The following is a 113797-nucleotide window of genomic DNA, read 5'->3' on the forward strand; positions in this document are numbered from 1 at the left end:
AGCGTAAGGCGGAAGAAGAAGCCAAGCGTAAGGCGGAAGAAGAGGCCAAGCGTAAGGCGGAAGAAGAGGCCAAACGCAAGGCGGAAGAGGAAGCCAAGCGCAAGGCGGAAGAAGAGGCCAAACGCAAGGCAGCGGAGGAAGCACGCAGAGCTGCCGAGGCCGCCCGCCAAGCGTCTGCTTCATCGCTGGATAACTTGATCGATGGCGAGGCAGAGGCTATAGCCAATGCCAAGCAGGCTGCCCAGGCATCGAATGGGTTCATAAACTTGGTCAGGCGTGCAATAGAGCAGGCCTGGATATTGCCGGCAAGTGCTACCAACCAGCTCCGGGCGGTTGTGCGTATACAGCTGCTGCCGACTGGTGAACTGGTCAGCGCAAGAATCATCGAAAGCAGTGGAGATGGTGTCTTTGATCGCTCTGTGCTACAGGCCGTCGAGCGAGCTGCGCCATTCCGCGAATTAAGAGAGCTTCCTCTGGCCGCGCAGAGCCAGTTCCGTGAATTCAACCTGGACTTCAATCCCAAGGATGTACGCCGATGAAACGTGTTGTTTCTGTCATGGTCGGTTTATGGTTCGCGCTTTATATCAGCTTGGCCAGTGCGGATCTAACCATCGAGATCACCAAGGGCAGCGATCAGGCCATTCCCATCGCTATCGTCCCCTTTGCGACTCCAGAGCAGGGCACGCTTTCTGAAGACATTGCCCAGATTGTCAGTGATGACCTTGCCCGCAGCGGCCAGTTTTCTCCGTTATCGCGAAGTTCGTTGATCGCTCAGCCCAATCGTAGTGAAGACGTCCATTACCGTGATTGGCGCGCCGTGGACAGCAACTATCTCGTTGTCGGGCAAGTGACACCGGAGGGCGATGGCTATCGTGTTCAGTTCGAATTGATGGACATATATGGCGAACGCCGCATGCTCGGTGAAGTCGTGAACGTCGGCCGTGGTCAGTTGCGCAGTGCAGCTCACTACGTCAGTGACAAGGTGTTCGAGGCTGTTACCGGTACTCGTGGTGCCTTTTCCACGCGTATCGCCTATGTCACGGCCCAGGGGGCCGCTGACAACCGTCGCTATGCACTGCATGTGGCAGATGCTGATGGTCATAACAGCCAGCAGATCCTCTCCTCGCAACAACCCATTCTTTCACCAGCATGGGCTCCTGACGGTAACAAGCTTGCCTACGTCTCCTTTGAATCGGGCCGGTCAGCTATTTATATTCAAGATTTGGCAAGTAGTCAGCGTATCCAGGCGACATCTTTCGAAGGTATCAATGGCGCGCCTGCCTGGTCGCCGGATGGCCGCAAACTGGCTATGTCTTTATCAAAAGACGGACAACCAGAAATCTATGTCATGGATATCGCATCGCGCAGCTTCCGCCGTTTGACGGACAACTCTGCGATTGATACCGAACCCGATTGGGCGCCTGATGGACAAAGCCTGGTTTACACTTCGGATCGTAGCGGCGGACCACAATTGTACCGCTACAATCTTGCCAATGGGCAGGCAGAAAGAATAACATTTACCGGAAGCTACAATTCACGCGGTCGCTTCTCTCCCGATGGCAAAACGCTGTTTCTTGTCCATCGAGACGATCAGGGATTCCATGTTGCCAAGAAAGACCTGGGTACCGATCGCTTGACGATTCTTACTGATTCTCAGTGGGATGAATCACCAAGCGTGGCCCCGAACGGTAGCATGGTGATCTTCGCTACCCAGCAGGGAAATCGTGGTGTGTTGGGTGTCGTGTCGGCGGATGGTAATGCCTCTTACCGTCTGCCCTCGGCACAAGGCGATGTGCGGGAGCCCGCCTGGTCGCCTTTCATGAACTAATACGTGTCATTCTAATTCCGAGCAAGGAGTTACCATGCAATTCAAATCTTACGCCAAGTCTCTGGCTGTCGCCGTGTCCCTCGCTGTCATGGCTGGCTGTTCCAGCACTGGCGGCTCCCAGGACGGGAGCATGGATGGCACTGGCACTGCAGGAGGCGCAGCGGGTCAAGGGGTGACCAGCGGCCAGGCTAGTGGTTCCCAATTTGGCCAAGGGCAGGGGGCTGGTCAGGGCCAGGATTCACGCATTCCCGATCAGCGCACCATTTATTTCGATTACGACCGCGATACCATTCGTACCGAGTTCGAATCCGTGCTGACCGCACATGCCCAGTATTTGCGTTCCAATTCCAACGTGTCCGTGATCCTCCAAGGGCACGCGGATGAGCGCGGTACCCGTGAGTACAACCTGGGCCTGGGTGAGCGCCGTGCGCAGTCAGTCGAGCGCTTCCTGACCGTTCAGGGCGTGTCTCCCTCTCAGCTGGAAATTGTCAGCTACGGTGAGGAGCGCCCAGCTGTTGATGGCCACTCCGAACAGTCCTATGCTCAAAACCGTCGTGTGGTCTTCGATTACTAAGCTTCGACGGAGTCAAACATGAAACACGGTCTGAAAAGACTGTGCGGCGCGGGAGCATTGATGCTCCCGCTGTCCGTATGGGCAGCACCTGTGGTCGAAGACTTATCAGCCTCGTCCGGGTCCCGAACGTTCTATGAAAATACTCAGGCTCGTGAGCCCACGCCGGGCGCCAGTCTTCAGATACTCAACCAATTGCAGGAAAATCAGCGCCAGATTCAGGAATTGCGCGGCCAGGTCGAGGAGCTGCGTTATCAACTCGAGCAGCAGCGCAAGCTCGCGCAGGAACGCTACCTGGAATTGGAAAAGCGCATTGCTTCTGGCTCCGCCGGGCAAATAGGGGCTGCCAGTGCCGCCCAGACCGGAGGCGATCCTGAGGCTGCCAGTGCCGTGCAGGGCAGTAGCCAGGATGGACAGCAGGCCTATCAGGCGGCTTTCCAGAAAGTACAGGCGCGTGACTTCGATGCCGCTATCGAGGCATTCAATGCCTTCGTGCAGCAGTACCCGAACTCTCCATTACGCGCAAACGCCTATTATTGGTTGGGCGAACTCTATTCCAGCCGCTCCGAGCTGGAACCCGCCGCACAGGCATTCAGCACGGTCATCAGTGACTTCCCCCAGAGTAACAAAGTGCCTGATGCGCTTTATAAGCTGGGTTTGCTGAAGGCCCGCCAAGGCCAACCGGATGCCAGCAAACAGTTGCTGACACGGGTCCGCCAGGAATATCCGGAGAGCAATGCAGCCAGTATGGCAGCAGATTTCCTCAACCAGGCCGGCCTTTGAGAAGCGTAGCGTACGCTGAATTCCGGTGTGTCTGTCCTTCCGAAAGGCCGAGGGAGTCGTAATGACCTGCAAGATCGATTACCAGGCCCCGCCAAACCTCCTCAAGGATCGGGTGATACTGGTGACCGGTGCCGGTGATGGCATTGGCCGAGCCGCTGCGTTGGCTTATGCGCAGCACGGAGCGACGGTGGTCCTTCTTGGAAGGACTATCGCCAAGCTCGAGACGGTGTATGACGAGATCGAGGATACTGGTAGCCCACAGCCCGCCATTTACCCTCTCAATTTCGAAGGCGCCACCTTGAAGGACTATCAGGATATGGCCGACACCCTGCATAAGGAGTTCGGCCGTCTGGATGGCGTTTTACATAATGCAGGTCTGCTTGGACGAATTACTCCATTCGAGCAATACAATCCTGAGCTCTGGGATCAGGTCATGCAGGTTAATGTCAATGGCCCAGTCTGGATGACTCAGGCGCTGCTGCCTTTGCTTAAAGCAGCCGAGCATGCCTCCGTTATATTTACTTCATCAAGTGTAGGTCGGAAGGGACGAGCGTTCTGGGGCGCCTATGCCGTCTCCAAATTTGCAACCGAAGGGTTCGTCGAAGTACTCGCCGATGAGTTGGAAAATCTGACGAGCATTCGCGTGAATAGTATCAATCCGGGCGCGACCCGCACCCAGATGCGCAAGACGGCATTTCCAGGCGAAGATCCCAGCACGCTGCGTACTCCGCAGGAGATCATGCCTACCTATCTGTGGCTGATGGGACCAGACAGCCAAGGATGTAGCGGTGCGCGCCTTGACGCTCAACCTCCCCGCAAATGAGCCATTTGCGGCGTCTCGAAGAATCAAAAGGGCTCCGGTACCGGAGCCCTTTTGACTTCTTTCACTCCCCGCTAGCAATCAGCGCATTGACCAGTTCAGACGGACTATCGAACCAGCAGTCGGCTTGCCAGGCCTCGCGATTCTCTCCTTCATCAATATAGCCGTAGCCCACGGCGATGGCTGTCATACCGGCAGCATGAGCCGCTTGCATATCGCGGACATGATCACCGATGTACCAGCACTGCTCGGGTCGGATATCCAGCCGGCGTGCCGCCTCCCAGAGTGGCTCGGGTGAGGGTTTCTTGACAGGAAGATCGTCTGCACAGAGCAGCACGTGCGGTGATAACGATAGGGCGTCAAGGAGAGGCTCCGTATAAACACGCGGTTTATTGGTGACAATTCCCCAGCGCCGCGGGGGGGTTGCCCAGCGTTCCAGAAGTCGCTCCAGGCCGGAAAACACTCGGCTTTCTACTGCAACCTCCTTGCCGTAGGCAGCAAGAAGAAAGCGGCGGGCCTCGGCATGGTCGGGATGGTCATGTGATAGGCCGAGCGCTAACGTCACCAGGGCACTTCCGCCGTTGGAAACCTGGGCGCGTATGGTCTCGAACGACAAAGGGGGCAAGCCATGATGTTGACGCAGGGCATTAGTAGCTTTCGCCAGATCGGGGGCTGTGTCGATCAGCGTGCCATCCAGGTCGAACAGAAGGCATTGGGGAGATGACAGTGACTGTGGTGTCAAAGAGCCTCCTCCATCGTGCAGTGCATCATGTAATTGACCGACACATCGCGGGGCGTCAGGCGGTAGTGCTTGGTTACTGGGTTGTAGGTCAAGCCGCACTGCTCGCGAACGCGTAGCCCTGTGCCACGGCACCAGCCTGATAACTCCGAAGGCCGTATGAATTTACGGTAATCATGCGTTCCGCGTGGGAGAAGCCTGAGCACATACTCTGCGCCGAGAATCGCAAAGGCATAGGCCTTGGGATTACGATTGATAGTGGAGAAAAAGATGTGCCCTCCTGGCTTGGCCAGTGTCGCACATGCACGGACCACTGCCGCCGGGTCGGGGACGTGTTCGAGCATTTCCAGGCAGGTCACGACATCAAATTCGCCGGGATGCTGATGGGCCATTTCTTCGGCGCTTGCCTGCCGGTAAGTGACGTTGACTCCACTCTCCTGTTGATGAAGGCGTGCAACGGCCAGCGGAGCTTCGCCCATGTCGATCCCCGTCACATCGGCTCCACGATGTGCCATCGCCTCGCTGAGGATGCCGCCGCCACAGCCTACATCGACGACTCGTTTTCCGGCGAGGCCAGCCCGCCCATCGATAAAGTCCAGGCGCAGCGGGTTGATGTCGTGCAGAGGCTTGAATTCACTTTCTCTATCCCACCAGCGGCTAGCCAAGGCCTCGAACTTGGCGATCTCGTTATGATCGACGTTGCCACGATGATCGTTGATTTCACGTTGCGCTTGTGTCATGGAGCCTCTCCGGGTTGGCCTGGTAACGACATGGTCTGCTGATAGGCATGAGCCATGCGCTTGAGTTCATTTATGTCGATATCGACTAGCTGTCCTTCGTCAACGCGTAGCTTGCCGTTAATCCAGACATGGCTGACTTGCCGGCTGTGCATGGCGTAGACGATAGCCGAAGCCGGATGGTGCAGAGGCAATGTATTGATGGCATCTAAGTCGACCGCTATCAGGTCGGCGTCAAAACCCTCCACGAGCTGACCACGACGTTGAGACATTCCCAACGCCTTCGCCCCATCCCGTGTAGCCATGGCCAGGGCTGCCATCGCCGGCAGCGCGGCGGCATCGCCACTTACTGCCTTCGCGATGAGTGCGGCGCTTTTAAGTTCGTCGAACATGTCGAGATCGTTGTTGCTTGCTGCACCATCCGTCCCCAGCGCGACATTGACTCCTGCGGATTGCAGCCGGTCAACGGGGCAAAAGCCACTTGCCAGCTTTAGGTTGGATTGGGGGCAATGTATGACGTGCGTGTCGCTATCACTCAGTATCGTCAGGTCTTCATCATCAACCTGAGTGACATGGACTGCCTGGAAGTGCGGCCCTAGAAGCCCCGCCTCGTAAAGGCGCCGGATGGGTCGCTTGCCATGTTTCGATAATGCTTGTTCGACTTCATCGGCAGTTTCGTGGACATGCATCTGTATCGGCAGGCCCAGCTGTGCGCGAGCTTCAATCAGGCGTGCCAGGCTATCGTCTCCCACCGTATAGGGTGCATGTGGGCCATACGCCAGGTTGATCATGGGATGATTGTGATACCGCCCCGATAACGCCACGGTACGCTCTAGGCCAGCGCTAAAATCACTTGCCCACGGCGTCGGGAAGTCGATCAAAGGCGTGCAAAGCTGAGCGCGCATTCCGAACTGCTCGACTGCTACGGCGACGGGCTCGGGGGCTAGATACATATCGGAAAAAGTCGTTGTCCCCGAGAGTAGCATTTCAGCCATCGCCAAGCGCGTACCGTCAGCAACAAAGTCCGGCGTGACATGGGCCGCTTCCGCCGGCCAGATGTGCTCATTGAGCCATGTCATCAACGGCAGGTCGTCGGCATAACCGCGCATCAAACTCATGCCCGCATGGTTGTGCGCATTGATCAAACCAGGTAGTAGCGCGTGGTTTTTCAATCGCAATTTCCGCTTCGCTACGACACGCTTGTGAGCTTCATCGATAGGCCATGGCCCGAGTAAGCGTCCGGATTCAATGGCAATGGCATGATTCTCGAGAACCGGAAGCCCCTCGTTCATTGGCAGGATCCAGCGGGCCTCGATCAATAGGTCGGCATCGAGTGGTGCGATGGGGGGCATCACGGACCTCCGTCGATAAGATGCACGCATTCTACTATCTCTCGACATTTTTTGCGGCCCGTTGCACTCTTCCCGGATAATGTCTGATTGGCCCTGGCATCGAAATGTCTTGCTATGTGGCGCAAGAGAGAAGGGAGTTCGACAAGCATTGCTTCACGATAAGTTGAACGATTGCAACAGCCCATGTACGGTGATGACTCACTGTTACATTGGCGCTTCGGCACCCTGAGCCATGGATGGAAGTCAGCCAAGGTTTACATGGATCGGTGCGTATGCAAGTGAGCATGGCTCGATTTCCCTCGCGAGAGGGCTGTTGTAAGGTTGCTTGGTTACAACGTAACCATTCGTGTCATACTGAAAAACATCATCATGTTGGAGGGACCCCATGATTCGTAAGGCCGTACTTCCTGTTGCTGGACTAGGCACTCGCTGCCTTCCCGCCTCGAAAGCCATTCCCAAGGAAATGATTACCATCGTCGACAAACCGGTCATCCAGTATGTCGTCGAAGAAGCCGTGAAGGCAGGTATCAAAGAGATTGTGTTGGTTACGCATTCCAGCAAGGGAGCCATCGAGAACCATTTCGACAAGCATTTCGAACTCGAGACCATGCTCAAGGCCAAGGGCAAGGATGAAATGCTCGAAGAAGTACGCAATATCGTACCTGACGATGTCAGTATCATTAGCGTTCGACAGCCCGAAGCCCTGGGGCTTGGGCATGCCGTACTCTGTGCCCGTTCGGTAATTGGCGACAACGAACCTTTCGCTGTCCTGCTGCCGGACGTGCTAGTCGATGACGAAGGACGTCAGCGCAACGATCTCGCCGGCATGATCGAGGCCTATGAATCTACCGGTGATGCTCAGATCATGGTCGAAAACGTCCCCGAGGAGTTGGTGTACAAGTACGGTATCGTTGCGCTTGAAGGTGATGCGCCCGAGCCGGGAAAGAGTGCGCCGATTACAGGGATGGTGGAAAAGCCCAAGGTCGAGGATGCGCCATCGACACTGTCGGTTATCGGCCGCTATCTGCTGCCGGGCGAGATCTTCCCGGTATTGGCAGATACACCACCGGGTGCGGGTAACGAGATACAACTGACGGATGCCATCGATACCTTGCGTAAGCAGCATGGCGTAGCCGCCTTCCGTATGCAGGGAACCACATACGATTGTGGTCATCAGCTGGGCTATCTGGAGGCTACGTTATCCTTCGCCAAGCGCCATCCCAAGTTCGGCGAAGGTTTCAATGACCTTCTCAAGCGCTACGCCAACGAGGGGTAAGTCGATGCGAATCATCGTCCATGGTAGCGAGCTGGCTGCGGCGACTGCAGCCGCCGCTCTCTCCTCGGTGGGCCATCAGGTCGACTGGTGGCCGCACCCGGACACGCCCTGGTCACAACTCTCGCATGCCGAGTGGTTGACGGGGGAGCCCGGCGTGATTGATCAGATCGATTTGGGGCAGCGTACCGGCTCACTGCGATTGCTTGAAAATGGCGGCAGCAATGTCCATTTGTCGGGCGAGTATGATATCGCTTGGTTGGCCTTGGCGCCGGACCAGCGAGATGCCGCCGAACGTTTCATCGAATTGATTGCCGGACAGCAAAGCTCTCCATTGGTGCTCGTCAACAATTCGACATTTCCCGTAGGGCACACTGAAGGCCTGGAATCCCTGCTGCGCCATGCATCGCAAGTAGCGGTCGTGCTACCCGATATGCTGGAAGAAGGGCGCGCCTGGCAAGCCTTTACCCGACCCACGCGTTGGCTACTGGGTTGCGAGGATGATTGGGCTGAAGATCAGGTGCGTGAACTGCTGCGTGCCTTCAACCGCCGGGCCGAGCTCTTCCAGCGTATGCCTCGGCGGGCCGCCGAGCTGACCAAGCTGGCCATAAACGGCATGCTAGCTACACGTATCAGCTACATGAACGAGGTGGCGGGGCTGGCGGACTCGCTTGGTGTCGACGTCGAGTATGTCCGCCAAGGTATGGGTGCAGATACGCGTATCGGATATGAATATCTTTATCCCGGATGTGGCTTTGGGGGACCGAACTTCTCCCGTGACTTGATGCGCCTTGCCGACGTACAGCTGGCAACCGGGCGCGAGTCACAACTTCTCGAGCAGGTTCTCGATATCAACGAGAGCAAAAAGGAAACGCTTTTCCGAAAGTTGTGGGGCCATTTTCACGGTCAGCTTGAAAATCGCACCGTGGCCATATGGGGTGCTGCATTCAAGCCTGGGACCACGCGTATCGACCATGCACCGGTGCTGACCTTGTTGCGCGCGTTGTGGGCGCAGGGCGTACACGTTCGTCTGCATGATCCTGCGGCCCTGCCCGCAGTACGAAAGGAAGTAGGCAATCATCCACTGCTGACCTTATGTGAAGGATCCCCTTACGAAGCTTGCGAAGGGGCCGATGCACTGATTCTGGTAACAGAGTGGAAATGCTACTGGAACCCCGACTGGCGCCGGCTGGGAGAGATGCTCGGCGAGCGGCTTATCCTCGACGGGCGCAATATCTACGACCCGACTTATGTCGCTGCTCGTGGGTTGACCTACCGGGGGATAGGGCGACGTGCCGACCCTGCATAAAAGGCACTACATGTGAGCAATAAGACGCCCCGCTTCGCGGGGCGTCTTATTTGCTGCAATGAAGTGCTCTCGCTTGTATCGCTATCGCTATCAGCTGAAATTCTGGGCTGCGAACTCCCAATTGATGACGTTCCACACAGCGTCGAGGTACTTCGGGCGTGCATTGTGATAGTCAAGGTAATAGGCATGCTCCCATACATCGATGGTCAATAAAGGCGTCTGGTCGTGTGCGATAGGGGTATCGGCATCATCGGTATTGATGATATCCACTCCGCCATCGGTGGTTTTAATCAGCCAGGTCCAGCCGGAGCCGAAGTTGCTGACAGCCTTGGTATTGAACGTCTCCTTGAACTGGTCGAAGGATCCGAACCTGGCGTTAATGGCGTCTGCCAGAGGGCCGCTGGGCTCTCCGCCTCCGCTGGGAGACAGGCAGTGCCAGAAGAACGTGTGATTCCAGGCTTGCGCCGCTTGATTGAAAAGGGCTCCAGCGGAAGTTTTGATGATGGCCTCGAGCGACTTGCCTGCATCGGCGGTACCTTCTACCAAGTCGTTGAGCTTGGTTACGTAGGCCTGGTGGTGCTTGCCATAGTGATATTCCAAGGTCTCTGAAGATATATGCGGTTCCAGGGCATTTTTCTCGTACGGTAACGCGGGGAGTTCGAAAGTCATGGTCGTCTCCTTTTAACGGCACCGTGGAATACAGCGCTCGATAAAAAATCTTACAATACCAACCATCTGCAGGCGGTGTCGCATGAGCTTATCTTGCTAGGTTATGCTCACGAGACATGAGAACTATTTTGGAAATATAAGCGCGGTACTGCCCGCTTCGCTGTGCCAGGGAAAAGAGAGGAAGTCGACATGGTGGACCGCTCGGATGAGCCGCGCTTTAATACGCCGATCGTACCGGATCCCAGTGATGAACTGGCCGACCGACACCGTAGCGTGACGGTCTCCTCGGCACGCACGTGGCCCTTGTGGATGCTTAGCCTGCTCTTGTTGGCCGGCCTGGTGGGCATCGTCGGTGCCTACTGGTTCGATCGACAGGCTTGGCAGGCCGAGCAGCGCGAACTGCATGGGCAATTATCCAACCTCCATGCGCGCTTCGACAGCCTGGATGATCGATATGAAATTACTGGGATGGAAGAGAAGCTGGATGCGTTGAGCTCGGCTCAAAGAAACTTGCAGGAGCGGCAGGCTGGGCTGCAATCTGCCCTACAGAAATTGGAAAACAGTAGCGCGGATGCGTCTAATATCAATGAGCTGGTTGAGCGCCTCGATGCCGGTGAGGAAGAGCGCGATACACTCGCGGCCACGCTGGATGCCATGCAACGCTCGCTGAATATCATCGAAACGAGCGGTGAGGATGCCAGAACGGCCCTGCAAGAACGCCTGCTGGGCCTGGAGAACGCTCAGGATGCTACCGAGCAGGGGCTCGCATCGCTGCGCAACACGGTCAGTGAGGCCCAAACGAACATAGCTGGCCTGCGTGAGTCGAACCAACAGCTTGGGTCGCGTGTGACAGAGCTAGACAGTGCTTATACTGAGATTGAGAGCCAAGTACAGGATATGGCTGCTCTGCAGGAACGTCTGACGGATATGGTCTCGACTATCGAGACGCTACGCTCCGATAACGAAGAACAGCAGGCTCGTTTGGATCAGCTGGCATCACGTATCGGTAGCAATCAGGCAGGTCTCATGGAGCTTCGCCAGAGCCTGCTGGCGTTGAGTGCCAGTGTGGAGAGTCTTGGTGGCTAGGCAGGGGACGGTAGGCCATCTCACCGTTGGGCACTACTCAAGGATTAGAGAACCATGAAGATGAAGGAAACCAGCCGCCATTCCATGGCCGTCATACTGTCTGCCACCGGTTATTTATTACGGCAGCGTTGACGCATGCGTACATCCCGCCACGTCGTCTTGGCTGCTGCGTTGGCCTCTGGCCTGTTCACGGCATCGTCCTTGGCGTTAGACGCCGATATTCAGGGTATTGAAGGTGAGGCTGCCGCTAACGTGGCCAATTACCTTGCCGCTTTCGATGCCAGCGAGTATGGAAAGGATAGGGTACGCTCCCAAGTGGCTAGGCGTACCCGCGAAGCGCTCAAGGCCTATGGGTATTATGAGCCTGAAATCGATATCAGCCTGATTGGAGAGAATCCCGTCGAACGGGCCCGCCTACAGATTCGGCCAGGCCCTCGTGTGACCATCACCGAGTTGGACATATCCGTCGAAGGCGATGCCCACGACGACGAAGCCTTTCAACACGTGTTGGACGACTTGCCGCTTGCAGAGGGCGAACCGCTACGTCATGCGCCCTACGAGGCGCTACGTAGCCGTTTCTCCACGCTAGCCGTTGAGCGTGGCTATTTCGATGCCAGCTTTAGTGATCGGCGCATCGAAGTTCGGCCCTGGGAGGAAAGTGCGCGTATTTACCTGACGCTGGATAGCGGCGAACGCTACGTCTTCGGAAATATTCGTTTTGAAGGCAGCCAGATCGAAGAGAGCAGATTGCATAACATGATGCCTTTCGAGACTGGAAGTCCCTATCTTGCTGGCTCGTTGGCCGTGTATAGCCAACGTCTCGGTGAAACCGGCTGGTTCCGCAGTGTCAGCGTGCGTCCCCGTTTGCAGGCGTCTTCAGCCTCCCTCATCCAGGCGCATCGTGGCTGGTGGGACGCTGTCGATACCGGAGTGAACAATGGTGTAGCCGTCCTCGACGAACCACCCTTGTTATCAGCCAATGCTGTCAGTGCCGCGAGTCGCCTGGGGCGGGAGCGTCCCCCCAGGGTTCCGGTCGAGGTCAACCTGATCCCCGCTGATCGTCACAAGTTCGAGGTAGGCATCGGCTATGCAACCGATGTTGGACCACGTACCCAGTTTTCCTGGGAACAACCTTGGCTGAATGAGGACGGCGACAGCCTTAGCCACGAACTTTACCTGTCCGGGCCTGAGCAGATCTTCAGCGGGACCTATACCATTCCGCTCGCCAACCCGTTGACGGATAGCTATGAACTGACGTACGGGTTAAGACATGAAGATCACGAGGATACACAAAGCCTTGAAGCGTCCGCCGAAATCGCGCGCCGCTGGTTGTTCGAGAATGGCTGGACGCAACGACTCTTCTTCCGCACGACGTATGAAGACTTCACCCAGGCGGATCAGGAAGATCAGGTGCTATTGATGTATCCCGGCATCAGTTGGGCTCGGGTGCGTACACGTAATCCGCGTTTTCCTTCCTGGGGGGACAGGCAACGGCTTTCCCTCGCGGTCTCCAATGATGTCTGGGGCTCGGATGCCTCGTTCGTACGCGCCACGCTGGATTCTCAGTGGATACGTATGCTGGGCGAGGACACTCGCTTTGTCGGTCGCACCGGCATAGGCACAATGCATACGGACGATTTTGAAAAAATCCCTCCGTCATTACGCTTCTTTGCAGGCGGCGATCAGAGTGTTCGTGGCTATAGCTATGAAAGCCTGGCTCCAAAAAACGAACAAGGAGAGCTTCTTGGCGGACAACACTTGTTGACTGCCAGTCTGGAAGCGCAGCGACGCATTACCGGAGATTGGTGGGGGGCTGCGTTTGCCGATACAGGCAACGCGTTCAGTTCATGGTGGCCGGATGAATTAGCCACTGGGGCTGGCCTTGGTGTTCGCTGGGTATCTCCTGTAGGACCGGTTCGACTGGATATCGCACACCCCTTCGATAGTGAGGAAGATTCGTGGCGTCTGCATTTCGCCATAGGTCCCGAGTTTTGATTACCGCTTTGCTCCGTTTGCTGGTTTGGTTCCCTTTATGGCTCATCGGGTTGGTCCTGTTCCTACTGGGATTGGCGCTGTCCCCCTGGGGAACGTCTTGGCTCGTGAACCAAGGTGAAAAGCAGGGTTTCTTCTCGGTAGAAAGCGTTAGTGGGGCGCCGCTCGACGACTTGACACTGCAAGGCCTGGATATCACGGTTGGACCAGCAACCATCTGGATTGGCCGCTTGCATCTGGCGTGGGCCGAGGATTGCCTCCTCGACGGAAAATTGTGTCTGGACGCCCTGCAATTGGCAGACGTTGATGTGAGCATTCGCGAAGGTGATGCTACATCATCCCAAGCACCATCACAGGAGAGCACGGGAGGAGGTATGCCCTCGATCGCCGTGCCATTTCCTATCGAACTGCGCGATTTGGAACTACAAAACGTTGATGTCCTGTTACCAGACGGGACGCACCTTGCATTGCAGCGCTTTACATCGGGTGCTCGTATCACTGGGGACACCCTCACTCTGTTGCCGACTCGTGTGAGAGGCGGCAGGCTCGTGCTACCTGTCTCGCCTGGCCAGGCCCTGGCCATGCCTGAACGAATGAAGACTGAAGAGGACGAATCCGACAAGGGCATGGGAACGGATAGGCCATTGTTAACGCTGACGCCTGATGCCATCGATGGGGCAATTTCCGTCGCTTCCCAGCCGGAACAGGCCGTCCCCGGCAAAGAAGCGGAGGCGAATCAGGGTGAAACATTGCTGGCCAAGCGTGATCCAATTGACTTGCCTGATATCACATTGCCTTTGGCAATAAAGGTGCCCAGCCTCGTCGTCACAGATTTCGTCATCGATGGTCCAGAGCGTCATAGCATTGATCGCCTTGCACTCAGCATGGCAGGAGAAGGGCACGATATACGTTTGCATAGCCTGGCCATTACCTCCCCAGAGGCCGGTGCCGAGCTCAGTGCAAATCTCACCATGCAGGACGATTATCCCCTGAGTGCTGAATTGAACGCGGTCATTCATCGCGCTCCTGTGGCCGGTGAAGCGCTTTCCCTAGTGGCCGAGGGTAGCTTGGGTGACTTGTCAGTGAGTCTTGAGGCCAATGGACCTCTTGCGGCTTCATTGCAGGCGCGTGCCAACGTACTGGCACCTACTGTACCGTTCGAAGCGCTGCTCGAGGCGAAGCGCTTGCAGTGGCCGCTGGAAGAAAAGCAAATTAACCCGGCTGTGGTTGATGCCGCCATCGAGGTAACTACGGGAGCAAACCCCGCAGAGAGTGAGACGAGACTCATCAGCCAGGGGCAGACGCCCTACGTCGTGAGAGACCTTACACTGCGTGCCGATGGCGATCTGGCAGGCTACAAAGTCGCGCTCTCTACTGCCGTCTCGGGAGGGGAGCTCCCTGAGGAAGTCAGTTTGGCAATGACAGGCGAAGGGAATCTGGAGCGCTTTGCCTGGACTCCTCTGGCCGTATCGGCCGATAGAGGTGCATTGATCAGCCGAGGAGCCGTACGCTGGGCGCCCCGGCTCGAGGTCGATGCCAACTTGAATCTGGATCGCTTCTCTCTGGATGCCTTGACCGATGCTGTTCAAGGCCGATTGAGTGGTGATGCCAAAGTGCGTTTCGCCATGCGCGAGGAAGATGAGGGGTGGCAACTGGCGGTTCCTCAGCTCGACATCGAGGGGACGCTGCAGCAACGTCCGCTGTCGTTGCAAGCACAACTCAGCGGTAACAGTGATATGCGTTGGCAAATTCAGCAGTTGCGGCTGCGGCAGGGGGACAATCGTCTGACTGCGCAAGGCCACATTGCCGATTCCATGGACCTGAGCGGTGAGCTCAATGCTCCAGCGCTGGGCTCGATCCTGCCGGAACTGGGAGGGAGTGCGCAGGGACGCTTTACGGTTAGCGGTACGTTCGAAGCACCCCAGCTTGATCTTGCGCTCTCGGGTAATAACCTCCGCTATGCCGAGAATCGTCTCGACCGCCTTAGCCTGAATGCCGAGACGGACGGTTTGGAAGACCCACGCTTTGATGTAGCGCTAGATGCTTACGGTATCGAGGTGGGCGCTCAACGTATCGAGCAAGTTGATCTCGACCTGGATGGACGTCTCTCGCAGCATCGCCTTGAACTGGCGGTCGATGCAGCCGAGACGATGCCAATGTCGACAGCATCGCTGGCGTTGAGTGGGGGGCTAAATGCGCAGCGCAATCGCTATCAAGGGCGCCTGATCTCGTTGGCAGCCGATACCGAGCAAGCCGACCTACGCCTCGACGCTGCCGCCGGCTTCACCGTTTTCTTGCCGGAAGGGCGTTTCGAGGCTGAGCCCTTCTGTCTGGTACGCCAGGAGGGTGGCCAACTCTGTTCAGTGGAAACACTTCAAGCGTCAGCAGAGCGGGGCAGTGCCACGCTTGCCCTGCGTAACTTCCCCATGGATCTAGTGAACTCGGCGCTCCCTGAAGCCTGGTCGTCCGACGGGGAAAGCAACGGACGCGTCAATTTCAGCTGGTCGAGTGGCGGACGCTGGGCGGCACAAGCGGACTTGCAAAGCCGTCTGGCGTTGAGCGGTGAAGATGCCTACGGTCAGCCCTGGTCGCTCCCCGATTCTCAACTGTCAGTGCAGCTCGATGCCACGCCTGCCAGAGCCACGGTCGAGTCGACCTTGTCCCTGGCCGATTCCGGAGAGCTGACGGTGGATGCCTCGATCACGGACCCCACCGGTAATGCACGGTTGGGGGGAAGCATTGCATTGAACGATATCCGCCTGTCCCCGTATCGACGCTTGGCGACAGGTCTCGAACAGCTCGAGGGATCGTTGAATGGCGAAGTCGACTTGGGGGGGGCACTGACCGACCCCCGGCTTAATGGAAACCTCCAGCTTCGCGACTTGCAGGTTAGCGGGGGGGATATACCGGTTGCCGTTCGCGATGGCCGCCTGGATATTCAGCTCCAGGGCGATAACGCGACCCTGGATGGCTTCGTGGCTGCCGATGAAGGTCGCCTGGAACTACAGGGACAGGCGAGATGGCCATCACTTGGCGAATGGGTGGCCGAACTCGGCATCGAAGGAACCGAATCACCGTTCCTCGTCGAGATGCCCGAATTCGGTCGCATGCGACTTGCGCCCGATTTGGATATCAGTGTCACCCCTGAGCTGCTCCGTATTCGGGGAGATGTGAAGGTTCCCTGGGCACGTCTGGACGTAGCCAAGTCCGATTCGCCTCCCTCGGCCGTCGCCCCGAGCTCCGATGAGGTCATCATTACTCGGGAAGATGAAGAGCGGGCGCGTGAAGCAGCACGTCAGGCATTGCAAGAAGCTACGGAAGGAGCCGATGAGGCAACGGCTCAGGCGCTGCAAGAAGCCGGTATGCGTCTCGACGTGGCTGTCGATGTCTCTCTAGGTCCCGACGTACAACTCGAAGCCTATGGTCTGGAGGCGGAGCTCCAAGGCAACCTGCAGGTTCGCCAGACCACGGGGCCCGTCCAACTCTTCGGGGAAGTCAACTTGGTCGATGGGCGCTATCAAGCCTTTGGCCAGGACCTGATCATCCGCCGTGGGCAGGTACTGTTTAGTGGCCCGGCATCGCAGCCCCGCTTGCAGTTCGAAGCCATACGCAACCCTGAAACCACAGAGGATGAGGTAATTGCAGGCCTGCGTGTGACAGGACCAGCCTCGCAGCCCAATCTGTCCATCTTCTCTGAGCCCGCCATGGACGAAAGCCGAGCGCTATCCTATCTCCTGCGTGGACGGGCGCCGGATGATGCCGGCAATGACGGTGCGTTGACCTCGGCGCTTATCGGTCTCTCGCTGTCGCGCACCGGTGGCGCTGTGGGTCAGCTCGGCCAGGTTTTCGGTGTCGATGAGCTGAGCCTGGATACGTCAGGTAGTGGTGAAGAGAGCCAGGTCGTCGTCAGCGGCTATCTTTTCGACGACTTGAAGGTCAGCTATGGCGTGGGGATATTTTCGCCGATCGCCCAACTGACCTTACGCTACAAGCTGCTGCAGAATCTTTATGTCGAGGTGGTATCCGGTGCGGCTCAGGCCGTGGACCTGATTTATACCTTCAGTCTCGGGCGCAGCAACGCTTCGCCTTGAGACCGCTGCCGCAGGGGCAAGGGGCATTGCGTCCGATCGAGAGATGCCCCCACTCGGTGTCACCATCGACGTAGAACCATTGCTTCACAGTAGCATCGAAACGAAAACGGCTTGTCTCCCGCAGTGTAAAGAACCGACCATTCTGTCGGCCCAGGGCCTGAAAACGGACCCAGCCCTCGGGTGGTTGAACGTCACTGTTCTCGATATCCAGCCGGAGCCAGCGGGTTTGGCCATCGTCGAGTTCATGGCGGGGCGGACGGGTTTCGGGGGCCCACGTGTCGAGTAACACCTCGACATTCCCCAAGGCAAACGCTGTGAAGCGAGAGCGCATCAGTGCTTCGGGTGTGGCAGCGTGCGAGGGATCGAGATGCACCGGCTGGCAACATTGAATATAGGTGCTTTGACTGCCGCAAGGACAAGATTGAGACATATCATTCAAAACCAAGAGGAGGCGACTCCATGTGGTCACGTGACAAACAGCGTATGCCGACGGCCGAGGAAACTTTGCCGGGGCGTGATGACCCAGTGCGCATATCCGGCGAGCACCTCGTCAACGGCCACTCGATGATACCGCCTTTTCCGCCGGGCTGTGAGGAGATCGTCCTGGGACTGGGATGCTTCTGGGGTGCCGAGCGCCTGTTCTGGCAATTGCCTGGCGTATACGTCACTGCGGTCGGCTATGCTGGAGGGTTTACCCCCAATCCGGCATATGAGGAAACCTGTACCGGACGCACCGGGCATGCCGAGGTAGTACGAGTGGTATATGACCCCAGCGTGATCGGGCTCGACCGTCTATTGCAGGTTTTCTGGGAGGCTCACGACCCGACGCAGGGTATGCGTCAGGGCAACGATATCGGTAGCCAGTATCGCTCGGCGATCTATACCACCAGCGAAGCTCAGCATAGCGAGGCCGAGTTCAGCCGCGATCGGTACCAGCAGGCACTGACGCAGGCTGGCAAAGGCACGATTACCACCGAAATCGCTCCGCTCGAGACGTTCTACTATGCGGAGGAATATCACCAACAGTATCTGGCCAAGAATCCGGGGGGCTATTGTGGTCTGCGTGGTACAGGGGTGAGCTGCCAGCTCAACCCGGCCGGTTCGTCATGACGTGTAATTGACGCGGCACACTGGCCCAATCCTGCAGTTGCCGGCACACGCGACGTGCCATCCACGAACCAAGACGGCCCTGCCGTGATTCGACAAAACCGACATGGCCACCATGGCTGGCGATTTCGATGCGCACGGCATCGCTGGGCGTTGGAAGGCGCTCGAACATGTCGCCAGGCATGAACGGGTCGTCGGCAGCATGCAGGATAAGGGTCGGCAATTCGATATCGCCTACCAAGCGTCCAGCAGAGGCACGACGGTAATAATCACTGGCGGAACTGAAGCCATGAAGCGGAGCAGTTACCTCGTTGTCGTAGGCCCAGAAGCTGTCCAATCGGCCGAGCTGGTATGATGACAGGCTGAGGGGAAGCGTATCGGTGGCCATCTTTGCAATAATCTTAAGCTTGAGCGATTTCAGCAGATAACGCTGATAGTGGCGTGAAAAACCGCGATTGAGCGCATCGGCGCAGGCGGCTAGATCGAGGGGGGCACTGATTGCGATAGCGCCGGCCAGGTCGAGGCCGTCACCGCCCTGTTCAGCGACCAGCTTGAGAAGCATGTTACCACCCAGAGAAACACCCGCAGCCACCTTGATCGCCCGAGGATAACGACGGGCGAGCTGGCCAATAAACCAGTAGGCGTCTGCGGTATCACCCGAGTGGTACGCTCTCGGCAAACGATTGGGAGCCTGACCACACCCCCGAAAGTGCATCATTACTGCTCGCCAGCCCAACGCACTGGCGGCTGCCAATATCTCTCGGGCATAGGGGGAGTCGAATCCTCCCTCCAGCCCATGAAACAGCACGAAGACCGGCGCGTCTTCATGCATGGGGGCAGGACGCACCCAAGCCAGCTCAACGAAGTCTCCGTCAGGGAGATTGAGAATCTCCGTATCGCGTGCGAGCGTCGTCAGGGGGCGAAGGCGTGGCAACAGGGTTTGGACGTGGCGGTTGCTAAGCCCCCTGGCGGGCCGGAAGTCTGCGGGGACGATGCGTGACATACTGACCTCGCTGCGTATTCCTTTATCAGAATATCTTTCCCGCACCGGCTGGCAAGTAGCCAAAAGGCGACTCAGTGACCTTAGTCGATCCGTGTCAAGTTTTCATGGCCCTCTGCAGTAACAAGAATATTGTCTTCGATACGTATCCCGCCATGACCGGAAAGGGCATCCACCTGTTCCCATTCAATGTGCCGCCCGGTTGCTGTTTCACGCAATGGATCGAGTAACAGGCGAATGAAATACAGGCCAGGTTCCACAGTAACGACCATTCCGGTTTCCAGCTCTCGCGTCAGTCGCAGGGCGGGATCGGTTTCCGGGGCCGGCAGCGGATGCCCGTCAGGCGAGACGCGTCCACCCACATCGTGCACTTGCAGCCCCAGCAGGTGACCTAACCCATGCGGACAGAAGGCACGAGTGATACCTGTGTCGACGGCGGCGTCGGCGCTGCAACGGACCAGGCCGTGTTCAGCCAGTAGCTGCCCCAAGTACTGATGCATAAGATGGTGCACGGCTACGAAGGAAACCCCAGGGCGGATATCTTCAATCAGGCGTTGCTGCATCGCCTTCAGCGAATCGATCAGAGCGTTAAATCGTGGGTCGGCATCACGGCCCGACCAGGTGCGTGTGATGTCGGAAGCATAGCCGGACACGCTACGGCCGGCATCGACCAGCAGGCTCTTGTAGCTTGCCGGGGACCTAAGGTCATAATGCTGGTAATGGAGCACGCCAGCATGAATGTTCAAACCTACAATGTTCTGGTAGGGGACGTCGGATTCGCGTTGCCGACTCGCCCCCAGGTAAGCCAGTTGGATATCGAGTTCCGCGGCGCCAGCTACGAAAGCAGTGTATGCCGCTTGATGACCGGCCAGGGCCAGGCGGTTAGCCTCACCGATGCAGTCGATTTCATAAGCGGTCTTGCGAACTCGCAACTCATCCAGTGCCAGCACGAGTGCTGGCGGGTTGGGCTCGCCGCCTAGGCGCTGGGCAACGTGGGCGGACACATCGCCGAGTACCGCCAGCCGCCCTCCAGTAAGCGCGGGGGGCAAGGTTTCGGTTGTCAGGCGTATGTCGAAGCGAGACACCCACGGTGCGTCGGGAACCTCAGGTGATAAATGCCAAAAGTCCTCCGGCGCATGCAGCCACAATACCGGCTTCTTGCCGGGACGAATCCACAGCCAGCTGTGGCTCAGGCCTGGCAGAGGCACCCAATGCAGGAAATGCGCGTAGCTGCGGAACGTGGCGGCCTGATCATCGGCATAATGAACGCGGGGCGCACCACTATAAATGAGGATGCTGTCATAGCCATGTTTTTCGGCCAGTCTCTGATAGGCACTTTCGAGTCTATCCAAATGATCCTGATGGCTCGCTGCCCTTTCCTCGGTCATGTTGCGATCTCCTGGAGTTGTTTCCACAGGGCGTCCAGTCCCGGATGGCGGTGTTCGCGGTAGCGGTAAAGGCGCAGCTCGAGCGGTACCGCCCAGCGCTCGTCACCGGCATGCACGAGTTCGCCGCTTGCCAGGGAGCGCTGCACCGTTCGCAGCGGTAGCCAGCCGATGCCATAACCCTGGGTAACCAATTCCTTGATATTGGCCGTCTGTACATTCTCATTGAGTTTCATCAAGTGCACTTCCTGTGTGGCCTGCGCCAGCCTGGCTTCGAGGACGGCATGCAACAGCCCACGCGGATGGTAGGCAATGTAGGGCAATGGCTGGCGGCGTTGGCCGGGCAGAGCGTAGCGAGGCTTGCCAACGTCGTCCGGGGCACTGACGGGAATCAGCGTCTCGGTATCGATGCGCAGATGCTCATACGCAGACAGATCCAGGGCAAGCGGACAACGCCCCCGGGGCCAGTAGCAGAAAGCCAGGTCGCACTCGTCACGTTCCAAAGCATGAAAATAGTCGGCCAGTAGCCAACTTGTCGCACGTAGGTAAGGCTCAACGCGATCCTTGAGTTCATGCTGAGCAAGCCAGGCGGGCAACACATAGGACAACACGCTCTGGGGAGCGGCAATCACGATACGTCTAGCCTGATTGTCAGCGATCTGATGCAAGCGCTCACGGGTCAGGCGCACCCGCTCGGTAACGTGCTCGCACAGCAACAGGAACTCTTCGCCTGCCGGAGTCAAGGACAGCGGCAGCGTCTGACGATTGACCAGGGTCAACCCCATTTCCTCCTCAAGCAGCTTGATGCGTCGCGAGAAGGTGGGCTGCGTAACATTTTGCGCTTCGGCTGCACGTGAGAAATGGCGCGTCTTGGCCAGGGCAATGAAGTCTTCCAACCAGCGAATCTCCATTAATTACCCCAAGCACTCTGGTGCGTTTGGACCTGAACAGCGTGACTCTGCCGATATGCCTGCGTCATTGTTCATGCCGTGATTCGGCCTTCTTCGACTGCGTGGCAGGCGACGCGCGTGCCACCGCTGCTCGCTATCAGTTCTGGGATCTCCTGTCGGCAGCGCTCGTTGGCATGTGGACAACGGCCATGGAATACACAACCGGACGGCAGATTTACCGGCGTAGGCACTTCACCGGAAAGGCGGATATGGTCGGGGCGATCGTCTTCCAAGCGAGGAATGGCCGAGAGCAACGCTTGAGTGTAGGGATGCTGTGGCGCAGCGAACAATTGGCGTGTTTCTGCGATCTCGCACACTCTCCCCAGATACATGACCACGACACGCGTGCCGAAATGCTCGACGACGGCAAGATCATGGGTGATGAACAGGTAGGTTAAATGCCGTTCGCGCTGGGCATCCATCATCAGGTTGAGAACCTGAGCCTGGATTGACACGTCCAGGGCAGAGATAGGCTCGTCGGCCACGATGAATTCTGGATCGACTACCAAGGCACGTGCAATCGCAATACGCTGCCGCTGGCCTCCCGAGAATTCGTGTCCGAAGCGCTTGCCCCAGTCAGGATCGATCCCTACCGAGCCCATCACTTCAGTGACCTGCTGGCGAATGCGCTCACGGCTCCAATCCGGATGGTGAAAGCGCAATGGCTCTTCCAGCGTCTGCTGAATAGTCATACGCGGGTTCAGCGAAGCATAGGGATTCTGGAAGATCATCTGCATGCGGCGACGAAAGGGCAGCAGTTGGCGTGGACTAAGGTTATCGATGCGCTGGCCATCGTAATGGATTTCTCCTCGCGATGGTGACAGCAGGCCCATGACCATACGTGCCACGGTTGACTTGCCGCAGCCTGACTCGCCGACCACACATAGCGCTTCACCGCGGCGAACGTCGATGTCGACACCATTGATCGCATGGACGTAATCCTGGCGACGGACCAGCTTGCCACGCTCGAAACGCAACTGATCGAGGAAATCCCCTGACAAGGGAAAGCGCTTCTCGAGACCGCGAATCTCGAGCAGTGTCGAGGCGGCGCGCTCCGGGACCGCAGTCTCGGTGACTTGTGTAACAGCCTGGCTCATGAAACCCCCTGAGATGCCTTGGACGGACCACTGTCGTGCGGGTCACGCTCGACCAGGTCACGCACCATGTGACAGGCAACATGACAGTTACCCGACGTGACGAAGCCAGGCACCAGCCCACGACAATCGCGACGCGGGTTGCCCTCGTCATCCATGGAAAAACTGCAGCGCGGATGAAATGCGCAGCCGGGAGGAGTGTTAGCCAGCGAAGGCATGGCTCCGGGAATCTGATTGAGACGCTGACCGGGTGTCGCCATCTGTGGCAGGGCATTGATCAGGCCCTGGGTATATGGATGCTGGGCGTCGTTGATGATTTCCCGGGTCGGTCCCTGCTCGATGACGCGTCCGGCATACATTACCAAGGTGCGCTGGGTGACTTGGCTGACCACGCCAAGATCGTGGGTGATCAGGACCAAAGCCACGTTGTGCTTTTCACACAATTCCAGCAGCAGCGTCATGATTTCCGCCTGAATGGTGACGTCCAGTGCCGTCGTCGGCTCGTCTGCGATGATGATGTCCGGATCAAGCAGTAGCGCGATGGCAATGATGATGCGCTGACGCATACCGCCTGACAGTTCATGCGGATACTGATCGAGTCGCTTTTCGGGAGACGGAATATAGACCTGTCGGAGCTTGTTCAAGGCAATGTTGCGTGCGTCCCTGGTACTGATGCGGCGATGAGCCTTGAGACACTCGACCATCTGTTCCCCGATTGACAGCACCGGATTGAGCGTCATCATCGGGTCCTGAAAGATCATCGAGATTTTGTTGCCGCGTATCTTCTGCAGCGCCTTGGGCTTCAGGGTGGTCAGTTCCTGGCCGTCGAAGCGGATGCTGCCGCCGGCGATGTAGCCCGGTTTGGCGATCAGATTGAGAATAGTAAAGGCAGCCACGGACTTGCCGGCGCCCGATTCGCCCACGATGCCTAGGCGCTCGCCCCGGTCGAGCGAGAAACTGATATCGCGCAGGGCTCTAACCTCGCCTTGCCGCAATGCGAAGCGCACATCGAGATTGGTAACTTCGAGGAGTGCCATGCGATCAGCCCTTGTAGAGACGGGGGTTCATGACGTCACGCAGCCAATCACCCAGGAGATTGATTACCAGCACCAGAACGACCAGCACAGTGCCGGGAATCAGCGTGATCCACCATGAGCCGGATTGGATGTAGTCGAAACCGGACTTGATCAGCGAGCCAAGGGAAGGCTGCGTTTCCGGCATGCCCAAGCCAAGAAACGACAGTGCCGCCTCAGAAATGATGGCATTGGCGACCTGCACGGTGGAAATGACGAAAATCGGCGATAGGGTATTGGGCAGGATGTGCCGGAACATGATGCGCTTGGCCCGGAAACCCATGACCCGCGCTGCATCGACGTACTCCTTGCTGCGTTCCGCCAACACCGAGGCGCGTACCGTGCGCGCATACTGAGGCCATTCGGCCAGTCCGATGATTAGCACAAGCAACACCACGGCATATTCACTGAAGGTCTCTCCACCGAAAGTAGCCTTGAATACGGCACCGACAATGATCGCGACCATCAAGGTGGAAAACGAAAGCTGGATGTCTGCCAAACGCATCAGGAAAGCATCGACACGACCGCCGAGGTAACCTGCCAGCAGACCGAAGGAGATACCGATCAGCGCCTGAAGGATGACAGCACCGAAGCCGATGATCAGCGATACCCGTGCCCCATAGAGTATCGTTGACAGCAGGTCGCGCCCCTGGGCATCGGTACCGAGCAGGTATGACGGATCGCTGCCCGCTATCCAGAAAGGCGGCAGTTCCGAGCTGAGGATATCAATCTGCGCCAGATCATAGGGATTCATGGGAGCCAGCCATGGGGCCAGGAAGGCTGCCGCGACCATGGACACGAACACTAGCAGGCAAGTCTGGGCAACCAGATCGCGCTTGAAGCTATAGAGCAGATACGAGTCACGGAAGCGTGCCCAATGCGAGGGCACAGGTGGCGTTGTTGTAGTCATGCGGGCTTGCCTGTCAGTTTGACGGTGGGGTTCACCAACCCATAGATCAGATCGACCAGGGTATTGGTGATCACGAAGATCAGGCCAACCACCATCAGGTAAGTGATGATCAACGGAATGTCGGAGCGCTCGATGGCATCGAGAAACATCAGGCCCATACCGGGCCACTGGAAGACGGTTTCGGTAAGGATGGTGAAGGCTACCAGCGTGCCGATCTGTACGCCGCCGACAGTGATGACAGGCAGCATGGTGTTCTTGAGCGCATGCAGGAAATAGATCCGGCGCATGCTGATGCCCTTGGCCTTGGCGAACTTGACGTAATCCGATTGCAGCACTTCGAGCATTTCGGCGCGGATCAGGCGAATGAACAATGGCAGCATGATCGAGGCCAGAGAAATGGCCGGTAGCACCAGGTAGACCAGGCTGTCCCAAGAGGCATAGTTGGTATACCAGGTACCGAACACGTGGGTCAGATCGTTACCGCGGCCATAGGCCGGCATGCCGCCTTCTGTGGAGAGCAACCCATTGAGCCAACTACCCCAGCCAATGTCTTCAGGAAAAGGGGTGATACTGATGCCGATCGAGAAGATCTGAATAAGGACAATGGCAGTCAGGAAGACCGGGATCGAAATGCCGACTATCGACACTCCCATAAAGAGTCGTGACAGCGGCGAACGTGGTTTGATCGCGCTGTAGACGCCGATAGGGACAGATAATGTGACAATGAGAAAGGTTGCGGCAGCTACGAGTTCGAGTGTGGCAGGCAGATGCCTCAGAATCACCTCGGTGGTCGGCTCGTTGAAGAAGTACGAATAGCCGAAATCGAACTGCAATGCATTCTTGGCAAAGCGAAGGTACTGTACCAGGAACGGATCGTTCAAACCGAGCTCTTCACGTAAAGTGGCGCGTTCGCTCTCGGGGACCGACTGGCCGACCATCTGTTGGATCGGATCGCCGAGGTTGTCCTGGATGGCGAAGCTGATCACGCTGATGATGAACATTACCAACAAGGCGTGAAACAGGCGTTTGATCAGAAAGGCAATCATGGATTGCTGGTCCTGTCTTGGAACGAAAGGCATCACGGCGGGAAGCTGCCGCCGGGCGCTTTCATGACGTTGAGTTAAGGGAGGGCCACCCACCTCATCGGGGTGGGTGGCATGCGGATCGCGTTATTCCTGCTGGACGACGACGTCGCCCAGATACGGAAAGTTCATGACGTTGAGCACGGGCTCGATCTGAACTTCGTTCTGGGCTGCCCAGGCCAGATCCTGCCAGTGAAGCGGGATGAAGGCCGCATCGTCATAAAGCGCCTGTTCCACGAATTGGAGCATCTGGCTGCGCTTGTCGCGATCCGTTTCCAGATTGGCTTCGGCGACGATCTTGTCGATTTCCGGGTTGCAATACATGCCTGCGTTGTATTGCCCGGCTCCGGTATCAGCATTAGGACATTCGGTCAGATACTGATAGAAGTTGGCAGAATCTTCAGTATCCGAGTGCCAGCCGATCAGCATCAGGTCGGCCGCGCGGGCGTCGTACTCGGGCCAGTACTGGGCCTTGGGTAAAGTCTTAAGATCCACTTTCACGTTGATGCGTGCCAACATCGCAGCGACTGCCTGGGCGATCTGGGCATCGTTCACGTAGCGGTTGTTGGGGGCCATCATAGTGATGCTGAAGCCATCTTCGTAGCCGGCCTCCTTCATCAACTGCTTGGCCTTCTCGAGATCATAACGCGGCTCGAGTTCTGGATTGTGTCCTGCATATCCCTCGGGTGAGAGCTGGGCAGCGGGTGTGGCGAAGCCCTTCATCAACCGGTCGGCAATCGCTTTCTGATTGATGGTATAGGCGATAGCCTGACGTACCCGTGGATCCTTGAAAGCCTCTACGCGGTCCTGGTTCATGTGCAACAGGATAATGCGCGTGCCGGACATGGTGACCAGCTTGACGTCCTCGTCGGCGCGTACGCGCTCGAGGTCATTGGGTGGCACCGGTGCGATGAAGTCGACGTCGCCGGAGAGCAGGGCAGCCACACGTGTCGCATTTTCGCTGATCGGGGTCAGCACGATGTGATCGACGTTGCCGGGTGAGCCATCGTCCCAGTAATCCTCGAAGCGCGCGAACTCAACCTTCACACCCTGTTGGCGTTGGGTGACCTTGAAGGGGCCCGTGCCTGATATATGAGTTGACGCATAGGAATTGCCGTTCTTGACGATCTCGCCCTTGTCCTTGCCGCTATCGGTCTTGCCGGAGTAGAACTCGCTATCCATTGGAAAGATATACGTTGCGAGGTTCAGAAGCAGCGGGTAGGGCTCCTTGGTCTTGAATTCGACCGTGTGGTCATCGACTGCCGTGATGCTGGCCACGGGGTCGAAGATGGCCTTGAAGTCGGGGCTGCGCTTCAGGCGCTCGACCGTCCAGACCACATCCTTGGCCGTGAATGGGTTACCACTGTGGAAGGTGATGCCTTCACGCAGGGTCATCTGCATGGTGGTGTTGTCGACCTGTTCCCAATCGGTAGCCAGACGCGGCTCGAAGTCGAAGTCCTGTGTCCAACGAACCAACGGATCGAAAGTCAGGTGGGATAATTGCAGCATGCCGCCGGAGAGTTGTTCATGAATGTCCAGCGACACCGGGTCGGCATCGTAAGCAACGCGGAGGGTAATGTCATCGGTCTGTGCGCTGGCTGCCAACGGTAGGCTTAGAGTAGCGCCGATCAATGAGGCGAGCAGAGTTTTTTTGAACGTCATGTGTTAGCCCGAAATGATTGTTGGTTTTATGACTCTTGGTTCCCACTCCACCTTAGAGAGAGTCGACAGGCGGAACAATCGAAAAACTGAGTTGCGTCATTCGCTGGGCGTATCAGCTAGGCATAAAAGCGGAGCCTGCGTCCTGAGGGTGGCGACTGTCCAATTCGCGCACCGAGTGCAGCCAGTAGTCAACGATGCCGCATTCAATGCCGGTAATTGCTGCACGAACGCCACCGCAGCCGTAATGCCCCACGATCATGATGTGCCTGACCTAGGGGATATCGCCCGCGAACTGAACGACGAGTAGGGCATTCATGTCATTGTGGTAAAGGATACTGGCCACGTTGCAGTGTTCGAAGACCTCGCCGGGTGGCAGATCGATGATCTAGTTGGCGGGCACACGGCTATCCGAATACCCAACCCAGAGGTGGTCGGGATTCTGCTGCCGTGAGAGTCGGGCCAAGAAATCCGGGTCGCGTTGGCTGACGGGCCTCAGACAAGGGACGATTTTGCTCGAGTCGCTTTTCGATGCCGTTGTCAGGGCAGCCTCACGATAGAGCGTTGTCGTGCATGAACTTTCACCTTTCGGAAAGAGAGATGCCAACTGCCTGCCCCCTCCCGAGGGAGCGGCATGGCTGGTATCATCGCCGCAACCAAAGACAGGAGAGTAAACTAGTGGCTGAGTACGATTACGATCTTTTCGTCATCGGCGCCGGCTCTGGCGGCGTGCGTGCTGCACGTACCGCAGCGGCAACCGGGGCCCGTGTCGCTATAGCCGAGGATCGCTACCTGGGTGGGACCTGTGTCAATGTCGGCTGCGTCCCCAAGAAACTCTATTCCTACGCGGCCCATTTTCACGAAGCCTTCGAAGACAGTGCCGGGTTTGGCTGGACCCTGCCCGAAGCGCCTCGTTTCGACTGGGCTACGCTCCGTGACAACAAGATCGAGGAAATCAAGCGTCTTAATGGTATCTATGGCCGTCTGCTGGAAAACGCCAACGTCCGCTTGATCAATGGCCGTGCACGTATCGTCGGCGAGCATAGCGTCGAGGTTAACGGTGAGACGATCCAGGCCGAGAAGATTCTTGTAGCCGTCGGTGGCTGGCCTTGGGTCCCCGACTTCCCAGGTAACGAGTACGCGCTCAACTCCAACCAGGTCTTCGATCTCGACACCTTCCCCAAGCGTTTTTTGGTGCTGGGGGGCGGTTACATCGCCGTCGAGTTCGCCAGTATCTTCAACGGGCTGGGTAGCGAGTCCCACCTGATCTATCGTGGCGAGTTGTTCCTGCGTGGTTTCGACCATGAAGTGCGCGAGTTTACCCGTGATGAGATGGCGAAGAAGGGCGTTAACCTCCACTTCGAGACAACGATAGAGAGCATCGAGAAGCTCGACGATGGGCTCAAGGTCATGTTGACCAACGGCGAAACTCTGGAAGTCGATGCGGTACTCGCCGCCACCGGCCGACGCCCCCATCTTGAGGGCTTGGGGCTCGATCAGTTCGATATCGCACTGAATCCCAACGGCACGCTGAAGGTCAATGATCTCTACGAGACATCCGTACCTTCGATCCTTGCGCTAGGCGATGTCACTGGTGGACCCGAGTTGACTCCGGTGGCACTGGCCGAAGCCATGCATATGGTTCAGCAGCATTTCAGTGACATTCCGGCTCGCCCGCTGAACTACCAGAACATTGCGACGGCAGTCTTCTGTCACCCCAATATTGGGACTGTGGGATTAAGCGAGGAAGAGGCGCGGGCTCAATACGATGCGGTGCGTATCTATACGGCGGATTTCCGGCCGATGAAGCACACGTTGTCAGGAAGCGACGAGCGCTGCCTGATGAAGTTGATCGTCGACGATGTCAGCGATCGAGTGCTGGGAGCCCATATGGTTGGCGAAGAGGCTGGGGAGGTGATCCAGGGCATTGCGATTGCCGTACGCGCCGGGCTGACCAAGGCAGACTTCGACGCCACGGTAGGAATTCATCCCACCGGAGCGGAAGAGTTCGTGACCATGCGCACCCCCAGCCGAACCTAAGTCACGCAGGCTGATATACGATACTTGCCAGAAACGAGACCGCCATTCGGCGGTCTCGCTATTTATGCGGCGCGCCATGGAGGATCGCCTAAACTGAAACTAGGGGAGCCTTATCTCCATAACCGTTGATTATAGTAAGGTTGGTTAACAATAATCAGGTTTTTGATTTATGGCTAAGTGCCTGTTATAGTTCAATGCAAATTCGCAACAGCGAACGGTAACCATGAGCACAACGACCCGAGCGTTTACACCATCGGCCGACCTGGCAAAGCCCAGTGTGGCGGATGCTGTGGTGGGGCATGCCCATACCCCGTTGTTCATTCGCAAGCCAACAACCGACGACGGTTGGGGCATCTACGAGCTGGTGAAATCCTGCCCGCCACTCGACGTCAATTCAGCCTATGCTTATTTGCTGCTGGCCACCCAGTTCCGTGACAGCTGCGCTGTGGCAACCAACGAAGAGGGAGAAATCGTTGGCTTCGTATCCGGTTATCCCAAGCGTAATGCGCCAGATACTTATTTCCTGTGGCAGGTTGCCGTCGGTGAAAAGGCGCGTGGCACCGGCTTGGCGAGGCGACTCGTCGAAGCGGTAATGCGCCGCCCGGAAATGGCCAATATCCGCCATCTCGAAACCACCATTACGCCCGACAATCAGGCGTCATGGGGACTCTTCAAGCGGCTTGCCGATCGCTGGCAGGCACCTCTTAACAGTCGGGAATACTTCTCCACCGGCCAGCTTGGTGGTGAACATGATCCCGAGAACCTGGTGCGTATCGGTCCCTATGATCCAACGCGTCTCTGACGCGTACTGGACGGTTGGATTTCGTTACCGGTTCTTCTCCTCTTTGCCTTTTTACCGACCAGGAGGTCGTTGCATGCTGACCCAGATATTCGAACGTATGGAATCGGAAGTCCGTACTTATTCACGGTCATTTCCTGTAGTCTTTACCGAAGCCAAGGGCGCACGTTTACATACCGAAGATGGCAAGGAATATATTGATTTTCTTGCCGGTGCCGGCACGCTGAACTATGGCCATAACAATCCCGTTATCAAGCAGGCACTGCTGGATTACATCGCCTCGGACGGTATCGTTCATGGCCTGGATATGTGGACCAAGGCCAAGCGAGATTATTTCGAAACGCTCGAAGAAGTCATCCTCAAGCCGCGCGGCCTGGACTACAAGGTGCACCTGACGGGCCCGACCGGGACCAATGCCGTGGAAGCGGCTATTCGCTTGGCGCGTGTCGCAACAGGCCGTCATAACGTCGTATCGTTCACCAATGGCTTCCATGGGGTCACCATGGGTGCACTGGCGGTGACGGGTAACAGCAAGTTCCGCGAAGCGACTGGCGGTATTCCGCTTCAAGGCGCCAATTTCATGCCCTACGACGGCTATCTTGGTGCAAATATCGATACGCTCGACTATTTCGAGAAGCTGTTGAATGACAAGTCAGGCGGCATGGATCGTCCGGCGGCAGTCATCCTGGAAACCGTGCAGGGTGAGGGTGGCATCAACGTGGCAGGGATCGACTGGCTCAAGCGGCTGGAAAAAATCTGCCGGGACAATGAGATCCTGCTGATTGTTGACGACATTCAGGCTGGCTGTGGCCGCACGGGCAAGTTCTTCAGTTTTGAGCATGCCGGTATCAAACCTGACATCGTGACCAATTCCAAGTCGCTGTCAGGGTTCGGCCTGCCGTTCGCTCATGTGATGATGCGGCCCGAGCTCGACAAGTGGAAGCCTGGCCAGTACAACGGCACCTTCCGCGGGTTCAATTTAGCACTGACTACGGCGGCGGCAGCCTTGCGCGAATATTGGACCAACGACACGCTGGAGCGTGACGTCGAACGCAAGGGGCGCATTGTGGCCGATCGCTTCCAAAAGATCGCCGCTTTGCTGACCGAGCAAGGGCATACCGCCAGCGAGCGCGGTCGTGGTCTGATGCGTGGCTTGGACGTCGGTAGCGGTGATCTCGCCGACAAGATCACCTCCAAGGCATTCAAGAATGGCCTTATTGTCGAGACCTGTGGCCACGACGATCACGTCATCAAGTGCCTGTGTTCGCTGACGATCAGCGATGAGGATCTGCTTGAAGGTCTGGATATCCTTGAGGCATGCGCCAAGGATGTCATGAGCTGAACATCAGCTACTCTGAGTAGACAAGCCGGCCATGAGGCCGGCTATTTGATGTACGACACGTGTCACGAAAGCCAAGGATATCTACATGATCGTTCGTAATCTCGAGGAAGCACGCAAGACGGACCGCATGGTGACGGCTACCAAGGGCACTTGGGATAGCACACGTCTGTTGCTGGCTGATGATGGCGGTGGTTACTCGTTCCATATCACCCGCATCTACGAAGGCACCGAAACGCATATTCATTACAAGCATCACTTCGAATCGGTGTATTGCATCGAAGGTGAAGGCGAAGTCGAGACGCTGGCCGATGGCAAGATCTGGCCAATCAAGCCGGGCGATATCTATATTCTCGATCAGCATGACGAGCATTTGCTGCGTGCATCGAAGACCATGGTACTCGCCTGCGTCTTCACCCCAGCACTGACGGGCAAGGAAGACCATCGTCCCGACGGCTCCTACGCTCCTTCCGAGTAAGGCTGAGTCGTTACCGACATAGCTTACGCGATGCTTGACACCCACCGGTTTCCCGGCGGGTGTCGTCGTTCAGGCGTTATGTAAACGCCAGGCCAGGAATGCGACAGTGATCGCCAGTAATACAGAAAGGCTTTTCCAGAAAAGCACCGGGTTGCGTTCAATAAGAGGAGGGCGGTGCTTGCTGAGCATGGTCCTGCTGGCGTGACGTAACTCATATATGAACTCGGAAAGCTCCCCGTAGCGTCGGTAGGGATCGGGGTGTACAGCCTTTCTGAGCACGTCGTCAATCCAGACTGGCACCTCGCGATGGCCGTCAAAGATCGGCATGTAATCTAGCTTGCGCTGTGCCGCTAGCGTTCGGGATTTGGCCACATTCGTGCCATAAGGCAGCTTACCCGTCAGCATTTGGTAGACGATTACCCCCAGCGAGAAGATATCCGAACGTGTCGTTCCTTGGGCACCGAGAAAATACTCGGGAGCCATGTACTGCACCGTGCCTGGCGGGTAGGGCGTTTGTTCATTACGTGCACTTTCTTCTATGCCAGCCACGTAAGCCGACCCGAAGTCGATGATCTTCACCAAGCCCGACGCATCGATCAGGACATTCTCTGGACGCAGGTCCTGATGCAGCATTTCCAGGCGGTGAAAGGCCTGCAGGCCCTTGGCTATCTGCTCGGCAATGGAGCGCACCGTTTCCAGGTCAGGTTGTGGGTTGTCGATCATCCATTGCCTTAAGGTGCGTCCCTCGACGAATTCGGTCACGGTATAGAGATAACGGCGCTGACGGTTAGGCGAGTGTGCCTTGAGTACGTGGGGGCTATCGATACGGCGTGCAATCCATTCTTCGAGCAGAAACCTTTCCAGGTGAGCCGGGTCGCCACGCGTATCGATTGACGGCGCTTTCAATACAACAGGCTCATCAATGTTACTTTCATCAACCGCTAGATAAACATGACTGCGATGGCTCGCGTGTAGGGTTCTCAGGATTCGATAACCATCGAAGGCGCTCCTGGGTTCGAGCACGGGAGGCAAAGGCAGTTCCGATAGTTGTCGATAAAGTATCTGACTGTTGTGATTAGGTAGGTTATCGACTCGGACGACCTGTGCCGTCAGGTTGTCATGGCTCCCTTGGGAATAGGCGTCTTCGGCCAGCTTTTTGGCAGCGTTATTCAGGTCGTCACTGCATTTCCAGACTGTGTCACGCAGTTGGCTGGGAGAAACGTGTTCGTAGATTCCATCGGTCAGAAATAGAAAGATATCCCCGGCTTCAACCTCTAGTGCCTGGTAGTCCATTTCCAAATGCGAGTGCACGCCCAGGGCTCGGCTGAGATAGCTCTGGTGTTGAGAGACCCAAACGCGATGATCCTGAGTAAGCTGTTCCATGTCGCCTTTTCGCAGCCGATAGATTCGTGCGTCACCGACATGGAAAACGTGCGCTGTCGTCGCCTTGAGAATCATGGCGCTCAGGGTGCAGACATAGCCTCGGTTCTTGTCGTCTCGGTACTGGCTTTGCTGGGTCTGGGCATGCAGCCATGAATTGATAGCAGACAGGACGCGCTGCGCCGCGGTCTTGACGCTCCAGGCATCCGACGTGCAGTAATAGTCCTCCAGAAATCCCCCAATCGCAGTCTGGCTGGCAATTTGGCTGACATCACTGCTGCCAATACCGTCGGCAATAGCCACCACAATGCCTTTAGTGGTCAGTTGGGGTTCTGTGGGGATGCATAGGCCGTGAAAATCCTGGTTGATATCCTTGCGGCCCCTGTTGGTGTACTGCCCAACGGTAACTTCGAGATGAGTTGTCATGAATCATAAAAAGCCCCGGCTCATGACCGGGGCTTCCTGCTGAGGGCTATTAGCCAAACGTTTTGTTCGGCACCGCCTTCTTGGGCGCCGTCTTGATGTGAGTCGTGTATAGGGTCAGGCCTGTCAACGATAGACCGCCAACCAGATTGCCAAGGGCGGTGGGTAGTTCATTCCAGAACAAGTAGTCGCCGACCGAGAAGCCACCGCCCAGGATCATCGCTGATGGGAACAGGAACATGTTGACCACGGAGTGCTCGAACCCCATATAGAAGAACAACATGATCGGCATCCACATGGCGATAACCTTGCCGCTGACGGAGGTAGAGATCATGGCACCTACGACCCCCATGGAAACCATCCAGTTGCACAAGATGCCTCGAATGAAGATCGTTACCCACCCGGCAACCCCATAATCGGCATAACCCAATGTGCGTGCTTCGCCTATGCTGGCAATCTTTTCACCGATGATGCCAGGGTCGGCATTGAAGCCATAGGTGAAGACGAAAGCCATAAGAAAGGCAACGGTCAGCGCGCCCAGGAAGTTACCGACGAAGACCAGTCCCCAGTTCTTGAGCACACCCTCGGGAGTGACCCCGGGACGCCGATCCAGAAGTGCGAGCGGTGTCAGCATGAACACACCGGTCAACAGGTCGAAGCCCATCAGGTAAAGCATGCAGAAACCGACTGGGAAAAGCACGGCGCCGAGTAGCGGCGAGCCGGTCTGTACAGTAACGGTCACAGCGAACACGGCGGATAATGCCAGGATGGCACCGGCCATATAGGCTCGAATCATCGTGTCGCGGGGCGCCATGAAAACTTTGGATTCACCGGCGTCGACCATCTTGGTGACGAACTCTGCTGGAGCTAGATACGACATAGTCGGTGTTCTCTTATCAGGTGATTAATGTGTGTCAGGGGCAAACAAAAAGGCGCCAGAGCCGCCTGATAGCAGCTCCAAGCGCCTTTGCTTGGTTTCTCTTCTTATCTCTCGTTACCGACGGAGTCCGACGGTGCCTGATATGTCCTTATTGTCCGGGGTCGTCATTGACACCGGCACGAGTGCCGCTGGGCAGGCTCGTAATAGAAAAGCAAAGGACGTGCCATGAATCTGGCATATTATGATATCTCGCCAGTGAAAGGCGTTAGATGGCTTCTTGAATGTCCTGGGGAGCATATAATCAGGCAAGTCGTGGCTGGGATGAGGTAACGGACAGGAAGGAGATGAACCAGAATCGTGCAACGACTTTTTGTTGGAAGCGTTATTGGTGCAGGGCTGTAAAGGGATAATCTTTGGCTTCGCATAATATATATTATGTTAAATAATGCATGTGTTTCGCTTTGTTTCAGCCAGCACTGGTCATTCATCGGTGTTACCCGCATCATAAGCAGCTTATCTAATTTCTCTCTCCCAGGACTCATCCGTTCGGGACCATAACGAAAACTCTGGCTGGGACCTTCAGGCATGAAAACCGTTGTCCGCTTGATTGTGGTATTGATCCTGCTCGCTCTGGTACTAGGCGGCATTTTTGGCTGGAAATACATGAAAATGCAGGAAATGGCCGCTCAGCAGTCGCAGCCCCAGCCACCGGTTCCCGTCGATGCCGTACAACTCACGGCGGAAAGTTGGCGCCCCGAGCTGAAGTCGGTGGGCTCTATGCGTGCCGTAAATGGCGTCGCGGTTTCCAACGAAGTGGCCGGCCTGGTTAGCGAAATCACCTTCGAATCCGGGCAGCGCGTGAGCCAAGGCGATATTCTCGTCAAGCTCGATGACAGCGTCGATCAGGCCGCGCTGGCCGCGCTAGAGGCCCAGGCCAGATTAACCAACGAGACATTCCGCCGTTACTCAGATCTATTGCCACGCAACGCCATCTCGCAATCCCAGTATGACGAGGCTCAGGCCAACTATCAGGCGGCGCGGGCCGACGTCGCCCAGCAACGCGCCCAGATGGAAAAGAAGACGATTCGCGCCCCATTTGATGGCGTGGTTGGGCTGCGTCAGGTCGACTTCGGTGAATATATTGCCGTAGGGACACCGATCGTCGATCTCAATATGCTCGATCCGATTTACGTGGATTACAGCATGCCTGAAAAGGAACTGGGCAATGTCCAGGCGGGACGCAGCGTTGAAGTTCGGGTTGCTGCTTATCCAGGTGAGGTATTCTCCGGCCAGATTCAGGCAATTGCGCCGGCCGTTGACGAAAGCAGCCGGACACTGGAGGTGCGTGCCACGCTTGCCAATCCCGATCGCAAGCTGCGTCCCGGCATGTTTGCCGATGTGCGTACGCTGGCTGCCGAGTCCGAACGGGTGCTCACCCTGCCCCGCACTGCCCTCGCCTTCAATACGTATGGCGATTATGTCTTTCTGATCACCGAAAACGACCAGGCGCAGCTGATCGCCAAGCGAACCCAGGTAACGACTGGGCGTACCCGTGGCGACCAGATCGAAATCGTGGATGGATTGGAGGCTGGCGATCGTGTTGTGGCCGTAGGCCAGTTGCGTCTGCGTGATGGTCAGCCGGTATCGCTCGCCGATGATAATGGCACGGCAGCCGTTGGCGATGACCGGCAGCCGACAGAGGCCGGTCAGGAGGCGCAAGGCTAATGAAATTCACCGACATCTTCGTTCGTCGGCCAGTATTGGCGACAGTTGTCAGCCTGTTGATTCTGCTGATGGGCTTGCGCTCGACCATGGATATGGAACTGCGCCAGTATCCCGAGTTGGAAAGCACCGTCATTACTGTAAGCACCTCGTATCCTGGTGCCAGTTCGGAATTGGTCCAGGGCTTCGTCACGACGCCGCTCCAGCAGGCGATTGCCGAAGTCAACGGCATTGATTTCATTACCTCGGAGAGTATTCAGGGGTCCTCGTCCATCGAAGTCCACATGGAGCTCAATTACGATGCCAATGCGGCACTCGCCGAGGTTCAGGCCAAAGTGGCCAGTCAGCGCAGTGTTCTCCCCGAGGCGGCGGAGAGCCCGGTCATCGAGTCGAGCACTGGCGATTCGACCGCGTTGATGTATCTGGCATTCTACTCCCCGCAGATGCCGGTGCCCCAGATTACGGATTATTTGACCCGCGTCGTCCAGCCCAAGCTTCAGGCTCTGCCTGGGGTGGCCAAGGCTCGCATCTTCGGACAGAGCTTCGCCATGAGGATATGGCTGGATCCGCAGCGCATGGCGGCGCTCAATGTCACGCCGCAAGAGGTTATAAGCGTTCTGCAGAACAATAACTATCAGGCAGGCGTCGGCAAGACACGCAGTGAATTCGTGGCTATCAACCTCACCACCAACACGGATGTCAGCGACCCTGAGCAGTTCGCTGACATGGTGGTACGCAATGATGACGGCAATCTCGTGCGGCTGCGCGATATTGCCCGGACAGACCTGGGCGCCGAAAGCTACGACAGCATTGCCTGGTACAAGGGAACGCCGGCCAGCTTCATGGCCATCGAGCAGGCCCCGGGCGCGAATCCTCTCGACGTGGCACGTGCCGTGCGTGAAACCTTGCCGGAAATTCGCAGCCAGCTCCCCACAGGCCTCAATGTCGTGTTGCCATACGATGCGTCCGAGTTTATCGAGGACTCTATCAACGAGGTAATCAAGACGCTGCTCGAAGCCCTGATTATCGTGCTGGTGGTGATTTTCCTGACCCTTGGATCGTTTCGTGCCGCCTTGGTACCGGCCGTCGCCGTTCCACTGTCCTTGATCGGTGGCGCATTCGTCATGCTCATGCTGGGGTTCTCTCTGAACCTGTTGACCCTGCTCTCCATGGTGCTAGCCATCGGCCTCGTCGTTGACGATGCCATTATCATCGTCGAGAACGTTCACCGGCATATCGAGGAAGGCGAAAGCCGCTTCGAGGCAGCACTCAACGGTGCCCGCGAGATGGCCACGCCGATCATCGCGATGACCACGACGTTAGTGGCCGTCTATGCCCCGATCGGCTTCATGGGCGGTCTTGTGGGCTCACTGTTCACTGAATTCGCGTTTACCCTGGCCGGGGCCGTCGTCGTCTCGGGCATCATTGCTTTGACGCTGTCCCCTATGCTGTCAGGCAAAGTACTGAAACCTCATGGCAATGCGACGCGCTTCGAGCGCCTGGTTGAGAGAAGCTTCGACCGGCTAGCCAACGGCTATCGCTCGGCCCTGTCGGGGGTCCTGCAGACGGTATCCGTACCGGTGATATTCGCAGCGATTGTACTGGCCTCGATCTATTTCATGTTCGTAACCAGTCAGAACGAACTGGCACCCACGGAGGATCAAGGCATCATTTTCTTCCAGGGTACTGCCCCTCAGACGGCAACGCTCGAGTACCTCAAGCGCTACTCCAACCAGATCCAGGCCAATATCGAACAGGTCGAAGGCTACGACGAAACGTTCATGATCCTGGGTGGCATGAGTGCCGATACCGTGTTCGGCGGGTTCAAGATGCTGCCATGGAGCCAGCGTGACATCTCGCAGCTGACCGTGTTGCCTAATGTTCAGGCAGCCCTGTCACAAGTGACGGGACTGCAGACAGCGGCATTTCCGCGTCCTTCCCTGCCTGGCTCCAGTGGGGGCTTGCCTGTTCAGTTCGTGCTGACGACCGGCAATAGCTTCGAGGAGCTGAACGTTGCAGCGGATGAGTTACTAGGAAAGGCCATGGCCAGTGGCAACTTCGCTTTCCTGCGCAAATCCATCGATCTGGATCGTCCGGTGACCAGCATACGTGTCGACCGGGATCGCGCCGCCGACCTGGGCCTGACCATGGCCGATGTGGGGCAAACATTATCGACCATGCTGGGTGAAGGTTTCGTCAACCGTTTCAGTATGGAGGGCCGTAGCTACAAGGTCATTCCACAAGTAGACCAGCAATACCGACTCGATGCCTCGATGATCGACAATTATTACATCGAGGCCGATTCCGGTGAGCAGGTGCCGCTCAGCAGCCTGGTCAGCTTCGAACGAAGCGTCGAGCCATCCAAACGAACCCAGTTCCAGCAGCTCAATGCTCTAATCCTGGAAGGCGTGCCGCGTCCGGGCGTCGCGCTTGGCGATGCACTGGCTTGGCTAAACCAGGCCGCGGCCGAGACTTTGCCAGCCAGCTATTCAGTGGATTACCAAGGAGCATCGCGTCAGCTCATGGATCAGGGCAGCGCCCTGATACTGACATTCTTCCTGTCGTTGATCGTCATCTATCTGGTGCTTGCCGCCCAGTTCGAAAGCTGGCGGGACCCGTTGATCATACTGGTATCGGTGCCCATGTCGGTAGCCGGTGCCATGGTGTTCATTACACTTGGGATCTCCACAGTCAATATCTATACCCAGGTGGGTCTGATCACCTTGATTGGCGTGGTTGCCAAGAACGGCATCCTCATCGTGGAGTTCGCCAACCTGCTGCAGCATGATCGCGGACTCAGTAAGCGCGACGCTGTCATCGAGGCGGCGGCCATCCGCCTGCGTCCGATTATCATGACTTCAGTCGCGCTGATAGTAGCCATGGTTCCCCTGCTGTTTGCAACGGGAGCCGGTGCAGTCAGTCGCTTCGACATTGGCTTGACCATTGCTGCAGGTCTGGGGATCGGCACCCTGTTGACCCTGTTTGTACTGCCTGCTTTCTATATCCTGCTGGCACGTGATCACAATGCCGCTCGCGATGCCGATGCGTTGAACTCTCCAGCTTGAACCTGTCTAAAGCGGGCGCGACTCGTCGCGCCCGCACATGGACCGTTGACCATCGATTCTTTACTATCGCGTCCTTGCGGGCATGTATGGCCCGGATCTCAACCGCATTAATGGCTGTTACTAAGGATTACATGATCATGCCGATTCGACGTGAGCTGCTGGCTGTCTCTGCTGGCTTGTTGCTCCTGGGTGGCTGTGCCCTGCAACCCCAGTCCGACGAAGACGACCGGCTCGGTGAGTTATTGACCACGTCACGTTTCGATAATCGGATCGGGGAACTCGAAGCGACGCTCGCAACCTCTTGCCAGCTGCAGGAGACTGCTCGCCAAGGCCAGCAGGACCGGCTCGATCGTGTCGGCGCCGATGTTCGGGAGATAGGTAGCCTGGTGAGAGCCCTGCGAGCTGATGTCGAGACGCTTCATGATGAGCCGAACATCGACATGCCCGAGTGTCCCAGCGGAGACATCGATGCGCTGGAGAACAAGACTTTGTTGGGCCGTACAGAGTGGGTCGGTTTTCCTAATATCGGCACCTACCTCAAGGCCCGTGTCGACTCCGGGGCCAACACGGCATCATTATCGACCCGCGAGATTACCGAGTTCGAGCGTGAAGGCGAAGACTGGGTACGCTTTAAGCTGGCCTTGGATGAAGACGCTGTTGCCATTAATGCCGTTAGGGATAAATGGATCGAGGCCGAGGTCGTCCGTCGGGTGCGAATCATCCAGGCCTCTGGCGAGGAAAGTCGTCCGGTGGTCAGCTTGCTGATGGAACTGGGGCCGATCAAACAGAATGTCGAGTTTACGCTCAATAACCGTACCCACCTGGACTACCCCGTCCTGCTCGGACGGCGATTCATGATGGATATTGCCCTGATCGACGTCGCCCAGGCCTATCTTCACGAGCGTCCTGAATATCCGGGCGGGGAGCCTGCCGAGATGGCCGCCGAAGATGAAGCAGGCGACCGCGTCGATAACGACGAAGACGAGTAAGGACTTTTCGATCCATGTCACGTGTACCCTTCTATCTGCTGGTCGGCGTCCTGATGCTGACCGGCATCGTCATGACTGTGTATCGCCACGTCGAGTTCGATGTGCCTTGGACGCCGGGTGAGCAACGAGAAGTCTGGGAAGTCGAAGCCCAGGTGAATTTCTTTGCCAATGGTGGGCCGGTCAAGGTGAACCTCGCCCTACCCTCCCATCAGGAAAATTTCCGTGTCCTGACCGAGAATACGGCCTCTTCCGGTTATGGTCTGTCCTTCCTCGATGATGATAGTGGTCGTCGCGCCCAGTGGGCTATCCGTGAGGCTTCCGGCGGTCAGCAACTCTATTATTCTGTGCAGTTATTGGTTGCTCCCGATGCCGAGGCGCCGGCTGTCCGGCCTCCGCAGATTCCTCAGGACATAACTTGGGAACGACCCTATGACACCGCGGCCCAAGGCATCATTGCCCGTGCGCATCAGCAGTCTGCAGATGCCTTCACCTTCGCCCGTGAGTTGATCCAGGATTTCAGCGGTGATCGTCAGGATGAAAACGCACGTTTATTGCTGACCCGCTTCGACCGCTCTCCCCTAATCGTCCGTCTCCTGAACCAAGCTGGCATTGCCGCACGCAAGGTAGATGGATTGATGCTCGAGGATGGGCGTCGCCGCCAGGCACTCTCCTCCTGGCTGCAGGTCTTCGATGAAGACGGCGACTGGGTAATTCTCAATCCGGCCACCGGCGAGCAGGGCCGGCCCGACAACCTTCTGCTCTGGGAGGCCAGTGGACAGCCGGTACTCGAGGTGCAGGGCGGAAGCAACTCGGGGGTGAGCTTCTCGATGCTCAAGCACAACGAGCCGGCAGCCGTGGCTGTGCGCAACCAGCTGATGAACAATACACTGCTCAACTTCTCGATTCACAGTCTGCCGTTGGAAGAGCAGTCGCTGTTCAAGACCATTTTGCTGATTCCCATCGGCGCACTGGTTGTCGTGCTTCTGCGCGTCCTGGTTGGCATCAAGACGTCGGGAACATTCATGCCGGTGCTGATAGCGCTGGCCTTCATCCAGACCTCGCTATTTACCGGTCTGGTTGGCTTCCTGCTGGTGGTAGCCGTAGGGCTGGTGATACGTAGCTATCTATCGCATCTCAACTTGCTGCTGGTGGCACGGGTATCGGCGGTGATCATCACAGTCATAGCGATCATTTCGCTATTCTCGGTGTTGGCCTACCGGATGGGGCTCAATGCCGGCCTGACCATCACCTTCTTCCCGATGATCATTCTTAGCTGGACCATCGAGCGCATGTCGATCCTGTGGGAAGAGGAAGGCCCCAAGCAGGTCTTGATCCAAGGGGGGGGTAGCCTGGTGACTGCAGTACTGGCTTACCTGGCAATGAACAACCCTTGGATTCGCCATGTCACGTTCAATTTTCTGGGCATCCAACTGATCCTGATGGCCTTCATTCTGCTGCTGGGCAACTACACGGGTTACCGCTTGCTCGAGCTGCGTCGTTTCAAGCCGATTACGGAGGATTGATGCCATGTGGGCCAGTCCGGGAAAACTTAAAGCCAAGGGCATCATCGGCATGAACCGGCGAAACATTCGCTATATCAGCCGGTATAACAGTCGTCATCTGTTTCCGCTGGTGGACGATAAGCTGAAAACCAAGCTGCTGGCCAAGCGATTCGGCATCACGACGCCTGACCTGATCGGTACTGTGACGACCCAGTTCGACGTCAAGCACATCACTGATATGGTCGCCGGACACGGCGGGTTCGCCATCAAGCCGGCCAAGGGCAGTGGTGGCAAGGGTATTTTGGTCATTGAGCATCAGGATGCCGACGGCTATGTGAAGCCCAGCGGGCACCGGTTGCATCGTGAAGATCTTGAACGCCACGTGTCGAATATCCTCTCCGGGCTCTATTCACTGGGTGGCGCTACGGATATTGCTCTGGTGGAGACGCTGATCACATTCGATGAGTTTCTGTCCGAGTATACCTATGAAGGTGTGCCGGATATTCGTGTCATCGTCTTCAAGGGCTATCCGGTGATGGCCATGATGCGCTTATCCACTGCGGCTTCGGACGGCAAGGCTAACCTCCACCAGGGTGCCGTTGGCGTGGGTCTCGACATTGCTACAGGCACGGCCCTACGAGGCGTACAGTTCGATAGGCCGAGGATGGATCATCCCGATACGGGGCACGAACTCGCCAGCCTGCGTATTCCCGACTGGGAAGTCCTGCTCAAGCTGGCAGCCAGTTGCTACGAGATGACGGGGCTGGGCTATCTGGGCACCGACATGGTGCTCGATAGACGGCACGGCCCGATGCTGCTGGAGCTGAATGCCCGCCCGGGGCTAGCGATTCAAATGACAAATGGCGAAGGACTGCGTCCACGCCTCGACCTGATTGAGCGACAGCCCGACGGAGCCAACGTGGAGGCTCGTGTTGCCTTTGCCCGCCATCATTTTGCCCGGCGTGGCGAATTGCAGGTCGCTTCCTGAGCACTCGCCTGGCCGTTGGACGGTCAGGCGCGTAAAATGCCCTTTTCGCCAAGCGACCGAATCGAATGCCGGATACCCGACTTCTGATACAGCAGGCCGAGCGACAATGCCAGCAGCGTGGTGTTCGGTTTACGCCGATCCGCCGCCGAGTGCTGGAGATGATTTCGTCGTCTTCCGGAGGGCTCAAAGCTTATGAATTACTCGATCATTTGACCAGTGAGCACGCCGCAGCAAGGCCCCCCACAGTTTACCGGGCGCTCGATTTCTTGATCGAGCAGGGCTTGGTGCATCGCATCGAGTCTCTCAACGCCTATGTCGCCTGCCCTTGTCCCGAACATACGCATGGATTTCAGCTGCTGATTTGCCGCCATTGCGGACGGGTCGAAGAATTGCACCTTGATGATGTCAATGCGCAGCTGAGCCAGCGTGCCCAGGCCCTAGGGTTTCGGGTTGATCGGCAGACCATTGAATTGCTGGGAAGCTGTGACGCCTGCCGTGAGGGTGTCCAAGAAACCTTAACCGCCGAGAGTCAGCATGAGTGAGCTGTTCAAGTCCCTGGAGGCTGCCCCGTTAGGCACTTGCCGCCCCGTGACGGAAGTTCTGGATGACGTGCGCTGGAATGCCGATGGCTTGATTCCAGCCATTGCCCAGCAGCACGATAGCGGTGAAGTATTGATGATGGCATGGATGAATCGTGAATCGCTGCAGGAAACCTTGCGCACCGGCCGCGTGTGTTATTGGTCGCGTTCGCGGGGCAAGCTGTGGCGCAAGGGAGAGTCATCGGGCCAGGAGCAACACCTGAAACGAGCCCACCTGGATTGCGATGGCGATACCCTGTTGCTTAGGGTCGATCAGACTGGTCCAGCCTGCCATACGGGCAGGCGCAGTTGCTTCTATCTCGCTGTGAGTGCCGAGCAGGCCAATATCGACAGCGAGCCCATGATCGATCCGGCGGAACTGTATTCCGGCAAGCGGTAATCCATGTTACGACGTGTCGCGAGCGCGCTTCTCATCGGCCTGATCCGGCTCTATCAGTATGCTCTTAGCCCACTGCTGGGGCCCCGCTGCCGTTTCTGGCCAAGCTGTTCCCACTATGCGATCGAGGCCGTTCGTGAGCATGGGCCGGCCCGAGGCGGCTGGCTGTCGCTGAAGCGAATTCTCAAGTGCCATCCTTGGCATCCTGGGGGGATCGACCTGGTACCGCCCCGTGATGCCGAAGCCTCAAATACGGATCAAAAGCAGCCCCCACACTGACTTACCCGCCGTTAGCGGTGGTTTCCTGCTCCGCGACGCTATAGATACGCTGCAGCATGGCATGCAGGCCATTTGAGCGTGTCGGCGACAGGTGCTTATCTAGTCCTAGTTCTTCAAGAAAACTGGGGGGGGTGTCGACGATCTCTTCTGGGCTTCTGTCATTGTAGATCCGCATCAGTACGGCAATCAGGCCCGAGACAATGGCAGCATCCGAGGTTGCCTGAAAATGTACTACTTCCTCCCGTCGTTCGTGATGCATCCACACATTCGACTGACAGCCTTGGATCTTCGTTTCCGGCGTTTTCAGTTCGTCGGGAAAGTCCGGTAGTTGCTTGCCCATATCGATAATGTACTGGTATCGATCCATCCAGTTATCGAAAATGTTGAATTCCTCGATCAGCTCGGCCTGGGCGTCTTGTGCGCTCATGTAATCTCCTTGCGGGTCGCTTGGGGCTGCCATTGGCTAGTGCCGTTCAAGCAAGCGTTGAGTTCTAATCGCATTATAACGACTCAGCCCCGGTATCGTCCGCCCTTACGGGGATATTGAGGCGATGGGCTGCAACCTGGCGTTGCCATTCTTCGGCTTCGGCATGCAGATAGCGGGCTGTGGTATCCAGGCGTGCGTGTCGCGCGGTCCTGGCCAGGTAGCGCAGTTCGACACCGGCCTGGGCCTGATGGGTGATCGCTGTATGCCGGAGCCAGTGAGGAGATGCCTTGGCCAATTGGCGGGTCATCGCGGCTATGCCGACCTGCCCTTCCCCTGCGCCTTTCTGGGCCAGATCGTTTGCAGCCTGACAAAAGGCCTCTTTCATCAGGCGGTAGAGCTGATTATCCGTAACTTCGGTTTTGCCATCCAAACGGCACAATAGTGGATGGTCATCGTCGCTGTCCGGCAGAGCCTCGAGCCCCCTTGCGCCTCGCCAGTCAGCAAGCAGAACCAGCATGTCGGGAGGCACGGGGATGCTTGCTAGCTTGCTGCCTTTCCCTACGACACTCCACCACCAGCGCCCCTCCCGATACTGGAAGTCACCCATGCGTGCCTGAGCCATCTCGGCAATACGTGGCGCAAGCAAGTAACCAAAACCAAACACGAACCGACGCCGATGCCAGGCCAGCTGCTGGCGACTGGTGGCTTCCTCGGGATATGGCTGATTGAGCTATTGCCATAGCCAGTCCCAGATTGGCCGCTCTAGATAGCGCTCGATATGTGTCTGGCGATTGTCCATGCGCCGCCGCTTATCTCGCATGAGCCGGAAAGGGTTGTGATTCACCCACCCCGCCTCGACCAGCCAGGCAAAAAGCCCCTGGAGGATAACCAAGCTCTGCCGCCGGCTGGCGGCAGAGAGCGGGCCTCGGAAAGGTCGCCATTGTGGGTGTGAACGAGGCCTGGGTGGGCCAATCCAGCGCTCTACAGGGTGAGGGGCGGCAAGAAATTTCTCGTAGGCTTCCAACCAGCGCCGGTCAACATCCCTCAGACCGAGCCTTTTATCGACAAGCCACAGCATGAGCCTTTCAGCTTCCTTGCGGTAGGCGCGTACCGTCTGCGGGCTGGCTGCGTATTCGGCAAGCCAGTGGCCAACGGCCTCGAAGTCATCTTGTGCCGGTATTCGCGCCGTGGCCGGTTGGGACTGGCCATAGGCAAGCACTCCTGTCTCTCGTTCGCCACGGTATGACTCGAGCGTCGACAGCAACTCGCCGTGCCATTCATCGGACATGCCTCGCCCCTTCTAGCTCTGAATATGGCTATTTTCGGCTGTAAAGCACATATATTCAAGATAAGCCGCGTAATCATGAATAAATGATTTTATTTGATAGTGTAATTACGTACTACGTAATATACGTTATTTTATTCCTCCCCCAGCTAGGCTATGCTCAAAAAATCATGGAAAAATAGATGCTTTATCTGGCCGATAACGGTGGGAACGACCCAAGGAGACAGGCATGGCGCGCAGTGGCGTGCAATACGACGACGTACGTCGGGCAATTGATCGGCTGCTTCAGCAAGGTGAGCCGCCAAGTGTGCAGAAGATTCGTGAGGTGCTCGGCACTGGTAGCTTCACTACCATCAATGAGCATTTCCGGGAGTGGCGGCTACAGCGCGAGGAGAACCGCGACCAACCGCCACTTCAGGCCATTCCCGAGCCGGTAGAGGCTCTGGTCCAGGCGCTCTGGCAGCAGGCCCAGGAAAGCGCCACCGAGGGCTTGGCTCACTACCGCCAGGAAGCCGACAAACGAGTCGAGGATGCCGAAGCTCGGTCCGAGCAGGCCCGACGTGAAGCCGAAGACGCTAGGCAACGCGAGACGGTCCTGGGCGAACAGTTGCGCCAGGCCCAGGAGCGGCTAGAGGATTACAGTGCCAGGATTGCTCGCTTGGAAGCTCAATGCGAAAGCGCTTCGCAGCGGGAGGCTCAGCAGGAGCGACAGATCAAGCAGAGTGAAGATCAGCTACAGCGCTTGCAGGCGGATAACGAGCGGCAAGGCATCGAACACCAGGCTGCCCTGACGCGCAAAAGCGAAGAGTTCCGTGCCCAGCTTAGTCAGGAAGAGCAGCGCCACGAAGCGGCTGAAGCACGTCTCATGACACTGCTTGATAATGCACGCCAGGAGCGGCAGGCGGCTGAAAAGCAGCTGAACCAGCGTCTGGAAACCATGGAAAAACGCGCCAGTGAAGTTGACGGCCGGTTGCAACAGGCCAGGCGCGAACTCAGTGAGGAGCAGGCGTCTCATCGCGAAGCGGAATGGAAGCTTCAGCAGGCCAAGGATCGATTGCACGAAGAGACACTCCGCCGCGAGCGTCTTGAGGAAGCGATTTCCGAGAAGGACGAGGCACTCAAGCAGGTTCGAGAACGTCTGCGCGATGCCGAAGCGCGGCTAGCCAAGGCCCCGCTACCTCCGTTCGTCTACTGAGGAGCCCCCTGTCGTCACCGCTTAACGCAAAGGGCCGCCCTGGGGCGGCCCTTTGCTGTCGCTATCGTGAAGGAGGCGATTGCTCAGTAGTAGGCGTTGGTCGTGTCAGTGTGGTCGGTCACGTCGCGGATGCCCTTGAGTTCGGGAATACGTTCCAGCAAGGTTCTTTCCACGCCTTCCTTGAGCGTCAGATCGACGGCCGCGCACCCTTGGCAGCCACCGCCGAACTGAAGCACGGCAATGTTCTCTTCGGCAACCTGGATGAGTTTGATCTCTCCACCATGTGCCGCCAGGCCCGGGTTGATCTCGCTGTAAAGCACGTAGTTGACACGATCTTCCAGCGGGCTATCAGCATTCACCTTGGGCATCTTGGCGTTCGGCGCCTTGATGGTCAGCTGTCCACCCATGCGGTCTGCATTGAAATCGACGACCGCTTCGTCAAGAAACGGCAGGCTGTGCTTGTCGAGGAAAACGTTGATCTTCTCCAGCTCCAGCTTCTCATCGCTGGGCTCTTCTTCACCCGGACGGCAGTAGGCCAGGCAGGTTTCCGCATACGGCGTGCCCGGCTGGGTAATGAAGATGCGAACGGCGATGCCTTCGACATTCTGCTTGGACAGCAGCTCGGCAAGGTAATCCTGTGCACTGTCGGTAATCTGAATAGTCTGGCTCATGAACTCGACTCATCAGGAAAATTTTGTGACATGGTAAGAAAAATCCCACGGCAACACAATCCTGACTTAAATACTAGGTCTTTCCCGACCGCCCCGCGACAGATGCTTTTCTGGTAGCATAATTACCCATAAGGCTGGCCCGCAGGGCCTCGATCGGCCATTTCCCGATTACCATGAAATGTGCCCGAGCCAAATCGATTTTGTCGTTGGAGATGATCGCTGACCATGGCTGTTGACACACAACTCCCCTCTTCGCTGAAGTGCGTTCCCCTGCCCGAAAATCTAAAGGAGTCGCTTGCTCGCCGGATCCTGGTCCTGGACGGCGGCATGGGGACCATGCTGCAGAATGCCAGGCTGAGCGAAGAGGAGTTTCGTGGCGAGCGGTTTAGTGACTGGCCTTCGCAGCTTCAGGGCAACAACGACCTGCTGGCATTGACCCAGCCCGACCTGGTACGCCGAATTCATCGGGATTATCTCATTGCCGGTGCGGATATCGTCGAGACCAATACATTCAACAGCACGCGTTTGTCGCAGTCCGATTATGGCATGGAAAGCCTGGTCGTCGAGCTCAATCGTGAATCGGCCCGCCTGGCGCGTGAGGTCTGCGACGAAGTGGCCGATGAAACAGGCGTGCCCCGTTATGTGGCCGGTGTGCTCGGGCCAACCAGTCGCACGGCGTCGTTGTCTCCTGACGTGAACGACCCTGCCAAGCGTAATGTGACCTTCGATGCCCTGCGTGAAAACTACTACGAGGCCGCTGAGGCATTGATCGAGGGTGGCGCCGATTTCATTCTGATCGAAACCATCTTCGATACTCTGAACGCCAAGGCGGCTATCTACGCCCTCGAAGAACTTTTCACGGCGCGCGGAACACGCCTGCCGGTGATGATCTCGGGTACGATTACCGACGCCTCGGGACGCACCCTGTCCGGCCAGACTACTGAAGCGTTCTGGAACTCGGTGCGCCACGCTCAACCGATGTCGGTCGGTCTCAACTGTGCCCTCGGTGCCGAGGAACTGCGTCCTTATCTGGAAGAGCTGGCGGCCAAGGCGGATACGTTCGTATCGGCCCACCCCAACGCCGGGCTGCCCAATGAATTCGGTGAGTATGATCAGAGCCCCGAGGAAATGGCGGCTATCGTACGCGATTTCGCCCAGAGCGGGCTGTTCAACATCATTGGCGGCTGCTGCGGTACGACGCCCGAACACATTGCCGCGATTCGCGATGCCGTCGATGGCATCGCCCCGCGCTCGATCCCAGAGCGTCCGCGTGCCTGTCGCCTGTCCGGACTGGAGCCGTTCAATATCGGTGTCGACTCGTTGTTCGTCAACGTCGGTGAACGTACCAACGTAACCGGCTCTGCACGCTTCAAGCGACTGATCAAGGACGAGGACTTCACTACAGCGCTGGAGGTGGCGCTGGAGCAGGTCGAGAACGGCGCCCAGGTCATCGACATCAACATGGACGAAGGGATGCTCGACTCTCAGGAGGCGATGGTCCACTTTCTCAACCTGGTCGCCTCGGAGCCGGACATCTGCCGCGTGCCGATCATGGTCGACTCGTCAAAATGGGAGATTCTCGAGGCCGGCCTGAAGTGCATCCAAGGCAAGGCAGTCGTGAACTCGATCTCGCTAAAGGAAGGGGAAGACGCCTTTCGTAAGCAGGCCATAGCCTGTCGCCGGTTCGGTGCTGCGATTGTGGTCATGGCATTCGACGAGGCCGGCCAGGCCGACACATTCGCCCGCAAGACCGAGATTTGTGAACGCGCCTACCGTCTGCTGGTCGACGAGATCGGCTTCCCGGCCGAGGACATCATTTTCGACCCCAACATTTTCGCCATTGCTACCGGCATCGAGGAACACAACAACTACGCCGTCGACTTCATCGAGGCGACCCAATGGATTCGTGAACATCTCCCGCATGCCATGGTGTCGGGGGGTGTTTCAAACGTGTCGTTCTCGTTCCGTGGTAATAACACGGTACGCGAGGCGATTCATTCGGTGTTCCTCTATCACGCCATCAAGGCCGGACTGAGCATGGGCATCGTCAATGCGGGCCAGTTGGCAGTCTACGATGATCTGCCCGGTGAACTGCGTGACGCCGTCGAGGATGTTGTCCTTAATCGTCGAGAGGACGGCACTGAACGACTGCTCGACCTTGCCGAAAAGTACAAAAGCGACGGCAGCGGCGTGGCTAAGAAAGAAGACCTCGAGTGGCGCAGTTGGCCGGTCGAGAAGCGCATCGAACATGCGCTGGTCAAGGGTGTTACCAGCTTCATCGAGGAAGATACCGAAGAGGCCCGGCAGCGGGCCCAGCGGCCCATCGAGGTTATCGAAGGCCCGCTCATGGATGGCATGAACGTGGTTGGCGACCTGTTCGGAGCCGGCAAGATGTTCTTGCCCCAGGTGGTCAAATCGGCACGCGTCATGAAGCAGGCCGTGGCCTACCTGATTCCCTACATCGAGGCCGAGAAAAGCGAGGATTCCAAAGCCAAAGGCCGAATTGTGATGGCGACCGTCAAGGGCGATGTTCATGATATCGGCAAGAACATCGTTGGCGTGGTCCTGCAGTGCAACAACTATGATGTCATCGACCTTGGCGTCATGGTGCCGGCTGAGAAGATCCTGCAGACTGCTCGAGAAGAGAAGGCCGACATCATCGGCCTGTCAGGGTTGATCACACCATCGCTGGACGAAATGGTCCATGTCGCCAAGGAGATGAAGCGACAGGGCTTCGATATCCCCCTGCTCATCGGCGGTGCCACAACGTCCAAGGCGCACACAGCGGTCAAGATCGAACCACAGTACGACCATCCCGTGATCTACGTCACCGACGCTTCGCGTGCGGTCGGCGTTGCCGGCCGTCTGCTGTCGCCCGGCCTCAAGGAAGCATACGTTGCCGAGATCCGCGATGAGTACGTCAAGGTACGCGAGCGTAACGCCAAGCGCCGTCCCAAGGCAGCCGATGTAAGCTATGCCGAGGCTCGCGAACGGCGCTTCGATCCCGGTTGGTCGGACTATACACCTCCCGTCCCGCAATTTACGGGCATCAAGGTATTCGACGACTACGATCTCGACGAACTCGTCGAACGCATCGACTGGACGCCCTTCTTCATGAGTTGGCAGTTGGCCGGCAAATACCCAAAGATCCTTGATGACGAGGTCGTTGGCGAGGCGGCACGCAACCTGTTCGAGGATGCCCAGGCCATGCTGCGCAAGCTGATCGACGAGAAGCACATCACCGCACGTGGCGTCATCGGCATGTGGCCGGCCAATTGTGTCGACGATGATGTCATTGAGGTATACGCCGACGATAGCCGCGAAACGGTCGTCGAGCGACTCCATCACATCCGCCAGCAGACCTCCAGGAATCGCGATGGTATCTGCTACAGTCTGGCCGACTTCGTTGCACCCAAGACAAGTGGCAAGGCGGACTGGATAGGTGCCTTTGCAGTCACTACCGGCCATGGGGCGGACGAACTTGCCAAGCGCTATGAAGCGGCCGGCGACGATTACAACGCGATCATGGTCAAGGCATTGGCCGATCGACTGGCTGAAGCCTTCGCGGAGCGCATGCACGAGCGAGTACGTAAGGAGTATTGGGGATACGTACCCGACGAGGCATTGGATAACGTCGAGCTGATTGCTGAGAAGTATCAGGGGATACGCCCGGCACCTGGCTATCCGGCTTGCCCGGACCATACCGAGAAAGCCGCCCTTTTCCGCATGCTGCAGGCGGAGGATAATGCCGGGATGACATTGACCGACAGCTTCGCCATGTGGCCGGCCGCTGCGGTGTCGGGCTGGTACTTCTCCCATCCGCAATCGAAATACTTCTCTACCGGGAAAATCACTCGTGACCAGGTCGAAGTGCTAGCCGATCGCAAGCGGATGAGCATCGCGGAACTGGAACGCTGGTTATCGCCGGTGCTGTCTTACGATCCTGACCAGTAATCCGTTGGACCACGGCAACTATCCATACTTGTCGTCCCTGTAAGTTGGCCCGCTCAGGCCGGGCCAACCGCTGAGATCACGCATGCTTTCGGGAAGTTCACGCAGTCAGACCATTCTCAAGCTGGCTCTGCCGATCATTGGCGCCATGCTTTCCCAGAGTCTGATCAACCTTATCGACGCCGCACTGGTCGGGGCCTTGGGCGAAGTAGCCCTCGCCGGTGTCGGCCTCGGCGGTTATATGATGTTTTTGGCGACCGCCCTGGTATTTGGCCTGTCGTCCAGCGTCCAGGCACAAACGGCCCGTCGGCATGGTGAGGACAACCCGGAACAGCGTGCCATTGCGCTCCATGCCGGCTTGCTGATCGCCCTGTTCGTGGCGCTGCCCTTGACGATGCTATGCCTGTGGCAGGCGCCCCGCCTGTTGGAGCTGATAACTCAACAGGCCAATGTCCAGGCTATTGCCGTCGACTATTTTCGCTGGCGAGTCATCGGGCTAGTGTCTATCGCCATGATTTTCTGCTTTCGGGGATTCTGGAACGGTATCCAGCGTACCGGCATATACCTGCGCATTATCCTGACCACGCATGCCATCAACGTAGTGACCAGTGTCTGTCTGATCTATGGGATTGGCCTGCCCCGCCTGGGAGCGCCCGGAGCCGGAGCCGGCACCGCATTCGCCCTGTTCTGCGGGTTGGCAATGTGGGCGTTTTATAGCCGCTGTTATATCGGTCCCGGTGCAGATGCCTGGCAATGGCCGACTCGCAAGGGACTGCTCACGACGTTACGCCTGGCGATTCCCCACTCGATGCAACAGGTGTGGTTTGCTGGGGGGTATGCCGTGCTGTTCTGGATCCTTGGGCTGATCGGTACCGCTAGCGTGGCGGTGGGACACGTGCTGGTCAACCTGTCGCTGTTGCTTATCCTGCCTGGCGTCGGCCTAGGGCTCGCGGCGATGAGCCTGGTAGGCCAGGCCCTGGGGCGGGAGACGCCAGAGGATGCCCATCGCTGGGGGTGGGACGTGGTTCATGTCGCATGGGCTTGCCTGGCCCTGCTGGCATTGCCGATGTTGCTGTTTCCTGACGCCATTCTTCAATTGTTTCTGCACGATGCCGATCTGCTGGCTATCGGACGGCTGCCCCTGCAACTGACGGCAATCATGATCGTGCTGGATGCGGCCGCCATTGTGCTGGGGCAGGCATTGCTCGGTGCCGGCGCCAACCGCACGGTCATGGCGGTTACCCTATGTTCCCAATGGCTGATTTTCCTGCCCCTGGCCTGGTGGATCGGGGCGGTACAAGATTACGGCCTTATCGGGGTCTGGTGGGTCCAGCTGGGTTACCGCTGCCTGAACTCGCTGTGGTTCGTACTCATCTGGCAGCGTCGCCGTTGGCAGATGGTAAGCCTCTAGCCACATGAAACGCATATTCTATGCACCATATTTAGCCCCCTCAGTGCAGCCATCTGGAGGGCCTACCTGTCATTCGCGTCATTCGGTATCATTAGCGACTATCTGTAAGCTCGGTTTCTCGTGCTTGCCCTCTATCGGTTCCATACCGAATTGGATATGCCGGACCATGAACAGCCGAGCCTGTAATAACGTTAATGTTAAAAACTATGCCTATTTATTCTTTCATAGAATAAACGAAACGGAGTATGGTCTGTGCCACGGCATAGATCCCATTTCGCCCTGACTAGCAGGACACGCCTGTATGTATCGGTACGACACCTACGATCAGACGCTCGTAGACGAACGCGTCGCACAATTCCGTGACCAGATGGACCGCTACCTGGCGGGACGGCTGAGCGAAGAAGAATTCCGCCCCTTGCGCCTGCAGAATGGCCTGTACATCCAGCGTCATGCTCCCATGCTGCGTATCGCCATTCCCTACGGCATGTTATCCAGCAAGCAGCTACGCACGCTGGCTGACGTCACTCGGCGTTATGACCGTGGCTACGGTCATTTCACGACGCGTCAGAACCTGCAGCTCAACTGGCCGAAGCTCGAGGATGTCCCTGAGATTCTGGCCGAACTGGCCAAGGTGCAGATGCATGCCATCCAGACCAGTGGTAACTGCATTCGTAACACCACGAGCGATCAATTCGCCGGTATCGCCAAGGATGAGGTAGAGGATCCTCGCCCGTGGTGCGAACTGATTCGCCAGTGGTCTACCCTACACCCAGAGTTTGCCTACCTCCCGCGCAAGTTCAAGATTGCCGTCACTGGTGCGGATCACGACCGGGCCGCGATACAAGTGCACGATATCGGTGTACGCCTGTGGCATAACGACAAGGGGGAACTGCGCGCGCGCGTTCTGGCCGGCGGCGGCCTGGGCCGTACCCCCATGATCGGTGACGTGGTGCGTGAGGATCTGCCCTGGCAGCACCTGCTGACCTATCTCGAGGCCTGTGTCCGCGTTTATAACCAGTTCGGCCGTCGCGACAACAAGTTCAAGGCGCGTATCAAGATTCTGGTCAAGGCGCTGGGCATCGAGGAGTATCGTCGTCGTGTCGAGGAAGAATGGTCGCATCTCAAGGATGGACCTCAGACCCTGACCCAGGCGGCAGTCGAGGCTGCCAAGGCTCACTTCCCGGAGCCGAACCGTCGCGAAGTCAGCGAGGCAGCCATCGCAGCGTACGAGCAACTGCGTCAGAACGATCGCGCTTTCGCGCGCTTCGTGACCAATAACGTTACCGATCATGTGGTGCCCGGCTATAAAGCCGTCACGCTTTCCCTCAAGCGACGCGAACATGCCCCAGGCGACGTTACGGCCGATCAGATGGATGCCATCGCCGATTTGGCGGACGTGTTCAGCTTCGGCGAGATGCGTGTAACACATGAGCAGAACCTTGTGCTTTCCGATGTGCCCGTCGACGAGATCCAGGCGCTGTGGGACAAGCTGCAGGAACTGGGCATGGCCAACCCCACGGTAGGTACGCTCAGCGATATAATCTGCTGCCCCGGTGGCGACTACTGCTCGCTGGCAAATGCTGTGTCGATCCCCATTGCCCAAGCCATTCAGGAGCGTTTTGAGGACCTGGATTTCCTTTACGATCTTGGCCCTCTGGATCTCAATATCTCTGGGTGCATGAATGCCTGCGGCCATCACCACGTGGGTAATATCGGTATTCTGGGTGTCGACAAGAAGGGCGAGGAGTATTACCAGGTATCTCTGGGCGGCAACTCTCGAGATGATGCGTCGCTAGGCAAGATTCTTGGTCCCTCCTTCTATCGTGAGGATGTACCTACCGTCATCGACAAGGTACTCCAAGTCTACGTCGAGCAGCGCCATGACGATGAACACTTCCTCGACACCTATCGCCGCATCGGGATCAAGCCCTTCAAGGAGCGGGTGTATGCATAACGGCCAACCGGAAACCACGCTGATCAAGCTGGGTCAGCCTGAAAAGGATACCTGGAGCTTGTGCCGCGACGAGGACGGGCTCCCCGAGGTGCGTCCAGCCATCGTTCCGCTATCGGTATGGCAGCAGCATATTGACGAAACGGATCTTGCCCCGTGGCTCCCTAGCGATACCGAGTTGAGCCCGGCCTTGGCCGAGGAACTCACCAAGGCTCCACTCGTTGCCATCGACTTTCCCGCATTCACGGACGGGCGCGGGTATACCCTGGCCCGCCTGCTGCGTGAGCGGTATGGCTTTACGAGCGAGATCCGTGCGATTGGCGACGTCCTGGTCGACCAGTTGTTCTACATGACGCGCTGTGGTTTCGATGCGCTGGCGTTACGTGAAGATCAGCACCTGGACGATGCCCTGCGTGCCCTCGGGGCATTCAGCGTCAGTTATCAGCCTGGTGTCGACATCAAGGAAGCGATGTTTGAGCGTCGCCTGCGTGAAGCGACCTGAGCAAGCCTAGCGACAGGCTGAACAAGTGACAGCGCCGCCCATTCGGGCGGCGCTGTTGCATTACCGTTCCATTCAACCGCGTCGCTTTTGTTGAACCTCCCGGTTACGCGCCCTTGCCCGCTCCGACTTGCGTAGCATGACGTAAGTTGCACCAATTCCACCGTGGGCCGGTTGTGCCGATGCATAAGCCTGCACTTCCTCGAACTGCATCAGCCATTTGGCGACATAGGAACGCACTACGTTGGCATGACTGTCCACGGCCTTACCCCGCCCATGCACGACGAGCAGGCTGCGTAAGTCGTGCGCGATAGCGTCCTGAATGAAGGAGAACAGTTCGCTACGGCAAGTCCGTACGGGCTGCTTGAGTAGGTGCAAGCGTGCCTCGGGAGGGTAGCCACCTTGGCGCAGGCGGTCGAGAACGCCGGTTTGTATACCGTTGCGTCGAAACTCGATGGGATCATGCTCGGGTAACAGATCCACAAACTCGTCACTGAGAAAGTTACTTGAGGAAGTTTCCTCTTCGGCGCTGGCGCGGCGGGCCAGTTGCGCTTCACTCGGCGAGCGGGGCGTCGCGGTGATATCGGCCTTGTCGCGCCCCTTGGATAGGGGTTTGACGTCGTTTCCCATCAGGCTGCCAAAATCGAGGTTCTGTTCCAGGCATTGGTTCATGCAGCGCCCTCCCGCAGATGTCTAAGTACTACACACTATCAGGCGCGATGATAATTCACTCAAGCTTTAACCCGTCGCGCACTCGTGGCTATGAGACAGCCGTTGCGTTGTGGAGTGCCATCGTATCGGCTTAGAATGTTTGCAATCATCTGAAAAAACGATACTTTCCTAAGGACATCGGTGGCATGGCTGCTTTGATTCTTTACCACAATCCCCGCTGCTCCAAATCACGCGAGGCATTGGCTCTGCTCACGGCGCATGACGTTGACATCCAGGTGCGTCGCTACCTGGACGATCCACTGGACTTAGAGGAATTACGTTCCTTGGCTGCGCGTCTGGATGCGCCGGTGGCCTCCATGGTCCGTAGCAACGAAGCGGAATGGAAGGCGCTGAGCCTCAGCGAACCGGATGACGAAGCCTGCCTCTCCGCTATTGCCAAGCACCCGCGTCTATTGCAGCGGCCTATTCTGGACCGTGGTGACCGAGCCGTGATCGGCCGTTCGCCAGAAGCGATCCTTACCCTTCTCGACAGCAAGTGAATCCCAGCCTGGAGTCACGATGAGCCTTTCCCGCCCTTATGTCCTGGTCCTCTACTATTCCCGTTTTGGTGCAACACGCGCCCTGGCCGAACAGATAGCTGCCGGCGTTGAAGAGATCGCTGGCATGGACGCACGACTGCGTACCGTGCCACCTGTATCCACGACCTGCGAATCGGTTGATCCTGATATTCCTGGGGAGGGTGCCATTTATGCCTCGCTGGAGGATCTCAGGCAATGTGCTGGACTAGCGATCGGCAGTCCGACCCGCTTTGGTAATATGGCAGCACCGCTGAAGTATTTCATCGATGGAACCAGCGAGCTCTGGCTCAACGGGGCGTTAATCGACAAGCCTGCAACGGCATTCACTTCCACCGCTAGCCTGCATGGCGGCCAAGAAGCCACGTTACTCACCATGCTCATTCCTCTGCTCCACCAAGGAATGGTCTATGCCGGTGTGCCTTATAGTGAAAATGGGCTGGTAGCTACAAGCAGTGGCGGTACGCCCTACGGAACCAGCCATGTCGCCGGGGAGCGCAGCGATCGCAATGTCGACGACATCGAACGTTCGCTGGCACGGGCCCAAGGACGCAGAGTGGCGCGTCTGGCCATGGCGCTCCGCCCCCTTCGCGAGGGGGCATGATGCGCGCAGCACTGGAACGGCTGGAAAAGCGCCACGGGCTGGATCGTTTGACCCAGCTTTCTCGGCAAGGTGTCGTTATCAGTTATGGCTTGTTGATCGCCCTGCTGTTGCTGGGTGGCCTACAATTGCAGGCACAGAGCGATAGCGGGCTGATGCCCATGCTGGTGCGCATTCTGCCCCTGATTCTGTTTCTTCCTTCGATAGTGACACAGCGGCCTCGCGGCCATGCCTGGATGGCGTTCGTGAGCCTGCTGTATTTCATGCAAGGAGTGATGATCGCCGCCTTGCCGGACAAGGCCTGGCTGGGTTCGCTCGAGGTCCTGGCCAGCCTCGCTCTGTTCGTCTCCAGCATGTTCTTTGCCCGCTGGCGCAGTCGGCAACTTGCCGGCTCGTGAGGTATTCAAGCGCCCTTATTCTCTCCATGCTGGTACTCAGCGTTGCCAGCAATCTGTTGGGGTGGCCGATGTGGCCGGCTGCAGTGCTGAGCTGGCTCGCCACCTTGCGGTTGGGGCGGCAACTACCCCGCACTTCACGGCGCCAAGCCCTGTTGCTGGGTGGGGCAGGCGTTCTTTTCTGGGTAGTGGCGCTGGTTCGCGATACGCCGAACCCGCTCGTTTCCGCGATCGTGATCAACCAACCATTACTGATGATGTTTGCCGGGGTCAGCTTCCTCTCGCTGGCGACACCCAGCGAAAAGGCAACGTCTACTCAACAACAGCAAGGTAGCCTGCTGGGTACCTTGTTTGGGGTTCATTTCTTCGGTGCGGTCATCAATCTATCGGCACTGTTCCTGTTCGGCGATCGCATGCAGCGTCGCGGCCAACTCAACAAACAGCAGATGATCGTATTGGGACGAGCCTTTCCCGCCGCGGCGGCTTGGTCGCCGTTCTTCGTCGCCATGGGGGTAGCGCTGACTTATGCGCCGGGGCTTGATTTCCTGTCGCTACTGCCTTGGGGACTGACTGCTGCCGCCTTGTTGCTGGGCCTGGTCGCGCTGGATGCCTATCGGGTCGGCGAAGAATTCATTGGTTACCCGCTCAACGCGAATGCATTGATCTTGCCTTGCACTCTCGCCCTTTCGGTCGTTCTGATTCATCATTGGTGGCCCGATCTAACGATCCCGCTGATTATCAGCATCGTCTCGCCCATCTCCGCCATCCTGCTCATGTCGAATGCAGACCGTATTGGCCGTTTACTTCATCAATGCAATGACGGCTTGCCAAGGTTAGCTCCTCAGTTCGCGCTGTTCCTGGCTGCCGGCGTACTATCCAGTGGGCTGGCAGCCATGTTGGCAAGCTGGCCGGGTGGTCCGGTCCTGCCGTTTTCCGAGTTCGGAGAATGGCATGCCTGGGTTTTGCTGGGCGTCATCGTAGTGCTGGCGTTTGTCGGTATTCATCCACTGGTTGGCGTCACTACGCTTGCCCCCCTGTTGGCGCCGCTGTCCCCCGACCCGACACTGCTTGGCATGATGTTTCTTATGGGTTGGGCGCTGGGGACCGGCAGCAGCCCGTTATCCGGTAGCAACCTGGCGCTAAGCGTACGTTATAACGTCAAGGCCAAGGACATTATGCGTTGGAACCTGCCCTATGCCGTGTCCGGCTGGTTGCTCTGCGGCGCGGTGTTTGCCGCACATGATTGGCTGGCATGAACCGCCCGGGACGATGAAATCCCTGCCTCAACGACAGCATTAACGCATATTCGTTTATCATGGACGCTTGCCAGGTAATCAGGAAAGCGCTCGTGTCTTTACGTGTCAGAGACTGGCGGGACGCCATGCTACAGACCGTCCCGGTCATGTTCGGCTATCTACCCTTGGGAGCTGCGTTCGGCATCCTTTTCATGCAATTGGGCCATCCCTGGTGGGGTGCCCTACTGATGTCGCTTTTCATCTATGCAGGCGCCGGGCAGTTTCTTGCCGTCACGTTGCTGGCCAATCATGCCGGGTTACTGGAAGTTGCCGTAGCCACGTTCATGCTCAATTCACGGCACCTTTTTTATGGGCTTTCCCTGATCAAGCGCTTCCAGGGAGCCGGGTGGCGCAAGCCTTACTTGATCTTCGCGCTGACCGACGAGACCTATTCACTATTGACCAGTCAGCAGCAAACGGACCCGAGCCATCACGACCACGCCACAGCCTGGCGCATCAGTGCATTGAACCAACTGTGGTGGGTACTTGGCACGATCGCCGGTGCGCTGGCCGGCGCTACATTGGAATTCGATAGTCGAGGCATCGAGTTTGCGCTGACGGCACTCTTCATCGTGCTGACTCTGGAACAAGCCCGGCGCCTGCGCAGAGCCCTACCCTTTCTCATTGCGCTGGTCGTCGGCCTGGCGGCCATTGTGTTGCTTCCCGATCGTCACTTGCTGCTAGGTGCAATTGGCGCCACAAGCCTGATACTGCTCGCGCATTACTATGGATTGGTCAGGGGAGGCCGGGTATGAGTGAGACTATGCTGTTGCTAACCATCGTGGTGTGTGCCTTGGCAACATTTGCGACACGCGTCCTGCCGTTCGTGGCCCTGTCACGACATGCCGAGCATCCATTGATTCTGCATCTTGGGCGGTATTTGCCTCCGGCGGTCATGCTTATCCTGGTGCTTTATGCGCTGCGAGATTTTCGCCCGCTGGCAGACGGAAGCCTGAACGGAGGAGAAAATGGCTTTCCGCTGGTTGTTGCGTCTATCACCGTGGCGGTCTTGCACCTCTGGCGACGCAATGCCCTGCTTTCGATCATCGGTGGGACCGGGCTCTACATGGCAATGATCCAGTTGGGTTGGCTCGTGCCAAGCTGAACCGAATATACAATCATCTTGAGCCCAACGCCGACAGCGGCGAAGATGAAGGGAAAACGTCAGGAGAGCGCCATGATTCACGACATTGCCGATGTCCGACGCAATTACACAGGGGATAGCCTGGATACGTCGACATCCCCCGAGACACCGCTGCCGCTGTTTCAGGATTGGCTGGCACGCGCTCTGGAAACGGAGCCTTATGATGCCAATGCCATGACGCTGGCTACCGTCGATAGCCAAGGGCTACCACATGCCAGAGTCGTGCTGCTCAAAGGGCTCGATGACGAAGGCTTCGTATTCTATACCAACTACCAAAGCCATAAAGGTAGCGAACTGGCTAACGTGCCGCACGCTGCCCTGGTGTTCTGGTGGCCCACCGTCCAGCGCCAAGTACGCATCGAAGGCCGGGTACGGCAGATCGAAGCCCAAGAGTCGGAAGACTACTTCCACAGCCGCCCACGCAACAGTCAGTTAAGTGCCTGGATCTCGCAGCAAAGCGTGGAGATTCCCGACCGGAGCTGGCTGGAAGAGCGAAAGCATCGCTTCGAGCAGGTTTACGATGGTCAGCCGGTCAAACGCCCGAACCACTGGGGGGGATATCGCATCGAACCGACGATGATCGAGTTCTGGCAAGGCCAGGAGGACCGGCTGCACGATCGACTTCGTTACAGCCGTCATGAAGGTCATGGCTGGTTGAAGGTGCGTCTGGCCCCTTGATGCCTAGCAGTACCGCCAACGAAGAACGCCCGACCTGATGGCCGGGCGTAGCTTACTCGTTTAGCCAAAAGGAAGCGGGTTATTCCCCGAGCCATCCGGACACGATGTCCTGATTCTCTTTAACCCACTGTTTGGCGTTTTCGTAGGGATCGCTTCCCTCTTCCTGATTCATCAGCATGACCTCCCCCATCTGCTCGGGCGTCCAGGAGAAGTTATCCAGGAGAGCATACACTTCCGGCATGTCTTCCTTGAGTCCCTGGCGAGCGATGGTATTGATCTGCTCGGCACCACCATAGACGTTCTTGGGGTCGTCGAGATACTTCAGATCCCAACGAGCGAACATCCAATGCGGCGTCCAGCCGGCCACGACGACATCTTCCTCGTTATTGATAGCGGCTTGTAAGGCAGCGGTCATCGTCGCTCCGCTGCCTGACTGCAACTCAATAGCGTCTTGCAGGCCATATTCGTCTATCACTTCTTCGGTCAGCCCCATTAGGCCAGCGCCGGGATCGATGCCGATAATTTCGCCGTTGATGGTATCGGCTTTGTCATCCAGCTGATCAATGGAAGTGATATCGGTGTAGGCGGGTACCACGAGACCGAGCTTGGTGCCATCCAAGTTTGGCCCCAGGTCGGTCACCTGATCCTTGGTCTGTTCATAGTAGTTTTCGTGTGTAGTCGGCAGCCATGCCGCCACCATGGCGTCGGCATCACCGTAAGCCACCGCCTGCCACATTGCAGCGGCAGACAGAGAAGACATGTCCACCTCGTAGCCCATCTGCTCAAGGACAGCGCGAACCACATTGGTTGAGGCCACTTCGGAAGCCCACTCCACGTAAGCCAGCTCGACCGTTCCCTTGTCCTGTGCCTGAGCCGTACCGGCGGCGAAACCGATGCCGGCTACCATCAAGACAGAGCCGTAGCGAACGGCGCGAGATAGAGCGTTTATCGTTTTCATCACTTTCCCCTTCTGGATGACATTGGTCGAGTCACCGGCCGACAGGCGACCGACACCCGCGTATACCGGCCTGAAAGCAGGCCGGGCCTGACAGGCGTTGTTTTATTTCGCCCTTTTGGTCTTGCGTAGAGCCTGGGTCAGGCGGTCCAGGATCATGGCCAAGATCACTACTGCAATCCCGGCCTCGAAGCCATCACCCGGGCGCAGGCGCTGGATAGCTTTCCAGACCTCGTTGCCGAGCCCGTCGGCACCGATCATGGCAGCTATGACGACCATTGACAGGGCCAGCATGATGGTCTGGTTGATGCCAGCCATGATGGTCGGCAATGAGAGCGGCAGCTGAACCTTGATCAGCTTCTGGCTACGTGTCGAGCCAAAGGCATCCGCCGCTTCGACCAAATCCTTGGGAACCTGGCGAATGCCCAGTGTCGTGAAACGTATTGCCGGCGGCATGGAAAAGATAACCGTGGCAAAAATGGCCGAGACGGAACCGATACCGAAAAAAGGAATCGCCGGGATCAGGTAGACGAAGGCCGGCATGGTCTGCATGAAATCGAGTACCGGCATGATCAGGCTGTAGAACCGGTCGGACACTGCAGCGAGAATCCCGAGCGGTAACGCGATGACCACTGCGACGATCGTAGCGATCACGACCAGAGTCAGCGACTCGATCATCGGATCCCAAAGCCCCAGATTCCAGATCAGCAGCAGGCCGAGCACCGAGCCGATGGCCAGGCGAGCGCCTGACAGCCTCCAGCATAACAGGGCGACCAGCGCCATGAGTGCCCATTCGGGCAACCACATTAGGGCATCGTTCAAGGCATTGATGCCAGTCTGAGTGAAACGTGAGATACCACGTGTCACTATCGAATATTCAGAGGTGAGAAAGTCGAGCCCGCCTTCGATCCAGTCGCCCAGCGGAATACGAGGAATATCTATAGCCATCAGTGTTCTCCTGCTTCAGCCAGTTCCGCCAGTACGGCACCCTTAACCACAACGCCGAGCAATCTCTGATCCTCATCGACGACAGCGATCGGAAAGCTTTTCTCGGTGAACATAGCGAACAGGTTGTGTAGCGGCTCGTCCGGGCCGACGCGTGGGAAGTCGTCGCTGATCAGGCCCTCCATTGTATTCTTGCCTTCGCGCGCTGCGCGATTGGCGACCTCGGCTTCGATCAGGCCGACCAGTTTGCGCTCGCGACTTGTGACATAGATGGAATCAAGACTGTTCTCGCTGAGCTTGTGCAGCACAGTCCTGGGGCCGTCATCGATCTTGGCCGTTGCCCGCACTGGGCGCATGGCATGAGCTGCGGTCAGCACGCGTGACATGTCAACGCCTTCGATGAAGCGTGCAACGTAGTCATCGGCGGGTTGGGTCAGGATCTCCTCAGGCGTACCGATCTGCACGATCTCGCCATCCTTGAGAAGGATGATGCGATCACCGATATTGAGCGCTTCATCCAGGTCATGCGTGATGAAAATGGTAGTCTTCTTCATGCGATGCTGGAGTTCGAGCAGCTCCTGCTGCATATCCTTGCGGATGAGTGGATCGAGTGCCGAAAATGCCTCGTCCATGAGCAGAACGGTCGAGTCATTGGCCAAGGCGCGAGCCAGGCCGACACGCTGCTGCATACCCCCCGAAAGCTGGCTGGGGTAAGCGTCTTCCCACCCATCCAGACCGACCTGCTTGAGTGCGGCAGCTGCCTTCTGAGCACGCTCGGCCTTGTCGACTCCCCGGATTTCCAGGCCATACTCGGCGTTTAGCTGTACGGTTCGGTGCGGGAACAACGCAAAATGCTGAAAGACCATCGAGAAGTGACGACGACGACATTCAAGCAGTTCCTTGTCACTGAGCTTGGGAATGTTTTCGCCACCGATGATGATATCCCCTTCGGTCGGCTCGATAAGCCGGTTAAGGCAGCGGATCAGGGTCGACTTGCCGGAGCCGGACAGGCCCATAATGACAAGTAACTCCCCTTCCTTGACGTCGAAACTGATATTGGAAAGGCCCAACGTCTGGCCGGTCTTTTCGAGAATCTCGGGGCGCTTGAGTCCTTGATCACGTAGCTCAAGCGCTTTCTTCGGCTGATTGCCAAAGACCTTGCTCAGGCCGCGCACCTGAATCTTGGTCTGTTGCGTATTGTCGCTCATCGGCTTGTCCGTATGTCGCCCATCGGTTCCTGTCGACGGCGTGCCCGGTTCGGGTCAATCGCTGAACCATAGCGCAGTGCGATGCTTTCACGCCGTGACAATAATAAATCGTTATAGGTTGGCAATCATACGTTTTTATTCAAGGCTGGGCAAATCAGCTATGCTGATGATTGATCAACGGTTCAATAACCCATGCCGGTCACCATGGGCTTCAGGGGCCGTTTTGACGCACTCGATTCAAGGCGATGTGGCAGATTTTCGAGTTAACGACTGGCTCAGGCTATGTTCAGTACGCTTGATTTTCGAGGCGGTGCCGCTGCCATTCGCTGGTAGGTTCGTTAAGGCGCAGTACAGCATCCACGACCTGCTCTTCCATGTTGTAATGCAGGGTAAAGCCGAGATGTTTCATGAGTGCACGCATCGGATGGTTGTCCACCATGATCTTGCCGACCATTTCCAACGTACCGACACCCTTGCAATACCGGATCATCTTGTTCATGAGAGCACTTCCCAATCCTTCTCCCTGGAGATCGTCACGGATGATGATCGAGAATTCTGTGCGGATATTGTCTGGATCGTTCCAGACCCTGACGACCCCCAGCATTTCCTTGCTGCCATCGTCGCGAACGTGTTCAGCGATAAAGGCCATCTGTCGGTCATAATTGATCTGTGCCAGGATCGACAAGTCGCGCTTGGTCAGGTCGGCCTTGTTATGAAAATAGCGAAAGCGAATACTTTCTTCGGAGAGTTGGGAATGAAACCCGGTGATCAGCGGCGCATCCTCGCCCCGTATGGGACGGATTTCGACTTGCATTCCGTTTTTCAAGGTCAGCCACTCGCGCAGCTCCTCGGGGTACGGCATGATCGCGTGTCGAGCTGGCGTACCCAGGTCCATGGCAAAATCGACGGCAACCAGCCCATCACGATTGAGCAGCAGCGGGTTGATTTCGAGCCCCTTGAGTTCAGGTAGGTCGGAAGCGATCTGCGATAGCTTCACCAGTAACTGGCACACACGATCGATATCGCGTTGCGGGCTACGTGAGTGCTCCAGTATCAGTTTTGCGGCGTGCGTGTGAGATACCAGATCATTGGCGAGCGTCATGTTCAACGGTGGCAGCGCTACATGGCGATCGGCAAGCACATTAACCTTGTAACCACCAATGCCGAAGACGATGATGGGTCCGAAAATCGGATCGCGAGTAATGCCGGCGCACAACTGCATGGAATGCTTGCCACGCTGCATGGCTTGCAAGCAATAACTGTAGATACGTACGTCGGGAAACTTCTCACGTACCTTGTCGCCAAGTTGATGCACCCCCTCAGCGACCTGCTCGGGGGTGTGAAGATCCTGCAGCAATCCAGAAGACAACTTATGAGGGTGCTTACGGTACCGGTAAGGCACGCAATTGTGTTCGTGGATCACTTTCAGGGCCATGCGCCCCTCGAACTCTCCCGCACGTGCCGCCCCCTCCTCAGGGGATGACACATAACAGCTCGGTGCGGTATGAATTCCGTACGCCTCGAGGACCTTCCCGGTTTCTTCATGGGTCAGCTGGTCTCGTCCGCGCTCCTTGGCGGCCTCGATCAGACGGTGGCACCGAGTCCGAATTTCTGGAGTCGTGGCGAAGGGCAAGCTGGGAGGCGTTTCCTGCAGCAAGGCCTGGACACGCTGGTAGTTCACCATGTGCATGAATGCCTTTACCGCTTTCTCAGGAGAGATATAGGTCGGTATGCCCGCCAGATTGCACTCATGACGCGCTGACAAGGCTTCCTCGAGTCCCATCCAGCTAGTCAACAGGTTGCGCTTGAAGCGCTTGCGGTTGGCGACCAGCGCTTCTGCCGTGGTTTTCGAAGGCGCCATGCGTGTCGGGGCATGAACGACCAATACGCTATCGACGCCAGGGTCGTTAGCAACGATCTCCAAGGCCTCCACGAAGCGCTCCGGCCTTGCATTCCCGCCTAGATCGACCGGGTTGCGCCCGGGCAGGCTGACATCGAAATCCCCTTCAATCAGTGCCTGGCGAGTCTGTTCGGTAAATTCTGCCAGCTTCCCCCCCGCCGTGATGAGCTTGTCGATAGCCAGCAATGCCGGACCAAGCCCATTGGAGACGATGGCCAGACGATCCCCGCGCAGCGGCTTCATGCGCGAGAGTGTTTCCAGGGCATCGAAGAGTTCATCGGAATTATCGACACGCACCACCCCGGCACGAGCCAGTGCGGCATCGAAGATAACGTCGCGGTTGGCAACACCCGGTGTCGGGGGGGCATCGGAGAGTTCGGATTGTGGTGTGCGACCGCTCTTTATCGCCAGCACGAGCCGATTGCGTGACGCATCGCGTAACGCCGTCATGAAGTGCTGGGAGTCGAAGATGCGCTCCAGATGCAGAAGAATGGCCTGCGTAGGCGAGAATTGATTGATGTAATCGATGAGGTCGGGAAGCATCACATCGATACTGTCACCCAACGTGACCAGGTGCGAAAAGCCGATCCCACGGCCCGCTGCCCAATCGATCATGGCGTTGCCGAGCATTCCCGACTGGCCGAGGTAGGCGACGCGTCCTGGCTTGACCGGCTGGCTGGCATAAGTCGCATTGAGCTTGCGGCCAGGCACGATCAACCCAAGGCATTCAGGGCCCAGTACGCGGATCCCCGAACGCCGCGCAGCGGCCAGCATCTGCTCCCGGATCGAAGTACCATCGGCGACCTGATCGTTCAGGTAGGAGCCCCCGGAAAGCACCATGGCAGCCCGGACGCCGAAACGACCCAATTGCTGTATCAACTCCGGTACCGTTGCCACCGGCGAGCATACGATAGCCAGGTCGGGAACTTCAGGCAGGTCGGTCACACGCTTGACGCACGTCCTTTCGAAGACCTTGTCATAGCCTTTGGGATTGACGGCCCAGATAGCGCCGGGAAACCCGCTATCCTCCAGGTTACGGATGACCAATCCGCCCATGGAGTGAGGTTTTTCGGAAGCCCCGATGACTGCGAGGGTTCTCGGTTCGAAGAAATGGCGTAGAAAACGCGTGCCCACAACCTGACTCCTTGCTCATCGTCATCCCTTGTGTACGACTTATTGCCACTGTCATGCAAGCATCGGGCGCAATTAATGTCGCAGCTTATCGTTCCGGAGAGCCGCCATGATCACTTCCTTTCTTACGCACCCCCATTGTGATCTGCACCATATGGGGCCGGAACATCCGGAAAGCCCTCTGCGCCTGCAAGCCATTCTCAAGCGCATGGCGCTTGCAGGCATCCTTCAGCAGACCATGCAATCTGAAGCACGTCCGGCTACCGACGACGCTCTGTCTCGCGTGCACCCGCAGCGTCATTTGACGTCTCTTGGCAAATGCGTTCCCGAACATGGCCTGATCAACCTTGACAACGATACCTTCATGAACCCGCATAGTCTTGAAGTCGCTCGTCTGGCCGCAGGAGCCGTGGTGCGGGGTATCGATCAGGTCTACCGGCACCAGGCCGACAATGTTTTCTGTGCAGTGCGCCCACCGGGGCACCATGCCGAAGCCACTGAAGCCATGGGGTTCTGTTTCTACAACAATGTGGCCGTCGGTGCCGCCCATGCACGCGCCAAGTATGGTGTGAAACGCTTGGCCATCCTCGACTTCGATGTACATCAGTGCAACGGTACGATCGATATTTTCTCCGACGACCCCGACGTACTGATCTGCACCAGTTACCAGTACCCTTTTTATCCTTGGCGCTACTTGCGCCCTGAGGCAGATAATGTGATCTGCACACCGCTGGATGCCGGTACCGACAGTCTGGCCTTCCGGCGCAGGATCGAACGGGACTGGCTTCCTGCCCTGCAGGCCCATCGACCAGAGCTGATTCTCGTCTCGGCCGGCTTCGATGCCCATCGTGCCGATCCGATGGCCAATCTGTGCCTCGAAGACGAGGATTATCACTGGATCACCACGCTGATAATGGATATGGCACGCGTTTATGCCGGCAATCGACTGGTCTCGGTACTGGAAGGAGGCTATGACCTGGACGCATTGGGCAGGAGCGCAACTGCCCATGTCCAGGCGCTGCTGGGGCTGCCCTATACCCAGGAAGAGAAAAAGGCCATTTGACACGGGAAGGCTTATCGTCCGTCCATGGCAAGGCCCCCTTGTCGCGAGCTGCTGTGATAGGATCGAGGAAAATTAATTTCCTATAGTGAACCGACATGTCAGCCAATACCGATCAAGAGGCGGCGCTTCGCATCGCCTCGGGTCGCAAGCCATTTGTAGAGCCACTGAGGCTGGGTGAAAGGCTCAAAGAAATACGCCTGGCCAATCAGTGGACGCTGGAGGATGTCAGCCAGCGTACCGGGCTGGCCCGCTCAACCTTGTCCAAGATCGAAAACGATCAGATTTCACCGACATTCACGGCGGTACAGAAATTGATCGGCGGGCTGGGCATCGACCTGCCCCAGTTACTCAGCCCGCCCAAGCCGCAGAGCCGAACCTTCGGGCGTCGAGACCTGACCCGGACCGGTGAAGGCCAGCAGCACCCTACTCCGACTTATGAACACGAGTTATTGTCCTGGCAACTAGCGCAAAAGCGCATGATTCCTTTCAAAACCATAGTCAGGGCGCGGAGTTTTGAGGAGTTCTCCGAATGGGTGCGCCACGATGGAGAAGAGTTTCTCATCGTTCTCGAAGGCACCATTCGGCTATATACCGAGTTCTACGAGCCACTGGAACTCGAACGGGGCGACAGCATCTACTTTGACAGTGACATGGGTCACGCCCTGGTATCCACGAGCGACCACGATGCCGTCGTACTCTCTGTATGTACACGTGGCGATGCAAGCTAGGCCGACCCGATTGTCATCTACACCCATCTCAATCAGGGAGCATTCTGCGCATGCAGCAATTGGACGATGCGACACGCACCGAACTGGAAGCGGCTGCCTTTCGACGCCTGCTTCAGCATCTGGACGCCAACAAGGACGTTCAGAACATAGATCTCATGATCCTGGCGGACTTCTGCCGTAACTGCCTTTCCAAATGGTTGGTTGCTGCCGCGCAGGAGCGTGGTACCGAACTCGACTATGAGTCGGCACGTGAGTATGTCTATGGTATGCCCTACAGCGAATGGAAGGACCACTACCAGCAGCCCGCAACACCGGAACAGCTCGCGGCGCTTGAAGCTCGTCAGAAAGCCAAGGAGCGTTCATGAGTGATGATGGTAATGCTTTCGTCCCTCTGAATATTGCGGTATTGACGATTTCCGATACACGTACCGAAGACACCGATCGCTCGGGTCAGGCGTTGGCGGAGAGCCTGACGGCGGCAGGCCATCGTCTGGCCGAGAAGCGAATTGTCGTCGACGATGTGTATCGTATACGCGCTGTGGTTGCCGAGTGGATCGCAGACCCGGAAGTCCAGGCCGTGCTGACTACCGGCGGAACCGGTTTTACCGGACGGGATTCTACACCGGAAGCCATTAGCGTCCTGCTAGACAAGAAAATCGAAGGTTTCGGGGAGTTGTTTCGCCACCTTTCCTGGCAGGAAATTGGTAGCTCTACCATCCAGAGCCGCTGCCTGGGCGGGTTGGCCAATGCCACGGTAGTCTTTTGCCTGCCTGGATCCACGGGCGCTTGCCGCACCGCCTGGAATGGCATCCTCCGTGAGCAACTGGATAGCCGCCATAAGCCCTGCAACTATGCCAATCTGGTTATTCCCGGGCGAGGAACCCATGGCTAAGCAACAAGGCTCTGGCCTTCAAAGTGTGGAGGCGGCGCTCAACGCCCTGCTCGACGGCGTTGAAGCGCTTTCCAGCGAGACGGTTTCCGTCGAGCATGCCGGCAGCCGAGTATTGGCAGAAAGCGTGGCCGCAGAGCGGGATGTTCCTCCCGCCGACAATAGCGCTATGGATGGCTATGCCCTGCGTCTTAGCGATGCCGGAAAGACACTGCCGGTCAGCCAGCGAGTGGCAGCCGGAACGCCTCCCGTGCCGCTGGCACCAAGTAGTTGCGCTCGGATCTTTACCGGGAGCGAAATCCCTGCCGGCGCGGACTGCGTTGTCATGCAGGAAGCGATAGAAGAGACGCCGGAGGGTATCCGTTTCCCCGCGAGTATCCCTGAAGGCAACAACATTCGTAGGCGCGGATGCGATGTTGCGTCTGGCAGTACACTACTGAGCGCAGGCAGCCGCCTAGAGGCGGCTGCACTCGGCCATCTCGCCGGCCAGGGCATTACCGGTGTCAGTGTGCGTCGTCGTCCACGGGTCGCCCTGCTCTTTACCGGTGACGAACTCGTCGATCCGGGCAAACCATTGATGCCAGGACAGATATACAACTCCAATCGTCCTATGCTGCAACGGTTGCTCGAGCGATTCGGTGCCGAGGTCGTCATGGCAGGGCCCGTACCCGACTGCTACGAAGCGACGTGCGACAGGCTGCGCCAAGCCGCCGAAGGGGCCGATGTGGTGGTCACGACTGGCGGCGTTAGCGTCGGAGAGGAAGATCACGTAAAGCATGCGCTCGACGCGCTTGGCACACTGGACTTGTGGCGCCTGGCAATGCGTCCGGGGAAGCCGCTGGCCCTGGGGCGCCTGCCTCGCGAAAAGGACAGTACACAGGTCCGGTTCGTGGGGTTGCCGGGTAACCCGGTATCAAGCTACGTGGGCGCGTGGCTGTTCCTCCGCCCCCTGATGGGACACCTGCTCGGTTGTCCTGTACTCCAGTCCCTGCCACGAGTCTATGCCAGTGCAGGTTTTGACGCGCACACCCAAGCTAGGCGGCATTACATGCGAGTCAGCTTGGAATTTGGTCAGGACAGAATCGTGGCTCATGCCTTTGCCGATCAGAGCTCCAATGTGCTCTCTTCGTGTATCGATGCCGATGCCCTGGCCATCGTGCCGCCGTTTTCAGACATTGCCGCAGGCGATAGGTTGGAATGTCTGTGGTTGATGGGACACTGACTCAACGCATCAAGCGGGCGCTGATATCTGGCCACAGGCGATGGAAATTCTCTTCCAGCGCAGCATAATCATCTTCCAGCCAAGGAATCAGTTCCGCCAATCGGTTGGGGCCGCTCAGTCGGCGGCCCAGCCCGGCCACAGCATTACATGTGAAATCGAAGTCGGCATAGCCACGCAGCCAGTCTTGAGCCAACATCACCGGTACCATGCCACTCAGGCGCGCCGGTGCCTGCCGTCTACCTAGCACACGGTAAGAACGTTCAATGATGGTGTCGTCGCCGAGATCGCGGGAAAGAAAGTGATCCCAGACCATGTCCAGTGCCACCCCAGCAAAGCGCCTGCCATTACGCGGTGCCCTGGCGCGGGCAGTCAGCACCTCCGGGTGCATATCGACCGTGGCATCGACGCGTCGGTGATGTCGAATACCAAGGGCTATTTCATCAGGCCAGGCACTCAGATCGCTTCCCTTAACGCCATCGGCGATCAGGTTGCCGAAGAGAAAGTCATCGCTGCCGCCCTTGGCGAGTAACGCATGCGCGAGGAAATTCACAAGCTCTCAGAGACAGTTGGTAGGTTTCGGCAGGCCGGCAATACGTGCGGCTACCTTGGCGGGACTCTCCGGGAAGAGTTTCATCAGGTGCAGGGACTTGCCTTTATCCGGTCCAAGCGCCTGCCCCACGGCCTTGACCAACGGGCGCATGGCCGGTGCCATTTCGTAACGCCTGTAGAAGTCTCGCAGTACCTCAATGACCTCCCAGTGCTCCTCGGTTAGTACGCGCCCTTCCCTGACTGCCAGCGCATGTGCCACCTCTGGCGTCCAGTCCTCCAGGTCAGCCAGATATCCTTCGGGATCTAGCGCAATAACTCGGCCATCGACCGTGATGCCGTAACTGTTTGCCTGTGCCGTCATCAGTACCAGCTCACCGTTTGCGTTGCCTGCTCCGTTAGCGCCACGAAGCCATCCATATCGACAAGTTCGATCGTTGCGTCATGTCTATTCTCGAGCCCTCTCGAGACCAGGTCTTCTTTAAGGGCGAAGACACGTCCTTGGATCGAAGTGAACTCATCGGCCAACGGACCCACCGCACCATATACTCCATCCTCGATAAGAAGCAGCCAGTCATTGTCGCCCATGGCACGCAGCGTATCGAGCGGAACCCGACTGGATGCCGGAGAACGATTGAGTATATGCAACAGCATGCCGTCCTTCCTCACGGTTAGAAGTTGTAGATCGATGAGTGCCGGGCAAAGATCTCGGGTAACGTGGCGTCATCGATCAGGCTGACAGGAAGCTGCAGATCGTCGGCAGTCAGCCCCCGCTGTGTCAGGGCCTTGCCATCGACAAGTATCATGTCGATATCGTACATCTCCAGCATATCCAAGGTAGGATGCGTTCCTTTCTGGCCGAGTGGCCCATGCTGTTGTCCGGTAGCCAGGGCTAACACACCATCCCCGAGAAAGAGCAGGTGAACTTTTTTGCCCAATGCGGCACCGACCAGGGCCACGTCCAACCCTTCTCGCAGCCAGCTACTGCCATGCGGGGCATGCCGCAGCACAACGAGCATGGAATTATCAGTCGTATCGCTCATGCCTGTTACTTCCGCTACGGAGAGAATGTGACCAGCCGATCATGATTGCTATGAACATCTAGCAGTTGGCCGAGTCCAGTCAGTTCGAAAGGCGACTCGACGGCGTACCCTGCCTTGCCATGGCGTCGTGCCTCGCGTTCATCGATGATGCCTCGTCGCAATGCCGCTGCGATACACACCAGCAGTGATGTACCGTGGTCTTCATGCAACCGACGCCACGCCTCTACCAGATGGGGCTCGTCCTGTGGTGGTGTTGCCAGCCGCGACGCATTGTAGACACCATCATGGTAGAAGAAGATTGTACCCAGTGTATGCCCTCGGGCAATCAAGGCATGGGCAAACCGTAGGGCAGAGTGAGCGGCTTGCTGGCTATAGGGGGCTCCCTGTACCAGTAGCGCGTAGTTCATTCTGTCTCCCTCTCGCCATTGTAAAAGATATGGCCCCGTCCATGCGGACGGGGCCATATCAATAATAACCTGACTGTATCTGATCAGTCGTCATTCATGATGCCGAGCAGAGACAACAGGCTGATAAACAGGTTGTAGATCGATACGTAGAGCGTAATCGTAGCCAGGATATAGTTTGTTTCACCTGCACGATGCACGATCTCGCTCGTCTGATAGAGGATGACTGCGGACGAGAACAACACGAATCCGGCAGAGACCGCCAGAGCCAGTGCGGCAATGTCAAATATCATCGCTACGACCATGGCGAGAATCAGGACAATCGCGCCGGCCATCAGGAAGTTGCCCAGGAAGCTGAAATCCTTGCGTGTCAGCAAGGCAACGGCGGACAAGCCAACGAATGTCGCTCCCGTCATGGCCAGGGCAGTCATAACCAGTTGCGCGCCATTGGGTATCGACAGGTACAGACTCAGGACTGGTCCTAGCGTAAAGCCCATGAAGCCGGTAAAAGCAAAAGCCGACAGTAGTCCGGCTGCCGAATTCGCCGTCTTGTGTACAAGGAACATCAAACCATAGGCACCGATGAAGAATACGAAGATGTTCATCTGGCCGACGCCCATGGCCATGGCTGCTCCAGCCGTCACCGCTGAGAACAGCAGTGTCATAGCCAGCAGCATATAAGTATTGCGCAATACCCTGTTGGTACTGACCGCGCTCGTCTGGCGTTCGGTCACCTGCGACTGATAGGCCATTGATTAGGCTCCCCTGTGTAGTTGCTACCGTTAGAGCAAGAATGCCGCCTTCTGGTTCCCTATGCAAGTTGCTGAAACACTGGCCATGCACATAAAAATACGGGAGTCCCGTTATTCGTGGGACTCCCTTCGCAGGCTTATGAAAGAACAAGTCAGAATTGCTTGAAATGGTGGCCGCGCTGCTCAAAAGTCTCGAGTTGAGATAACGTTTGGACGGCGGAGCGCAAACATTCCGAATCGTTGGGGTCGTCGACTTCCACAAGCAACAGATTGGGTGCTCCCTCACTGTTGTGCGCATCGCTGGCGGGTGTCACTGGCAACTGCTGCAGGTCACTCATCAGTTCAACATAGCGATGATCGTCATCGTGTCGACCTACTGCGCCAATGATATGGATATTCGCCAACTGGAGCTCCTTGGCTTGCTCTATGGGCACCCGTACGGTACTTCCTGACATGAGCTTCTCCTTGGTTACTTAGGTGCCTCTACAGGCTGGCCCGACTAGCTCGTCTTCGCCACAATTTTTTGTCCTTCTCCCAGATCCGTTTCATTGGCATTAAGCCCATGATTGCCAACGGCCTCTTGACGAATTCTGAAAAGTTGGTAGTATGCAACGCCGTGAGCCGGAGGGATGGCAGAGCGGTTGAATGCACCGGTCTTGAAAACCGGCAAGGGTTAACGCCCTTCCAGGGTTCGAATCCCTGTCCCTCCGCCACTTGAATATCGAGCCCCGAGAATCAGTAGCCTACTGAACTCGGGGCTTTTTCTTGCCCGGCTTTCCCAATCAAGTGTTACATTGGGAGGCTATGAAGACCGTCAAAGTTACTGTGTATCATCGTGGTACCAAGCACTACCACCGAGTCACCGTTTCCGAACGACATCAGGCCGACCTCCCCCAAAATTGAAGAAAGCCTCCCTTCGCACTTACGAATACCGGCGAGGCGTTTCGTCGTAGCCACGTGGCAGCAGTCTAAAGACGTTCACACCCATCAGCTTTGGCATCAGCAGTACATTCCCATCAAGAACTGACTGACTATTCTCGCATGCTGGGCTTGCTATAGGCCCTGTTGCGCTAGATCCCGATGATGCTGCAGCTTGGGAATGGCCTGTTCGAGTAGCTGCGTGACTTCACGCTGTTCTGCATTCGGCAGCAACTGATTGCGCACCGTATCCAACGCCACGTTGTGTAACTCGACCTGCTTCTCAAGATAAGTTTGATTGAATTCCGGCCCGGAAAGCTCCGCCAACGTTTCGCGAATTTGCTCTGCCTGGAACTGTATGCCTTCGCTGAGTGATGTACCTTCAAGCCTCACCCCGAGCATTTGCGCAGCATTGGCAATGCGCTGGTCAGAGGCCGTGTGGTCTTCGATGATGGTCTGTGCTGTCTGTTGAACTTGGGGATTAGCTGACCTTTGTAATGCCAACTGAGCCTGATTGATTTCTCCCATATTGATAACGTGCAACACTTGCAGAATTTCGGCACTCGACAACGGCTCTGATACTTCTGCCGCGGCCGTGGTTACCGGCTTATTTGGAAAGCTACAGCCTGTAATACCTAGCGCGAATAGCCCGGCCAGTACTGCCCCACCCACACGTGTAGGCACGATGCGACTTTGCATTATAACCTCCTTTGCTGAACCGACATCCTACTCGGGTGCCCCTGTCCCTTTTGCTTCAGTATCCTTAGTGCCTCATATGGCTAACGCCAACTGAAGGGATAGTCCACTAAACACGTTCCCGCAAAGGCCACACGCACCCATAGAGGCAGGTGCTTTTATTTTGGAACTTCCAAACCGGGTCTGCCCAACCAAGGCGGCCTGGTTCCTAACGCAAGGAAACGATCATGCTAAAGAGGCTCCCTCGCCGCCTTCTTGGCCAAAGAGCGGATAGCATGACTTAAGCAGTATGGGTTGACGGTGAAAAGCCCTTTTCGCAAGCAGGGTGCTTTCCCATACCAAGGTTTGACTCAAGGTGATGGCTTTCGTGCCGATGTATATAAAGCAGACCAATCAAAGACTTGGTACGGATTGTTAAGTACCGGTCAATCATGAGTGACCAACGCAGGGTAACCTCTATGAACGGCATGTTTGATGAAAAACACGAAAAGCTCATGTCCTTGAGATTCGAACGAGATGACTGGCGCCGTCGTGCAGAGACTGCTGAACGGCAGCTTCGCGAAGTACAGCGCCAACTTGAAGAAGCCAGCCAACAGCACTCGCAAGATAGGGTTACGGAAGCCTAAAGATACCCACCAGAGGAATAGGTTTTACCTAACCTCTTGGTAGAACCATACGCTTTCCAAGTCGCTCTGCCTGACCTATATTTATTAGCGAGCTAATAAATACTCGGAAGGTAACGATCATGAAAACGCTCAATAGAATTCTCACGATGCTGGCCACAATTGTTTTGTCCGCGCTTCCGCTGACGGCAAGCGCGGAAACCAGTCGAAAAGAACCGACCAGCAGCTACGAGGAAACTAATTGCTTGGAGCGAGAGTACAGCTCACGCACCGTAGAGAAAAAACCTTGAAGTAGCACTTTTTGGTCGCATTCCTGTCGCCCGATAATTCTTGACAGGTGATCGTAGTGAGCTCGGTTGCAGCGCACATCCGGGTCCGGACGTGCGCTGCTCTTTGCCTGAACACGCTAGTTGTAAGAAATTACATTTCTGATTCTAACGTATTGAGTATCTTGACTACCTTGGTAACGGTTACCGTAAGCTACTGGCATCGGAAGCCAGTCATCTTCTGGTCTCATGCCTCGAGTCAGCAAGTTCCAAGGAGCCCACTATGCCTACATTTGTGATCCAGAAAGATTACGAAACCGGAGACACCAACGCCCCAGGCGGCACTTTCCAGGTCATTGCGCTTGAGGATGAAAACGGAAATGACCTGATGGACGATTTCGGCATAGATCCCAGCACGCTCTACCCCATCGACACTGGTGACGCTGAAATCGTCAGTCAGATCGGTACTGTGCTAGAGCTTGACCCCGCCGACATCGAGTTAGAAGAGTCGGGCCCTAGCACCCCCCTGTATCGCAGCGAGTAATCGGCAAGGCCGAGTGCGAAAGTGCACTCGGCCTTGGCTTGTTCAGTCACTCATGGGGTGGAATCACGGTCAGTGAGATCTGAGCTGTCGTAGTCCTGATTGTCGTCCGGGTCAGACCCCGGCTCCGATGAGGTGCTTGCTTCGAATTGTCTTGCGGCCTCAATGGCTTCAGGTTCAGTCTCATGGCGTGAGACTTCTCGCGGGCTATCCGGCATAGTGACGTCAACGACTCGCCATCCTGAAATCAGATAATGCTCTCCGCGATCCTCCTTGATCGGTTCAACTCGTGCGGTATGAGTCATGGAAAAACCTCCTTGTTGCCGGTGTGAATTCCTTTATCGTTCAGCTTGTGAAATCAGGCTCAGTGAAGCATGGCCGATGTAACAGCCCTTGCAAAGCACGACAACGTGCGGCCAAGTCAGCGTCACATGCCTGCTGATCCCTTCCTTGCCCCATCAGGAACAGGTCCATTATCCAGCCTTGCACATGTTCTTCTCGAAGAACAGCGCGCTGCAGTTCAAGCTGAGCCAGATCTTCATGAGCACAAAATAGCGTATTGCCGTGCAAGGTTTCGAGTAGCTGCCCTGCAAACCTCAAGCATCGGTCAAAATCCTGAAACCACGCGCGATCGCGAAATATCAAGCCAACAGCAACTACGTGGGCCATTTGCCCTTCATAGTCGTGGTAGCTCGTGTCTATCCTGACCGACTCGAATATGCCATCCGGTGCGTTGATGGTTTCAAGCAGCTTTCTCAAGGCGGGTTGGCCTTCGACCTCGGGAATCAAGCCTATCTGCTCTGGAGCCTGAACCAGCGAGCGGTATGGATGTATGGTGCCCTCGGCATACGCCTCTGTCCCGTAGGGTATTTGTAGCGTTTCATCGTCAAGTGTCAGTCTGATACATACTTTTCTTGGCATACCCTCTCCTGGCATTTCGAACACACATACTTAGCAATAATACTTCACATTGCGGCACACAATATTACTTGCCAGCTTGGCGTTCTCTGCCTGCACTTATGCCTAGTCAGGGCGAGAGTGATCGCTAGCCTATAAGCTCGTCCTGCTGGTTTCATCTATGATATCGAAAGGAAGCTGACAAGCTAGGGAGAGTGACATGAGAGTAATAGAAAAACATTTGATCGAGTGGCTCCGTGATGCTCACGCCATGGAGCAGCAAGCAGAACAGATGATGAAGGGGCAAAAAAGCCGGATCGAGAACTATCCTGAAGTAGTGATGCAGCTAGAAAAGCACATTCAGGAAACCCAGAACCAGGCCAAGCAGCTCGAGAGCTGCATGGCTCGCTACGATGAAGGCCCCTCAGCAGTAAAAGACATGTCTGGCAGGATGACAGCCATGGGCCAAGCCATTAGTGGTTTGTTTACAGGCGATGAAATCGTCAAGGGTTGCCTGGCTTGGCATACCTTCGAGCAGTTCGAGATCTCTTCGTACAATGTTCTCATCCAAACGGCAGAAGCAGCCGGTGACGTTGAAACAAAACGGATTTGTGAGGCGATCCTGAAGGAAGAAGAGGCAATGGCCGATTGGCTGAAAAATAATACACCGATGGTGGTTCAGCAGTATCTCCAGCGCGATGAAGCACCAGGTGTCGATGCCAAGCATTAAAGTCTGGCCAGTGCTACCGCTTGTATTAAGCGGTAGCACTTCAATGATACAGCCGTAACCCTACCTTTGTGACTCTATTGCCATCCATTTGGCTAATTACCCATTGGATGCCATGCCAGTCGATATCATCCCCTACCACTGGGTAGCCTCCTACACGCAACGATACGAACTCACCCAAAGTGATGTTTCGCTCGCTCGGGCTCAGCGTCAAGCCATAAGCACTAGCCACTTCAACCATCATGGCTTCCCCATCCAATGTAAACGTACCAAAGAACGCTCGCTCGCGCTTGAGTCTCGCATCGCCGTTGAACAGGCGGTTGAGCGCAGGCAGGTCCGCCGCGCGGCCAATGACGCACAGCAGGTCTCCTAACCGCAATCGCGTGCTTCCCTTGGGGTGAAGCATGGTGTGCCTACGGTACAGGGCGGAGATCAAGGCGCCGGAAGGAAACCTCAATAATCGAATCGGCACATCTTCCAACGCCTCGTTTTCAACACGGTAAACGAACATCTCGTAATCGTTATCGGGCAGGATACCCAACGGGCCGCGTCTATCGGGCTCTACTCGTGAGGGGACGGTCACGTGTAGCCGATTCGCAACCAGAGACAAGGTGGTGCCTTGTATCATCAAAGACATCAGGACCACGAAGAAGGCGATATTGAAGTACAGGGCCGCGTTTTCGACGCCGCCAACGACGGGAAAGATCGCGAGTACGATAGGTACGGCGCCACGCAGGCCCACCCACGAGATGAACCCTACCTCTCTCCAGCGAAAACTGAAAAAGGGTTTGACCGCCAAGACCACTGCCAAAGGCCGCGCAACAAAAATCAAAACGGCGGCGAGCAGCGCACCCGGCAACGCATAATCGATCATCTCTGTCGGCGTGACCAGCATGCCCAGAACGAGAAACAAGCCTATCTGGCTCAACCAGGCCAAGCCGTCATGTACAGGAAGAATGAAATTGAGATGGCGTCCTGGCTGATTACCAATCATGAGCCCCGCCAGATAAATGGCCAGGAAGCCGCTACCGCCCAGAGCACTGGTCAGCCCGAACACGCAAAACCCCAAGGCAAGAGCAAGCAACGAGTACAGGCCCGGGGCAAGGTCCAATGAGCGTAACATCTTGCCCGAGAGCCATCCTCCTCCAATACCGATAGCCAGGCCTAGCCCGAACTGTTGAGAGAAAAGCCATAGCGTATCGAATGGCCCACCCATCTCGCCGGTCAGGATCTCAACGAGCGTGATAGTAAGAAAAATGGCCATGGGATCGTTGGTGCCGGACTCGATTTCAAGTGTGGCACCGACACGTTCATTGAGGTTGACCCCTTGTCCTCGTAGCATCGAGAAAACAGCAGCGGCATCCGTGGAGCCGACGATAGCTCCCACGAGCAGACCCTGCACGAGCGTTAGTTCAAAGGCCCAGGTTGCAAATATCCCTACGATCCCACTAGTGAAGAAGACGCCCAGCGTCGCGAGGGAAAGCGCCGGTTTGAGACCTACCCGGAACGTCTTCAGCCGAGTGCGCAAGCCCCCATCAAGCAGGATCATCGCCAGGGCGAGGTGGCCAATGATAAAGGCCAGGCCATAACTGTCGAACTCGATTCCTAGGATGCCGTCTTCTCCTGCCAGCATTCCCAGTGCGAGAAAAATCACGAGCAAGGGGAGTCCAAACAGCGACGACAGCCGGCTCGCGATAACGCTCAGCGCAATCAGCGAGCCAGTTAGAATAAAAAGGGTATTGATGCTATCCATAGCGGGGCCGTTAACGTATCAGCAAGTAGTATGCCACAACGCCGAAGCGCTCACGAAGTAGCGTGTCCGCACATCAACCCAGATACCCCGTTGAAGCCGCACTGGGAGCCATTTTGATACAATACTGGCCACTGTCTTTCGACAAACGCTAGACTATGCGGCCGCCTGGTTGCAGCGCCATTAAGAGGTAGGCATGAGATACGGGATATATCGGGCTCTGCCCGTGGCGTTGGCATTCTTTCTGGGTATGACCGGGCTGGCCCCTGCCGTAGGGCTTGGTGCAGAGAAATCCCTGAATGAGGTGGCGCTCCAGGCGGCCAAGGAAGTAGCCGGCCAGCCGCTCGCTGGTGAGGCTGACGTTAGTGACATAGACGCCATCTCGGACTCAAGCCCGTTGGTCATTAGCGGCGATCCCGAGCCTATCGTGCCTCCGCCGGAACATCCTGTGCGCGTTGCATTGGACTGGTACCTGACGCCTTATCATGCAGCTCTTGTCGTAGCCCGTGAGCGCGACCTGTTCAAGCGTGAAGGCCTTGAGGTCACTCTGATCCAGCCTGCTGATCCTACCGTACCACCCAAGCTTGTCGCGGCCCAGCACGTCGAGCTTGCCTTGACCTCACAGCCTCGTCTGCACCTGCTGGAAGATCAGGGACTCCCCTTGATCCGCGTAGGTACCTTGGTGCCAGCCCCTCTGGCGACGCTGCTGGTGCGTCAGGATGCCGGCCTCGAGTCCCTGGCACAAATCAAGGGTAAGACGGTGGGGTATGTCTTCGAGACGCCTGCAAGGTTGCTGCTTGACGGTCTTCTGGAGAAACATGCGTTGAGTGCCGAAGACCTGAACCTTCGGCAGACCGACTTCGGACTCAATACGACCCTTGCCGAGGGCGATGTTGATGCCGTCATCGGGGCGCTAAGACACGTCTCACGGCGCCAATTGGAAGAGACCGGCGTCAGGGTCAAGGAATTTCCCTTGGGTGAAACGGATATTCCCGTGTATGACGAATTGATACTGGTTGCCAATCACGATGTCCTGCAGCAGAATCGTCGCGATATTCAGCAATTTCTCGATGCGCTCGAGCATGCCACACTCTGGATAATCAACCATCCCGAGGAAGCTTGGGAATTAGTGAGAACTGCCGAGCCTGGCTTGGACACTGAAGCCAACGCACTTGCTTGGCCCGATGCCATACGTTACCTCGCCTTGCGTCCGGCTGCCGTTCAAGCACAACGGTACCAACAGCTTGAAACCTATCTTCTACAGCAGGGTCTGATTGAACATCGGACGCCAGCCAACCGACTAACCACCGACGTTACTCGGCCATAACAGAGCCAGAGTCCGGCCAGGTCGTATCGGTTGGCCTGTGATTTTCCCTCGCACTTATTCTTGTAATGCATCTCGCAAATAATGCCCTCAAGGCAATATGAACGATCAACCATTAGTTTTTCTCGACCTTGAAACCACTGGTACACGCACGACACGGGACCGAATCACGGAAATTGCGGCACTGCGTGTCGTTGATGGCGAGGTGACCGATCGATATGTCACGCTGGTCAATCCCCAGCTCAGCATACCCCCACATATCCAGCAACTGACAGGGATCAACGATGCCATGGTCAGCGATGCTCAACCGTTCGAAGCTTTGGCCAACGAATTCTTTGCCTGGTTGGGCAAGGATACAGTGGTGGCCCACAATGCTCGTTTCGATTACGGTTTTCTACGCAACGAGTTTGCCAGGGCCGGATTGGACTATACGGCTCGGACACTTTGCACGTTGAGGCTCTCTCGCCGGCTGGCACCAGAACATGCCCACCATAATCTTGATGCCCTGCTGTCTCGCCATGGCTTGTCGAACTACACGCGGCATCGTGCCGAGGGCGATGCCCGCGCGCTGATCGCTCTCTGGCAATGTTGGCATGAACGGCATCAAGAAGCGACGATCCGGGAGCTGGCACAGGCACAAATGCGCCGGGCTAGCCTGCCTGCCCACCTGGACCCAGCGCGTCTCGTCGACTTGCCGGAACGCCCAGGCGTCTATCTCTTCTATGGCGAGAATCGTGCTGTGCTGTACGTTGGCAAAAGCGTCAACCTACGCTCCAGAGTGCACAGTCACTTCAGCAATGACCTGCGCAATGACAAGGAGATGCGCCTGGTCCAGCAGATACATGATGTCGAATGGCGAGAAACCGCTGGTGATCTCGGGGCACAATTACTGGAAGCTCATCTGATCAAGCAGCTGATGCCGGTACACAACCGTATGCTGCGTCGCCGCAGCCGGCTGTCCAGCTGGAGCTGGCCAGAAGGAGACCCCTCGCCTACGCTCGTGGATCAGCAATGCCTGTCTTCCTCCGAACAGGCGATATATGGCCTGTTCCGCTCAAGGCATGACGCTACCAATGCCTTGAAGAAGATTGCTGTAGAGCACCGTTTGTGCGCACAAACGTTGGGGCTGGTTCGTGGTAAAGGGCGTTGCTTCGATCACCAGCTGCGGCGCTGCCTGGGAGCCTGCTGTGGTGAGGAGGCGCTGGCCTCGCATACAGAACGGGCACGCGAGGCAATGGAGCGGTTACGTGTTCATCAATGGCCCTGGCCGGGCCGGGTGGCATTCGGTGAGCTAAGTCATGACGGTGATCGAACCTGGCATATCGTCGATCACTGGTGTTATCTGGGCTCAGTTGAGTCGCTCGATACCGCTGAATTGGCAACCTTGGAAAAGCAAGCGCCCAGATTCGATGTGGATACCTACAAGATCCTCAACCGCTTTCTCGCCAGGCAGGACGATACGCTCGACATCCACCCCTTGAAATAACGGAACTTAGCTTGGACGCTGGGCCAGAAACCCGTTGACTGCTGACTGGAACGCCTCCGGCGTTTCGGAATGCAGCCAATGACCTGCTTCCAGTGTCACTACCTCTGCTTTCGGGAGTACCTGTCGCAAATAGGGTAGCAAGTCGTCGGTCACATAATCGGAACGGGAACCTCGCAGGACCAGCGTCGGACCACCGAACGCCCCCTCGCCTGCCGGCTCGGCAACGATGTCGGAATACGCGTTCTCGATTTCATCGAGCCCGACACGCCAGTGCATTACTCCTTCCTCGCCTCGCACCAGATTAGTAGCAAGGAACATTCGTGTCGCCGGTGTTTCTACATGCTCAGCCATCAGGCTATCCGCCTCCTTGCGTGAGCCTGGTCGCCCTTCTTCGACACGGCGCATGGCAGCGAAAATGCTGTCATGGCCGTGCCGATAAGCCACCGGCGCAATGTCGGCAACAACCAGAGACGCCAACCGTTCGGGGGCAAAGCGTGCGACACTAATCGCTACCTTGCCGCCCATCGAGTGGCCCAAAAGATCGCAACGTCCGATCCTCAGGGAATCCAGCAAGGCAATGACATCTTCGGCCATCGAGGCATAATCCATGGCAGATGCGTGGGGAGACCGGCCATGATTACGCAGATCCACGGCGATGACTCGCCGCTGTTCCTGCCATTGCTTGACATGCGAACGCCAGTTATCGGCACTGCCAAACAGGCCGTGGAGTACGACCAGCGGTAGAGTGTCGTCAGGCCCATTATCCTGATAGTGCAATGCGAGGGCTTTACTCATGTCGACTCCTTGTCAGATTCCTTCGGGTGATGGCCTGGCGCCCCAGTTCAGCAGGCGGCGAATCAACCAGCCCAACAATAACCCGTACATAGGCAAGAACAGTAGCAGGGATACCGTCAACTTGATGGCGTAGTCCACCCAGGCAATTTCTACCCAGTGGGTAGCCATGAAGGCGTCAGGCCCCTGATGGAAGGCAATCGCAAAGAAAGCAAAGGTATCGGCCAGGTTTCCAAATACGGTGGAAACCGCAGGCGCGACCCACCAGTGGGCGTTGCGGCGGAGGCGATCGAAGACCTGGATATCGAGCAATTGACCGATCACATACGCCATGAAACTGGCCAGCGCGATACGTGCCACGAACAGGTTGAACTCACCCAGCGCTGCCAGGCTGCGAAACTCGCCTTTTTCGAACAGTACCGAGACAACATAGGAAATTACCAAGGCAGGCAACATGACCCGAGCGATGATAATGCGTGCCGACCCCTTGCCGAACAGGCGTACGGTCAAATCAGTGGCCAGGAAGATGAACGGAAAGCTGAACGCTCCCCAGGTAGTGTGCATTCCGAACAGGGTGAACGGCAGTTGCACCAAGTAGTTACTGGCAGTAATCACCAAGATATGGAACGCTACCAAGGCCATCAGGCAGCGACGATATTGGGTATCGGTCAGCGTGAGCATGTGAGTCCTTTTTTGGCTTGCGAGGGGTGAGGGAACCCTCGTGGGATCAAGGAGCTGAAGCGGCGCCGTAGTGTACAGGAAAGCCGGTGCCCCTGCCCAATCGAGAAATGCCAAGGCCCACCAGGATTAAAGCTCATGGTGGGCCTTCAGTAACGCTCTGGGGACTTCTGTTTGATTAACTTAGGCGAGCCTTATGCGCATCGCCGACGTTTCGGTGGACCATGGTTTCTTGTACGTCTTGCAAGCTGGCCGGGTCGTCGATTGTCGAGGGCATGGCAAACTCTTCCCCATCGGCAATCGTCCGCAATAGCTTGCGCAAGATCTTGCCCGAGCGGGTCTTGGGCAGGCGTGAAACCACCAGCACCTGCTTGAAGGAGGCAACCGCGCCGATCTTGTCACGAACCAAAGAGACGAGCTCGCGTTCAAGCATGTCGATGTCACCGTCAAAGCCATCCTTGGGGATCACCAGGCCCAGCGGCACTTGCCCCCTCAGATCGTCATGGATACCAATGACAGCACACTCGGCAACGGCCGTATGAGAGCCGACGACCTCTTCCATCTCTCCTGTAGAGAGCCGGTGACCAGCAACGTTGATAACGTCATCGGTACGTCCCATCACGAACAGATAACCGTCCTGGTCGATATAGCCAGCGTCTCCTGTCAGATAATAGCCGGGAAACGCTGCCATGTAGGCGCCGTGGAAGCGTTTCGGGGCACGCCAGATCCCTGCCAGGCAGCCCGGTGGCATGGGCTCTTGTATAACTACACTCCCCTGCTCGCCGGGAGCGGCAGGCTCGCCACTCCTGTCCAGGATCTGGACGTCGAAGCCAGGCACAGGAACAGTTGCCGATCCTGCCTTGACGGGCATGGGATCGAGTCCCTGGAGATTGGCGGCGATAGGCCATCCCGTCTCTGTCTGCCACCAGTGGTCGATGACTGGCACCTTCAACAGATCATCAAGCCAATGGAAGGTAGGCGGATCGAGACGCTCTCCGGCCAGGAACAAGGTTCTAAGACAGGAAATATCATAGTTCTTCAACAGTACGCCGTCGGGGTCTTCTTTCTTGATGGCGCGAAAGGCTGTCGGAGCCGTAAAGAAGGCTTTGACTCGATACTCTGAAATCAGCCGCCAAAAGCTGCCGGCATCCGGTGTCTTTACGGGTTTCCCTTCGTAGATAACTGTGGTGCAGCCATATATCAAAGGGGCATAAACGATATAGGAATGCCCGACGACCCACCCCACGTCCGAGGCAGAGAAAAATACCTCTCCCGGTTTCATGCCATAGATGCGATCCATGGAGTAGTGCAAGGCAACGGCATGGCCGCCATTGTCACGAACGACCCCTTTGGGTTTGCCGGTAGTACCTGAGGTGTAAAGGATATAAAGCGGGTCGGTTCCCCGGACGGAAACACAGTCTACCATCTCGGCGGAGCTAACCAGGCCCTGCCAGTCATGATCCCTGTCCCCGAGCTCTGCCCTAGCCTGATCACGCTGCAGGATGATACACGCCGTCGGCTGATGATGGCTTTGGGCCAGTGCCTGATCCAGGATCGGCTTGTAAGGAAGAATACGGTCGACCTCGATCCCACAAGAGGCGGCGATCACGACGCGAGGCTCGGCATCATCGATGCGTACTGCCAGTTCATGAGCGGCGAACCCTCCGAAAACCACCGAATGCACGGCTCCCAGTCGAGCGCAGGCATACATGGCGATCAACGCTTCCGGGACCATGGGCATATAGATGACCACGCGGTCGCCCTTGCCCACACCCAAACTGGCCAGTGCACCGGCAAACCTGGCCACGTCGTCGCGCATTTCGCGGTACGTCAGGGTACGACGTTGTCCGGCTACCGGAGAATCCCAGTGAATCGCAGGCTGTTCGCCACGCCCACTTTCCACATGATGATCCAGCGCCACGTAACATGTATTCATTTCACCGTCGTCGTACCAGCGGGCGTGGTTCTGTTCATCATGGCTAAGTATGGTCTCTGGCAGCCTAAACCAAGGAATACGCTTAGCCTGCTCTTTCCAGAAAGCGTTAGGTTGCTCGATGGAGCGCTGGTGCTCGGCATGGTACGCGCGCATGGTTTTCCTACGTAATTATGATTGTCGGCGGAATGGGCTCACTAACTGAGCGGAGAACTATTGTTGACACTTTAGTGGAAAGCACGACATTTTCCGCTATACCAAAGGCTAAATATGACGAAAAGCCTTATGTAAGGAGAGCCTGTGAACCTTGGCGGGAACGAAATTGTCGACAATGCATGTAACGTTTCGTTTATTTAGCAGCAAAAAGTTATGTATTAGCGTTTAGCGCTTTACTGGCAAGGATTGGCGAAGTGCTTGAAGGTTCGCTAAATCAGAAGAGAGAGAAGGTTAGATTTCAAAGACCACATAAAGGGTACTTCCGATAGCTGCCATGAGGCATTGTTCTCCTCTTCGCCGTCGAGTCACGATGATGGTTAGCAAGCAGTCAACGTTGCGTGGAGTATCGTTACCCTTAGGAGACGTAACATGAGCACCCGTCAGCCCGCCACACAACTCCTGGATAAAGGCGACGGCGCTATTACGCATGCCACCAACCTCCTCAAGGCCATGGCCAACGAGAACCGCTTGCGTATTCTGTGCCTGCTCGACGATTCGGAATTATCTGTCTCTGAACTGAATGCCAGGTTGGCTCTGAGTCAGTCAGCTCTTTCGCAGCATCTAGCCATCTTGCGCCGCGAAGGATTGGTAGCGACGCGCCGCTCATCCCAAACGATCTATTACTCATTACAAGGCAAGGAATCCCGTGCTGTGATCGAGATCCTTGCCGATCTTTACGCTCTGTGAGCTGCTTTGCTGCAACACGACATTAGCTTGGCTTTGTTCGCGAGGGCCAAGGTATGGACAAGCCCATTACAAGCGAATCCTAGCGGCGCTGCCAGCGGCTGGCATCCACTACCTCGACCAACCGCTGCACACCGCGCTCTATGCCTAGCGAAACTGCTTTGCCCAAGCGCTCGGATAATCCTCGGCGCTTTTCCAGAGACAACAGGATTACTCGCGCCTGCTTCATGCGCTCAAGTAAATAGGCTTCACTGGTGCCTACCTCATCTACGAGTCCGTTCTCCACGGCTTCACTGCCATACCAGATCTCGCCGGTGGAAACAGCCTCAATATCAAGGTGAGGCCGGCGCTGGCCCACGAAGCGCTTGAAGAGCTGGTGCGTATTTTCCAGATCTTCCAGAAACTTCTCACGGCCCTCATCGGTGTTTTCACCCAGCACCGTCAGCGTGCGCTTGTACCGACCTGCCGTCAGCAGTTCGACATCGATATCATGCTTCTTCAAAAGGCGATGCACATTGGGTAGTTGGGCGACAACGCCGATCGAACCAATGACCGCAAAAGGTGCGGCCCGTAATCTGTCGCCACAGCAGGCCATCAGATAGCCTCCACTGGCAGCGACCTTGTCGATACATACGGTAGTGGTCACCCCCGCATCACGCAGCCGGTCGAGCTCAGCAGCGGCCAAGCCATACGCATGAACCAGGCCACCTGGTGACTCAAGGCGAATGACGACTTCGTCGCCCTGTTCCACTACGCCCAGCAATGCGGAGACTTCCTGAGAAAGCCGTGAGGTTGCAGATGCCTTGATATCGCCGTGAAAATCAATGACCCAAACAGATGCAGGACCTTTACCTTCGGCGTCCCTGGCCTGTGCTTCTTTCTTGTCGTCTTTCCTGAACCCTTTCAGCGCCGCCTTGCGCTGTTTTTTGCCCATGCGCGCCAAGCGGAGACGGCGCTGCCTGGACCGGTAGCGATCATTGAGTTCTTCGATACGAAGCTTGCTGCGCTCCACATTGCCTTTTGATCGCGTCATCGCCACGATGAACAGTCCCGCTACGATGACGAACGTAGCTACCTGGGCCAGAAACATGCCGTAATCGGCAAACCAGTCGTTCACACTTCCCTCCGTTTTCCTGTCGTCCTGATCAAAATTATTTCGATACCGCTGGGCAGGCTTGATTCAAACGGTTGTTTTAAATACTCTCGCACATGAACTACCTAACAGAATCAAAGGGCACCTCAATGGCCGATAGCGCTACCGTCATCGAAAGTCTCAAGTCTCGGTTCGATCCTGATGCCGCACAAGGCATGGATGACATATTCCAATTCAACATCAGCGATGCCGAGAACTATTACCTAGTCGTGCAGGACGGCACCATGGATGTTCACCAAGGTGAGCACGACGACCCCTCCGTGACCCTGTCTACTGACTCCAGCACACTCAAAGGGGTCATGAATGGTGACATCAACGGTATGCAGGCCTTCATGTCAGGAAAACTGAAAGCTAGCGGAAACCTCATGCTTGCTACCAAGCTGACCAACCTCTTTCCGAGCAGATAACCGCAACGGTGCGAGGTGCGACGATAGCAGGGCTCAGCGGACGCCAACCGACTTGAGATGGGTCTCGATCAAATCCCGCGATATCGAATACAGAGGCGGCAACTGGGGCAGATGGCGGGGAGAGAACCAGGCAGCATCGGCAATCTCGATGCCATCGATCGCAATGCGCCGGCTCGCCGCTTCCGCGAAATACCCCAACATCAAAGAATGCGGAAACGGCCAGGACTGACTTCGATAATAGGCAACCCGGCCGACATGCACTCCCACCTCCTCGAACACTTCACGTCGCACGGCATCCTCTGCGCTTTCTCCTGGCTCGATGAATCCCGCCAATGTCGAATAACGACCAGGGGGAAACCGTGGACTACGCGCCAGTAGCAAGTCTTCTCCGTAGGTCACCAAGGTGATGATGCATGGAGATATGCGCGGATAGTTACGAAGGCCACAGGCTGGGCATTGCACCGCGAATTCGGTCTCGATGCGCTGCATCAACGTACTGCAACGGCCACAGAACCGGTGATCGCGCTGCCAGGTAGCCACCTGCAAGGCGGTCGATATCAATACGGACTGTGAACCAGGCAATTGGGCGAGCCATTCTCTAGCCGGCAACCAATTGGCCTCACCTTCCTCGACGTTCAGAGCAACGGGCTCATCGTTCCAGAAGCCGAGAGGCTGTGCGTGATCTGGCCAGCGCGCTACGCTTGACAATATTCCCGGCTCATCGCCCGGCGCGATGGTACCCTGATTCCCAATCCGGACAAGCAAGCCTCCGGAGTAATCTTCTAACGAGGGAAGTTCGCGGCGAAACATCAGTGCACTGCCTGCCCAGCTTCTTCCTGCTGCCAGCCAGCCAACTTGTCCCACTGGCACTGACCGCTTTTCTCACGAATCTTGGCCAGTTTGGCGTGATGTGCCGCAAGCTCAGCCTCGCTGAGTCGCGTTACGGCCAGGGTCGGCCGGTCCACGGCCAAACGCCGAATGCCACTGGTCGTCCCGTTCTCGGTACCTGCATCCCGCGCTTCCGCATCGAGTAGCAGAGCCGTCTGCCCCCCGGTCATGGCGAGATAGACATCGGCCAAAATCTCGGCGTCCAACAATGCACCGTGCAGCACCCGGTGGCCGTTATCGATTTCGTAGCGCTTACACAGGGCATCCAGGCTGTTGCGTTGCCCCGGGTGCTTGTCGCGAGCAAGCTTCAGCGTATCGAGGACACCACAGTGGCTGGCAACCGGCCCCAGGCGGGGATCGCCACGCTTCGCATGCAGCATCTTGAACTCGTGATCGATGAAGCCTACGTCGAATGCCGCGTTATGAATGACCAACTCGGCGCCGCGAATGAAATCCCAGAACGCATCGGCAATTTCGGCGAAACGTGGCTCATTGGCAACACGCTCATTGGTGATGCCGTGAATCCCGATGGCTTCCGCTTCGATCTCCCGCTCGGGGTTGATGTACTGATGATAGGTGCGCCCCGTCAGACGTCGATTGATGACCTCGACAGCCCCGATTTCGATGAGACGATGGCCTTCCTTTGGGTCGATGCCCGTAGTCTCGGTATCCAGAACAATTTGGCGCATGCTGTAATCCGTAGAATCCTGTTAATTCTGGGCGACCTTGGCGGCATCTATGGCCTCATTGGCCAACGTGTCGGCGCGTTCATTGCCGGGATGGCCGCTATGGCCTTTCACCCAATGCCAGTTCAATTCGTGCTTACGGGTCTCTTCGAGTAGCTCCCGCCATAACTCAGCATTTTTTACCGGCTGTTTTGCTGCAGTTTTCCAGCCCCGCTTCTGCCAGCCGTGAATCCATTCGGTGATGCCTTTGCGCACGTATTGGGAGTCGGTGTACAACTCGACCCGGCAAGGCCGCTTGAGCTCGCGTAGTGCCATGATGGCCGCCATCAACTCCATGCGGTTGTTGGTGGTCATGGGCTCGAAACCGTTGAGCGTCTTTTCGTGTTGCCCGGAACTCAATATGGCCCCCCACCCTCCTGGACCCGGGTTTCCCCGACAGGCGCCGTCGGTATAAATAATCACGTCGGGGAGCGTCTTGTCATTCAACCTCTGTCAACCTCTCGCGTTCATGCTCGGTCACGATGCGTGGAGAGTTGCCTAGCAGCGAACGCCCAACGGCCGTAGCCGGCAGCCGCGGCCTGACTACCCTGGCCCATTGGACCCGGCGTCGTGCGCGTATCATGTATGTATCGCCCAATGGCAGGTTGTGGCGTCGCCCGAAAGACTCGAGCGAAGCATTGCGGGGCAAACTGCCAGGCATCCTGAAGCCGCAGTAGTCTACCCTTTCGATCTCGAAGTCGACAAACGCCAACCAGTCCTTGAGACGCCCAGGCGTTCGCCAACGACCCCGCCATGGCAGGGTATCCCGTGGCTTCAGCCAAGGCCGATTCAGGCCCTCCACACCCAGGGGCGACCAACCGAAGATAATGACGTAACCGTCATCGGCGACGACGCGAGTCGCTTCCTGTAATAACCGATGAGGCTCCGGCACGATTTCAAGAAGATGATGAATGACAACCAGAGACAGACAGTCATCGGGAAGTGCCAAGCGGTCGGTTGGGCAGACCAGGCAGGAAGAGTCTTCTGCCAATTCTCGAGTCGGCGCCCAGCACAGCGAATGCCGGATCGGGCACATATCGGTCAGACGAGGTGCCATTCCCATATGCAGGCTGTGAGCACCGAACAACCGCTCGCATACGGGTCCAAGGCATGCCCGTTCAGCTTGCCAGTGGGCTCGTCCGGTCGGTGATGACCAGTAACGGCGTCCTTCCTCGACCAACTGAGGCAGCGATTGGATAATATTCGAATTTGACACAGCGCTTCGATCCCCCCAAGGTTGTGCCATTTGCCCAGCCTGGGTTCAGGCCGATTCCACTATACTACGGCATGTAGCGTCCTGGCTGGCGATAACCGCGCTGAGGAATTATCGATCCATGATGAGCGTGATACCGATTCCCGCTTTCAATGATAACTATATCTGGCTATTACTACAGGACAACTCCCATGAGGTAGCTGTCGTCGATCCCGGCGATGCACGTCCGGTCATCGATTATCTGGAGCGCGAGGGTCTGCAGCTTACTACGGTGTTGGTAACACATCATCATCATGACCACACTGGCGGCTTGGCGGAACTCGCAAAACGCTACTCTCTTCGTATCATCGGTCCGGATAATCCACAGATCAAGGAGATCGATGAACACGTTGGGGAAGGCGATTCATGCCGTGTCCTGGGGCGCCGCTTCGAGGTGATGGCCGTGCCCGGACACACGCTCGATCACATTGCCTTTTTTGCTGCGGGTACACCTTCATTATTGTTTTGTGGCGATACGCTGTTCTGTGGTGGATGTGGACGTCTTTTCGAAGGCTCACCGGAGCAGATGTATCATTCACTGACACGCCTGACCAAGCTGCCCGAGGATACGATGGTGTTCGCGGCGCATGAATATACCTTGGCCAATTTGCGCTTCGCTCAAGCCGCCGATCCCGACAATCCGGCACGCGACAGGCATCTTCAGGAATGTCAGAGGGCGCGTGAATCGAACCGAGCGACCCTGCCCAGCACTATCGGTCGTGAGCTGCAGATCAACCCGTTCTTGCGTGTCGACGACAAGCGCGTCCAGGCGACAGCGGCAGCCCAGGGTCAAAGTGATACCCCCCTTGCCACGTTCACGACATTGCGAGCCTGGAAAGACAATTTCTAGCTTCGAACAATCCAACCTTCGCTCACAAGGAATCGTCCTATGAGTGACCGATCGACCCGCCGCCAGGCCATAAGCCTGGCGAGCGGTTTCATATTGTCCCTGACGACACTGGCCAATACAGCGCAGGCACAGCCTGAGCCCCCCACCGCTCCCTTCTGGGATGCCCTGTTACTGGAAACTGCCACGCAAGGCGATATCTGGCAGCGTTTACGCGACAATTTCCAGTGGCAGGTTGATACTCAGGAGCCTCGGGTTCAGGAATGGATCGACTATTACCGTCAACGTCCGGGTAACGTTACGGCAATCGCCGAACAGGCCCGCCCTTGGCTTTACTGGGTAATCAGTGAGCTGGAAAGACGTAATATGCCAGCTGAACTCGCCCTGCTGCCCTTCATTGAAAGCGCTTATGATCCGGCTGCGCGTCACCCCGGCGGAGCAACGGGCATGTGGCAACTGATGCCAGGCACCGGCGATGCGCTCGGATTACGACGGGACTGGTGGTATGACGGCCGCCTCGATGTTATCGCCTCGACCAAGGCAGCCCTCGATTATCTTCAGCAGCAGGCGGACCGTTGGTACGACGGTGATCTGGAACTTGCCCTGGCGGCCTACAATGCCGGACCGGGAAGGGTGAATCAGGCGAGACGCGAGGCCGTGGCACGGGGCAAACCTGGTGACTACTGGCACCTGCACCTACCCAACCAGACCATGGATTATGTTCCCAAACTGCTGGCCTTATCCCGCCTGATTGCCAAGCCGAGCCGCTACGGCATTGCCTTGCCTAGCATCCCCAACCAGGCGGTATTCGCACGCGTTTCCATAGACGGGCAGTTCGACCTGGCCCAAGTGGCTGATTTGGCGGATGTCAGTCTTACACGTCTCAAGGCGCTCAATCCTGGGCTCCTCCGTGGCAGTACCCTTCCCGAGGATTCTCCAGACCTACTGATACCGCGAGCCGCCAAAGAGACTGTCACAGAGGCCTTGCTAGAGCAAAGCCAGGTCACAACGCGCTGGGCACAGTATCGCGTACGCCGCGGCGACACGCTGTCAGTTCTGGCATCGCGTTATTCCGTTTCGGTACCGGAATTGCGTAGACATAACAACCTGCGTAGCGACGTGATCCGTGTTGGGCAGGTATTGCGCATTCCCGACGAGGCGAGTGACAGCGCGCTGGCATCGGCCACAAATGGCGAGCAACGAGTCGTGCAGGTTCGTGCCGGAGATAGCCTTTCGCGTATTGCGGCAAGGCATGACGTCACAACAGCCGACCTCATCCGGTGGAACCAATTGGATACCGATCAGTATTTACAACCCGGCCAGCTGCTGACACTTTATTCTCAGTAAATCAGCTCGTTCGAGCCGGACTGTAAAAGGAAGTGTCATGTCGCGTATCGTTAAGGCTGCCCTGACGGCAGTGATCTTGTCATTGCCGGGTGTCACGCTGGCAGCCATGGCTCAGGAGACTCCTACCGTACACGCCCTCGCCATGTACGATGAGCCTGAGTTACCTGCGGGCTTTGATCACTTCGCCTATGTTAACCCTGAGGCTCCGGTAGGCGGGGAACTGGTGCGTGCAGCCACTGGCAGCTTCGACTCGACCAATCCTTTCATCGTCAAGGGAACCCCCGCCAGTGGGCTCATGGAGATTTATGACACCCTGATGGTGCAGAACCCGGACGAGCCATTCACCATGTATGGCCTGCTTGCTGAAGGCGTACGCCTGGATCCGGACCGCCGCTGGATGGAGTTCGACCTGCACCCCGAGGCGCGGTTCCACGACGAGACGCCAGTACGCGCCTCGGACGTTGTCTTCAGCTTCCGCCTACTGCGCGATGAAGGCGCTCCCTTCTATGCTGCTTATTACGCTGATGTGACGTCTGCACAGGCCATCGATGAAGATACTGTCCGCTTCGATTTTGCAGAGGATAATTCACGCGAGCTGCCACTGATCCTCGGTCAACTGCCTATCCTTCCGGAGCACTACTGGAAAGGCCGCGACTTCGCGACACCTACCCTCGACCCGCTGCTGAGCTCAGGCCCCTATCGTATCGCCGAGGTCGACCCAGGACGACGCATCGTCTATGAGCGCGTCGGCGACTACTGGGGCAAGGATCTGCCAGTAAACCGTGGGCGTCACAACATCAAGCGCTTGATCTTCGACTATTATCGCGACCAGACGGTGGCACTGGAGGCATTCAAGGCAGGTAATCTGGACATGCGTGTCGAATCCAGTGCGCGCAATTGGGCCACGGCGTATGACTTTCCAGCCGTCGAGCAGGGACATGTCAAAAAACTGCTGATTCCCGATGGGCAACCTGCGGGTATGCAAGCCTTCGTCATGAACTTGCGCCGTGACAAGTTCAAGGATGCCCGCGTTCGGGAAGCGTTTAACCTGGCTTTCGATTTCCCTTGGCTGAACGACAACCTGTTTTACGGCGCCTACGAACGAACGCACAGCTACTTCGAAAACTCCCCCATGGCGGCAGAAGGCCTGCCCAGCGACGGCGAGCTGGCCCTGCTCGAGCCCTACCGTGACCAGTTGCCCGAAAACGTCTTCAAAAAATCGCTCCCGATTGAACACCCGCAAGACCTGCGTCCGCGTCTGCGTGAGGCGCTGGGCTTGCTGAGGAACGCCGGCTATGAAGTGCATAACGGCGAGCTGGTCAACCGCAAGACCGGGGAGCCCTTCACGCTTGAAATCTTACTCTACGATGCGCAGTTCGAGCGCATCGTACAGCCATTGCTGACCAACCTCGAGCGAATCGGAGTACAAGGCAAGATCCGTATCGTCGACGTCAACCAGTACTTGAATAGGCTGCGTAATTTCGATTACGACATGATCGTGGGAAGTTTTCCGCAGTCAGCCAATCCCGGTAACGAGCAGCGCGAATACTGGACCACGCCGTATGCCGACCAACCCCAGAGCCGCAACCTCATTGGTTTGAAAAACCCGGTGATCGATGCGCTCGTGGAGCAGCTCATTCGTGCCCATACCCGTGAGGAACTGGATACAGCTGCGCAAGCACTCGATCGGGTATTGCGCTGGGGGTTCTATGTGATCCCGCAATACCACCTTGCAGCAACGCGTGTGGCCATCTGGGACAAGTACGGCTACGCCGACCCCTTCCCCGAGTATAACCTGGACCTGTCGGCCTGGTGGGTCGACCCCGAGCGCGCCAAGGTCATTAATCAACGCCAGCATGGCGGCCGCTGAACCGGAGATTCGTCATGGCTGCCTATGTTCTACGTCGCCTGCTGCTGATGATTCCCACCCTGCTGGGGATCATGTTGTTGAATTTTGTGATCGTGCAGGCAGCCCCTGGCGGCCCCATAGACCAGATCCTGGCGCGCTACCAGGGGTTGGATAGTGCCGCCAGTACACGGATGAGCGGTGGCGGTGGCGATACAACGGGCGGGGCTGAGTCACGTGGGTCACGAGGTGTCGACCCACGTTTCATCGCAGCACTCGAGGAGCAGTTTGGCTTTGATGAGCCGGCACATGTCCGATTCATGAATATGATTGCCGATTACGTAACCTTCGATTTCGGCACCAGTTTTTTTCGGGATCGCCCCGTCATCGATCTGATGATCGAACGACTTCCCGTTTCGATTTCGCTCGGGCTATGGACGACCCTGCTGGTCTACTTAATCTCGATCCCGCTGGGGATCCGCAAGGCGCTGCATCACGGCTCGAAATTCGATGTCTGGACGTCGGGGTTGGTCATTGTCGGTTATGCCATCCCCGGTTTTCTATTCGCGATTTTGCTCATTGTCCTCTTTGCCGGTGGCAGCTACTGGGATGTTTTCCCGCTACGCGGCCTGACCTCGCCCTACTTCGATGAATTGAGCCTGATAGGTAAAATCGGTGATTACTTCTGGCACATTACGCTGCCGGTAGTGGCCGCGGCCATTGGCAGTTTTGCGACGCTAACCATGCTGACCAAGAACAGCTTTCTCGACGAGATCCACAAGCAATACGTGCTCACTGCTCGGGCCAAGGGAGCCAGCGATAGCAAGGTGCTTTATGGGCACGTCTTCCGCAACGCAATGCTAATCATCATTGCCGGACTGCCTTCGGCCCTGGTGGGAATCTTCTTTACCGGTGCGCTGCTGATTGAGGTCATTTTCTCGCTCGACGGGCTAGGCCTGCTCGGCTTCGAAGCCGTCATGCAACGCGATTATCCGGTCATTTTCGGAACGCTGTATCTCTATACGCTGATCGGGCTGATACTCAAGCTTATTTCCGACTTGACCTATGTATGGGTCGATCCACGTATCGACTTCGAAACGAGGGACTCCTGATCCATGCTATCGCGTTTTCAGTCAGGCCTATCTCCGATCACCAGGCGACGTATCGCAGTCTTTCGAGGCAACCGCCGGGCGCGATGGTCGCTCTGGCTCTTCGTGCTTTTTTTCGCGATCAGCCTAGGCGCAGAACTCATCGCTAACGACAAGCCTATTCTCTTGCAATATCAGGATCGTTGGTACACACCGCTGTTCGTCGATTATCCAGAGACCGAATTTGGGGGGTTTCTGCCCACCAAGGCTGATTACCGGGATGAGTTCGTCTATGACGAGATTGCCGCTAATGGATGGATGCTCTGGCCACCCATTCCTTTCAGCTATGATACGCTGGATCGCAACCTTTCCCACCCTGCCCCCTCGCCGCCAACCTGGCGGCATTGGCTGGGTACCGACGATCAGGGCCGCGACGTCTTGGCCAGGGTCATCTATGGTTTTCGGCTCTCGGTCATCTTCGCACTGGTATTGACCGCCGGGTCGCTGGTACTTGGTGTACTCGTTGGGGGCATTCAGGGGTACTTCGGTGGCAAGATCGACCTGATCGGCCAGCGCTTTACGGAAATCTGGGCCGGATTACCCGTGCTTTTCCTGCTGATCATTCTGGCAAGCCTGGTCGAACCCAATCTTTGGTGGCTACTGGGCATCATGCTGCTCTTCTCATGGCTGGGGCTCGTGGATATCGTACGAGCGGAATTTTTACGGGCACGCAATCTGGAGTACGTACGCGCCGCTCGCGCGCTAGGATTGCCGTCCTATCTGATCATGTGGCGACACGTCTTGCCCAATGCCATGGTCGCTACCTTGACCTTCGTTCCCTTCCTGTTCACGGGCGCGATCACTACCTTGACCGCGTTGGATTTCCTGGGCTTCGGCTTGCCGCCCGGCTCTCCCTCGCTGGGTGAGTTGGTCGCCCAAGGTAAGAATAATCTTCAGGCTCCCTGGCTGGGGATTACTGCCTTCATCACCCTGAGTCTGATGCTGTCTCTGCTGGTGTTCATCGGCGAAGGCTTACGCGATGCCTTCGATCCACGGCATATCCTCGCCCCCATGCAACCGGATACCGAAACGTCCATGGCGCCGCTCACCAAGGAGCCTGCCGATGAGCGCTGACACCGTATTCTCATTGAATCGCTTTAGCATCGCCTTCGGAAACATGACCGTGGTCGAGGACCTTTCTCTTGAAATTCGTCGTGGCGAAACATTGGCGCTGGTAGGCGAGTCCGGTTCCGGCAAGTCGGTCAGTGCCTTGGGCGCCATGGGACTGTTGCCAGAGAGTGCGCGTGTGACCGGTGAGCGTCGACTTTCAGATGTCGATCTTTCACAGCTCAGTGCGAAGGACTGGCAGCGGGTACGCGGCAATCAGGTCGGCTTCATTTTCCAGGAGCCAATGACCTCGCTGAATCCCCTGCACACCATTGCCAAACAGATTGGCGAAACGCTACGTCTTCACCAAGGGCTAACTAGCCGCGGAGCTCGCGAGCGCGTCCGTGAGCTGCTTGTGCAGGTAAAGTTGCCCAGGCCGGATGAATTACTCGATGCCTGGCCTCATCAACTCTCCGGGGGGCAGCGTCAGCGCGTCATGATCGCCATGGCTATTGCCAACCGCCCCAGACTGTTGATCGCGGACGAGCCAACAACGGCACTTGATGTGACGGTGCAGCAAGACATTTTGGCCCTACTGGCCGAACTCCGCGAGTTGCATGGTATGGCCCTGTTGTTCATCACCCATGATCTAAACCTAGTTCGTCGCCACGCCGACCGTGTCTGTGTTCTCTACCGTGGCCAGGTGCAGGAAAGCGGATCTGTCGAAGAGGTCTTCCAGCGGCCCAAGAGCGCATATACGCGCGCGCTGCTGGATGCCGAGCCGGAAGGGCGCCCCGTCGAGCTTCCCGATACGGCCTCCCCCTTACTCGAAGCCCGCGAACTGGAAGTGTCCTACGCGAGGCCCAAGCGCCTTTTTGCGCGGGGACGCGCTCCATTTATGGCTGTACAGCCGCTTAATCTACATGTGCAGCGTGGTGAGACTCTCGGCATCGTTGGCGAATCCGGCTCGGGCAAGACCACCTTGGCCATGGCGCTGCTACGTCTGACAGGCTCGACAGGCCAGATCGCCTTCGATGGGGAACGTATCGATAACCTCAAGGGCAATGAGTTGCGTAAGCGGCGTGGTAACTTCCAAGTCGTTTTTCAGGACCCATTTGGCTCGCTGTCGCCACGCATGCCTGTCGCCGATATTGTCAGCGAGGGACTGCGCTTCCATTACCCCGATCTGGACGATAACGAAGTCAGCCAACGTGTCACGAGAGCGCTTCATGAAGTCGGGCTGCCTGCCGATTGTACCGCTCGATATCCGCATGAGTTCTCGGGAGGCCAACGTCAACGTATCGCGGTCGCACGAGCTATTATTCTGGAACCGCAGCTGCTGGTTCTCGATGAGCCCACGTCGGCTCTTGATCGGACTGTTCAGAAGCAATTGATCGAGTTACTGCGTGACCTCCAAGCCCGGCGAGGCTTGAGCTACCTCTTCATCAGTCACGACTTGGCAGTAGTCCGTGCCATGGCGCATCGTGTCATTGTTCTCAAGGATGGCGCTGTTATCGAACAAGGTAGTTGCGAGCAAGTGCTGCATGCCCCTCGCAGTGAATATACACAAGCGTTGGTCGATGCAGCGGGTCTGACCATTTAGTTCGAATTACAGAAACTTGCTTACTACCTACTGAAGAATTCATCCTTTCTTTTTGTGTTCAAATAATAGATAACGGTATAAATCAAAAGGCATCAATCTCTTCCTGCCTCAGCATCCGGCACTCGCCAGGTTCAAGATCGGGGTCCAGAGCCAAAGGGCCAATCGATTCCCGATTCAGCGTTTCGACTCGGTTCCCTATCGCGGCAAACATCCGCCGGACCTGATGGTATTTGCCTTCCGTAATGCTGACTCGAACCTCATAGGGCCCAAGAATATTCAAGACCGCAGGCTGTGTCGGCTTATCCTCCCCATCCAGCAAGATGCCTTCTGCAAACGCTGTCACGGCTCTCTCGGCCGCCTCCCCCTGAAGTGGCTCAGCCAACCTCGCCAAATAGACCTTATCGCACTTCGCTCGGGGCGACGTGACTCGGTGTGACCACTTGCCGTCGTCAGTCAGCAGTACCAGGCCGGTCGTATCCACATCTAGCCGCCCTACTGGGTGAAGGCGTTCCACCTTGGGCACATCGATCAGCTCAAGGACAGTCGGGTAAATACCTGGGCGCGTGGTGCACTCCACGCCCAGCGGCTTGTTCATCATGAGATAACGAAAGCCGACCAATTCGAGCCGCTCTCCTAGCCACCGAACATCGTTAGTTGCATCGACCTGTGTGGCTGGATTCTTGACGATCTCACCATCGACGGTCACTTCTTCACGATGAAGCGCTTTCTTGGCCAGGCTACGTGTCAGCTCTGTGGTTTCGCTAAGTAACTTATCCAGGCGCATCAGCATTCCACCGTGAAACGATCGGCATCCATCCAGGCCGGGAACTTTTCTCGGAACTGGTTCAGGGCCACAAGATCAAGCTCACCAGTCCGCATGAAAGGCATATCGCGCTGTTCATCGATCAGCGTCTCGCCCTTGAAATCGACCAACATGGAATCGCCTGCATAGGCCAACTTTTTGGCATCCTCACCGACCCGATTGACGCCGACCACATAACAAAGATTTTCGACGGCGCGTGCCTGCAACAGCGTTCGCCAGGGCTGCCGCCGCGGGGCCGGCCAATTGGCGACACACACCAAGGCATCGTACTCAAAATGTTCATCTACGCCAGGCTGCTGCCGCAGCCAGACCGGAAAGCGCAGGTCGTAGCAGACCGAGAGCAATAGGCGGAAGCCTTTGAGTTCCACGATAACGCGCTGATGGCCCATCCCGTAGCGTTCGTGTTCACCAGCCATACGGAACAGATGGCGCTTATCGTAATGGGTCACTTGTCCGTCTGGCGTTGCCCAGATCATGCGGTTGTAGTACTCGCCGCCATCAAACACTGCCACGCTTCCCGTAACGACACACTGGCGCTGTGCCGCTTGGTCACGCATCCATGCCACACTCTGGCTACGCTCCATGGGCTCGGCCATTTCACGCGAGTTCATGGTAAACCCGGTAGCGAACATCTCCGGTAATACGATCAGATCGGTCTCGTTACTGCTTATGTCTCCCAACTGCGCCTCGAGCTGACGGCAGTTCGTAGTCGGATCTTCCCAGTGCAAATCGGGCTGCACCAGCGTGACACGCAACTTGCTCATTTCATCTCCTAGCCGTGGGTAACCACGGGCTTATGCCTTTACCGACAAGCCTAACCGATGGCGGCCTCTCCCTGCAGCTAGAGGTAGGAAATGATGTTACATTAGCTGCCGATCTTCTCTGGAAGCCGCCATGAGTGAACCTGCATCACCGGACAAGCAAGCCACACAAGGCGTTATCTTCGGGCTCACCGCTTACGTGATGTGGGGCTGTTTTCCCCTGTTTTTTGCTATGTTCGAGGGCATTCCCGCCTGGGAAGTTCTAATACACCGCATACTCTGGTCATGTGTTTTTCTGGCTGGCCTGATTAGCTTATTGCGACGCTGGTCTCCCGTGAATGACGCGCTTGCCCACCCAGGGCGACTAGGGCGCGTTCTCGCCTGTGCCTTGCTGATCGGGTTCAATTGGGGCGTATATATCTATGCCGTTGAAACACGCCATGTGTTCCAGGCCAGCCTGGGGTACTTCCTCACGCCGCTGATCAATGTTCTGCTGGGCATGGTCGTGCTCAAGGAGCGCATGGAGAAGCTGCAGGGCATCGCTGTTGGCTTGGCTACGGTAGCCATAGCCATTCAGTTGGTGCTGCTGGGGGAGTTGCCGTGGATCACCCTGACACTGGCAATCTCTTTCGGTACCTATGGGCTGCTTCGCAAGCAGGTACCGCTGGATGGTCTGTCGGGCCTGTTCGTCGAGACGCTATTGCTATTGCCGCTCGGCTTGGTGGCTATCACCTGGTTGACCGCTGTCGGGGGTTCTCATTTCCTGGCCGATAATAGCCAGGCCACGCTATTGCTGATTGCCAGTGGCGTCATTACCGCTCTTCCCCTGATGGCTTTTGCCGGTGCGGCTCGCCGGCTGCGGCTCGCCACGGTTGGCTTTCTGATGTACATCAACCCTACCTTGCAGTTTTTCATCGCACTGCTGGTATTCCGTGAGCCACTGACACCTACGCAACTCGCTTCCTTCATCTTGATCTGGATCGGCCTGGCGCTATATTCCTACTCGGCCTGGCAAAGCCGACCCCGTGTGGGATCGGCGCCAAAATCGGCCTGACACCGCCCTCGTGTCAACTGCCGCACGCATCCACCGGAGTCATTTCTACCTCCCCGACGCATGCCAACCTGTCGATCAACGACGCCAGGACACGTAGTGTGGGCGCCTGACACTGCCACAGCGATTCATCGGGGCCCAGCAGCAGCGCTTCACGATGCATTTCGGCCGCCGGGTCGTCACTGCGGTCTTCCAGACGCTCAAGCCCCAGCCCCTGCATATCATCTATCTCGATGCCAGGAAGCAGCAACACACAATTGCGCACACCTTCGGCATTCAGCGCGATCCGCCGGCTATTAGACGGAATCCGCCACATCGAGAGTCTCAAGCGACTTATATAACGCTCGGCGATGACTTCGGGACATTTCGCTAGCCAGTCGGACGCGAGCCGGCCGTTGATCCTGCGGTCCTGACATGCTGCATTGGCGTGCGAATACAAAAAGCCGCTGCGCTGAACCATCCAGTCGAGGGCCTCATCCAGTGGCACTCCGTCTTCCCGGGTATGCACCATTTCGCGGCGGGATACGGCATTTCTGACTGTCGTCAGTTTTAGGCCACACACGGCGGCAATCTCGACGACACTCAACCCGTCGGTCGAATGTAGAATCGGTAGGTCGATGGACGGCGACAACCCGACATGACGCTCCAGGCGCGCTCGCACCATGGCCAATCCAAGCAGGTGCAACAACCGGCCAGGAACAGGCGCGCCCTGAGCCTCTGCCAAGCTACGCGCCATGGCCACGAAGTTGATGAAGTCTTCCAGCGATGCCGATTCAAGGTGGTGATGAATACTCAAATCGTCAGCCAACGCCCAACTGTGCAGAACATTGAGCGGTCCTCTCATGCGCCAAGCCAGGCTGGTCGCGCTCAAGGAGATTTCCTGCTCATTGTCGATGCCATTACATAATCGCAACAGCGGTGCTGCCATCGCCACGCTGGCCTGTTCGACCTCGGCTAACAGCGCACCGATCGCCAGCACGTCGCTTACTGCTTCGCCCAGAAACGGCTCTTGCAGCAAGACCAAGGGCTTCGATGTCCCTTTGTGCATGCTTGTGTACTCCCCTTGCGTATGCGCCGATGGCAGTCACTTAGGGCCGGACAAGCCGGGCTTGCCACCCTTGTGCTTATGTCGCCGTGATTGGCGAGCATCGGCTTTATAATCACGAATCTAAATGTTACCGAACTTAACGGCACGAAACAGGAAATCTTGAGGATGGGACCGGAAAAGCTCGTGCTATCTGGCTGACAGCGCGTCGGGAGAAGTTACGTGACCACCTTTTTAAGGCTTGGAGAAGGTAACCGACTCGTAAACCTCCCCATGCCTATTATTAGGTGGGGTTGATGAAAATGCGGTAGCCCGACGATTTAAGTAACTAGACTTTGGCAGGGCCAGTTCATGCACTAGGGCGACGGTTGAAGAATAAATTGTTATAATCTTATGCCTTTACCCTCATTCCGTCGTACGAGAGCTGGATGCTGAAGCGCTACTTCCCTATCCTTGAATGGCTGCCCGTCTATGATCGCCAGACGTTGAGCAGCGACTTGATTGCCGCTCTCATCGTCACCCTGATGGTGATTCCCCAGGCACTCGCCTATGCCCTGCTTGCGGGACTGCCCGCCATCGTCGGCCTGTACGCCAGTATCTTGCCTTTGTTCGCCTATGCCGTGTTCGGTACAAGCCGGACCCTGGCCATTGGCCCCATGGCCCTGGTATCGCTGATGACCGGCGCCGCCCTGATCGAAGTCGCGGCGCCAGGTAGCACCGTCTACCTAGAAGCCGCCATTACGCTTGCCTTTCTCACCGGAGTGATCCTTACCCTGATGGGGCTGTTTCGGCTGGGATTTTTCGCCAACTTTCTCAGCCATCCAGTGGTATCGGGCTTGCTCAGTGCATCAGGGGTGCTGATTGCTGCCAGCCAGCTGGCCGGATTGGCAGGGCTCGACGCTTCCGGGTTCACCCTGATTACGCAGTTGAGCAACTTGTTCAGTCATCTCGACGGGATTCATTGGCCAACGCTGGCCATAGGGCTGGTGTCTGTAACGCTACTACAGCTGTTTCGTCGCTCGCGTCCCCGTCTGAAGTCCTGGGGGATGAATGCACGATACGCCGATTTCCTGGTCAAGCTGGGCCCGCTGTTCGTCGTAGCGCTGACGACGGCGATCTGCTGGGCAGCGAACCTACCGGCCTTCGGTGTCGCTGTAGTCGGTGAAGTTCCGAGCCACCTGCCTCCCCTTGGCGTACCGTCATCCGACCTCGGCGTATGGCGTGACCTGCTCGTACCGGCACTGTTGATCGGCATCGTCGGCTTCATCGAGTCGGTCGCCCTCGCCCAGATGTTGGCAGCCAGGCGTCGGCAACGGATCTCCCCCGATCAGGAACTGATCGGTCTGGGGGTTTCTAATATTGCCTCCGCCGTGTCATCCGGCTTACCGGTAGTCGGTAGCTTGTCACGCACCGTCGTCAACTTCGATGCCGGCGCGCAGACCCCGGCGGCAGGAGCCTTCGCAGCCATCGGGGTCGCCTTCGTCACGCTTTACCTGACGCCACTGATTCGGTTTCTGCCCATCGCAACGCTGGCAGCGATCATCATCGTCTCGGCCTTGACGTTGATCGATATAAAGACATTGAAGCGGACCTGGCGCTATTCCTATGGCGATGCCGCCGCCATGCTGGCCACCATCGCGCTGACTCTGGTCCAAGGAGTCGAGGCCGGTGTCATTGCTGGCGTCGGTCTGTCGGTCGGTCTGTACCTCTACCGCACCAGCCGACCTCATAGCGCCCTGGTCGGGCGTGTTCCCGGTACCGAACACTTCCGCAACATTCAGCGCCATCAGGTCGAAAGCAGCGAGCGGGTTGCCCTGTTGCGAATCGACGAAAGCTTGTACTTCGCCAACGCGCGCTACCTGGAAGATACCGTTTATGGTCTGGTAGCCGAGCATCCGGAGGTCGACCATATGGTATTGATCTGCTCGGCGGTTAACCTCATCGATGCCTCAGCGCTAGAAAGCCTCGAAGCCATCAACCTAAGGCTCAAGGATTCTCAGGTCACCCTGCACCTGGCCGAGGTCAAGGGGCCAGTCATGGACCGGCTCAAGCATTCGGATTTTCTTCAACACCTGACCGGACAGGTATTCCTCAGCACTTACGCGGCATGGAGCGGACTTCGGCATGGCCATAGCCCTTCCTCTGGTTCCCGCGATCAAGGCCGTACTCCAGCGAAAAAGGACGCTGGGTGACAGTGGACGCTTCACTACGATAGCAACCGCCCGCGAGGAAGCCTCGACGATAATCACGCGGCGTCATACCGCGACGCTGGCGAAAGCATCGGTTGAAGTTCGACAGGTTCAAGAAGCCGGCCTGCTCGGCAATCACATAGACCGGCCAGTCCGATTCGACCAGCAGAATGCACGCTTCGCGCAGACGCAGTTCCACTAAATAGTCGCGAACGCCAATACCCATGTGCCGCGTGAACAGGCGATGCAGTGAGCGGGGCGAAAGATTCGCAACCTCACTCAACGTATCGATAGAGATTGGCTCCCGATATCTTTCGGCCAGAATATCGAGGATGCGTCGCAAGCGCTTCGGCGCGGTGTCCTGGGCAACCAGTCTCTCCCGCCCTCCCAAGACGCTGTACGACGAGTGCGCCAGCTCGGCCAGTACGGCTAACGTGGCCGACAGGCGTCTAAGAGAATCGTCCGAGAGCAGGTCCGCTTTATGCGCAAGCATGCTACGCACCCCATCGGCATTGAACAGCAACCCGCTCGTAGCGCAGGCCAGCAGGCGAACCAGCGGGGCGTATTCAGGGCATAGTACAGCCAAGTTCTCCACCCAGTCGCGACCGAACCAGATCACGACCGCCTCGTGGGGTTGGTCCATCGCTTTTCTGCCGGACGAACACCAACTGTGTGGCAGGTCAGGAGGGACCAGTACCAGATCCTGATCGTCGTATTCGCCGATATGGTCGCCCACGAAACGCTGCCCTCGGCTATTACAGGTCAGCGTCAGTTCGTACTCGGGGTGACGATGCCACTCGAAAGGAATCCGCTCGAGCCGGCGGTGAAAAACCCGAATGGAGCATCCCCGGTCAATCCCCACATGCTCGTATTGTGGCTTCATACAGTTTGCCTCCTGCGCCTGTCCGAAAAGTACCGGAATCCGACCGGGAAATACCATGTTGCCGCATAGCGGCTTGCTAGGCTCTGTGTAACATTGCCTGCCGGTATAGCCATGCGGCAGGAACAGACAGCGTGATAGTCAGACAATAAAAGGAAGCGCCATGCCCCCCTTGACGATAGATGACCTGCCGACTGCCATCGTTCGAATCAAGCGCCAGTTGCGCGAGGCGCTACCCGACTACCGGCAGGTCTTTGCCGAGGTCGAGGCCGACATTCTCCGTCAGGTTGCCGACATACGAGACGCCCAAAGCCAGGGATACTCGGCCATCCCTCGCCTGCACGCTCGAGAGATACTCGATGGGGCCGTCGTCGCCGATGACCGCCTCGCAGACATCCGGCGCCGCGGAGCGTGTGCCATACATGGCGTCTTCGATCGTCAACAGGCGAGCCACTGGAATGACGAGATCGGTAGCTACCTGGTACGCAATCGCTTCGAGGAGCGCCTGGCCAATGCCGCGGAAGATAGCTATTTCGGAAGCCTGACCGACGCCAAGCCGCAGATCTTCGGTATCTACTGGTCAGCGCCACAGATGCAGGCACGCCAAGACCCGCATATGCACGAGGTACAGCGCTTTCTCAACCGGCTGTGGCGGGATCACCACAATGACGAGCAAGTCATCGACACCGACCGTGTGGCCATCTATGCCGACCGCTTGCGACGTCGCCCGCCCGGAGCCGCGTCCCTTGGCCTTTCACCCCATGTCGATGGAGGCTCCGTTGAGCGCTGGCTGGACGACAACTTCCGCCAGGTCTACCGGCATGTCTTTTCCGGCGACTGGCGCCGTTTCGATCCCTTCGATGCCGCCTGGCGTCCACAGGCGCGAGAAATTCCCTCGCCGAGCGTGTGTTCCATGTTTCGCACCTTCCAGGGCTGGACAGCGCTTACGCCGCAGCGCGCCGGTGCCGGTACCCTGCAATTGATACCCGTTGCCAATGTCATGGCCTACCTGCTACTGCGTGCGCTGCAGGACGATGTTCCCGAAGACGATCTGTGCGGTGCGGCTCCCGGGCGGGCCTTGTCGATTACCGAGCGCTGGCACGCGCCCCTGCTCGATGCCTTGGTTCCCATCCCCGATCTCGAACCCGGCGACACCATCTGGTGGCATTGCGACGTTATACATGCCGTGGAAAACGAGCATCGAGGCCAGTTCGACAGCAACGTCATGTACATCGCCGCGGCTCCGGGCTGCGACAAGAATGATGCCTATCTTAAGCGCCAGTTCGAGGCATTCCGCCACGGACGGACCCCCCCGGACTTCGCCCCCGATCACTTCGAGGTAGATTTCCCCGACCGGGTCCGGGAACATGAATTGACGGCGCAGGGTCGAGAGGCGCTGGGTGCCTGAACCCGTCAGGTTCACGTGGCAGGTAAACACCCGTACCTGCCCCGGCTCGCTATCCAGCCCTTACGCCAGTCGCTGCTCGCTATCCGGCATGAACAGCACCGCCCGGCTCATGTCCACGCGCAGATCGACCCGATCCCCCGCCTTGACCTTTATCTTGGGTCCAACCCGAGCGGTAACCTCACCTTCTCCCAACGGCAGACGCAGCAGAATATCGGCCCCAGTGGGTTCGGACACGGTAACCGGAGCCGTCAGCAATGTTCCTTCCGCCTGGTCGGTTAACCGAATGTCCTCTTCGGAAAAATGCTCCGGCCGCAACCCCAGCACCACTCGGCGACCAATCTGTTCCTTCATGGCTGAGGTATCCCGGTGCGCTGGCCAGGGTAGCGTCAGCCGTGGCGCATCGGGCGTCTCGATCACGAGCCGGTAGGCGCCGGCATCGCCCTCCAGCGTGGCATTGATGAAGTTCATAGACGGCGAGCCCATGAAGCCGGCCACGAACATGTCGGCCGGATCGTTATATACCTCATCCGGCGTTCCCAGCTGGCGGATATGGCCGTCACGCATCACGGCGATACGATCGGCCAGCGTCATGGCCTCTATCTGATCGTGGGTCACGTAGACGATAGTGGTACCCAAGCGCAGGTGCAGCTTCTTGATTTCGGTGCGCATTTCTACACGCAGCTTGGCATCCAGGTTGGAAAGCGGCTCATCGAAGAGATAGATCTTCGGCTCGCGTGCCAGCGCCCGCCCCATGGCCACTCGCTGGCGCTGGCCCCCGGAGAGTTGCGAGGGCTTGCGGTCGAGCAGCGGAGTTATCTGAAGCAGATCAGCAACCCTGTCGACAGCCTCTTCACGTTCGGCCTTGGGCACCTTTCGCATCTCCAGGCCGAAGGCAATGTTCTGTCTCACCGTCATGCTCGGATAGAGCGCGTAAGACTGGAAGACCATGGCGATATCACGCTCGGCCGGCGTGCACCAGGTCACATCTTCCTCACCAATCAGGATCTGCCCGGACGTGACCGGTTCCAAGCCGGCTATGGAATTCATCAACGTCGATTTGCCACAGCCCGATGGTCCGACCAGAATCAGGAACTCTCCCGAATCGATAGACAGGCTGACATCCTTGAGCACGCGAGTAGCGCCGAAATCCTTGCGGACCTGGCGAATTTCCAAAGCAGACATAGCAATCACCTCAACTCTTGTTATTCCCGTCGCCGCCGGCGACGTTCTCTTCAGCCCTTCACCGAACCGGCCGTCAGCCCGCGTACGAAATACTTGCCCGCCAGGACATAGACCACCAACGTGGGCAAGGCAGCGATCATTGCAGCCGCCATGTCGACGTTGTACTCCTTGACCCCTGTGGACGTGTTGACCATGTTGTTCAGCGCCACCGTGACGGGCTGGGTCTCGAATGCCGAGAAAGCGACCCCGAAAAGGAAGTCGTTCCAGATTTGGGTGAACTGCCAGATCACCGAGACCACGAAGATCGGCGCAGAGACCGGAAGCAGGATCCGCCAGAAGATACGGAAGAATCCGGCGCCATCCAGCTTCGCCGCCGAAACCAGCTCGTTGGGGATGGCAACATAAAAGTTACGGAAGAACAGCGTGGTAAAGGCAATCCCGAACACCACATGGACCAATACCAGACCCGCCGTGGAATTGGACAGTCCCAGCCACCCCAGGGTGCGAGCCATTGGCAGCAACACGACCTGGAACGGGATGAAACAGCCGAACAACATCAAAGCGAAGATCAAATCGGCGCCACGAAATCGCCACTTGGTCAGTGCATACCCATTGAGCGCTCCCAGGAACGTTGAGATCGCTACTGCCGGTATGACAATCCGGAACGAATTCCAGAAGTAGCCGCCCACGCCTTCACAACGCATCCCAGTGCAGGCCTCGCTCCAGGCTTTGACCCAAGGTGCCAGCGTGGGCGCCTGGGGTAGCGCCAGCAGCGAACCGGCCCGGATCTCTTCGAGCGGCTTGACCGAGGTCAACAGCATGACCACCAGCGGGAGCAGATAAAACAAGGCCATGCCCACCAGCACGGCGTAAACGGCCCAGCGAGCCAGGCGTGCGCCGAGCGTGCGCCGTCGGATCACGTTATCCATGCTTGCGCCCTCTCAGTTCGGAAAACAGGTAAGGCACCAGAATTGCCAGCACGGCGCCGAGCATGAGCATGGCGCTGGCCGAGCCGAGGCCGATCTGGGCGCGCGTAAACGCATGCGCATACATGAACGTTGCCGGCAGGTCGGTAGCGTAGCCAGGCCCTCCGCCGGTCAACGCCATCACCAGGTCGAAGCTCTTGATCGCGATATGCGAAAGGATCATGACCGCACTGAATACGACCGGGCGTAGGCACGGCATGACGACGCGCCAGTAGACGCGAGGCAGACTGGCGCCATCCAGTTGTGCGGCCTTGAGGATGTTGTCGTCGATGCCCCGCAGCCCAGCCAGAAACAGCGCCATGACGAAGCCCGATGCCTGCCAGACGGCAGCCAGCACCAACGTATAGATGGCCATGTCCGAATCGACCAGCCAGTCGAACTGGAAGGACTCGAAGCCCCAGCCACGCACCATCGACTCGATACCCAACGAGGGGTTGAGCAGCCACTTCCAGACCACCCCGGTAACGATGAGCGACAAGGCCATTGGATAGAGATAGACAGTCCGGAGAACGCCTTCCTGGCGAATCCGCTGATCGAGCAGGATAGCCAGCCCCGCCCCGATCACCAGACAGATGACGACGAAAAGTCCCCCGAAGATGACCAGGTTGGTGGAGGCCACCCACCAGCGTTCGTTCACCATGAGCCGGGCATACTGGGCAAAGCCGACGAAGTCGTATTGCGGCAGCATGCGTGAGTTGGTCAACGACAAGATGAACGTCCAGATCATGAAGCCGTAGACGAAGAACAACGAGACAGCGAAGGACGGGGCCACGACCAGCCGCGGCAACCAGTCCTGCAGTCGCGCAGCAGGGGTACGTCGCGCGGCGTTGGTGCCGACGCCCCTGGCAAGCGAGGTAGTAGACATGGCGATTACCTTTGGATGCGGGAACTCGTGAGGGTGCCCAGCCGGACACCCCCAAGGTCAACGGAACAACGTTGGCGCGTGTCCTACATCGCGGCGTTTGCGGTATTGACCAGGCGCTCGGCGGCCTGCTCTGCTGTCATGTCGGAAGAGTTGAAGTAATTGGTGATGACATCGAAGATTGCCCCTTGCACGTCACTCTTGAGCGCCATGCGATGAGCCATGCTCGGCAGCAGAGTGTCCTCCTGGCGACTTTCCTTGAAGTCTTCCATGGATTGCTGGCCGCATTTATCGAACTCGCTCATATCGACGTCGGGACGCGCTGGGATCGACCCCTTGACCTTGTTGAACGCTTCCTGGAACTCAGGTTCGAGTATCAGGCGCGCAAGGTCTTGCTGAGCGGCACGTGCGTCCTCGTCGCTGACCCGAAACATCGCAAAGCTGTCGGTATTGAAGACAAAGGCATTTTCTGTGCCGGGTGCCGGGGCGCATAGGTAGTCTTCGCCGGCGGTCATGTCAGCTGCAGCGAACTCACCCTTGGCCCAGTCCCCCATCAGTTGCATGGCGGCATCGCCATTGATGACCATGGAGGTGGCCATGTTCCAGTCTCGTCCGGACATGCCGTCATCCATCAGCTCGCGCAGACGCTTGAAGGTCTCGAGCGACTGGATCATGGTGTCGCTCTTCAGCGCTTCAGGGTCTAGCTCCACCAACGCCTTGCGGTAGAATTCGGGGCCGCCGGTACCCAGGACGACTGTCTCGAAGACCGTTGCATCCTGCCAAGGCTGGCCACCATGGGCCAGCGGGGTATAGCCCGCCTCGCGAATCTTCTTGCCGGCAGCGAACATTTCCTCCCAGGTCGTGGGCATTTCGACGCCAGCCTCTTTCAGGACCTTTGGGTTGGCCCATAGCCAGTTGACCCGGTGAACGTTGACCGGCACCGCCACGTAATGGCCATCATATTTCATCATGTTGGAAAGTACTCCGGGCAGGAGTACATCCCAGTTGCCCTGCTCGGCGACGCTATCGAGCTGGCCCAGCAGCCCGAGTTCACCCCATTCCTGAATTTCCGGTCCGTTGATCTGGGCGGCGGTAGGCGGATTGCCCGATACCGCACGCGACTTGAGCACGGTCATGGCGCTGTCACCCGCCCCACCAGCCACGGCGAAGTCCTTCCAGCTGTGGCCTTCCTTTTCCATCAACTCCTTGAGCATGCCTACGGCACGCGCTTCACCGCCGGAAGTCCACCAGTGCAAGACTTCGACTTCGCCGGCGTGCGCCGTGCCTCCCAACGACGCTGCAATGGCCAGGCCACCGATGGCTTTTTTCAACAGGGAAGGTTTGAGTACGTTCATGTGCGTGTCTCCAAACTTGTTATTGTCCCGTTCCTGTCTGGAAAGTGTTTGCGCACGGCCATACGGCGTTGTCCGGCCGTTGCGGGTCGACTTTTCAGACACGACCTAATGCCTTGCATCCATGACAGATGGATAAAGACACGCTAGCGGATAACCGAAGACATTGTTACTTACCGTTTACTGAATAGTGTTTGGGTTTTATTACAACCCTGAAATAAATGACGCCTTCATGGCTTCGGGCACACTGCGGCTATCATGTCGTAGCAGGCACCCATGGTGTGGTAGTCCACCTTGCCCGCGGGGCTCTTAAGGTCCGTATAGCGGTGATTGTCGGGCGAGAGAATTCGGTACCAGCCACCGTAACGATGATCGATCATGTGCCGCTGGCTGAAGTCCCAGATCCGTTCATACCAACTCCAGAAGCGGCGATCGCCTGTTCGCTGCCCCAACATGGCCGCCGCTGCCAAGGTCTCGGCCTGCACCCAAAAGTACTTATCGCCATCGCAGATGTGACCTTCAAGATCGAGACCGTAGACCAAGCCCCCGTGCTCCCGGTCCCACCCCTTGGCCACACTGGACAAAAACAGCTCGCACGCCTTTGGCAACAGCCAGCCCACGTCCGGACGGTGGCGCTCAAGCATGACCAATAGCTTCGCCCACTCTGTCTGGTGCCCGACCTGATAGCCCCAAGGGCGAAACAGATGCTTGGGATCGTCGCGGTGATAATCGAGATCGATGCGCCACTGGCTGTCGTAATGTTCCCATATCCAGCCCCCGCCCTGCCTGGCCTGACGCCGGCAGATGGCGTCGGCAACCTGCAGGGCACGATCGATGAACTGCAGATCGCCGGTGGCCTCGTAGGCAGCAATCAGCGCTTCGCAGCTGTGCATGTTGGCGTTCTGGCCCCGATAGCCGCTGACTCGCCAGTGCCTGTCGGCCTCATCGGCATAGAGCTGCCACTGTGGCTCCCACAGATGCCGGGTCTGGAGCCGATGCACGCGATACAGTCCTTCCCGAGCCTCTCCGATGCCTGCCTTGAGCGCAGTAGCGTAAGCCAGCATGACGAAGGCCAAACCGTAGCAATGATTGGTGTCGTCCTCGACGATCCCGTCCTGTAGCGACCAGGCGTACCCTTGGTATGATGTCTGGAAGTGGCGTGTCTCGAGATATTTCAGGCCGTGGCGTGCCCAGTGCAGATGTTCCGATTCCCCGAAATAGCTGGCATAGCGAGCATAGGTAAAAACGTAGCGGGTACTTGACACCAGATGACGATGACTCTTGTCGTCGATCTGACCGTCATCGCGCAGGTAGTGAAAGAACCCCCCCTGGGGATCAATGCAGCGCGGATGATAAAAGGCCATCGTCTTGCGGATATGAGCTTCCAGGTGGGACGGGGCATAAATGTCCATGATGGCGGTCTCCGATGGTTTAGTTTCGAGACTACCCGAATGCGCACCCGGAAGTTATTTCAAATTATTACACCTCAAGCGCAACCCCGAGGAACCGCAGCGTCACGACCAGCCCGCCCGCCGGATGGTTGGCCAGGATCAGCTCTG

The 113797-nt window shown here is 57.3% G+C and carries 109 protein-coding genes, 1 tRNA gene and 1 pseudogene (1 of these 111 only partly in view); 57 read left to right on the plus strand and 54 right to left on the minus strand.

The genetic code is table 11. The annotated features are described in order from the left end of the window. From tolA to F568_RS0105250, 5 genes are all read left to right on the plus strand, one after another. Positions 1-539 (plus strand): cell envelope integrity protein TolA (gene tolA / locus F568_RS24235; RefSeq protein WP_040475925.1); only part of this gene is annotated, 539 nt, incomplete at its 5' end. Next, positions 536-1828, plus strand: a complete 1293-nt coding sequence (gene tolB, locus F568_RS0105235) for a Tol-Pal system beta propeller repeat protein TolB (protein WP_019017657.1) — start codon at positions 536-538, stop codon at positions 1826-1828. The genes tolA and tolB, both read left to right, overlap by 4 nt. A gap of 34 nt (positions 1829-1862) precedes the next feature. Then, complete coding sequence (gene pal, locus F568_RS0105240) at positions 1863-2402, plus strand: peptidoglycan-associated lipoprotein Pal (protein ID WP_019017658.1); 540 nt, start codon at positions 1863-1865, stop codon at positions 2400-2402. An 18-nt stretch (positions 2403-2420) separates the two neighbouring features. After that, the gene (ybgF, locus tag F568_RS0105245) at positions 2421-3182 is read left to right on the plus strand and encodes a tol-pal system protein YbgF (protein ID WP_026300345.1); all 762 of its coding nucleotides are present in this window, start codon (positions 2421-2423) and stop codon (positions 3180-3182) included. Positions 3183-3243: 61 nt separating this feature from the next. Continuing rightward, a complete protein-coding gene (locus tag F568_RS0105250) occupies positions 3244-4005 on the plus strand; it encodes a YciK family oxidoreductase (RefSeq protein ID WP_019017660.1) in 762 nt (253 codons plus the stop codon). A gap of 61 nt (positions 4006-4066) precedes the next feature. Here the strand turns inward: F568_RS0105250 and F568_RS0105255 are convergent, their stop codons facing one another. Genes F568_RS0105255 through F568_RS0105265 form a run of 3 tightly spaced genes read right to left on the minus strand, consistent with a single transcriptional unit; the run spans position 4067 to position 6830 of the window. Next, positions 4067-4744 carry an HAD family hydrolase gene (locus tag F568_RS0105255; RefSeq protein WP_019017661.1) on the minus strand — a complete coding sequence of 226 codons (678 nt, stop codon included), beginning with the start codon at positions 4742-4744 and terminating at the stop codon, positions 4067-4069. Further along, on the minus strand, positions 4741-5481 hold the full coding sequence (ubiG, locus tag F568_RS0105260) for a bifunctional 2-polyprenyl-6-hydroxyphenol methylase/3-demethylubiquinol 3-O-methyltransferase UbiG (RefSeq protein ID WP_019017662.1): 741 nt from the start codon (positions 5479-5481) through the stop codon (positions 4741-4743). Before ubiG ends, F568_RS0105255 begins: the two co-directional genes overlap by 4 nt. Continuing rightward, positions 5478-6830: a TRZ/ATZ family hydrolase gene (locus tag F568_RS0105265; protein WP_019017663.1), complete on the minus strand. Its 1353-nt coding sequence runs from the start codon at positions 6828-6830 to the stop codon at positions 5478-5480. Before F568_RS0105265 ends, ubiG begins: the two co-directional genes overlap by 4 nt. 385 nt (positions 6831-7215) lie before the next feature. On the opposite strand from F568_RS0105265, the gene galU reads away from it, so the two are divergent. After that, a complete protein-coding gene (gene galU / locus F568_RS0105270; RefSeq protein WP_019017664.1) occupies positions 7216-8106 on the plus strand; it encodes a UTP--glucose-1-phosphate uridylyltransferase GalU in 891 nt (296 codons plus the stop codon). Between the two features lie 4 nt (positions 8107-8110). After that, positions 8111-9412, plus strand: coding sequence for a nucleotide sugar dehydrogenase (locus tag F568_RS0105275; RefSeq protein ID WP_019017665.1), 1302 nt, complete (start codon positions 8111-8113; stop codon positions 9410-9412). A gap of 90 nt (positions 9413-9502) precedes the next feature. Here the strand turns inward: F568_RS0105275 and F568_RS0105280 are convergent, their stop codons facing one another. Continuing rightward, on the minus strand, positions 9503-10081 hold the full coding sequence (locus F568_RS0105280) for a superoxide dismutase (protein ID WP_019017666.1): 579 nt from the start codon (positions 10079-10081) through the stop codon (positions 9503-9505). Between the two features lie 189 nt (positions 10082-10270). Between F568_RS0105280 and F568_RS0105285 the strand changes: the two genes are divergently transcribed. From F568_RS0105285 to tamB, 3 genes are all read left to right on the plus strand, one after another. Continuing rightward, positions 10271-11167: a hypothetical protein gene (locus F568_RS0105285; RefSeq protein WP_019017667.1), complete on the plus strand. Its 897-nt coding sequence runs from the start codon at positions 10271-10273 to the stop codon at positions 11165-11167. A gap of 135 nt (positions 11168-11302) precedes the next feature. Next, entirely contained in the window at positions 11303-13162 is a 1860-nt protein-coding gene (tamA, locus tag F568_RS0105290; RefSeq protein WP_019017668.1) for an autotransporter assembly complex protein TamA, read from the plus strand. Next, positions 13126-17250 (plus strand): autotransporter assembly complex protein TamB, encoded by a 4125-nt coding sequence (tamB, locus tag F568_RS22240; RefSeq protein ID WP_444939600.1) that lies wholly within the window; start codon positions 13126-13128, stop codon positions 17248-17250. The genes tamA and tamB overlap by 37 nt, the downstream gene beginning before the upstream one ends. On the opposite strand, the gene F568_RS24240 is transcribed toward tamB, so the two are convergent. After that, positions 17219-17680 carry a YchJ family protein gene (locus tag F568_RS24240; protein WP_083932975.1) on the minus strand — a complete coding sequence of 154 codons (462 nt, stop codon included), beginning with the start codon at positions 17678-17680 and terminating at the stop codon, positions 17219-17221. The two genes, tamB and F568_RS24240, sit on opposite strands and share 32 nt — an antisense overlap. Positions 17681-17709: 29 nt before the next feature. Here F568_RS24240 and msrA point away from each other — a divergent pair, with 29 nt between their 5' ends. After that, on the plus strand, positions 17710-18360 hold the full coding sequence (gene msrA, locus F568_RS0105305; protein WP_019017671.1) for a peptide-methionine (S)-S-oxide reductase MsrA: 651 nt from the start codon (positions 17710-17712) through the stop codon (positions 18358-18360). On the opposite strand, the gene F568_RS0105310 is transcribed toward msrA, so the two are convergent. The 9 genes and pseudogenes from F568_RS0105310 to F568_RS26300 form a co-directional block, all read right to left on the minus strand. Then, entirely contained in the window at positions 18338-19360 is a 1023-nt protein-coding gene (locus F568_RS0105310) for a hydrolase (RefSeq protein WP_019017672.1), read from the minus strand. The two genes, msrA and F568_RS0105310, sit on opposite strands and share 23 nt — an antisense overlap. An 80-nt stretch (positions 19361-19440) precedes the next feature. Next, positions 19441-20745, minus strand: a complete 1305-nt coding sequence (pepQ, locus tag F568_RS0105315) for a Xaa-Pro dipeptidase (protein WP_019017673.1) — start codon at positions 20743-20745, stop codon at positions 19441-19443. Continuing rightward, positions 20742-21653, minus strand: coding sequence for a LysR family transcriptional regulator (locus F568_RS0105320; RefSeq protein ID WP_019017674.1), 912 nt, complete (start codon positions 21651-21653; stop codon positions 20742-20744). Before F568_RS0105320 ends, pepQ begins: the two co-directional genes overlap by 4 nt. A 71-nt stretch (positions 21654-21724) precedes the next feature. Next, on the minus strand, positions 21725-22789 hold the full coding sequence (locus F568_RS0105325) for an ABC transporter ATP-binding protein (protein WP_019017675.1): 1065 nt from the start codon (positions 22787-22789) through the stop codon (positions 21725-21727). Continuing rightward, positions 22786-23823 (minus strand): ABC transporter ATP-binding protein, encoded by a 1038-nt coding sequence (locus tag F568_RS0105330; RefSeq protein ID WP_019017676.1) that lies wholly within the window; start codon positions 23821-23823, stop codon positions 22786-22788. The genes F568_RS0105325 and F568_RS0105330 overlap by 4 nt, the downstream gene beginning before the upstream one ends. A 4-nt stretch (positions 23824-23827) precedes the next feature. Further along, positions 23828-24769, minus strand: coding sequence for an ABC transporter permease (locus tag F568_RS0105335; protein WP_019017677.1), 942 nt, complete (start codon positions 24767-24769; stop codon positions 23828-23830). After that, the gene (locus F568_RS0105340) at positions 24766-25815 is read right to left on the minus strand and encodes an ABC transporter permease (RefSeq protein WP_019017678.1); all 1050 of its coding nucleotides are present in this window, start codon (positions 25813-25815) and stop codon (positions 24766-24768) included. The genes F568_RS0105335 and F568_RS0105340 overlap by 4 nt, the downstream gene beginning before the upstream one ends. 123 nt (positions 25816-25938) lie before the next feature. Continuing rightward, positions 25939-27513, minus strand: a complete 1575-nt coding sequence (locus tag F568_RS0105345) for an ABC transporter substrate-binding protein (protein ID WP_019017679.1) — start codon at positions 27511-27513, stop codon at positions 25939-25941. 148 nt (positions 27514-27661) lie between these two features. Beyond that, positions 27662-28043, minus strand: a pseudogene (locus F568_RS26300) (carbonic anhydrase); the annotation flags it as partial. Between the two features lie 145 nt (positions 28044-28188). Here F568_RS26300 and gorA point away from each other — a divergent pair. From gorA to F568_RS0105365, 4 genes are all read left to right on the plus strand, one after another. Next, complete coding sequence (gorA, locus tag F568_RS0105350) at positions 28189-29550, plus strand: glutathione-disulfide reductase (RefSeq protein ID WP_019017680.1); 1362 nt, start codon at positions 28189-28191, stop codon at positions 29548-29550. A 223-nt stretch (positions 29551-29773) separates the two neighbouring features. Beyond that, the gene (gene ectA / locus F568_RS0105355) at positions 29774-30352 is read left to right on the plus strand and encodes a diaminobutyrate acetyltransferase (RefSeq protein WP_019017681.1); all 579 of its coding nucleotides are present in this window, start codon (positions 29774-29776) and stop codon (positions 30350-30352) included. A gap of 73 nt (positions 30353-30425) precedes the next feature. Beyond that, a complete protein-coding gene (gene ectB / locus F568_RS0105360; RefSeq protein WP_019017682.1) occupies positions 30426-31691 on the plus strand; it encodes a diaminobutyrate--2-oxoglutarate transaminase in 1266 nt (421 codons plus the stop codon). Positions 31692-31776: 85 nt separating this feature from the next. Further along, positions 31777-32166, plus strand: coding sequence for an ectoine synthase (locus F568_RS0105365; protein WP_019017683.1), 390 nt, complete (start codon positions 31777-31779; stop codon positions 32164-32166). Between the two features lie 69 nt (positions 32167-32235). On the opposite strand, the gene F568_RS0105370 is transcribed toward F568_RS0105365, so the two are convergent. Then, a complete protein-coding gene (locus F568_RS0105370) occupies positions 32236-33972 on the minus strand; it encodes a bifunctional protein-serine/threonine kinase/phosphatase (RefSeq protein ID WP_019017684.1) in 1737 nt (578 codons plus the stop codon). A 49-nt stretch (positions 33973-34021) separates the two neighbouring features. Continuing rightward, complete coding sequence (locus tag F568_RS0105375) at positions 34022-34849, minus strand: formate/nitrite transporter family protein (RefSeq protein ID WP_019017685.1); 828 nt, start codon at positions 34847-34849, stop codon at positions 34022-34024. A 585-nt stretch (positions 34850-35434) separates the two neighbouring features. Between F568_RS0105375 and F568_RS0105380 the strand changes: the two genes are divergently transcribed. The 8 genes from F568_RS0105380 (at position 35435) to yidD (ending at position 44369) form a co-directional block, all read left to right on the plus strand. Beyond that, complete coding sequence (locus F568_RS0105380; protein WP_019017686.1) at positions 35435-36574, plus strand: efflux RND transporter periplasmic adaptor subunit; 1140 nt, start codon at positions 35435-35437, stop codon at positions 36572-36574. Beyond that, positions 36574-39636, plus strand: a complete 3063-nt coding sequence (locus F568_RS0105385) for an efflux RND transporter permease subunit (RefSeq protein WP_019017687.1) — start codon at positions 36574-36576, stop codon at positions 39634-39636. Before F568_RS0105380 ends, F568_RS0105385 begins: the two co-directional genes overlap by 1 nt. 131 nt (positions 39637-39767) lie before the next feature. Beyond that, on the plus strand, positions 39768-40625 hold the full coding sequence (locus F568_RS0105390; protein WP_019017688.1) for an ATP-dependent zinc protease family protein: 858 nt from the start codon (positions 39768-39770) through the stop codon (positions 40623-40625). Positions 40626-40639: 14 nt separating this feature from the next. Then, entirely contained in the window at positions 40640-42148 is a 1509-nt protein-coding gene (locus tag F568_RS0105395) for an inactive transglutaminase family protein (RefSeq protein WP_019017689.1), read from the plus strand. A 4-nt stretch (positions 42149-42152) separates the two neighbouring features. After that, positions 42153-43115: an alpha-L-glutamate ligase-like protein gene (locus F568_RS0105400; protein ID WP_019017690.1), complete on the plus strand. Its 963-nt coding sequence runs from the start codon at positions 42153-42155 to the stop codon at positions 43113-43115. A gap of 65 nt (positions 43116-43180) precedes the next feature. Continuing rightward, on the plus strand, positions 43181-43657 hold the full coding sequence (locus tag F568_RS22245; protein ID WP_019017691.1) for a transcriptional repressor: 477 nt from the start codon (positions 43181-43183) through the stop codon (positions 43655-43657). Continuing rightward, positions 43650-44093 (plus strand): phosphoribosyl-AMP cyclohydrolase, encoded by a 444-nt coding sequence (hisI, locus tag F568_RS0105410; RefSeq protein ID WP_019017692.1) that lies wholly within the window; start codon positions 43650-43652, stop codon positions 44091-44093. The genes F568_RS22245 and hisI overlap by 8 nt, the downstream gene beginning before the upstream one ends. 3 nt (positions 44094-44096) lie before the next feature. Continuing rightward, complete coding sequence (gene yidD, locus F568_RS24250; protein WP_083932977.1) at positions 44097-44369, plus strand: membrane protein insertion efficiency factor YidD; 273 nt, start codon at positions 44097-44099, stop codon at positions 44367-44369. A 1-nt stretch (position 44370) separates the two neighbouring features. On the opposite strand, the gene F568_RS0105420 is transcribed toward yidD, so the two are convergent. From F568_RS0105420 to F568_RS26210, 3 genes are all read right to left on the minus strand, one after another. Then, positions 44371-44796 carry a SufE family protein gene (locus tag F568_RS0105420; RefSeq protein WP_019017694.1) on the minus strand — a complete coding sequence of 142 codons (426 nt, stop codon included), beginning with the start codon at positions 44794-44796 and terminating at the stop codon, positions 44371-44373. A 73-nt stretch (positions 44797-44869) separates the two neighbouring features. After that, positions 44870-45460, minus strand: coding sequence for a tyrosine-type recombinase/integrase (locus F568_RS26205; protein WP_308428011.1), 591 nt, complete (start codon positions 45458-45460; stop codon positions 44870-44872). A gap of 66 nt (positions 45461-45526) precedes the next feature. Beyond that, the gene (locus F568_RS26210) at positions 45527-46084 is read right to left on the minus strand and encodes a site-specific integrase (RefSeq protein WP_019017696.1); all 558 of its coding nucleotides are present in this window, start codon (positions 46082-46084) and stop codon (positions 45527-45529) included. 226 nt (positions 46085-46310) lie between these two features. Between F568_RS26210 and F568_RS0105430 the strand changes: the two genes are divergently transcribed. Continuing rightward, on the plus strand, positions 46311-47276 hold the full coding sequence (locus F568_RS0105430) for a DNA-binding protein (RefSeq protein ID WP_019017697.1): 966 nt from the start codon (positions 46311-46313) through the stop codon (positions 47274-47276). Positions 47277-47359: 83 nt separating this feature from the next. Here the strand turns inward: F568_RS0105430 and nfuA are convergent, their stop codons facing one another. Beyond that, positions 47360-47947, minus strand: a complete 588-nt coding sequence (gene nfuA, locus F568_RS0105435) for a Fe-S biogenesis protein NfuA (RefSeq protein WP_019017698.1) — start codon at positions 47945-47947, stop codon at positions 47360-47362. A gap of 225 nt (positions 47948-48172) precedes the next feature. On the opposite strand from nfuA, the gene metH reads away from it, so the two are divergent. The 4 genes from metH to F568_RS0105455 all read left to right on the plus strand — a co-directional run bounded on the left by metH (position 48173) and on the right by F568_RS0105455 (position 55762). Then, the gene (gene metH, locus F568_RS0105440) at positions 48173-51901 is read left to right on the plus strand and encodes a methionine synthase (RefSeq protein WP_051087925.1); all 3729 of its coding nucleotides are present in this window, start codon (positions 48173-48175) and stop codon (positions 51899-51901) included. 82 nt (positions 51902-51983) lie between these two features. Continuing rightward, positions 51984-53309 (plus strand): MATE family efflux transporter, encoded by a 1326-nt coding sequence (locus tag F568_RS0105445; RefSeq protein WP_019017700.1) that lies wholly within the window; start codon positions 51984-51986, stop codon positions 53307-53309. 301 nt (positions 53310-53610) lie between these two features. After that, complete coding sequence (locus F568_RS0105450) at positions 53611-55263, plus strand: nitrite/sulfite reductase (RefSeq protein ID WP_019017701.1); 1653 nt, start codon at positions 53611-53613, stop codon at positions 55261-55263. Beyond that, entirely contained in the window at positions 55256-55762 is a 507-nt protein-coding gene (locus F568_RS0105455) for a DUF934 domain-containing protein (protein WP_019017702.1), read from the plus strand. Before F568_RS0105450 ends, F568_RS0105455 begins: the two co-directional genes overlap by 8 nt. A gap of 72 nt (positions 55763-55834) precedes the next feature. On the opposite strand, the gene smrA is transcribed toward F568_RS0105455, so the two are convergent. Beyond that, positions 55835-56431, minus strand: a complete 597-nt coding sequence (gene smrA, locus F568_RS0105460; RefSeq protein ID WP_019017703.1) for a DNA endonuclease SmrA — start codon at positions 56429-56431, stop codon at positions 55835-55837. Positions 56432-56616: 185 nt separating this feature from the next. Here smrA and arsC point away from each other — a divergent pair, with 185 nt between their 5' ends. The 7 genes from arsC (at position 56617) to pdxH (ending at position 61119) form a co-directional block, all read left to right on the plus strand. Beyond that, complete coding sequence (gene arsC, locus F568_RS0105465; protein WP_019017704.1) at positions 56617-56970, plus strand: arsenate reductase (glutaredoxin); 354 nt, start codon at positions 56617-56619, stop codon at positions 56968-56970. 19 nt (positions 56971-56989) lie between these two features. After that, on the plus strand, positions 56990-57610 hold the full coding sequence (gene wrbA, locus F568_RS0105470; RefSeq protein WP_019017705.1) for an NAD(P)H:quinone oxidoreductase: 621 nt from the start codon (positions 56990-56992) through the stop codon (positions 57608-57610). Then, a complete protein-coding gene (locus tag F568_RS0105475; protein ID WP_026300349.1) occupies positions 57610-58005 on the plus strand; it encodes a DUF2069 domain-containing protein in 396 nt (131 codons plus the stop codon). The genes wrbA and F568_RS0105475 overlap by 1 nt, the downstream gene beginning before the upstream one ends. 26 nt (positions 58006-58031) lie before the next feature. Next, positions 58032-59258 carry a hypothetical protein gene (locus tag F568_RS0105480; protein ID WP_019017707.1) on the plus strand — a complete coding sequence of 409 codons (1227 nt, stop codon included), beginning with the start codon at positions 58032-58034 and terminating at the stop codon, positions 59256-59258. Between the two features lie 92 nt (positions 59259-59350). Further along, complete coding sequence (locus F568_RS0105485) at positions 59351-60052, plus strand: AzlC family ABC transporter permease (protein ID WP_229804092.1); 702 nt, start codon at positions 59351-59353, stop codon at positions 60050-60052. Next, positions 60049-60402 (plus strand): branched-chain amino acid transporter permease, encoded by a 354-nt coding sequence (locus F568_RS0105490; protein ID WP_019017709.1) that lies wholly within the window; start codon positions 60049-60051, stop codon positions 60400-60402. The genes F568_RS0105485 and F568_RS0105490 overlap by 4 nt, the downstream gene beginning before the upstream one ends. 72 nt (positions 60403-60474) lie before the next feature. Beyond that, positions 60475-61119: a pyridoxamine 5'-phosphate oxidase gene (pdxH, locus tag F568_RS0105495; protein WP_019017710.1), complete on the plus strand. Its 645-nt coding sequence runs from the start codon at positions 60475-60477 to the stop codon at positions 61117-61119. Between the two features lie 79 nt (positions 61120-61198). On the opposite strand, the gene F568_RS0105500 is transcribed toward pdxH, so the two are convergent. The 4 genes from F568_RS0105500 to F568_RS0105515 form a co-directional block, all read right to left on the minus strand. Then, complete coding sequence (locus F568_RS0105500) at positions 61199-62077, minus strand: glycine betaine ABC transporter substrate-binding protein (RefSeq protein ID WP_019017711.1); 879 nt, start codon at positions 62075-62077, stop codon at positions 61199-61201. A gap of 102 nt (positions 62078-62179) precedes the next feature. Continuing rightward, complete coding sequence (locus F568_RS0105505) at positions 62180-63022, minus strand: ABC transporter permease (protein ID WP_019017712.1); 843 nt, start codon at positions 63020-63022, stop codon at positions 62180-62182. Then, a complete protein-coding gene (locus F568_RS0105510; protein ID WP_019017713.1) occupies positions 63022-64227 on the minus strand; it encodes a quaternary amine ABC transporter ATP-binding protein in 1206 nt (401 codons plus the stop codon). The genes F568_RS0105505 and F568_RS0105510 overlap by 1 nt, the downstream gene beginning before the upstream one ends. A 286-nt stretch (positions 64228-64513) precedes the next feature. Beyond that, on the minus strand, positions 64514-67261 hold the full coding sequence (locus F568_RS0105515) for a bifunctional acetate--CoA ligase family protein/GNAT family N-acetyltransferase (RefSeq protein WP_019017714.1): 2748 nt from the start codon (positions 67259-67261) through the stop codon (positions 64514-64516). Between the two features lie 106 nt (positions 67262-67367). Here F568_RS0105515 and F568_RS0105520 point away from each other — a divergent pair, with 106 nt between their 5' ends. From F568_RS0105520 to F568_RS0105540, 5 genes are all read left to right on the plus strand, one after another. Beyond that, the gene (locus tag F568_RS0105520; RefSeq protein ID WP_019017715.1) at positions 67368-68321 is read left to right on the plus strand and encodes a histone deacetylase family protein; all 954 of its coding nucleotides are present in this window, start codon (positions 67368-67370) and stop codon (positions 68319-68321) included. A gap of 95 nt (positions 68322-68416) precedes the next feature. After that, positions 68417-69049: a helix-turn-helix domain-containing protein gene (locus F568_RS0105525; RefSeq protein WP_019017716.1), complete on the plus strand. Its 633-nt coding sequence runs from the start codon at positions 68417-68419 to the stop codon at positions 69047-69049. A 50-nt stretch (positions 69050-69099) separates the two neighbouring features. Continuing rightward, positions 69100-69414, plus strand: a complete 315-nt coding sequence (locus F568_RS0105530; protein ID WP_019017717.1) for a DUF1244 domain-containing protein — start codon at positions 69100-69102, stop codon at positions 69412-69414. Beyond that, positions 69411-69941 carry a molybdenum cofactor biosynthesis protein B gene (gene moaB / locus F568_RS0105535; protein WP_019017718.1) on the plus strand — a complete coding sequence of 177 codons (531 nt, stop codon included), beginning with the start codon at positions 69411-69413 and terminating at the stop codon, positions 69939-69941. Before F568_RS0105530 ends, moaB begins: the two co-directional genes overlap by 4 nt. Continuing rightward, entirely contained in the window at positions 69934-71160 is a 1227-nt protein-coding gene (locus tag F568_RS0105540; RefSeq protein WP_019017719.1) for a molybdopterin molybdotransferase MoeA, read from the plus strand. The genes moaB and F568_RS0105540 overlap by 8 nt, the downstream gene beginning before the upstream one ends. 1 nt (position 71161) lies before the next feature. Here F568_RS0105540 and F568_RS0105545 read toward each other — a convergent pair whose 3' ends face one another. From F568_RS0105545 to F568_RS0105575, 7 genes are all read right to left on the minus strand, one after another. Further along, positions 71162-71710: an acyl carrier protein phosphodiesterase gene (locus F568_RS0105545; RefSeq protein ID WP_019017720.1), complete on the minus strand. Its 549-nt coding sequence runs from the start codon at positions 71708-71710 to the stop codon at positions 71162-71164. 6 nt (positions 71711-71716) lie between these two features. Beyond that, complete coding sequence (locus F568_RS0105550) at positions 71717-72070, minus strand: TusE/DsrC/DsvC family sulfur relay protein (RefSeq protein WP_019017721.1); 354 nt, start codon at positions 72068-72070, stop codon at positions 71717-71719. Continuing rightward, entirely contained in the window at positions 72070-72360 is a 291-nt protein-coding gene (tusB, locus tag F568_RS0105555; protein ID WP_019017722.1) for a sulfurtransferase complex subunit TusB, read from the minus strand. The genes F568_RS0105550 and tusB overlap by 1 nt, the downstream gene beginning before the upstream one ends. A 17-nt stretch (positions 72361-72377) precedes the next feature. Then, positions 72378-72749 (minus strand): sulfurtransferase complex subunit TusC, encoded by a 372-nt coding sequence (tusC, locus tag F568_RS0105560; protein ID WP_019017723.1) that lies wholly within the window; start codon positions 72747-72749, stop codon positions 72378-72380. Between the two features lie 14 nt (positions 72750-72763). Continuing rightward, positions 72764-73156, minus strand: coding sequence for a sulfurtransferase complex subunit TusD (gene tusD / locus F568_RS0105565; RefSeq protein WP_019017724.1), 393 nt, complete (start codon positions 73154-73156; stop codon positions 72764-72766). An 83-nt stretch (positions 73157-73239) separates the two neighbouring features. After that, positions 73240-73905 (minus strand): Bax inhibitor-1/YccA family protein, encoded by a 666-nt coding sequence (locus F568_RS0105570; RefSeq protein ID WP_019017725.1) that lies wholly within the window; start codon positions 73903-73905, stop codon positions 73240-73242. Positions 73906-74057: 152 nt separating this feature from the next. After that, positions 74058-74360: a hypothetical protein gene (locus F568_RS0105575; RefSeq protein WP_019017726.1), complete on the minus strand. Its 303-nt coding sequence runs from the start codon at positions 74358-74360 to the stop codon at positions 74058-74060. Positions 74361-74528: 168 nt separating this feature from the next. Here F568_RS0105575 and F568_RS0105580 point away from each other — a divergent pair. Next, a tRNA-Ser gene (locus F568_RS0105580) sits at positions 74529-74618 on the plus strand. Positions 74619-74958: 340 nt separating this feature from the next. Here the strand turns inward: F568_RS0105580 and F568_RS0105585 are convergent. After that, entirely contained in the window at positions 74959-75522 is a 564-nt protein-coding gene (locus tag F568_RS0105585) for a DUF4142 domain-containing protein (protein ID WP_019017727.1), read from the minus strand. A 742-nt stretch (positions 75523-76264) separates the two neighbouring features. On the opposite strand from F568_RS0105585, the gene F568_RS24840 reads away from it, so the two are divergent. Both F568_RS24840 and F568_RS0105595 read left to right on the plus strand, forming a co-directional pair. Continuing rightward, on the plus strand, positions 76265-76432 hold the full coding sequence (locus tag F568_RS24840) for a hypothetical protein (protein WP_156817356.1): 168 nt from the start codon (positions 76265-76267) through the stop codon (positions 76430-76432). Between the two features lie 259 nt (positions 76433-76691). Beyond that, entirely contained in the window at positions 76692-76952 is a 261-nt protein-coding gene (locus F568_RS0105595; protein ID WP_019017729.1) for a hypothetical protein, read from the plus strand. Positions 76953-77002: 50 nt separating this feature from the next. Here the strand turns inward: F568_RS0105595 and F568_RS0105600 are convergent, their stop codons facing one another. Together F568_RS0105600 and F568_RS0105605 are read right to left on the minus strand one after the other, a co-directional pair. After that, positions 77003-77254, minus strand: coding sequence for a hypothetical protein (locus F568_RS0105600; RefSeq protein ID WP_019017730.1), 252 nt, complete (start codon positions 77252-77254; stop codon positions 77003-77005). 40 nt (positions 77255-77294) lie between these two features. Next, positions 77295-77870 (minus strand): hypothetical protein, encoded by a 576-nt coding sequence (locus F568_RS0105605; RefSeq protein ID WP_019017731.1) that lies wholly within the window; start codon positions 77868-77870, stop codon positions 77295-77297. A gap of 196 nt (positions 77871-78066) precedes the next feature. On the opposite strand from F568_RS0105605, the gene F568_RS0105610 reads away from it, so the two are divergent. Then, the gene (locus F568_RS0105610; protein WP_019017732.1) at positions 78067-78576 is read left to right on the plus strand and encodes a ferritin-like domain-containing protein; all 510 of its coding nucleotides are present in this window, start codon (positions 78067-78069) and stop codon (positions 78574-78576) included. Positions 78577-78616: 40 nt separating this feature from the next. Here the strand turns inward: F568_RS0105610 and F568_RS0105615 are convergent, their stop codons facing one another. After that, positions 78617-80326 carry a potassium/proton antiporter gene (locus F568_RS0105615; RefSeq protein WP_019017733.1) on the minus strand — a complete coding sequence of 570 codons (1710 nt, stop codon included), beginning with the start codon at positions 80324-80326 and terminating at the stop codon, positions 78617-78619. Between the two features lie 193 nt (positions 80327-80519). Here F568_RS0105615 and F568_RS0105620 point away from each other — a divergent pair, with 193 nt between their 5' ends. Further along, positions 80520-81650, plus strand: a complete 1131-nt coding sequence (locus F568_RS0105620; RefSeq protein ID WP_019017734.1) for an ABC transporter substrate-binding protein — start codon at positions 80520-80522, stop codon at positions 81648-81650. A 97-nt stretch (positions 81651-81747) separates the two neighbouring features. Further along, positions 81748-83133 carry a 3'-5' exonuclease family protein gene (locus tag F568_RS0105625; RefSeq protein ID WP_019017735.1) on the plus strand — a complete coding sequence of 462 codons (1386 nt, stop codon included), beginning with the start codon at positions 81748-81750 and terminating at the stop codon, positions 83131-83133. A gap of 6 nt (positions 83134-83139) precedes the next feature. Here F568_RS0105625 and F568_RS0105630 read toward each other — a convergent pair whose 3' ends face one another. The 3 genes from F568_RS0105630 to F568_RS0105640 form a co-directional block, all read right to left on the minus strand. Beyond that, entirely contained in the window at positions 83140-83928 is a 789-nt protein-coding gene (locus F568_RS0105630; RefSeq protein WP_019017736.1) for an alpha/beta fold hydrolase, read from the minus strand. 12 nt (positions 83929-83940) lie between these two features. After that, on the minus strand, positions 83941-84606 hold the full coding sequence (locus F568_RS0105635) for a 7-cyano-7-deazaguanine/7-aminomethyl-7-deazaguanine transporter (RefSeq protein ID WP_019017737.1): 666 nt from the start codon (positions 84604-84606) through the stop codon (positions 83941-83943). Between the two features lie 175 nt (positions 84607-84781). Continuing rightward, positions 84782-86692 (minus strand): propionyl-CoA synthetase, encoded by a 1911-nt coding sequence (locus F568_RS0105640; RefSeq protein ID WP_019017738.1) that lies wholly within the window; start codon positions 86690-86692, stop codon positions 84782-84784. A gap of 429 nt (positions 86693-87121) precedes the next feature. Here F568_RS0105640 and F568_RS0105645 point away from each other — a divergent pair, with 429 nt between their 5' ends. Continuing rightward, a complete protein-coding gene (locus tag F568_RS0105645) occupies positions 87122-87439 on the plus strand; it encodes an ArsR/SmtB family transcription factor (protein WP_019017739.1) in 318 nt (105 codons plus the stop codon). Between the two features lie 79 nt (positions 87440-87518). On the opposite strand, the gene sohB is transcribed toward F568_RS0105645, so the two are convergent. Then, positions 87519-88553, minus strand: coding sequence for a protease SohB (sohB, locus tag F568_RS0105650; RefSeq protein ID WP_019017740.1), 1035 nt, complete (start codon positions 88551-88553; stop codon positions 87519-87521). A gap of 125 nt (positions 88554-88678) precedes the next feature. Here sohB and F568_RS0105655 point away from each other — a divergent pair, with 125 nt between their 5' ends. Beyond that, the gene (locus F568_RS0105655; protein WP_019017741.1) at positions 88679-88996 is read left to right on the plus strand and encodes an SCP2 sterol-binding domain-containing protein; all 318 of its coding nucleotides are present in this window, start codon (positions 88679-88681) and stop codon (positions 88994-88996) included. A 33-nt stretch (positions 88997-89029) separates the two neighbouring features. On the opposite strand, the gene nudC is transcribed toward F568_RS0105655, so the two are convergent. From nudC to F568_RS0105675, 4 genes are read right to left on the minus strand one after another with little or no spacing between them, the layout of a single operon-like run. Next, positions 89030-89806 (minus strand): NAD(+) diphosphatase, encoded by a 777-nt coding sequence (gene nudC, locus F568_RS0105660; protein ID WP_019017742.1) that lies wholly within the window; start codon positions 89804-89806, stop codon positions 89030-89032. Next, positions 89806-90573: a DNA polymerase III subunit epsilon gene (dnaQ, locus tag F568_RS0105665; RefSeq protein WP_019017743.1), complete on the minus strand. Its 768-nt coding sequence runs from the start codon at positions 90571-90573 to the stop codon at positions 89806-89808. The genes nudC and dnaQ overlap by 1 nt, the downstream gene beginning before the upstream one ends. A gap of 21 nt (positions 90574-90594) precedes the next feature. Further along, positions 90595-91056, minus strand: coding sequence for a ribonuclease HI (rnhA, locus tag F568_RS0105670; RefSeq protein WP_019017744.1), 462 nt, complete (start codon positions 91054-91056; stop codon positions 90595-90597). Next, complete coding sequence (locus F568_RS0105675; protein ID WP_026300351.1) at positions 91049-91825, minus strand: methyltransferase domain-containing protein; 777 nt, start codon at positions 91823-91825, stop codon at positions 91049-91051. The genes rnhA and F568_RS0105675 overlap by 8 nt, the downstream gene beginning before the upstream one ends. Before the next feature lie 118 nt (positions 91826-91943). On the opposite strand from F568_RS0105675, the gene gloB reads away from it, so the two are divergent. The 6 genes from gloB to F568_RS0105705 are packed head-to-tail and all read left to right on the plus strand — an operon-like array spanning position 91944 to position 99699. Then, positions 91944-92711: a hydroxyacylglutathione hydrolase gene (gene gloB / locus F568_RS0105680; RefSeq protein ID WP_019017746.1), complete on the plus strand. Its 768-nt coding sequence runs from the start codon at positions 91944-91946 to the stop codon at positions 92709-92711. A 39-nt stretch (positions 92712-92750) separates the two neighbouring features. Next, positions 92751-94055, plus strand: coding sequence for a LysM peptidoglycan-binding domain-containing protein (locus F568_RS0105685; protein WP_019017747.1), 1305 nt, complete (start codon positions 92751-92753; stop codon positions 94053-94055). Positions 94056-94092: 37 nt separating this feature from the next. Next, complete coding sequence (locus F568_RS0105690; RefSeq protein WP_019017748.1) at positions 94093-95925, plus strand: extracellular solute-binding protein; 1833 nt, start codon at positions 94093-94095, stop codon at positions 95923-95925. Between the two features lie 14 nt (positions 95926-95939). Next, positions 95940-97013 carry a microcin C ABC transporter permease YejB gene (locus F568_RS0105695; protein WP_019017749.1) on the plus strand — a complete coding sequence of 358 codons (1074 nt, stop codon included), beginning with the start codon at positions 95940-95942 and terminating at the stop codon, positions 97011-97013. Between the two features lie 3 nt (positions 97014-97016). Beyond that, a complete protein-coding gene (locus F568_RS0105700; RefSeq protein ID WP_019017750.1) occupies positions 97017-98123 on the plus strand; it encodes an ABC transporter permease in 1107 nt (368 codons plus the stop codon). Next, positions 98113-99699, plus strand: a complete 1587-nt coding sequence (locus F568_RS0105705) for an ABC transporter ATP-binding protein (protein WP_019017751.1) — start codon at positions 98113-98115, stop codon at positions 99697-99699. The genes F568_RS0105700 and F568_RS0105705 overlap by 11 nt, the downstream gene beginning before the upstream one ends. An 82-nt stretch (positions 99700-99781) precedes the next feature. On the opposite strand, the gene F568_RS0105710 is transcribed toward F568_RS0105705, so the two are convergent. Both F568_RS0105710 and F568_RS0105715 read right to left on the minus strand, forming a co-directional pair. Beyond that, on the minus strand, positions 99782-100483 hold the full coding sequence (locus F568_RS0105710; RefSeq protein ID WP_026300352.1) for a pseudouridine synthase: 702 nt from the start codon (positions 100481-100483) through the stop codon (positions 99782-99784). Next, complete coding sequence (locus F568_RS0105715; RefSeq protein WP_019017753.1) at positions 100483-101286, minus strand: amidohydrolase; 804 nt, start codon at positions 101284-101286, stop codon at positions 100483-100485. The genes F568_RS0105710 and F568_RS0105715 overlap by 1 nt, the downstream gene beginning before the upstream one ends. Before the next feature lie 130 nt (positions 101287-101416). Between F568_RS0105715 and rarD the strand changes: the two genes are divergently transcribed. Beyond that, on the plus strand, positions 101417-102337 hold the full coding sequence (gene rarD, locus F568_RS0105720) for an EamA family transporter RarD (protein WP_019017754.1): 921 nt from the start codon (positions 101417-101419) through the stop codon (positions 102335-102337). 13 nt (positions 102338-102350) lie between these two features. On the opposite strand, the gene F568_RS0105725 is transcribed toward rarD, so the two are convergent. Beyond that, positions 102351-103382: a sigma-70 region 4 domain-containing protein gene (locus tag F568_RS0105725; protein WP_019017755.1), complete on the minus strand. Its 1032-nt coding sequence runs from the start codon at positions 103380-103382 to the stop codon at positions 102351-102353. A gap of 425 nt (positions 103383-103807) precedes the next feature. Between F568_RS0105725 and F568_RS22255 the strand changes: the two genes are divergently transcribed. Beyond that, positions 103808-105571, plus strand: coding sequence for a SulP family inorganic anion transporter (locus F568_RS22255; protein WP_019017756.1), 1764 nt, complete (start codon positions 103808-103810; stop codon positions 105569-105571). On the opposite strand, the gene F568_RS22260 is transcribed toward F568_RS22255, so the two are convergent. After that, positions 105471-106451 carry a helix-turn-helix domain-containing protein gene (locus tag F568_RS22260; protein ID WP_019017757.1) on the minus strand — a complete coding sequence of 327 codons (981 nt, stop codon included), beginning with the start codon at positions 106449-106451 and terminating at the stop codon, positions 105471-105473. The two genes, F568_RS22255 and F568_RS22260, sit on opposite strands and share 101 nt — an antisense overlap. A 160-nt stretch (positions 106452-106611) precedes the next feature. Here F568_RS22260 and F568_RS0105740 point away from each other — a divergent pair, with 160 nt between their 5' ends. Further along, the gene (locus F568_RS0105740) at positions 106612-107856 is read left to right on the plus strand and encodes a DUF1479 domain-containing protein (protein WP_019017758.1); all 1245 of its coding nucleotides are present in this window, start codon (positions 106612-106614) and stop codon (positions 107854-107856) included. 60 nt (positions 107857-107916) lie between these two features. Here F568_RS0105740 and F568_RS0105745 read toward each other — a convergent pair whose 3' ends face one another. The 6 genes from F568_RS0105745 to F568_RS0105770 all read right to left on the minus strand — a co-directional run. Further along, positions 107917-109038: an ABC transporter ATP-binding protein gene (locus F568_RS0105745; protein ID WP_019017759.1), complete on the minus strand. Its 1122-nt coding sequence runs from the start codon at positions 109036-109038 to the stop codon at positions 107917-107919. Positions 109039-109088: 50 nt separating this feature from the next. Continuing rightward, on the minus strand, positions 109089-109967 hold the full coding sequence (locus tag F568_RS0105750) for a carbohydrate ABC transporter permease (protein ID WP_019017760.1): 879 nt from the start codon (positions 109965-109967) through the stop codon (positions 109089-109091). Then, positions 109960-110889, minus strand: a complete 930-nt coding sequence (locus F568_RS0105755) for a carbohydrate ABC transporter permease (RefSeq protein ID WP_019017761.1) — start codon at positions 110887-110889, stop codon at positions 109960-109962. The genes F568_RS0105750 and F568_RS0105755 overlap by 8 nt, the downstream gene beginning before the upstream one ends. 83 nt (positions 110890-110972) lie before the next feature. Continuing rightward, the gene (locus F568_RS0105760; RefSeq protein WP_019017762.1) at positions 110973-112241 is read right to left on the minus strand and encodes an ABC transporter substrate-binding protein; all 1269 of its coding nucleotides are present in this window, start codon (positions 112239-112241) and stop codon (positions 110973-110975) included. Between the two features lie 227 nt (positions 112242-112468). After that, positions 112469-113650, minus strand: a complete 1182-nt coding sequence (locus tag F568_RS0105765; RefSeq protein ID WP_019017763.1) for an AGE family epimerase/isomerase — start codon at positions 113648-113650, stop codon at positions 112469-112471. Positions 113651-113717: 67 nt separating this feature from the next. Beyond that, a protein-coding gene (locus tag F568_RS0105770) for an ATP-binding protein (RefSeq protein WP_019017764.1) crosses the window boundary here: on the minus strand, positions 113718-113797 show its end. Its footprint extends 1420 nt past the window's final position; the window shows 80 of its 1500 coding nt (coding positions 1421-1500); the start codon falls outside the window, past its right edge — the gene reads right to left on this strand; its stop codon occupies positions 113718-113720.

It is taken from the genome of Modicisalibacter luteus DSM 23508, assembly GCF_000378505.1.
Lineage (GTDB): Bacteria > Pseudomonadota > Gammaproteobacteria > Pseudomonadales > Halomonadaceae > Modicisalibacter > Modicisalibacter luteus.

What these genes read in the sequence shown, in the direction of transcription:
- tolB (WP_019017657.1), top strand. Translation starts at nt 536, where the DNA reads ATGAAACGTGTTGTTTCTGTCATGGTCGGTTTATGGTTCGCGCTTTAT.
- pal (WP_019017658.1), top strand. Translation starts at nt 1,863, where the DNA reads ATGCAATTCAAATCTTACGCCAAGTCTCTGGCTGTCGCCGTGTCCCTC.
- ybgF (WP_026300345.1), top strand. Translation starts at nt 2,421, where the DNA reads ATGAAACACGGTCTGAAAAGACTGTGCGGCGCGGGAGCATTGATGCTC.
- F568_RS0105250 (WP_019017660.1), top strand. Translation starts at nt 3,244, where the DNA reads ATGACCTGCAAGATCGATTACCAGGCCCCGCCAAACCTCCTCAAGGAT.
- ubiG (WP_019017662.1), bottom strand. Translation starts at nt 5,481, where the DNA reads ATGACACAAGCGCAACGTGAAATCAACGATCATCGTGGCAACGTCGAT.
- F568_RS0105265 (WP_019017663.1), bottom strand. Translation starts at nt 6,830, where the DNA reads ATGCCCCCCATCGCACCACTCGATGCCGACCTATTGATCGAGGCCCGC.
- galU (WP_019017664.1), top strand. Translation starts at nt 7,216, where the DNA reads ATGATTCGTAAGGCCGTACTTCCTGTTGCTGGACTAGGCACTCGCTGC.
- F568_RS0105275 (WP_019017665.1), top strand. Translation starts at nt 8,111, where the DNA reads ATGCGAATCATCGTCCATGGTAGCGAGCTGGCTGCGGCGACTGCAGCC.
- F568_RS0105280 (WP_019017666.1), bottom strand. Translation starts at nt 10,081, where the DNA reads ATGACTTTCGAACTCCCCGCGTTACCGTACGAGAAAAATGCCCTGGAA.
- F568_RS0105285 (WP_019017667.1), top strand. Translation starts at nt 10,271, where the DNA reads ATGGTGGACCGCTCGGATGAGCCGCGCTTTAATACGCCGATCGTACCG.
- tamA (WP_019017668.1), top strand. Translation starts at nt 11,303, where the DNA reads ATGCGTACATCCCGCCACGTCGTCTTGGCTGCTGCGTTGGCCTCTGGC.
- F568_RS24240 (WP_083932975.1), bottom strand. Translation starts at nt 17,680, where the DNA reads ATGTCTCAATCTTGTCCTTGCGGCAGTCAAAGCACCTATATTCAATGT.
- msrA (WP_019017671.1), top strand. Translation starts at nt 17,710, where the DNA reads ATGTGGTCACGTGACAAACAGCGTATGCCGACGGCCGAGGAAACTTTG.
- F568_RS0105310 (WP_019017672.1), bottom strand. Translation starts at nt 19,360, where the DNA reads ATGTCACGCATCGTCCCCGCAGACTTCCGGCCCGCCAGGGGGCTTAGC.
- pepQ (WP_019017673.1), bottom strand. Translation starts at nt 20,745, where the DNA reads ATGACCGAGGAAAGGGCAGCGAGCCATCAGGATCATTTGGATAGACTC.
- F568_RS0105320 (WP_019017674.1), bottom strand. Translation starts at nt 21,653, where the DNA reads ATGGAGATTCGCTGGTTGGAAGACTTCATTGCCCTGGCCAAGACGCGC.
- F568_RS0105325 (WP_019017675.1), bottom strand. Translation starts at nt 22,789, where the DNA reads ATGAGCCAGGCTGTTACACAAGTCACCGAGACTGCGGTCCCGGAGCGC.
- F568_RS0105330 (WP_019017676.1), bottom strand. Translation starts at nt 23,823, where the DNA reads ATGGCACTCCTCGAAGTTACCAATCTCGATGTGCGCTTCGCATTGCGG.
- F568_RS0105335 (WP_019017677.1), bottom strand. Translation starts at nt 24,769, where the DNA reads ATGACTACAACAACGCCACCTGTGCCCTCGCATTGGGCACGCTTCCGT.
- F568_RS0105340 (WP_019017678.1), bottom strand. Translation starts at nt 25,815, where the DNA reads ATGATTGCCTTTCTGATCAAACGCCTGTTTCACGCCTTGTTGGTAATG.
- F568_RS0105345 (WP_019017679.1), bottom strand. Translation starts at nt 27,513, where the DNA reads ATGACGTTCAAAAAAACTCTGCTCGCCTCATTGATCGGCGCTACTCTA.
- ectA (WP_019017681.1), top strand. Translation starts at nt 29,774, where the DNA reads ATGAGCACAACGACCCGAGCGTTTACACCATCGGCCGACCTGGCAAAG.
- ectB (WP_019017682.1), top strand. Translation starts at nt 30,426, where the DNA reads ATGCTGACCCAGATATTCGAACGTATGGAATCGGAAGTCCGTACTTAT.
- F568_RS0105365 (WP_019017683.1), top strand. Translation starts at nt 31,777, where the DNA reads ATGATCGTTCGTAATCTCGAGGAAGCACGCAAGACGGACCGCATGGTG.
- F568_RS0105370 (WP_019017684.1), bottom strand. Translation starts at nt 33,972, where the DNA reads ATGACAACTCATCTCGAAGTTACCGTTGGGCAGTACACCAACAGGGGC.
- F568_RS0105375 (WP_019017685.1), bottom strand. Translation starts at nt 34,849, where the DNA reads ATGTCGTATCTAGCTCCAGCAGAGTTCGTCACCAAGATGGTCGACGCC.
- F568_RS0105380 (WP_019017686.1), top strand. Translation starts at nt 35,435, where the DNA reads ATGAAAACCGTTGTCCGCTTGATTGTGGTATTGATCCTGCTCGCTCTG.
- F568_RS0105385 (WP_019017687.1), top strand. Translation starts at nt 36,574, where the DNA reads ATGAAATTCACCGACATCTTCGTTCGTCGGCCAGTATTGGCGACAGTT.
- F568_RS0105390 (WP_019017688.1), top strand. Translation starts at nt 39,768, where the DNA reads ATGATCATGCCGATTCGACGTGAGCTGCTGGCTGTCTCTGCTGGCTTG.
- F568_RS0105395 (WP_019017689.1), top strand. Translation starts at nt 40,640, where the DNA reads ATGTCACGTGTACCCTTCTATCTGCTGGTCGGCGTCCTGATGCTGACC.
- F568_RS0105400 (WP_019017690.1), top strand. Translation starts at nt 42,153, where the DNA reads ATGTGGGCCAGTCCGGGAAAACTTAAAGCCAAGGGCATCATCGGCATG.
- F568_RS22245 (WP_019017691.1), top strand. Translation starts at nt 43,181, where the DNA reads ATGCCGGATACCCGACTTCTGATACAGCAGGCCGAGCGACAATGCCAG.
- hisI (WP_019017692.1), top strand. Translation starts at nt 43,650, where the DNA reads ATGAGTGAGCTGTTCAAGTCCCTGGAGGCTGCCCCGTTAGGCACTTGC.
- yidD (WP_083932977.1), top strand. Translation starts at nt 44,097, where the DNA reads ATGTTACGACGTGTCGCGAGCGCGCTTCTCATCGGCCTGATCCGGCTC.
- F568_RS0105420 (WP_019017694.1), bottom strand. Translation starts at nt 44,796, where the DNA reads ATGAGCGCACAAGACGCCCAGGCCGAGCTGATCGAGGAATTCAACATT.
- F568_RS26210 (WP_019017696.1), bottom strand. Translation starts at nt 46,084, where the DNA reads ATGTCCGATGAATGGCACGGCGAGTTGCTGTCGACGCTCGAGTCATAC.
- F568_RS0105430 (WP_019017697.1), top strand. Translation starts at nt 46,311, where the DNA reads ATGGCGCGCAGTGGCGTGCAATACGACGACGTACGTCGGGCAATTGAT.
- nfuA (WP_019017698.1), bottom strand. Translation starts at nt 47,947, where the DNA reads ATGAGCCAGACTATTCAGATTACCGACAGTGCACAGGATTACCTTGCC.
- metH (WP_051087925.1), top strand. Translation starts at nt 48,173, where the DNA reads ATGGCTGTTGACACACAACTCCCCTCTTCGCTGAAGTGCGTTCCCCTG.
- F568_RS0105445 (WP_019017700.1), top strand. Translation starts at nt 51,984, where the DNA reads ATGCTTTCGGGAAGTTCACGCAGTCAGACCATTCTCAAGCTGGCTCTG.
- F568_RS0105450 (WP_019017701.1), top strand. Translation starts at nt 53,611, where the DNA reads ATGTATCGGTACGACACCTACGATCAGACGCTCGTAGACGAACGCGTC.
- F568_RS0105455 (WP_019017702.1), top strand. Translation starts at nt 55,256, where the DNA reads ATGCATAACGGCCAACCGGAAACCACGCTGATCAAGCTGGGTCAGCCT.
- smrA (WP_019017703.1), bottom strand. Translation starts at nt 56,431, where the DNA reads ATGAACCAATGCCTGGAACAGAACCTCGATTTTGGCAGCCTGATGGGA.
- arsC (WP_019017704.1), top strand. Translation starts at nt 56,617, where the DNA reads ATGGCTGCTTTGATTCTTTACCACAATCCCCGCTGCTCCAAATCACGC.
- wrbA (WP_019017705.1), top strand. Translation starts at nt 56,990, where the DNA reads ATGAGCCTTTCCCGCCCTTATGTCCTGGTCCTCTACTATTCCCGTTTT.
- F568_RS0105475 (WP_026300349.1), top strand. Translation starts at nt 57,610, where the DNA reads ATGCGCGCAGCACTGGAACGGCTGGAAAAGCGCCACGGGCTGGATCGT.
- F568_RS0105480 (WP_019017707.1), top strand. Translation starts at nt 58,032, where the DNA reads ATGCTGGTACTCAGCGTTGCCAGCAATCTGTTGGGGTGGCCGATGTGG.
- F568_RS0105490 (WP_019017709.1), top strand. Translation starts at nt 60,049, where the DNA reads ATGAGTGAGACTATGCTGTTGCTAACCATCGTGGTGTGTGCCTTGGCA.
- pdxH (WP_019017710.1), top strand. Translation starts at nt 60,475, where the DNA reads ATGATTCACGACATTGCCGATGTCCGACGCAATTACACAGGGGATAGC.
- F568_RS0105500 (WP_019017711.1), bottom strand. Translation starts at nt 62,077, where the DNA reads ATGAAAACGATAAACGCTCTATCTCGCGCCGTTCGCTACGGCTCTGTC.
- F568_RS0105505 (WP_019017712.1), bottom strand. Translation starts at nt 63,022, where the DNA reads ATGGCTATAGATATTCCTCGTATTCCGCTGGGCGACTGGATCGAAGGC.
- F568_RS0105510 (WP_019017713.1), bottom strand. Translation starts at nt 64,227, where the DNA reads ATGAGCGACAATACGCAACAGACCAAGATTCAGGTGCGCGGCCTGAGC.
- F568_RS0105520 (WP_019017715.1), top strand. Translation starts at nt 67,368, where the DNA reads ATGATCACTTCCTTTCTTACGCACCCCCATTGTGATCTGCACCATATG.
- F568_RS0105525 (WP_019017716.1), top strand. Translation starts at nt 68,417, where the DNA reads ATGTCAGCCAATACCGATCAAGAGGCGGCGCTTCGCATCGCCTCGGGT.
- F568_RS0105530 (WP_019017717.1), top strand. Translation starts at nt 69,100, where the DNA reads ATGCAGCAATTGGACGATGCGACACGCACCGAACTGGAAGCGGCTGCC.
- moaB (WP_019017718.1), top strand. Translation starts at nt 69,411, where the DNA reads ATGAGTGATGATGGTAATGCTTTCGTCCCTCTGAATATTGCGGTATTG.
- F568_RS0105540 (WP_019017719.1), top strand. Translation starts at nt 69,934, where the DNA reads ATGGCTAAGCAACAAGGCTCTGGCCTTCAAAGTGTGGAGGCGGCGCTC.
- F568_RS0105550 (WP_019017721.1), bottom strand. Translation starts at nt 72,070, where the DNA reads ATGACGGCACAGGCAAACAGTTACGGCATCACGGTCGATGGCCGAGTT.
- tusB (WP_019017722.1), bottom strand. Translation starts at nt 72,360, where the DNA reads ATGCTGTTGCATATACTCAATCGTTCTCCGGCATCCAGTCGGGTTCCG.
- tusC (WP_019017723.1), bottom strand. Translation starts at nt 72,749, where the DNA reads ATGAGCGATACGACTGATAATTCCATGCTCGTTGTGCTGCGGCATGCC.
- tusD (WP_019017724.1), bottom strand. Translation starts at nt 73,156, where the DNA reads ATGAACTACGCGCTACTGGTACAGGGAGCCCCCTATAGCCAGCAAGCC.
- F568_RS0105570 (WP_019017725.1), bottom strand. Translation starts at nt 73,905, where the DNA reads ATGGCCTATCAGTCGCAGGTGACCGAACGCCAGACGAGCGCGGTCAGT.
- F568_RS0105575 (WP_019017726.1), bottom strand. Translation starts at nt 74,360, where the DNA reads ATGTCAGGAAGTACCGTACGGGTGCCCATAGAGCAAGCCAAGGAGCTC.
- F568_RS0105585 (WP_019017727.1), bottom strand. Translation starts at nt 75,522, where the DNA reads ATGCAAAGTCGCATCGTGCCTACACGTGTGGGTGGGGCAGTACTGGCC.
- F568_RS24840 (WP_156817356.1), top strand. Translation starts at nt 76,265, where the DNA reads ATGAAAACGCTCAATAGAATTCTCACGATGCTGGCCACAATTGTTTTG.
- F568_RS0105595 (WP_019017729.1), top strand. Translation starts at nt 76,692, where the DNA reads ATGCCTACATTTGTGATCCAGAAAGATTACGAAACCGGAGACACCAAC.
- F568_RS0105600 (WP_019017730.1), bottom strand. Translation starts at nt 77,254, where the DNA reads ATGACTCATACCGCACGAGTTGAACCGATCAAGGAGGATCGCGGAGAG.
- F568_RS0105605 (WP_019017731.1), bottom strand. Translation starts at nt 77,870, where the DNA reads ATGCCAAGAAAAGTATGTATCAGACTGACACTTGACGATGAAACGCTA.
- F568_RS0105610 (WP_019017732.1), top strand. Translation starts at nt 78,067, where the DNA reads ATGAGAGTAATAGAAAAACATTTGATCGAGTGGCTCCGTGATGCTCAC.
- F568_RS0105615 (WP_019017733.1), bottom strand. Translation starts at nt 80,326, where the DNA reads ATGGATAGCATCAATACCCTTTTTATTCTAACTGGCTCGCTGATTGCG.
- F568_RS0105620 (WP_019017734.1), top strand. Translation starts at nt 80,520, where the DNA reads ATGAGATACGGGATATATCGGGCTCTGCCCGTGGCGTTGGCATTCTTT.
- F568_RS0105625 (WP_019017735.1), top strand. Translation starts at nt 81,748, where the DNA reads ATGAACGATCAACCATTAGTTTTTCTCGACCTTGAAACCACTGGTACA.
- F568_RS0105630 (WP_019017736.1), bottom strand. Translation starts at nt 83,928, where the DNA reads ATGAGTAAAGCCCTCGCATTGCACTATCAGGATAATGGGCCTGACGAC.
- F568_RS0105635 (WP_019017737.1), bottom strand. Translation starts at nt 84,606, where the DNA reads ATGCTCACGCTGACCGATACCCAATATCGTCGCTGCCTGATGGCCTTG.
- F568_RS0105640 (WP_019017738.1), bottom strand. Translation starts at nt 86,692, where the DNA reads ATGCGCGCGTACCATGCCGAGCACCAGCGCTCCATCGAGCAACCTAAC.
- F568_RS0105645 (WP_019017739.1), top strand. Translation starts at nt 87,122, where the DNA reads ATGAGCACCCGTCAGCCCGCCACACAACTCCTGGATAAAGGCGACGGC.
- F568_RS0105655 (WP_019017741.1), top strand. Translation starts at nt 88,679, where the DNA reads ATGGCCGATAGCGCTACCGTCATCGAAAGTCTCAAGTCTCGGTTCGAT.
- nudC (WP_019017742.1), bottom strand. Translation starts at nt 89,806, where the DNA reads ATGTTTCGCCGCGAACTTCCCTCGTTAGAAGATTACTCCGGAGGCTTG.
- dnaQ (WP_019017743.1), bottom strand. Translation starts at nt 90,573, where the DNA reads ATGCGCCAAATTGTTCTGGATACCGAGACTACGGGCATCGACCCAAAG.
- gloB (WP_019017746.1), top strand. Translation starts at nt 91,944, where the DNA reads ATGATGAGCGTGATACCGATTCCCGCTTTCAATGATAACTATATCTGG.
- F568_RS0105685 (WP_019017747.1), top strand. Translation starts at nt 92,751, where the DNA reads ATGAGTGACCGATCGACCCGCCGCCAGGCCATAAGCCTGGCGAGCGGT.
- F568_RS0105690 (WP_019017748.1), top strand. Translation starts at nt 94,093, where the DNA reads ATGTCGCGTATCGTTAAGGCTGCCCTGACGGCAGTGATCTTGTCATTG.
- F568_RS0105695 (WP_019017749.1), top strand. Translation starts at nt 95,940, where the DNA reads ATGGCTGCCTATGTTCTACGTCGCCTGCTGCTGATGATTCCCACCCTG.
- F568_RS0105700 (WP_019017750.1), top strand. Translation starts at nt 97,017, where the DNA reads ATGCTATCGCGTTTTCAGTCAGGCCTATCTCCGATCACCAGGCGACGT.
- F568_RS0105705 (WP_019017751.1), top strand. Translation starts at nt 98,113, where the DNA reads ATGAGCGCTGACACCGTATTCTCATTGAATCGCTTTAGCATCGCCTTC.
- F568_RS0105710 (WP_026300352.1), bottom strand. Translation starts at nt 100,483, where the DNA reads ATGCGCCTGGATAAGTTACTTAGCGAAACCACAGAGCTGACACGTAGC.
- F568_RS0105715 (WP_019017753.1), bottom strand. Translation starts at nt 101,286, where the DNA reads ATGAGCAAGTTGCGTGTCACGCTGGTGCAGCCCGATTTGCACTGGGAA.
- rarD (WP_019017754.1), top strand. Translation starts at nt 101,417, where the DNA reads ATGAGTGAACCTGCATCACCGGACAAGCAAGCCACACAAGGCGTTATC.
- F568_RS0105725 (WP_019017755.1), bottom strand. Translation starts at nt 103,382, where the DNA reads ATGCACAAAGGGACATCGAAGCCCTTGGTCTTGCTGCAAGAGCCGTTT.
- F568_RS22255 (WP_019017756.1), top strand. Translation starts at nt 103,808, where the DNA reads ATGCTGAAGCGCTACTTCCCTATCCTTGAATGGCTGCCCGTCTATGAT.
- F568_RS22260 (WP_019017757.1), bottom strand. Translation starts at nt 106,451, where the DNA reads ATGAAGCCACAATACGAGCATGTGGGGATTGACCGGGGATGCTCCATT.
- F568_RS0105740 (WP_019017758.1), top strand. Translation starts at nt 106,612, where the DNA reads ATGCCCCCCTTGACGATAGATGACCTGCCGACTGCCATCGTTCGAATC.
- F568_RS0105745 (WP_019017759.1), bottom strand. Translation starts at nt 109,038, where the DNA reads ATGTCTGCTTTGGAAATTCGCCAGGTCCGCAAGGATTTCGGCGCTACT.
- F568_RS0105750 (WP_019017760.1), bottom strand. Translation starts at nt 109,967, where the DNA reads ATGGATAACGTGATCCGACGGCGCACGCTCGGCGCACGCCTGGCTCGC.
- F568_RS0105755 (WP_019017761.1), bottom strand. Translation starts at nt 110,889, where the DNA reads ATGTCTACTACCTCGCTTGCCAGGGGCGTCGGCACCAACGCCGCGCGA.
- F568_RS0105760 (WP_019017762.1), bottom strand. Translation starts at nt 112,241, where the DNA reads ATGAACGTACTCAAACCTTCCCTGTTGAAAAAAGCCATCGGTGGCCTG.
- F568_RS0105765 (WP_019017763.1), bottom strand. Translation starts at nt 113,650, where the DNA reads ATGGACATTTATGCCCCGTCCCACCTGGAAGCTCATATCCGCAAGACG.